Below are 109,919 nucleotides of genomic sequence, written 5' to 3' on the forward strand. Positions count from 1 at the left end.
CTCTGTGTCCGGGGGCGAATCCTCAACTCGCGATCATGCCGTGATCAAAGCCCTTCGCCGAGGATGAAAGAGGCTCACTCTGCCCGAGTGGGACTGGGTCGCGCTCTTCATCGCATCGCTGCGCCGGCACCTGAAAGACACCTTCCTGGACCCCGACCAGATCGGCACCGTTGAGGAGTGGTCAGAGAGATACAAGGCTGCCAAACGCGAAGTGAGAAGCGGCCGCCACGGTGTCGCGGTCGACGCAACCCCCCAGCAGGAGTCTCTCGGGCAGGCCGGAGCGGGCACAGGTGACGGCCTTCCCCAGACCTGCGAAGAACAGGTGCGGTCTTCAGATGACACTGTGCCGCTCGACCTGGCCGCCATGTTCGGTGACGATGATCAAAGCACGGGAGATCCGCCCGCAGCAGAGTCATTGGCGGGGATATCGACGGCAGAGTGGGCAAGCCGGACCTACGGGATTCAAGGTTTCCAACCCGACCGCGATGCTTCCCTGGGAGAGCACGGGCGAGAGCTGCGTGCAGCCGCCCAGCAAGGAGACCACGAGGCAGCGTGTCACCTGGGAATCTTGCTGCTGTGTTGGGACGCCGAAGACAGGCAAGCGATGGCATGGCTTGCCGATGCCGCCGATGCACGCGACGCCATGGCCATGGCTCTGCACGCCGCCGCCCCTTACAAGCGTCGTGAACTTGCTGCCGCCTTCGCCCTCGACCTCGCTCTGCCAACAGGAGCCCCCAATAGCGAGGACCTTCTCGCTCCCGCCGGAACCACCAGCCGTTCCCCTGCCGTCTATTACGAGGCCGCCGCCCACGCCGGCAATCCCGAAGCCGCTTACCGCCTGGGAAGGCTGAAAGAAGCCCAAGGCGAGTACTGGGACGCTGCACGGTGGTTCAACCTTGCCGCAGAAGCCCACCACCCTGAGGCCATCCAACGCATCGAAAAGATGAAACCCTAGCAGCGTGCTGAAGTGCCCCAGGCTCGGTGGAGCCGATGGTCTGCCTCGAGATGCAGAGAAGAAGGAGACCGGACTGCTTCTTGATCATGCCGCCTTCCGTAGCTGTGTCGACGTCACTGACGACCGGTTACGCGGACCTTTCTTAAGCAAGCCTGTCGTTGTTTGCCATGGTCCAAACCCGATGAAAAGCTTCGACTACGACTTCGACAGCTTCCTCGGCATCATCCCGATCGAGGTCGTGGCTCGGTGCGATCACAATGTCGAACTCTTCCCGAGGGTCGAGGTCGCTCCCACGTGTGACCGCAGTGCTTCTAGCGTAGCTCCCGGATCGGAAGCAGATGAGTGCGGCGGGGGCGAATACATCACCGGGAGGGGAGGGGATGTGAGCGACAGCGTTCTCAAGAGCGGCGGTAAAAGCTGCGACTGCTGACGGTGTGATATGCAGGAATGCGGCAGGCGAGGCAGCGCGCATGGCGCCTAGATTTTTAGCTGCGACGGCCTTGACGACGCTTCGTGTGAACGAACGCTCGATGGCGGTGCCGCCTTGTTCCGCTTTTCTGGCTCGAACGGTGCAGGCGGCGCCTTGGTCGTCGGCAATGGAGGAGCCGGCGACAGGCTCGGGAGGATCATCGCTGCCAGTTGCGTCTTCGTCATGGTCGCGGATGATCAGGTCAAGGTCGGCTCCAAGCGCACTCAGCAGCCGCACCATGATGGAGATGGTGGGAATGCCCGCGCTGTTTTCGATGCGAGACACCACGGTTTGGGTGGTGCGGGCGCGGCGAGCAAGTTCGGTCTGGGACCAGCCGCGGGCGGTGCGCCGGTCGTAGACGGCTTGGGCGACCTTCATCGCAATAAGCGCTTCCGCCCTGGCCTCATCGAACTCCTCAGCGTCACGGCCGGTGAAACCGTGGGCATCTGCCGGAAGGCCCGGCGTGTAGACCTCGTGCTGTGTCGTCATCGCTCATCCCTTCCGTGAGAAGTCGTGTGCCGCAGGCTGGTGGCTCTGTTCGCAGATCCTCTTGACCTCGATGGCGCGGTTGACCTGGTCGCGCTCGTTCTGCCGAGTCTTACAGAAGGTCGTGAGTAGAACGATTCGAGTATCCCCTGCGAAGTAGTACGTGATGCGTACCTGGCGGGGAGGGAGGGTGAACCGGAGTTCTTGGACGCCTTCGCGAAGGGGGCGGGCCAGAGGCATCCGCAGCAGATGGCTCTGCTCCGCGAGGTTGCCGACATGGACGTCGACCACACCGAACTCCCTGGGAGGGAGGGTGCGGAGCCAGTCACGTACTTCCGGCTCGACCTCGATCGTGAACAGCGCCATGTCTTCGATGATATATGACTCCAAAGACATAATGCAGGGTGGGTATGACGCGCTGCTTCAGCTTTCGTTCCTCTTGGCAGGCCGTCGCAGCACTGCGAGGGAAAATCGCACCTCCTCGCCGGCCGGACGCGCTGCGGAGACATCGGGGACGTCTGGCTGAGCGCCTCCGAAGAGGCTAGGGAAGCAAGGGTCTCCGAGTTTGATCATGGTGTGAGGCTAGGTTTCGGGTGCAAATGGGGCTGTTGGGGCGCTACCGTCTCTGGCGTGGTGGTTACGGGCGTTCGCTGGAGTTGGGCTTCCAGTGCATGATCTCGTTGGGTGTGTCGGCATCTTCGGTGCCGCAGGTTGCGGTTGAGCAGCCGAGCGCGGGAGCGCCTGATGAGGGGCAGGGCACATGATTGAGCGAACGATCTACCTCGACCCTGATCGACACGATTCTCGGAAGATCCATGTTCAGGCCTACCGCTGGTACGCCAGGGTCGAACTCAACCGCGATGACTACGTGGATGCTCTGGCCGGAACCTACACAAAGATGCAGTTCAGAGCACATGGTGTCTCAAACCCGAACAATCAGAAAAAAGTTTTTTTTTGAAACGACTTGTGCCGGGTAGCGCCGAGGCTCCCGCAGTGAGCGCGGCAGCGGCTAGGAAGCCGAGCTGCATGGGTGTGGGCACTTCGGTGAACCCCGCCGCCCCCGCTGCAATGGCGGCCAGGGCAGCGGCGAGTGTTGCGATCCAGCGACTCCGGTCCTGCAATGTGCGGCCCAACGAGATTCTCCTTGGTGATCTGCTGACAGGAGAGACGGACGCCGATCAGCACCGGTTCCTTCCCATGCGATTCCGGCATGGGGCCGGTAAGGGGAGCTGCGTAGTTCAGTTGCGTTGGTTCGGCGCGCCAGCCACGCAAGATCCCTCAGGCATGACCTAGCAGACTGCGGACTTCGTTGCGTCAACCAGGCTCGGCGACATGGAGCACAGTCCCGTGGGCTGACATCGTGGGTTAGTTTTCTTCTTCCTGCCGGCTTCAAGCGACTTTGTCCCGCTCCTGGCAGCCGCCGCCTTCTGCGCTGGAATCGGCTACGAGATCTTCATCGCAACTGGAACACCACCCTCCAGCACCACATCACCGCCCGCCCGCGACCTGTTTCACCTGTACGCCCTCGGCTCCAACCTCGCCCCCCGCCGCCCTCGCTGTCCCTGCCTACATCCTCCTCGGCCTCCGGCCACCCTCCACACCTGCGCCGCCTTCACTGCCCTGTCCACCACAGGCGCCCTCTTCTGGGCCAAAGAACCAGAACACAATCGCTGAGCCGAAAGCCGTTCCAGGTGGCCGATCCACTGGTCTTCAACCGGCTATGACAGTGTCGGGGTCGGATCTCATCCGACACCCTTGCGAGATCACTGCAACGCGATCACGACCTACCTGTCGACTGGAGACACGTTCGCGAGCGGAGGGCCTGCAAAGGTCTCGGCCACAACAAGTGCCTGAACTGCGCAGGCAGCGGAACCACCGTTGAACCAAGGAGCGGTCCGGGAAGCTCGTCGAGGACGGCATACGCCAACTGTTGGCTGCCTGTGCTGGAGATGGGCGCTAGCGGGTGTCATCTCTGCCATGTTGAGGAGTGTGGCAGTGCCTGGCGATGACGCTGTGATGCCTGGTGAAGGCTAGGAAACCGGGCTGTCGGGGCTTTGGGCAGCACAGATGCGCCGGACGGATGTAAATTTTTTTTAGCGTATGACTTTACGTTTGTGAGCTAAATCGGTGTACGGTTCGGGTGTCCGCAGCGTTTGGTACGTGTACAACGTGGGCGGATCACAACGAGCTGTAAGCGAAAATAAGGGTGCCCTTCCGCAGAACTTCCCGGGACCACGGAAGGGCAGAGTGCTGGGCCTCAGCAAGTCACCTTGCTGAGGCATCAGCCATGCAACCACCGCCATAGCGCTTCGACGGAGAGGCGGGCGGTGAGGGCAGCTGCCGCTTGCGCGACGATCTTCAGGGCCGCCTTCGACACTCGCTTCCCGTCCCAGCGCGAACGATGGGGTGGGGGTGACACCTCTTCGGGGGGCATCCAGGCCTCCTTGGAACTCGGGCGGCTTGCCAAGGCCACAAATTTCTGAATGGCGTGTCAACCCAGAAGCGCCGAGTCCATAAGGTCCTAGAGGGAGTCTAGTGATGACTTCCACCACACGTGGAACACTCTGACAGGAAAAGCTGGGTTTTCAGGGCACTGTCGCAGCCTTTTCCCAGGTAGCAGTAGGCGCTGAACTTGTCGGCGCTGCGCATGCCCTGTCACAAAGACTCCAAGCGCATCATTGAGGTGAGTGACGCCCAAATCGGGGGGATGGCTCGCTCGTAAAGCTCTGAGCAGCGGCAACGCGTTTGGGTGAGAAATTTTTCCATGGGCGCAAGGAGCCCACTGCTACACGGCGGCCCTGGCCTATGACACGAGTAAGGGCTTCGCGGGGGGACGGGGACAGGCGTGATGGCGCCGAGTGGGGCGTTCATGGCGGTCTCCCTAGGGATCGCGAACAGACGTTGCCGACCAGACTTCCCGGCACACCGGACACAATCGTACAAAGCGCCACAAGAGTGATGCTCTCCGAGGTGCCCTGCCCTAACTGATCGATTTACAACAACCCGGTTTCGGCATCAGGGTTTCTCTGTCGGCGGGCCAGGCTGGGTGTTTTCATTCGCCCGTGCCACTGTCTGTATCCCCTCCACTGGCAGACCAGCCCCCCTTAAGTCCTCGCTGTTCAGGTTCATGCCGTCCAGCGCGCGCCGTTCAGGTTCGCACCGTCCATGTCCACGCCGTCCAGGTCTGCACCGCTCAGATCCGCGAGGCTCAGGTCCGCGCCGACCAGATCCGCGCCGTTCAGGTTCGCGACGCTCAGGTTCGCGCTGTTCAGGTTCGCGCCGACCAGGTTCGCGCCGCTCAGGTTCGCGCTGACCAAGTTCGCGCCGCTCAGATCCGCGCCGCTCAGGTTCGCGCCGCTCAGGTCTGCGCTGTTCAGGTTCGCGGCACGCAGGTCTGCGGCGCCTAGGTCTGCGGCGCGCAAGTCCGTGCTGAACAGGCCGGTGTTGGCCAGGGTGATGCGGGACAGATCGAGTTGGTGGAGGTCCAGGCCTGACAGGTCTGGACGGATGTCGTTGTCGTGGGTGCGGCGGCCCAGGACGGCTAGGGCGGCGCGCAGCCGGTAGCACTCGAGGTTGGCCTTGTGCCGGAGGCGGGGGGCGTTGTCCCTGGGTGGGCGGCGGGCGTCGTCGTCTTCGAGGTGTTCGCGGACGAAGGCGGCCAGCACCTCAATGATGACGGGGTCGTCGCGCTGCGAGTCGGTGGCGATGCGTTCCAGGGCGTAGATGCCGCCGAGGCGGATGTCAATACTGTCCTTGTCCCCGAGTTGGGTGATGGCGGCGGTGTAGCGGCCGGTCACCAGGCCCTGCTCGGTGGCGGCCGCGGTGCGCATCGCGGCTTCGGCGCTGTGGATGGAGGCGCGGGTGGTCTGTTCGGAGGATGCGGCGGCCTTGATGGCGGCGTCGGCGGTGCGGCGGGCGGACTTGGCGTTGGCGGCGGTGTAGGCGATCGCGATGGCGGCCAGGATGCCGGTGGCCAGGGCGGTGAACCGGCCGCGGGCGTTGTCCAGGAGGTCTTGGCGGTCCTTGCCGGCCTCCAGGTCCTTTCCGTCCAGGTCGACGCCGTCGACGTGCTCGACCCACCACGTGGTGCCCGGCCACAGCAGCACGAACAGCAAGGCGAGCACCGCGGTCGTCCCGAGCACGATCAGGACGGGCCGAACCCACCGGTGCCGGACAGGTTCGTCTTCTTCGCTGGCAGGGGGAGTGGCGGGCGGCGGGGTGCGGGGGGATTCGCTCACATTTGATCAGACGCTGCACCAGGCGTGGAAGGATCCCGCGAATTGCTGACAGCTTCTGGCGAAGTTCGCTCTTCGCCGGAGACGGCCGCCGATCTCTGCGTGTGTTGTAAATCATTTTTTTCAACACCTAGGCAAGCCTCCGACACCAGCGTGAGCCTGTGGAGTGCACTCGTGACAGGGCACTCCTCCTGACCTGCGTGGGCAAGGAACTCGACTGTCAATGTCCGAAGTCCTCTGCACAGCCGACCTGGGCTTATGGGTCGGTGTGCAGAGAACTTCGGATACTCCGGCTGTCTGTACTCCTGTGCACAACCACCGGTTCTTGTCCGTACTCGTGTGCACGAGGGGTCATCTCGTGGCCGTGGCAGGGCTGAGGTCAGCTCTGCGCTGTCGCGTCGGCCTCGGCCTCCTGGGCCAAGGCGCGGTAGAGGGTGGAGCGTCCGATGCTCAGGTGGCGGGCGATGGCGGTGACGGATTCGCCGCAGGCCTGGCGGGCGCGGGCGATGGCCAGGGTGTCGTGGTCGACTTTGGCGGGCCAGCCGCCGTAGCGGCCTTGGGCGGCGGCTGCGGCCAGGCCGTCCATGGTGCGCTCGTGGATGAGTTCGCGTTCCATCTCGGCGGCCATGGCGGCGACCATGAAGAGCATCTTGTCGGCGATGCTCTGCCCGTTGGGTCGGTGGGTGCCGGCGCAGATGCCGGTGAGGACCTCCAGGTTGACCTGCCGGGCGTGCAGTTCGTCCTCCAGGAGGACGAGGAGTTCTTTCATGGAGCGGGCGATGCGGTCGGGCTTGTAGATCACCAGGGTGTCGCCCGGCTTGAGCGTCTCCAAGACGGCGCCGGCGAGGGCGTCGAGTTGCATCTGGTGGTCTTGGGTGCGGCCGGAGACGCGGGCGTAGCCGATACGGACGGTGTTGGTGTAGGCGGCGGGCGCGTGCGGGGCGGGTTGCATCCAACAATCGTCCTGTAAACCGTCCCGGAACTCTGGGTTCGGGACGGTGTGACCTGGGCGTTCCGGACGGGGCAGGGGGCGTCCCGTATACGACTGTTTTCGGAACGCCTGTTCGCACGGCAAACGAGCCCCCGTTTCTGACAGCCGGATTCAGAATTTTTCGACGCGGCGATCGTCGTGGCACGGGAAGGAGCAGCCGGAACGCGCGGTATCTTCGGCGGAGCGTTGTCCAGCCGCAGCTCCTCGCTGTCCTGTCAGGACCTGCGCGCTGTCAGTAGCGCTTACCACGCTTTCCCTATGAGCGAGACAGCGCAGGATTATGTGGGCGGCGAGTGGGACAGTCCCGATACCAGCGAAGAGTATGCCTATCGGGAGCCGGAGGAGTTCTCTACGGAATTCCCCCAGTCCCGAGAATTGTCCAAAGCCGAGTTCGAGCGCGAGTGGCCAGGACTGGATGCCCTATCCCTGAAGATCTACGGGACTTCGTAACCCAGGGTAGCGATCGGGAGTCGACCATCGTTGCGGGAGTACTCGTGAATCCGTCATATCGGGACATCATTCCTGGGCATTAGTGTGCGCCCTTAACTGGGGACTCACATCGTTTCCGTGACATCTTGCGAACAGGTCCGTTACCTCTCGCTTTGGGTCTCCCTTTATGGATTTGACAGGTTTAACCTGCTGATGCCAGCACGCGCCCGCGTGTGCACGGCGGGCGCGTCCGTCCCTCAAACGGAGGAAGCCCCCGATGGAAAAGCAGAGATACCCGGGCGGACGCAAGAGCCGCTGTGTGGAGACGCCGGTCCTGTTCCACCAATTCGAGGAGGAATCTGACGGAGGACTCGTCTTCACGACTGCGGCACAGAGGTCCTGGATCAAGTCCAAGTATCAGAAAGAGGAGCGCATGTACGAGGCACTCAGCAAACTCTCCGAGGCCGCAGCTTCATGGAAGCAAATGGAATGCCGCATAGAGGAGAGGCTCTACGATTGGCTCCGGCCGTTCGGACTCCGTTACTCGCACATAGACAACGGACTGGAGCGGAAAAACCTACACAAGTTCTCATTCGAGAGCCGACAGTACAGCAGAGTCCACCACATCAAACTGGACGACCACGTCCACCAGACCGCGGTGGGGCGGATCTACTTCGGCATCGACACCGATGACCGTCGCTGGATAGTGGATCACGTGGGGCTGAAGCTCTACAAGACCAAGAAATAGCCCATCGAGGTACAGACTGTCGCCCCCGGCACCCACATGGTGCCGGGGGTTCCGTCGTTCTACGGGGATCAGTAGGGGGCGGCGATGGTGCCGGTGGTGCCCCAGGACTTGTAGGTCATGGTGAGAGGGGAGCGAACGGGTTCTCCCGGGGCCAGCTCGACGATCATGTTGACCTCGAAGGATTTCGGTAGGTATTCCGAAGTCAGGAGAAGGACGAACTTGATGTCCGCGGTGGTGCCTCCGCTGTAAATCTCATAGAGAGGGCGGAGCCCGGCATCCGCCAGGGGCGCTTTCGCCTTGAGTTGCCCGCGAAGAGTGATCGTCTTTCGGTCCGAGTCCTGGGAGACGCTGCGGGAGTGCTTCAGCAGGAACTGCAGGTGCCGGGGAGAAGCGGCCATCCCTGCGGTCATCGCGAGCCAGATGTGTCCGCCTGCCTCGTCGAAGTTCGAAGGCGCCGCGGGCGCCGGTGCCCGCTGGCGGAGGGCCGAGTCATAGGCGAGATCATCGACGAGAACGACGCGCCTGGGCGTCGCCATGTCATCCAGAGAGCCGATTTCTCCAGAAGGATCGTTGGGATTGGAGACCATAAGGTCGTAGTTGGTCGTCTTCCCTGGAACGTGGTGCAGTTTCCCTTTGGCGTCCACTCCGTCCTGCCCTTGGCCGGCGGTCCCCTCCACGGTGACCGAGGCGGTCTGGGCGTTGGCGATGGCTTTCTCGACGGCCGCCGCGAATTCCGGACCCGTCTTCGGAACACCGGGCACGTCCACTGCCACGAGCGGGGACTGGGTGGACGGTGTGGGGACCGCGCCGGGTTCCGTCGTGGGGAGGAAACGGAGGAGGCCGACAGCGAGGACGGCCGTAGCGGCTACGCCTGCGACCGCGCCGAGCACGACCGGACCGCTGACGCGACGGGGCCGGGCCAGCGGGGAGAGGCGCAGAGTGGTCCAGCGGAGGGTGCGCGCGTCGGCGAGGGCGGCTTCCGGGGTGAGTGCGACGGTGCGGCCTTCGGAAAGGACATCCGATAGTGGCATGGTCGTGTGGCCGAGGAGGCGGGTGAGGACCTGCTGCATGTCGGGGCGGCGGGCGGGGTCCTTGGCCAAGCACGCGGTGAGGAGCTCGTGCAGAGGCCGGTCGACCAAGCCAAGGTCGGGGGCGGCGTTCAGGATGCGGTGCATGATGGCGGGCACGGTGTCCTGCCCGAAGGGCGGCTGCCCGGTGGCGGCGAACGTGAGGGTCGACGCCCAGGCGAAGACGTCCGCGGCAGGCATCACCCGCTGCCCTGAAACCTGTTCGGGCGCCATGTAACTGGGTGTGCCGAGGACCGCGCTGGTTGCGGACAAGGTGGCGTCCAGCTGCCGTGCGATCCCAAAGTCGATGACGCGGGGCCCGTCGGGGCCGAGTAGGACGTTGCCGGGCTTGAAGTCACGGTGGACGACGCCAGCCTGGTGGATGGCCGCCAGCGCGGTCGCGGTACCTACGGCCAGCCGGTAGAGCGATGGCCCGGTCAGCGGCCCTGACCGCTCGATGACCTCCCGCAGCGACGGACCATCGATGTACTCGGTGACGATGAAATCCGGGCCGACCTCGACGATTTGGGCGGTGCAGAACGGTGCGACCTTCCGCGCCGCCGCGACTTCCCGCTGGAAAGAGCCGTCGATCGCTCCTCGCATGAGTTTGACGGCGTACCTGCGTCCGTCACCTACCTCCCCCAGGTAGACGACGCCTTGACCGCCTTCCCCGATACGGCCGAGCAACCGGTAGCGGCCGAGGGCCTCAGGATCGCGTGGATGAAGGGGCTGCACTCGGCCAAGGCTAGGACATGCCTCAAGGTCATGGTTTGTGTGGTTTGGATCTGTTGTAGCTACCTGTAACACAGGAGACCTCCGACCGGGCGGAATCGGTGTAAGAGGGTCTTTTGAGAGGAAATGCCGGTGATACGGCTTGTCATGCTGGTGAGGGTTGTGTAGCAGTGTATTGACGCTCGGTATGGGTCGGGTTGCTGTGGGTGTGTGGAGGTTGAGGAGGGCGGCCGCAAGTCGTATCGCAGTGATGTGTCCGATGAGCGGTGGGCGTTGATCGAGCCGTTCATTTCGGCGTGGAAGACGCGGCACCGGTCGGTGTCCGGGCATTCGGGCCGGTATCCGATGCGGGAGATCGTGAACGCGATCCTGTATCAGGAGCGGACCGGGGTGCAGTGGGAATATCTGCCGCATGATTTGCCGCCGCACTCGGCGGTGTACTACTACTTTGCGGCCTGGCGGGATGACGGGCTGACCCAGACGATCCACGACCTGCTGCGCTGCCGGGTACGGGAGAAGACGGGCAGGGCCGAGGATCCGTCCGCGGTGGCGATGGACTCCCAGACCGTGCACTCCGCGGCCGGCATCCCTGCCGCCACGACCGGCCTGGATGTGGGAAAGAAGTCCCGCGGCCGCAAGCGCGGGATCGCCACCGACACGCTCGGCCTGCTCATCGCGGTCGTCGTCACGGCGGCGTCGGTGCATGACAACGCCATCGGGATCGAGCTGCTGGATCGGGTCGTGATCGACAACCCGGCCGTGAGGACGGCGTGGGTGGACGCCGGGTTCAAGAAGCAGGTGGCCGACCACGGCAGGGCTCTCGGCGTCGCCGTCCAGACGGTGCAGCGCGAACCCGGGGCCAAGGGGTTCACCCCGATCCCGCGGCGATGGGTGGTCGAGCAGACCTTCGGCACGCTGATGCGGCACCGCCGCCTGGTCCGCGACTACGAGAAGACGACCGCCAGCAGCCAGGCCCACGTCTACTGGGCCGAGATCGACCGGCTGACCCGCCGCCTCACCGCCACCACCACCCGGTGGCGCGACCAGAGCACCGCCGAGCCCGCCCTCCCCACCCTGGCCGCGTGAACGACGAGGCGCCCGAGCTGCCCGAGCCACTGCTGCGGCACCTGGCGGGCCTGTGCGAAGCCGCCCAGACCGAGGTCGACCGGCTCACCGCCGAACTCGACGCCGCCCAGCAGCAGCTCACACGCTTGGAGTCACCCGGCAGACCCTGCTCGATCTGCTCCCCCCAGCCCCGCCCGAGCCCGACCGGCCGCGGCTTCCGCCCGCCTACCAGGACCTCCTGGCCGTCCTGGCCCAGCACCCCGATGGCCTGCACGCCCGCGAGGCCTGCCTCGCCCTCGGCCTGCCCCACACCCACAAGAACACTGTCGAAGGCATCCGCGCCAAACTCAAACGACTCGTCAGCCGAGACCTCGCCACCGAACCCAAACCAGGACTCTTCACCATCAAGGAGGACGGGGGCTAACAAAAGACCCTCTAAGAGGTCCTAACAAAGTGCGGGCGAGGCACCTCCAGCAGATCAGGGCTGCGCCCAGGAGAAGGAAGGCCTCGCGGATGCGCAGGCGGCGGAACCAGTGCAGCAGTCCGATGGTGCGCTCAACGACGTAGCGCTGGGCGCCCAGGCCGGAGCTGTGCGGGGTGCCGCGGCGGGCGATGGCGGGCTTGATGCCGCGCTGCCACAGCATGCGCCGGTACTTGTCGTGGTCGTAGCCGCGGTCGGCCAGCAGCTTCTTCGGCCTGCGGCGGGGACGTCCTACCCTGCCGCGCACCGGTTGCACCTGGTCCAGCAGCGGGACGAGCTGGGTGACGTCGTTGCGGTTGCCGCCGGTCAGCGACACGGCCAGCGGGATGCCGCTCCCATCGGTCAGGACGTGGTGCTTGGAGCCCGCTCGGCCGCGGTCGACCGGGCTCCGGCCGGTTTTGGGCCGCCCTTCAAAGCCCTGACGTGCGAGCTGTCGATCACCGCCCGCGACCAGTCCAGCTGTCTTGCGGTGTGCAACTCCACCAGCAGCGCCTGGTGCAGGGCTTCCCACACGCCGGCCTCGTGCCAGTCCCGCAACCGGCGCCAGCACGTCATGCCCGAACCGAAGCCCAGCTCACGGGGCAGGAACTCCCACCGGATCCGGTATGCAGCACGAACAGGATCCCGCACAGCGCCTTGCGGTCGTCCAACCGACGCCGACCGGGGTGGTGTCTGCGCCGCTCGACCTTCGGCAGCAGCGGCTCGATCCGCTCCCACAATCCATCGGAGACGATCCACGGGGGTTGCTCGCCCTTCTTCACGAGCCCACCACACAGCAGGCTGTCACCTGTTGTCGCGAGATAGATGCATTTTGTTATGAGCTCTAAGCGTGCTGCAGCGAGCACCTGCCGTAAGCACCTAGTGATTCTGACGAGCATGATGGCCTACGCCGTGGAGTTGGAGCTGCTGGAGAAAGACCCGATCAAGACTCTGAACTGGGAGCCGCCGGACCGGGTCACCTACCAGGTCGACCGGCGCTCGGTCATCAACCCTTACCAGGGCAAGAAGCTGCTGGAGGCCATCGGAAACCGTAAGCCCAGCGGCCCACTGCTCAAACCCTTCTTCGCGCTGCTCTACTACTCGGGCCTTCGCCCCGAAGAGGCGGTCAACGTCTTCGAGGAAGACCTGACACTGCCCGATAACGACGAGGAATGGGGTGAGATCTACATCCACGAGGCCACCCCTGACGCCGGACGTGCCTGGACCGACTCAGGAGAGATCCGCGACAAACGCGGCCTGAAACACCGCCCCCGCGGAGACGGCCGCTGGGTCCCCGTGCCGCCCCCGCTCGTGACGATCCTGCGCCGGCACAAGAAGGAGAACGGCTTCGGTCCAGGCGGACGGATCTGCTACGGCCTGCAGGGCGGCGTCCTGGCCACCAGCACGATCCTGCGGATCTTCAACCAGGTGCGAGAAGACGCCTTCACCGAGGCCGAGCAGAAATCCCCGCTCGCCACCCGCCCCTACGACCTACGGCACGCCTGCCTGTCCACCTGGCTGAACGCCGGCGTCTCCATCACCCAGGTCGCCGAGTGGGCAGGCAACAGCCCAGACGTCCTGTCACATGTCTACGCCAAGTGCCTCACCGGGCAGGGAGCAATCGACCGAGCAAAGATCAGCACCGTCCTGGACGACCGCTCCTGGGAGATGGTGCCTGGCCCTGGGTCTTCCTCACAGATTCCTGCAGGCGGGTCTTCGATGTGACCTTAATCGTGTCCCGGTTGTCATCCCCGGCATCCCGCATATGCGGGATGCCGGGGATGTTTGTTGTGTGGGTTATCGGTGGAAGCCCCGTTGGGGGTCTCGGGGGCTGGCGTTTTTGAAGGCGTTGAACCAGGCTTCTGGGCGCATGTCGCCGATTCCGTAGTACTGGTTGATTTCTGTGTCGGGATCTTCGATGCCATCAAGTGCAAGGTCGAAGAGCTGAAGGACGTCATGGTCCTGGAACAGGCATTCCGAGCAGCCTTCCCAGTCATAGTCGTCGCGCCCGGTGGGCAGGGCGGCGTGGTCCTCGTCGAACTGGATGGTGTCTTCGTCGGCGTCGGAGTCCTCCAGTGCGAGGTGAAGTGCCATTTCTTCAGCGAAGCAGCGCGGGAGTGGCCAGTGCCCCTGCCTGAGGTCGTTGGCTAGGTCGTAGCAGGCACGGGCGAATTGGCGACGCCAATCATGGTTCTGGTTCCAAGTGATGCGGGGAAGTCTGGTGAAGGTGCCCCAGTCGGGGTGGTCTTTCTGCGCAGGTTCATCACCGAGCTCGTCGGCGTCGTCGAATGCCTGGTCAGACAGGACGCAGAGCGCTGTGTGCAGGACATCGGCTGTTCGCGGTGTCAGATGCCAAGAGGAGCAGTCCTCGCAGTCCTCTTGGTCGCAGGAGCAGTCAGGGATAGGGAAGAGCGCGGCGAAATCCGGAGGTTGGTGTTTCTGCTCATCTCCCTTGTGGGGGGCGAGGAACTCCCCGCTCATCTCGTTGCCGAGACCTTCTGCTCCTGGGATCTGGGGGTAGTCGGCCAGCGTCATGACAGCGCCGACGAGGTCGTCAGGGTCGTGATCAGAGTGGGGCATGGGCTCCCAGCCGGCTGCGCGGGCGGCTGTGAAGAGGCGATTCGGTTCGTAGACATGGAGTTCGAGCATGCTGGTGATGCGGACAACGCGACCAGGGAGGTCTGCGAGACGGTCCCTTGAGGAATGTTCGGGGTCCTCATCGGAGGAAACCTCTTCGTCCTCGTCTTCGAGTATGTCGAACGGACTCCTACTCGACGCCGCTCTTCGGTCGGGGTGGAGTGGCCAGGTTCCAGCCAGCGCGTGGTCCGCGTAGTGCTTCAGGGCTGAGGCCTGTTCGTCGGGAAGAGAAGCCAGAAGACGTCCGACAGCAGCTTGCAGGTGGGAACTGGGCCCCTGGAACCAGGCCGAGTGAAGCAGGCAGGAGACCTCCTCAGCGGTCTCGGCGTCTGCGCAAACGAAGATCGATTGAAGGGACGCTGGTCCTTCGTTGATGGAGACCAGCGCGAGCACCCGACTCGCCTTTGCGGTGTGCTCGCAGTGGAATGCCAACGGCACGTCCGTCATCTGCGCCTCCACGGCTCTGTGATCCACATGCGGTGAGTCTCGCACTTCGATGCGTTGGGTAGCGGGGAAACCGTGGGGACGCATTGGGGACAGGTAGCCGATCATGCTCGCTACGGGCCGGTGCGAGCCGGACAAAACCGGGTGATCGTCCAACGCAAAAGCTCTGGCCATCTGCGTGATGACCAGAGCTCACCTGCTGCGCACCCGAAGGGATTCGAACCCCTAACCTTCTGATCCGTAGTCAGATGCTCTATCCATTGAGCTACGGGTGCCCGTTGCGTCTGCCGCTTGCGGCTGGTGCAACGAGAGATGAGCATACCGGGTGTTGGGCGGGTAGGCGAATCGGTTTCGTGGGCGGGGCTCGGTGGGAGTGGGGTGGGGGGTTGTGCCGCTATGTGAAGGGCGGGGAGTGGACGTTTTTGGGGGAACCCTGGACGTGGTGGGGGGGTGGGTGTATTCAGGAAGCCGTTTGTGAGGTGGAGCACGCATGCCCAGATGGTCTGCGTTCGTTCCCGAGATCGACCGGGGGTTGGTTCGGGGGCTGAACGACGGCGAGGAGAACGCGCTCGCGAGGCTCTATGACCTCTATGTCGAACAGATGTTTGATTATGCGGTCTCGCTGGTGGGGGAGGGGCGGGCCGCGGAGGTGCTGGTGCACGACGTCTTCATCGACGCGGCGCGGCGGGGGCCTCGGTTGCGGGACCGGGGGCGGTTCCGGGCCTGGTTGTACGCGGCGGTGCGGCGGCGGGGGATGGAGCGGAGCCGGACCAGGGGGCCGGCCTGGGAATGGGATCTGCCGGGGGTGGGGGATTTCGGGGGGCTCTCGGTCGACGAGGGGCGGAGGGTGCTCGAAGGGGCGCTCGACAGGATGTCGCTCAGCGATCAGGACCTGCTGCTGCTGACGTTCCGGCACGGGGTGGTCGCGGCGGATCTGGCGGCGGTGCTGGGGGTGTCGCCGTTCAAGGCGGCGGCGCTGGTGGGGAGGGCCAGGAGCCGGGGCGAGGCGGCGCTGGAGGCGCAGCTGCGGGCCCGGGAGAAGCGGTGCCAGCGGGAGCGGGGGGAGAAGCCCCAGGAGGGGCATCGGCGGGGGTGCGCGGAGTGTCGGCGGCGGGCCGGGGTGTCGTTGCCGCTGCTGCTGGAGGCGCCGCCCGCGCCGGTTCCGCCGCCGGGACTGCGGCACCGGGTGCTGCACACGGGGACCGACCCCGAGCTCGCGGGGTACCGCGCCGACATCGCGGGGAAGGGCGGGAACCTCACGCCGGAGGGGATGCCGCGCCAGCCGGACGTGCCTTCGCCGCTGGGGAGGCGCTGGCTGCTGGCGGGCAGCGGGATGACGGGGACGTTCGTGGTGGCGCTCGTCACGACGTTCCTCATCGGGCCGAACCTGGGGTGGCCGGGGCTCACCTGGCCGCCGCTGCCGGGCGGGGAGACGGAGCAGCCGGTGGTGACCAAGCCCACGGTCCCGTACGAGGCGCCGGTGCGGCCGCGCCACGAGGGGCCGCCGGGAGTTCCGGACGTGACACACATGTCCACTTCGTCGCCGCCCTCGCAGGTGGAGAACGACTTCCCGGCGCCGGAGATCACCCAGTACGGCACGCCGACCCCCATGGGCTCTCCGGAGCCGTCCTCGTCGGTGACGCCGCCGCAGCAGCCGCAGCCGGTCCCGAACCCCTCCGAGGAGGGCCACGCGGAGCCGCCGCCCTCGCCGTCGCCGTCGGAGCAGAAGCCGCAGGCGCCGATCATCATGGTGGCGCCGACGGAGATCCGGGTGGACACCCCGCTGGTGGAGATCGGCGCGAACCGGTCGGCGGAGATCCGGTTCCAGGCGTTCAACGGCCCCGTCACCTGGCAGGCGGCCACCGACAGCGGCAAGATCACCCTGGACGCGGAGAACGGCGTCCTGCCCGAGGGGCAGACCGAGGCCCTGCGCGTCCGCCTCCCCCTCAGCATCGTCCGCCTGGCCGGCTCGGCCGTCGTCTCGATCACCAACGTGGACAACGGCGCCCAGTCCCAGGTGACCGTCCGCTGGGGCCTGGGCCTCCTCTAGCCGACGACGGACCGAAGCTCAGCCGCCCGCTGCCCGCCGCCCGATCGACCGGTCACCAACCAGCCGCTGATTGACCGGCCGACCGACCGTCCACTGACCAGTCGCTGGTCGACCGGCCACCGACCGGTCGACGGTCGACCGGCCGCTATCCGCCCGCCGGACCCCGCCCGCCGACCGCCGCTCGATCGACCGGCCGACCGGTCACCAACCAGCCGCCCGCTAGACCGGCCACCGACCAGCCGCTGGTCGACCGGCCGACCGACCGTCCACCGGCCAGCCGCCGGTCCGACCGGCCGCTACTCGTCCTCCGGACCCCGCCCGCCGCCGGAAGGGCGCCGCAACGAGCGGGGACGCACCTTCCCCAGCCCCTGGAGCGACCGCGACTTGAGCCGCTTCAGCACATATCCGGCGCCCTCCAGCGCCTCGGCCATCTCCGGGCTGACGAGCACCGTCCCCGGGTGCGCGACGGCCGTCAGCCGCGCCGCCATGTTCACCGGCGTCCCGAAGACGTCCCCCAGCCGCAGGATGACCTCCCCGTGGGCCGCGCCCACCCGCACCTGCGGGAAGTCCTCTCCGGAGGCCAGCTCCGAGATCCGCAGCGCGATCTCCGCCCCCGCCTCGGCGTCCGGCGCGGTGAACAGCACCTCGTCCCCCAGCGTCTTGATCACCCGTCCGCCGTGCGCGGCGATGACGGCGGCCGTCTCGGTCTCGAACCGGTCGATGAGCTCGGCGAGCCCGTCCGCGTCGAGCCGGCGGCTGAGCCGGGTGAACGAGACGATGTCGGCGAACCCGACGGCGAGCGTCGCGGTGCCCGCGCCGGGGTCGGCGGTGGCGGAGGCGGCGCCGGTGAGCGCGCCGACGCCGACGGCGGCGAGCTGCCGCCGCCAGCCGCGCAGCAGGAGGTTCTCGAACTTGGGCCGCAGCTCCGCGCTGGCCGCCAGCGCGCCGGCGACGGTCTCGTCGGTGACGGGGTCGCCGGGCTTCACGAGGTGTTCGGCGAGGCGCTCCAGCCACACCTCGCCGAGCCAGTGCGCGAGCCGGCTCATCGTCTGGCCCACGCCGCGGGACAGCTGCAGCACCATGTCCTCGTCGACGTACTCGTGTTCGAGCAGCTCGCGGATGGTGCGCATGGCGACGACGTCCTCCTCGGTGAAGGCGGGCGTGTCGTCGGGCGGGGTGGGGAAGCCGAGCGCGGACCAGATCCGCAGCCCGAGCTCCAGGTCGATGCCGGACTTCTCCACCACGTCGTGGAGGCCGAACAGCAGGGGTTCGCCGAGCAGGAGTTCCTCGACCGCGCGCGTCTCCGCCATGACAGGCCACCACCGTTACATCAGACAATGTCTCATTCCCGTCAGGCGTAAGATTCTTACGCCGGGGACACCAGGTCAAGCGGGGGAGCGGGAGATGCGCGAGTACCGGATAGACGAGCTGGCGCAGACCGCCGGGACGACGGTGCGCAACATCCGCTCCTACCAGGACAGGGGCCTCCTCCCGTCGCCGCGCCTGCAGGGCAGGGTCGGCATCTATGACGATGCTCACCTCGCCCGCCTCCGCCTCATCGGCCAGATGCTGGAGCGCGGCTACACCCTGGCCAACATCGCCGACCTCGTCGCCGCCTGGGAGGCGGGCCGGGACGTGGGCGACGTCCTGGGCCTGGAGCAGGTCCTCACCGACCCGTGGTCCGACGAGATCCCCGCGTGGCTGTCCTTCACCGAGCTGGTCGAGGTCTTCGGCCCCGACCGCGGCTCCGCGGAGATCGACGCCCTGCTGGCGCGCGCCGTGGAGCTCGGCCTGGTCGAGCCGGAGGGCGACCGCTTCCGCGCCCCCAGCCCCCGGCTCCTGCACGTCGGCGCGGAGCTCGTGGCCAACGGCGTCCCCCTGGAGGCGGTGCTGGACATCGCCGACGAGATCCGCCGCGACTGCGAGGTCATCGCCGGCCGCTTCGTGGACCTGGTGAACGAGCACGTCATAGCCGACTCCGACCTGCTCGGAAAGGACGCCGTGCGCGTCGCGGAGGTCGTCCGGCGCATGCGTCCGCTCGTCCAGATGGTGGTGAACCCGTTCGTCGCCCGCGCGATGGAGAAACGGGTGCGCGCCGAATTGGGCGACAAACTGGAGTTCCTTCTCGAAACCGAGGAGAAAGACACAGTGCTATAGGTCGTGAGGAACTGCGGTATCCGCATGATTCCGAGTACCGTCGCACACGACGGTCCGTCGGAGAAGGGGATGTCGTGAAACTCGTGACCCGCCGGCAGTGGGGCGCCCGCTCGGCGCGCTCCCAGGCCGGATACCTGGCCTCGACCCGCGGCGTGAAGGTCCACTACACCGGCAGCTACGTGGACCCGCGCCTGGCCGATGACCACGGCCGCTGCGCGGCGATGATGCGCCAGATCCAGAACGGCCACATGGACGGCAACGGCTGGAACGACATCGGATACAGCTTCGCCGTGTGCCCGCACCGCTACGTCTACGAGGGCCGCGGCCTGCACGCCCTCCCGGCCGCCAACGGCCCCGGCCTCAACACGGGCCACTACGCGGTCCTCGGCATGGTCGGCAACAAGGGCCTCGTCACCCCCACGGACGACATGCTGCACGGCATCCGCGACGCCATCGAGCACGTCCGCGCCAAGGGCGGCGCCGGCGGGGAGGTCAAGGGGCACCGAGACGGCTACTCCACCGACTGCCCCGGCGCGAAGCTCTACGCCTGGGTGAAGCGGGGGGCTCCCCGACCCAAGGGCGGCGGCACCCCGCCGAAGCCCCCCGCACCGCCCGAGGACGTGCTGGAGATCCTGTTCAACGCGGGGATCAGGAAGCCCCTGACGGTCCCGCCGGGCGGCCGGGTGTCCGTTCCGTGGGAGGCCGAGTACGCCGACCCGTCGAACGTGCACGGCGGCGGCCCCTCCTGGACGCCCAAGGCCAAGGAGTGGGCGCTGGTCACCCTCGGCACGGTCGTGGACGGCCAGGCCGCGGGCGAGAAGCTGAAGCACGTCCTCGCCGAGTACGAGAAGGGCGGGTCGGCGCGGGTCAAGGACCACTTCGGCGAGGACAAGATCGGCGACGGCACGAGGGTGGAGTACACCCTCTCGGGGCTGATGTGGCTCAGGGACGACCGCGGCTACCGCGTCGACCTGGTCAACGAGGGCGCCCGTCCGGTGACGGTGACCAAGGCCCACCTGCGCGTCGCCCGCTGAGCCGTCGGGGCGCCTACTCCCGGTCGAGCACCAGGCTGAGCGCCCAGCCGACGACCGCGACGACGATCGCGCCCCACAGCGCGGGCCAGAACCCGTCGACGGCGAAGGGCAGGTCGACCTGCTCGGCGATCCAGCCGGTGAGCATCAGGAGCAGGGCGTTGACGACCAGCCCGAACAGGCCGAGCGTCAGCACGTAGAAGGCGCAGCCGAGCGTCTTGATGATCGGCTTGAGCAGGGCGTTGACGATGCCGAAGATGGCGGCGACGGCGACGAGCGTGACGCCGCGTTCGATGTTGTCGCCGCCTTCGACGCTGATCCCGTCCAGGAAGTAGGCGGCCGCGGCCAACGAGGCCGCGGTGATGATGATTTTGATCAGAATATTCACATCTGAGAGCGTGGCATGACCCGTCCGGGCAGGTCATCACTCCCCATGATGAACTTTCACACCACCGGAAGCAGGAGGGCCGAGGGGCGGCCGGGGTCGTGGAAGACCTCCTGCTCGGCGGCGACCGCCTTGCGGGCCGAGCCGATCGGCTCGCCGGTGCCCGGGTTGCTGGCGATCTTCGGGTAGGCGCCGCTGCTGACGTGGACGCGCAGCCGGTGGCCCTTCTTGAACCGGTGGCCGATGGGCCACAGCTCCAGGTCGATGCGGCGCACGCCCTCGCCGTCGGGGGGCGCGTTCTCCTCGTTCAGCCGCAGGCCGCCCTCGCAGACGTTCTTGGACGTGCCGTCGGGGGAGACGTCGCACAGCCGGACGATGAAGTCGGTGTGCGGGCGGGACGAGCGGATGAACAGCTCCGCCCCGACCGGCCCGATCAGCTCCAGGTCGGACTTCAGCTCCTCGGAGGTGAAGACCAGCACGTCCGGACGGCGTTCGGCGGGCCGCTGGTCGACCGGGCGGCTGAGGCCCAGCAGGGTCGGTCCGCCGTAGGCGGGCGTGGGGTCGACCGGGTCGTAACGGTAGGTGTCGGGCGGGCAGGAGCGCGGCGTGTCGGGCCGGAAGCCGCGCCCGGCGTGCAGGTGCCAGCGGTGGATCTTCATGCCGGGCACCGGCCAGTCGTCGAACTCGCGCCACGCGCCGGCCCCGGTGATGAAGAGCCGGACGGGCCGTTCGCGCAGCCCGCCCTGGTCGCCCTTGAGGTGGGCTCGGAACCAGCCGAGGGACTCGCGGACGGCGACCAGCCCGTGCCGCGGGTCGGCGTGCCACCAGGGCCCGATGGTGAGCTGGGGCCGCTGGCCGCACTCCCGCATGGCCAGGTAGTCCTTGATCATCCAGGGCAGGAAGACGTCGTACCAGCCGCCGACCATCGCCGCGGCGGGCAGCTCCTCGCAGATCGCCGAGGTGTGCACCCGCCCGTCCCAGAACGGGTTCTCGGCCAGTCCGTGCCCGGTGAGCAGCTCCTGGAAGAACGGCACGTTGCCGCCGGTGGTGAAGGCGTCCAGCTCCTCCAGCGGCAGCCCGGCCCGGATGGCGCGGGTGGCGCGCCGCCGCATCCGGATCAGCTCCAGCGGGTTCTCGATCTTGGAGGTGACCGAGACCCAGCCCAGCGTGGACTCCAGGGCGAACGAGCCGCCGATGTAGATCGCGTCACGGAACTGGGAGGCGGTCACCGACAGCGCCATCGCCTTGTGCTCGGGCCCGGAGCGGGCGGCCACCGCCCACTGGGTGTGCCCCAGGTAGCTGGGCCCGTAGGTGGCGAAGGAGCCGTGGAACCACGGCTGGCGCTTGAGCCACTCCACGGTGGCCAGTCCGTCGACCTGCTCGTTGAGGGGGTCGAACTGCCCGCCGGAGCCGAAGGTCCCGCGCACGCTCTGCACGACGATCTGGTAGCCGAAGTAGGCGAACGGGTAGCCGTTGATCGCCCCGGTGACGCCGCGCCGCCCGTACGGGGTGCGCACGAGGATCGTCGGGGGGTTCTTCACCCCCACCGGGACGTACCGGTCGGTCAGGAGCTTCACCCCGTCGGGCATGACGACGGGGATGTCCTTGACGTGGGACACGCGGTAGTGCGGCCGGGGCAGGGCGGGGAGGTTAGGCAGGCCGGGGATCCCGGGCAGGTGAGGAAGGCGCAGCAGGTCGGGGACGCTGAGGCGATCGGTCAGTGCCATGGGGACCTCCCCTGGTGAGACGGCTGTCTCTGATGCGTTGCTCCTCGTTACATAGAAGTAACAATAGCCGTTTTTCGATCAGTCTGTCTGCCAGGTCACATCGCATGCTTAACCGAACGTGACAAGTTCCTGGCCCATCCCATGGAGTCAGGTGATAAGTATTACTGACTGGTAGCTACCCGGTCACTGAGCGGTAACGGCCGGAGGCTAGGGTGTGGGGCAAAAATCGCGTCGTCGGGAGCCAGGGGAGAGCCGTTGTTCTATCGCTTCATGAGGCTGGTGGTGCCGCCTCTTTTCCGGCTGTTGTTCCGACTTCGGGTGGAGGGCAAGGAGAACATTCCCGCCCGCGGGCCGCTCATCGTCGCCAGCAACCACCTTTCCTTCATCGACAGCTACGTGATCCCGATCGCCCTGCTCCCGCTGAAGGTCGTGTTCCTGGCCAAGGCCGAGTACTTCGAGACCAAGGGCTTCAAGGGCCGGATCAGCCGCTGGTTCTTCACCTCCCTGGGCATGATCCCGGTGGCCCGCGGCGACGGCGCCTCGGCGCTGAGCTCGCTGGAGCAGTCCGCGGAGATCGTCAACGGCGGCGCCGTCCTCGGGATCTACCCCGAGGGCACCCGCTCCATCGACGGGCGGCTGCACCGGGGCCGCACGGGCGCCGGCTGGGTCGTCCTGGCCACCGGCGCGCCGGTCCTGCCGGTAGGCCTGATCGGCACCCAGGAGCTCCAGCCCTACGGCAGCAGGTTCCCCAAGATCGGCAGGGGCGTGACCGTGCGGATCGGCCCCGTGCTGGAGTTCGGCGACCACACCGGTGAGCCCAAGGCGCGCGCCCGCCGCGCGATCACCGACGAGATCGTCCAGGCGATCCAGAAGCTCTCCGAGCAGGAGTACGTGCCGGAGTACAACGACCACCAGAGCAAATAGCGCGGAGCGGCTGACCGCAGCGGAGCGAGGACGGGCTGCTCCGCGGGGTCCGGGGGCCCGCCCCCGGCCGGGTGGAGATCCGGGGCCGTCCGCCCGGATGGACGGGGCGCGGCGGGGGACCGGCAGTATCGTCGGTCCCATGCGGATCAAGCACCTCCTTCCCGCCGGTCTGGCGGTCCTCGTCGGGCTGGGCGGATGCGCCGGGGAGACCCGCGAACGCCCCGCCTCGGCGGGGGAGGACACCGCCTCCGCCCCCGCGGGGGCGCGGACGTACACCTCCGACCAGCTGCGCCAGGCGCTGCTCCCGGAGGTCCAGCAGTACGTCAGGGCGGGCGAGCCGGACTCGGGCGCCTACGGGATGCTCAAGCCCGTCCGCAACTTCGCCCAGCTCCAGGGCCAGGTCACCCTCGACAAGCCCAAGTGCGCCACGGCCTCCCAGGCGGTCGGCTCGGGGGGCTCGCTCGGCTCGGCGCCCGCGGCCCTGGCCACCTTCGCCCGCGCCGACGGGCAGACGATCACCCAGACGCTGCTGGCGGTCTCGGAGCTGACGGCCACCGAGGAGATCGGCCGCCGCGTCCCGGCCCTGTGCCGCACCTTCCGCACCAAGGTCGGCGGGCGGTGGTCGACCCACCAGGTGGTGGAGGCCACGCCCGACCGCAGGTTCGTCGGCGACGGCTCGCGGACCGTGGGATTGCTCACGATGAGCGGGTCCACGAAGGTGACGATGTGGTTCGTGGTGTTCAGGGGCAGGGGTTATCTGGGCACCATCAGTGTGTACGGGGCCAAGGCCTCCCGCCGGGAGGCCGAGCGGATCGGTACGCTCGCCCACGAGCAGGCCGCCCGGGTGCTCCCCTGAAAACCCGTGAACTTCGGGGGGCGCAGGGCAGTCCTATCGGACGGCGAGCGGCACGGCCGGAGATTCCGGACGGTCGGTGCATTCAGGGCCCGGTGCGATACTGGGCGGGCGCGTGCGTCTAAGGGGAAGGGACCACCCGGCAATGAGCGTTACCTACCGCGTCAAGGGCGGCAAGCAGCTGCAGGGCACCGTGTTCATCCAGGGGGCCAAGAACTCGGCGCTGCCCATGATCGGCGCGGCGCTGATGGCCTCCAAGGGACGCACGGTCCTGCGCAACATCCCGATCATCGAGGACGTGCGGCGGGCCGTCGAGCTGGCCCAGGCCGTCGGCGCCAAGGCCGACCTGCACGAGGCCGAGCGCACCCTGGTCATCGACGCCTCGGAGCTGAGCAGCCCCGTGCTGCCCGCCGAGATCGCCGCGCGCTTCCGCGGCTCCTTCCTGTTCGTCCCGGCGCTGCTGCACCGGCTCGGCGAGGCGGTGATCGAGGGCGTCGGCGGCTGCAACCTGGGGTCCCGCAACCTCGACTTCCACTACAACGGCTTCAAGCGCATGGGCGCCACGGTCACCGAGCACGACACCGACAGCGCCGACGGCGGCTACATCCACGTCAAGGTCGGCCAGCTCCAGGCCGGCACGCTGTACTGCGACACGCCCTCGCACACCGGCACCGAGAACCTCGTCATGGCCGGCGCCCTGGCGAACGGCACCACGCTGATCAAGAACTGCGCGCTGGAGCCCGAGGTCCTGGACAACATCGACTTCCTGCAGCGCATGGGCGCCCAGATCGAGGGCGGCGGCACCGGCTTCATCCGGGTCACCGGCGTGGAGGAGCTCACCGCGGTCGAGCACACCGTGATGCCCGACCGCATCGACGCGGGCGTGCTGGTCATGGCCTGCGCGGTGACCGGCGGCGAGGTCAGCCTGGTCGGCGCGGAGCTGGAGCACCTGGGCGTGGCGGTCGACAAGCTCGAGCAGATGGGCGTGGAGTTCAGCCAGCAGGGCGCGGTGCTGCAGGTGCGCCGCGAGCGCCCGCTGCGCCCGATCAACGTCATCACCGACGAGTACCCGGGCTTCGCCACCGACCTCCAGTCGCCGATCATGGCGCTGGCCACCCAGGCCGTCGGCGAGTCCTACATCTACGAGCGCATCTTCGACAGCCGCTTCCAGCTGGCCGAGGAGCTGATCCGGATGGGCGCCTCCATCGAGGTCGCCGGCAACCAGCGGGCCAAGGTCTACGGGCAGACGCCGCTGCGCGGCGCCCAGACCGTCGCCCACGACCTGCGCTCGGGCGCGGCGCTGGTGCTGGCGGGCCTGGTCGCCGAGGGCGAGACCGAGATCAGCCAGGCGTACTACATCGACCGCGGCCACTCGAACTTCGCCGAGCGGCTCACCGCGCTCGGCGCCGACGTGCAGCGCGAGACCGCCTGACACCGTCCGGATTCGGTCACCTTCCGGCCCGGCTATAAACCCCTTAAGCCCCTTCACAGCCCATGATCCGCACTTTAGGGTGCGTGTTCATGGGCTGTGTGTGCTGACCGGAACCTGACCCTTCGGTAAGGAATTTCTGTCCGCACCCTTCCTTAGGTTACTTTTTCGCCGCACTCTTGATTCGGTTTCGCGTCAGAGAGCCACATCCAGGGGCGGATGCGTGATCCGCCTGAAGAGGATGGAGAACCCGCGAAGTCGCGGGCGAATTACACAGGGCAACGTGGGCGGCCGAGAGGCAGGGGCGCATGAGTGGACCGCGGACGGGTGCTGCGATGACCCCGGACCTGACCATCGGTGTCGTGGGACCCCATGATCTCGTCGAACGCGTCATGCTGATGGGCCACGGGCCCACTCCCGTGCCCAGCCGCCTGGTGGCCGCGGCCTACCGGGACGAGCAGGAGGCCGCCGACAAGGTCGTGAAGCTGGGCGCGGGCGTCGACGTCTGCCTCTTCGCCAGCCCCGTCCCCTACGACTTCGCGCGCAAGGCCGGCGTGCTGAGCATGCCGGCGACGTACGTGCCGCTGAACGGCGCCGCGCTGCAGGGCGCCCTGCTGCGGGCCGCGCTGGACGAGCGCTTCGACCCCGCCCGGGTGAGCGTCGACGTGCTGGGCCGCGGCGAGGTCGAGGAGGCCTTCGCCGAGGTCGGCCTGCCCACCGACCAGGTGCACCTGCGCGAGGAGGTCGCCGGGCCCGGCACGCTGGCCGCCTTCCACGAGCGGCTGTGGCGCCGCGGCCTCACCAGCGTCGCGCTCACCTGCGTGCACGCCACCGCCGAGCGCATGGAGCTGGCGGGCGTGCCCACCCTGCGCATCCGCCCGACCGGCGCGGCCATCCGCAGCTCGCTGCAGACCGCCGCGCTGCTGGGCGCCCACCACCGGCTGGAGGAGTCCCAGCTCGTCGTGGTGCTGGTGGACGTGCCCACGCTGCGCGAGTCGCCGCGCCGGGTCACCCCCCGCTACTGGCGGGAGGAGCTCAAGCTGGCGCTGCACCGGGTGCTGCTGCAGGAGGCGCACCGGATGAACGCCGCGGTGTGGCCGCTGGACGACCACAGCTACCTGGTCACCGCCACCCGGGGCTCGGTCGTCTCGGGCACCGAGGGCTTCCGCACACCGCCGTTCGTGGAGCGGGTGCGCGAGGAGCTCGGCCTGGTGATCGAGGTGGGCATCGGCATGGGCCGCACCGCCCAGGAGGCCGAGACCCACGCCCGCGCCGCGCTGGCCCGCTCCCAGACCTCCCAGCGGGCGCAGGGCTTCGCGCTCGACCGCGACGGGCGCGCCCTGGTGCCCGCGCCGCGCCAGCCCGCGCGCGGCGGGCAACCCGCCAAGGCCAAGGGGCTGGAGACTCTGTCCCGGCTGGCCGATAAGCTCGGTGACCGGGGCGACACGGGGGCCCCGCTGATCGTCGACGCGGAGAACGCCGGCCGTATGCTGGGCGTCACACCCCGTACCGCCCGCCGGCTGCTGAGGACGCTGGTGGAAGAGGGCCTGGCCTGGCCGCTTCCCCCCAACCGCACTCCCCAGCCGGGCAGGCCCCGCCAGCTCTACCGGCTCATCGTGGAGAAGCTGGGGCCCGGGAAGAATCCCGTGTAACACTTGTTAAACATAAAAAGACTAAAATCCCCGCAACCACTGCGCAACGAGGTGCGTCTCAAGCTGTGATTGCGCGTGGGCTGGAGGATTCGTGGACAGCGTATGGACGGTACCCGGTTACCGGCATATCCGTGAGCTCGGCACGGGGGCGACCGGGCGGGTCGTCATGGCCGAGCACATGGAATCCGGCATCCGTGTCGCCATCAAATACCTGACCCCCGAACTCGCCCTCGACCCCGTCTTCGTGGCGCGGTTCCGCGACGAGGCGCAGCTGCTCTCCGAGCTCGAGGACCCGCACCTGGTGCAGTTCTTCGAGTACGTCGAGACCTCCACGCGGGCGGCGGTCGTGATGGAGCTGGTCGACGGGGTGAGCCTGTCCCAGATCCTCGCCGACGGCGGTCCGCTGCCGCCCGAGGCCGCGCTGGTGGTGCTCAAGGGCTCGCTGCTCGGCCTGGCCGCCGCGCACGCCTCCGGCGTCGTGCACCGCGACTACAAGCCCGGCAACGTGCTCATCGACGGCGAGGGCAACAGCCTCCTGTCGGACTTCTGCGTCGCCGTGCGGGCGGCCGAGGAGCTGCTGGCCGCCGGGACGCCCGCGTACATGCCGCCCGAGCAGTGGGCGGGCAGCCCCGTCACGGCGGCCGCCGACGTCTACGCGGCGACGGCCGTGTGCTACGAGAGCCTGACGGGCCGCCGCCCGTACGAGACGCGGACGCTGCCCGAGCTGGCGATGGCGCACGAGAGCCGCCCGGTCCCGGTGGAGAACGTGCCGCCCGGCCTGCGCGACCTCATCGCCGCGGGCATGGCCAAGGACGTGCGGAGCCGTCCGCAGAGCGCCTTCGCCTACCTGCTGGAACTGGAGATGACGGCCGGCGCCGCCTACGGCGCCGACTGGGAGGACAGGGGCCGCGCCCAGCTCAAGGCCCGCGCGCACTCGCTGGTGCTGCTGTTCCCCGTCACCCGGCCGCAGTACGAGCCGACCACCGAGGCCCTCACCACGGTCCTGGACGGCGGCACGGCGACCGCGCCGCTCCTGCTCCCCGAGGAGCCCGTGAAGTACCGGCCGAGCACCCGCATGGGCCTGGTGGCCACCGCGGCGGGCGCGGTCATGGCGCTGGTCGTCACCAGCGCGCTGCTGGCGGTCAACGCCGCCGACCGCGACCCCGTGGTCCAGCAGGCGGGGCCGGCGAGCCAGACCACGCCGACCGCGCAGACCGGCGGTGAGGTGCCCACCGGCGACCCCGACGCGGCACGCCCGGCCGGGGACCGGCCGTCCATCACCGTGACGGTCACCGCCTCGCCCTCGGGTTCGCCCTCCGCCGCCGACCCGACGACGACCGGCCCGGCCAAGCCCGGCTCCCCCTCGCCCGGTCCCAAGCCGTCCGAGACCGACTCCCCCGACCCGGACCCGACCGACGAGGAGCCGCCGGTCGAGGAGCCCGAAGAGCCGGTCGACCCGGGTCCGACCGACTCCGAGAAGCCCACCGACCCGGTGGACCCGCCCACCGATCCGACCGACCCCACGGACCCCACCGATCCGACGGACCCCACGGACCCGACGGACCCGGGTGGGACGCCGACGGACCCGGGCACGCCGACCGAGCCCGAGGTGCCGGGCACGCCGACGAACCCGGGTGACGGTCCGACGAGCTCCAAGACGCCCGCGGCGCTGTCGGACGGCGGCGTCCTGGCCCAGTGAGGCACGAGGAGCCGGAGGCCACCCGCGGCGACGTCCCCGTGGACGCGACGCGCCAGGACCCGGGCGGCCCGCGTCGCCCCCTGGACGCCTACGGCCACCCGCCCGCTCCGCCGGAGGCCGGTCGGCCGGAGGCGGGGCGGCTCCCGACGGACCGTCCCCCGGCGGACCGGCCCTCGGCGGACCGGTCCCCGGCGGACCGGACCTCGTCCGTCGGGTCTCCGACAGGCCGACCCCTGTTCGCCCGGCCCCTGTTCGCCCGATTCTCGACCGCCCGATTCTCGACCGCCCGGTCCTCGACCGCCCGGTCCTCGACCGTGCGGTCTCCGTCCGACCGGGATCCCGCGCAGGACGTGCCCAGGATGTGGGATCCGGCCACCGCCACCCGGCGCCGGCGCCGTTCGCGTCTCGCCTCCTGGGCGAGCATCGCGGTGTCCCTGGCCGTCATCGGCGGCGTCCTGCTGTGGGCGCAGGCCCGGGGGCAGACCCCCGTCGAGGTGCTGAAGGCGCGGGTCGAGGCACCCGAAGGGCTGCTCGCGTGCGACAGGGCCAGCCGGTCGCGCACGGTGCGGCTGACGGCGACGCTCACCCTGAACGGCGGCACGGGTGACGTCCGCTACCGCTGGCGGCAGAGCGACCGCGCGCCGGGCGCGTTCACCACCGTCACGGTCCCCGCCGGACAGGAGACCCTCGTGGTGCCGCTCGACTGGCAGGTGAGCGGCCCCGGCCGCACGAGGCTCACCGGGACCTTCGAGGTGGAAACGCCGTCCGCACAGGAGGCCTCAGCCTCGTTCGAGTACACCTGCCGCTGACGCCGCGACGGCCAGGAACGCGTCGTTCTCCTCGGGTGAGCCGATGGAGACGCGCGCGCCCTCGCCGGCGAACGGCCGGACGCTCACCCCGGCGGCCTCGCAGAGCGCGGCGAACTCCAGGGTGCGCTCGCCGAGCCGCAGCCACACGAAGTTGCCCTGGGACGGCACGATCGTCCAGCCCTGCCCGCGCAGCGCCGTGATGACGCGGTCGCGCTCGCCCACCGTGCCCGCGACCCGCTCCAGCAGCTCGCCTTCGGCCGCCAGGGAGGCGATCGCGGCGGTCTGCGCGAGGCTGTTCACGCTGAACGGCAGGTACACCTTGCGGATGGCCTCGGCGATGACCGGGTGCGCCACCAGGAAGCCCACGCGCAGCCCCGCCAGCCCGTACGCCTTGGAGAACGTGCGCACCACCGCCACGTTCGGGCGGGTGGGGTAGATCTGCAGGCCGTCGGGGACGTCGGAGTCCGTCAGGTACTCGCGGTACGCCTCGTCCAGCACGACCAGCACGTCCTGGGGGACGCGGTCGAGGAAGGACTCCAGCTCGGCGCGGCGCACGACCTCGCCGGTCGGGTTGTTGGGGTTGCAGACGAGGATCATCCGGGTCGCCGGGGTGATCGCGGCGAGCATCCCCTCCAGGTCGTGCCGCTCGTCGGCCAGCAGCGGGACCCGCACCGAGGTGGCGCCCGACAGGTCGGCCAGCACCGGGTAGGCCTCGAACGAGCGCCAGGCGTAGACCACCTCGTAGCCGGGCTCGGCGACCGCCTCGAAGAGGTGCTGCGCCACGCCGACCGAGCCGCAGCCGACCGCGACGTGCTCCTCGGGCACCCCGTGGTGCCGGGCGATCGCGGAGATCAGCTCGGCGCAGGCGTTGTCGGGGTAGCGGTTGACCTGCAGGGCCGCCTCGCCGATGGCCGTCAGCACGGACGGGAGCGGCGGGTGGGGCGACTCGTTGGAGGAGAGCTTGAACGAGCGTCCGTCAGGGGCGGTGACCCTCCGGCCCGGCTTGTAGGCCTGGACGCGGTCGAGAACGGAACGGAAACGCGGGCTCATCTCGGCTCTCTCCTCTGCACGGTTGTGCACACTTTATGCCTCGCACCCAGGTCCCGCGCCGTGCCTCGGGCTCAGGCGCTGGGCCGCAGCATCGGCGGGTGGAGCTGCACCGCGCCGCCCCGCCGGAAGAGCCGGGCGGGGCGGCCGCCGTCCCGGGTGGTGGTCGTGCCGGTCGGGACCAGGAACCTGTCGGCGCCCGTCACCTTGCGGTGGAAGTTCCGCGGGTCCAGCGGGGTGCCCCAGACGATCTCGTACACCCGGCGGAGCTCGGCGACGGTGAACTCCGGCGGGCAGAACGCGGCGGCCAGCGGGGTGTACTCCAGCTTGGACCTGGCGCGTTCGACGCCGTCGCGCAGTATCCGCCGGTGGTCGAAGGCGTTCTCCTCCCGGGCGAGCAGCACGTCCACGGGCTTCCACGTCACCTGGGCGCGGGAGGACGCCGGCAGGTTCGGGGCCAGGCCGAGGTAGGTCACGCTGACCACGCGCTGGCGCGGGTCGCGGTCGGGGTAGCCGAAGGTCGCCAGCTGCTCCAGGTGGATGCGGACGTCGGCGAGCCCGGCCTTCTCGTCCATGACGCGGGCCGCGGCCACCGGGAGGTCCTCGTCGAGCTGGATGAAGCCGCCGGGCAGCGACCAGCAGCCGCGGTAGGGCTCACTGTCGCGCATCCAGGTCAAGGCGCACAGCCGCTGCTCCCGTACGGTGAGGATGACGAGATCGACCGTGAGCGCGACCCTGGGCACTGACATGCCACAGAACCTATCCGGTGGGACGGACTCGCGTGCCCCATCCGGATGATCAAGCCGCTCAGGCCCAGGAGCGGCCGGTGAGCCTCTCATATGCCTCGATGTACTTGGCGCGGGTCTGCGCGACGATGTGCTCGGGCAGCGCGGGCGGCTCGGCGCCGGAGGCCGGGTCCCAGCCGGACTCGGGGGAGACCAGCCAGTCCCGGACGAACTGCTTGTCGAAGGACTTCTGGGAACGGCCCGGCTCCCAGTCGTCGGCAGGCCAGAACCGGGAGGAGTCGGGCGTGAGCACCTCGTCGCCCAGCACCAGCCCACCGTCCCGCAGCCCCAGCTCGATCTTGGTGTCGGCGACGATCACCCCGCGCTCCCGGGCGAGCTCGGCGCCGCGCCGGTAGACCTCCAGCGTGATCTCCCGCAGCTGCTTCGCGAGCTCCGCGCCGACCGCGCCCTCGACCTCCGCGAACGTCATCGGCTCGTCGTGCCCGCCGACCGCGGCCTTCGTCGTCGGGGTGAAGATCGGCTCGGGCAGCCGAGAGCCGTCCACCAGCCCCTCCGGCAGCGCCACCCCGCACACCTCGCCGCTCCGGCGGTACTCCTTGAGCCCGCCGCCGGTCAGATAACCGCGCGCCACGCACTCCACGGGGACCATGTCGAGCCGCTTGACGACGACGGCCCGCCCCGCCCACTCCGCGGGCGCGCCCTCGGGCAGCCCGGTGGAGACCACGTGGTTCGGCACGACATCGGCCAGCTGCTCGAACCACCACAACGACAGCTGCGTGAGGACCTTCCCCTTGTCGGGGATCGGCGTCTCCAGCACGTAGTCGTAGGCCGAGATCGAGTCGCGGGCCACGATGAGCAGCTCACCGCCCGGCAGCTCGTAAAGATCGCGGACCTTGCCGCTGTGCAGGTGCTTCACGCCTTGTTCTCCAGAACTTCCACCGGATCGCCGACCCTGAGGGTACCGGTCACGCGGGGTATCGCGTTCTGCCCGAACATCGCCTGGCGCTGACCCTCGAACTCGCGGGCGCGGTAGCGGGCGAGGGTGGCCAGGGGCTGGCGGCCCTTCACGCCGGTCTCCTGGTCGACCGTGGTGATCACGCACCGTCCGCAGGGCTTGATGAGCTCGATCTCGGCCTCGCCGACCCGCAGCCGCCGTACCTCGTCCTCGCCGAACGCGCCCAGGCCCGAGAAGACCAGGTTGGGGCGGAACCTGTTCATCGGCACCGGCTCGTCCAGATGCTCGTTCAGGTCGTCCAGGGACTCCTGGGAGAGCACCAGCAGCGGGTAGCCGTCCGCGAAGGCCAGCTCGCCCCCGCCCCGGCTCGTCTCGCGGCGCCCGGTGAAGCGCACCAGGCGGCACTCCAGCCCGAGGAAGTCCGAGAAGTAGGCGGCCGCCTCGTTCCCCTGGTCCGCTCCGAGGCAGGGCCTGCCGTGGACGCTGACCGTCCGTACGTCCCCGTCGTCCACGGCCTTGTGGACGAACTCGTTGACGCCCAGCACCTCACCGTCGTACGCCGTCCGCAGCAGCGCCATCCGCGGATGTCTGCGCTGCGACAGGAACGCGCCCTCGGAGTCGACCAGCATGAACTCCCGGTCGTGCAGCAGCCCCCGCGGCGTCAGCAACGCCTCCGTCAGCGGGATCCCCGCCCCGCTCTTCAACGGATGAACGTTCAACGCGACCAGCGTGCCCATGCGCGGCCCTTCTCCTTCGGCGCAGGTCGGCCACCCGGCCGACCTTTCCCAAGGTAGTCCACTTCCCCACCGGCCACTCGGGCCGCTGTGGACGACGGGTCAGAGCCAGCCGTTGCGGCGGAAGCCGCGGTAGAGGAGGAGGCAGCCGACGGCGATGACGGCGATGACGGCGGGGTAGCTGTAGACCCAGCCGAGCTCGGGCATGTGGTCGAAGTTCATGCCGTAGATGCCGGCGATGGCGGTGGGGAGCATGAGGATGGCGCCCCAGGCGGAGATCTTGCGCATGTCCTGGTTGTCGCCGACGGTCACCTGGGTCATGTGGGCCTGGAGGATCGGGTTCAGCAGCTCGTCGCAGGCGTCGACCTGCTCGCGGACGCGGGTGAGGTGGTCCTCGACGTCGCGGAGGTACTCGCGGATCTCGTGCGGGATCGTGCGGCGGTTGCACAGGGTGCGCAGCGGGCCGGCGAGGGGGCCCACGGCGCGCTTGAGCTGGATGGTCTCGCGCTTGAGGTGGTAGATGCGGTTGGTGTCGTTGGTGCGCTCGGGGGAGAAGACGGACTCCTCGACCTCGTCGACGTCCTGCTGGACGGCCTCGGAGACCGACAGGTAGCCGTCGACGACCCGGTCGGCGACCGCGTGCAGGACGCTGGTGGGGCCCAGGGCCAGGCGCTCGGGGTCGGCCTCCAGGCGGCGGCGGACGGACGCGAGCTCGGCGTGGTCGCCGTGGCGGACGGTCACCACGAAGTCCGGGCCGCAGAAGACCATGATCTCGCCGGTCTCGACCGAGTCGACGCCGTCCCTGTCGATGTACCCGGCGGTCTTGAGGACGAAGAACTGCATGTCGTCGTACCGCTCCAGCTTGGGGCGCTGGTGGGCGTTGATGGCGTCCTCGACGGCCAGTTCCGGCAGCCCGAACAGCTCGGCGAGCCGCTCCAGCTCGCTGGACTCGGGGTCGTGCAGGCCCACCCACACGAACCCGGGCGACTCGGTGTCGGCGGGGACGAACAGCTCACCGTCCCGCACGAGGCGGATCGCGTCGGCGACGCTCTCGGTCACCACGCGCTGGCCGTCGATGTAGACGGCCCAGTCGATCACCGCGCTGCCGCGGCGGACCACCGGGTCGCAGGCGACGGGCTTGGGGTTGCGGCCGAACAGCGACAAGCCGGGGCGTACCTTGGTCATGGCCATGACGGGTTCCTTCACGCAGGACAGGGAGCCCGGACGGTCAAGGCTGAAACGCCGAAAGCGGCGCTCGACCCCCGATCAACGGAAGGAGCGCGACACGGTCGTGACCGGACCCCTGCAAGAGGTGGACTGCGGATGATGAGGCATTTCGCTGGTACTGCATGGATCACCAGTACTCATTCCGGCCACCTCCTCTCGGCTGGGGGACAGGGCGCACGAACTTCTGCCAGGTTAGCAGCTGACACTTAAGACGTACCGGTCAACGTCGAGGTTCACACCTCCGGCGAGATAGGCTCAACTAACGTGCGCGTCCTTGTTCTCGGATCCGGCGGCCGCGAGCACGCCCTGGTCCGATCCCTTGCCCAAGACTCCTCCGTGACCGCGCTGTTCTGCGCCCCCGGCAACCCCGGAACGGCGGCGTTCGCCGAGAACCACGTCCTGGACCCCACCGACCCGATAGCCGTGGTCGAGCTGGCCGTCCGGCTGAAGATCAACCTCGTGGTGATCGGGCCCGAGGCCCCCCTGGTGGCCGGCGTCGCCGACGCGGTGCGCCGCGAGGGCATCCCCTGCTTCGGCCCCGACGCCGGGCCCGCCCGCATCGAGGGCTCCAAGGCGTTCGCCAAGGAGATCATGCAGGTCGCCGGGGTGCCGACGGCCCGCGCCTTCGTGTGCGACGACGCCGACCAGATCGAGCGCGCCCTGGACGCCTTCGGCCCCCCGTACGTGGTCAAGGACGACGGTCTGGCCGCGGGCAAGGGCGTCGTGGTCACCGCGGACCGGGCCGAGGCGCTCGCGCACGCGGTGAGCTGCGATCGGGTGGTGATCGAGGAGTACCTGGACGGTCCCGAGGTCTCCCTGTTCGCCCTCTCCGACGGCGAGCACGCGGTGCCGCTGCTGCCTGCCCAGGACTTCAAGCGCGCCCTGGACGGCGACGAGGGTCCCAACACCGGGGGCATGGGCGCCTACACGCCGCTGACCTGGGTGCCCGAGGGCCTGGTGGGAGAGGTGATGCGCAAGGTCGTCCAGCCGACGATCGACGAGCTGCGCCGCCGCAACAGCCCGTACGTGGGCGTGCTGTACGCGGGCCTGGCGCTCACGTCGCGCGGTGTGCGGGTCATCGAGTTCAACGCCCGGTTCGGCGACCCCGAGACGCAGGTCGTCCTGGACCGGCTGGCCTCCCCGCTGGGCCTGCTCCTGCAGTCCTGCGCGATCGGCAACCTCGCCCCCGACACCAAGCTGGAGTGGCGGTCCGGCTCGGCCGTGACGGTCGTGGTGGCGGCCGAGGGGTATCCGGCGAACCCGGTGAAGGGCGACGCCATCGAGGGCCTGGCGGAGGCCGAGGCCGTGGAGGGCGCGTACGTCCTGCACGCGGGCACCGCGCTCGACGAGAACGACGTGCTCGTCAGCAACGGAGGGCGCGTGCTGTCGGTGGTGGGCACCGGCGCCGACCTCGCCGAGGCGCGCAGCCGCGCCTACGAGGCGGTTTCGCGGATCTCGCTGCGCGGGTCGCACCACCGCACGGACATCGCCCTCAAGGCCGCCGAAGGCCGTATTTGAATTCCCGGAGAACCCCGGCCGTGCGCACACGGCCGGGGTTCTCCCTTATTCGTGCTCAGAAGAAGACGGCTTCCCGCGTCCGGTAACGCCGCGGGAGATACAGCCCCTGATTTTTGGCGACGATGCGCAACTGATCCGGGTAATCCGAGACGATGGCCGAAACACCCATCCGGATGAACCGCTCCATCTCCTGGGAATCGTTCACCGTCCAGACGGTCACCGGCATTCCCAGTTCGGCCGACTCCTTGACGACCTCCGCGTCGAGGATCGTGTACTGCGGGGAGTAGACGGTCGCCCCGGCCGCGAACGCCGAGACCACGGGGTGGTCGGGGTCGCTTCCCGCGAGCCACTCCGGGTCGAGCGTCGGCGGCTCCGCCAGCGCCACCCGGCCCGCCTTCGGCGCGAGCCGCCGCGCGTGCTTGAGGAAGCGCCAGTCGAAACCCAGCAGCCGCGACCGGCTGAGCAGCCCGTGCTCGTTCAGCACCCGCACCACGGCGGCGGTGAACTCCCCGACCTCGGCGTCGGGCCACGACGGGTCGGTCTTCAGCTCCACGCAGAGCCGCACCGTGGGCGCGCACCGGATGAGCCGGCACACCTCGTGGAGCGTCGCCACGGGAGTCCCCGGCAGCGGGAGCTGCGTCAACGTGAACGGGTCCAGCGGGTCGTCGGGGCGGCGCACCCCCGAGTCGACGGTCTTGACCTGCGCCAGCGTCAGCTCGCGGATGCGCCGTCCCACGTACGGCCACATCGGGTCGCCGGGCACGGCCGGAGTCCCGTCCACGGACGTCAGCGCCGAGAGGGTCTGGTCGTGGTGCACGACGACCACGCCGTCGGCGGTCAGCCCCACGTCGAACTCGACCGCGTCGACACCGAGGGCGAGCGCGTGCGCGATGCCCGGCAAGGTGTTCTCGGGCCGCAGCCCGCGCGCGCCCCGGTGGCCCTGCAGCTCGATGCGGCGCAGGGAGGAGGGAATACGGAGAGTAATGGACCAGACCCCCGCTCAAACCGGTGGTTGTTCCATGAACAACCCTTATCGCCCCACAGGCTAGGGGCCCTACCCAGACCCTCATGCCCGGGTTCACCGGATTGACCGAGTGTTGTGAGGCATAACACCCTCAACGGCCGCCCAAAGTTGGCAGACCTCACGACCCGTCCTTTCCGCATACGCTCCGTCACCGATTCCCGGAGTCCGGCCGCGCCGTTCCGTCCGGCTCGGGCAGCGCCCGCGCCTCGACCAGCCAGCAGGCCGCGGTGAAGCGCACCTCCGCGCCGTGCACGTAGGGCTCGAACGCGGCGCGGACCGTCTCGACGACCCGTGCGCGGGTCTGCTCGTCGGCCTTGGGCAGGACCTGGCCGAGCGGGCCGAACCGGGTGAAGTAGCCGTTCAGTTCGCTCTCGGGTATCCGGCAGGCCACGTCGACCGGGCGGATGCCGATGCCGGACCAGCCGCTCTCCGCCAGAAGGCGGTGGACCTTGTCCCGGTTCGCGAAGCCGAACTGCCCCGGCGCGTCCGGCACGCGGGGCGGAAGGTCGGGCAGGAGCGGGGCGGCGGCGCGCTCGGCCGTCGTCATGAACGGGTTGTCCTCGGCGCCGCGCCAGACGATGAGACGCAGCCGGGCGCCGCTCTTCGCGGCCCGGCGCAGATTCGCGAACGCCCGGACGGAGTCACCGAAGAACATGACACCGAAACGCGACACGACCGCGTCGAAGGAGGCCGGCTCGAACGCGTGCTCCTCGGCGTCGGCGCGAACGAACTCGGCCCGCACGCCTTCCCGTTCGGCACGCGCCCGCGCCGCCTCGACCATCGGCTCGGAGACGTCGACGCCCACGCAGAGCCCGTCCCCGCCGAGCCGCCGCGCGATGGCCACCGTCGTGCCGCCCGTGCCGCACCCGACGTCGAGCACCCGCTCTCCGGGCCCGACGGCGTCGACGAGAAGCTCCTCCAGGCCCCGGAACATCTCGTCCATCATCGCCTGCGCCTCGGTCCAGACCTGCCCGGACGGCCCGTTCCAGCGCGCGGCCTGCTCCTCGCTCCTGCCTGCGGTGCTCATGCTCGTCTCCCGTGCTCGTCCACCCGGTTGCCTTGCCGAACCGGAGATGAAACCGTGCCACTTCAAGCCGACTTGAGGTCAAGCATGGACATCTCCGAAGTGGCACGCCGTGCCGGCGTCCCCGTCTCCACCCTGCGCTACTACGAGGAGAAGGGCCTCATCGCCTCCACCGGACGGCACGGCCTCCGCCGCCAGTTCGCCCCCTCCGTCCTGGAACGCCTCGCCCTGATCGCCCTGAGCCGCACCGCGGGCTTCTCCCTGGAGGAGATCGCCCGCCTCTTCCCCCCGGCCGGCCGCCCCGACCTCGACCGCTCGATGCTCGCCGCCAAGGCCGACGAGCTGGACGCCACCATCCACCGCCTCGCCGCCCTGCGCGACAACCTCCGCCACGCCGCGGCCTGCCCCGCCCCCACCCACCTGGACTGCCCCACCTTCCAGGGCCTCCTCGACGCCGCGACCTCCGGCTCCCTCCCGCCCCCGCCCCGGACTCCACCGCGAACTCCGCCGCGACACGAACGGTAAAGCACACTCAGGGTAGTGTCATGAGTTCACTACTCTCGGTAAATTCCTCTGTATGCCGACCGCACCGCACGATGCCCTGCACCACGTCTTCCGCGACGATCCGGACCTCGTCAACCGCACCCTCTACGAGCTCTGCGGCATCGACCTGCAGGTCGCCAAGGTCACCGAGATCAACATCGACGCCACCGAGCTGCGCCCCCTGGAGCGCCGCGCCGACACCGTCCTGCGGATCGAGTCGGCCGACCGGGGCCCCTTCGTCCTGATCGTGGAGTCCCAGACCAGGACCGACGACGACAAGCTCCGGGCCTGGCCGCAGCTCGTCACCCACCTCTACGCCAAGCACGGGCTCCCGGTGGCCCTCCTGGTCATCACCCAGAGCTCCGCCACCGAGATCTGGGCCCGCCGCCCCATCGTCTGCCGCGTCCCCGGCCTGCCCCCCACCTTCCAGCTGGTCACCCTGGTGATGGGGCCCACCAACACCCGCCGGGTCACCGAACTCGCCGAAGCCGCCGCCGACGTCGGCTTCACCGTCCTGTCCGCCCTGGTACACGGCCGGTCACAGGACGTCGATGGCATACTGAGGACACTGATGGACGCCCTGGGCACCATCGACGTGAGCACTGCCATCGCCTACGCGGAACACACCGAAGCGGCCCTCCAGCACACCCCGGCCGCCCTCACCCTGTGGAAGGCACTCATGAGGACCAGCACCCAGCCCTTCGTCTCCGCACTCCGAGCCGAATCCGAAGCCCGCGGCGAGGCCCGCGGAGAAGCCCGCGGCGAAGCCAAGATGCTGCTTCTGGCCCTCAAGATGAAAGGGGTCGTCGTCACGGAGGAGGCGCGGGCCCGCATCACCGGCTGCACGGACACCCGGCAGCTTGAGGCGTGGATGCTGCGCTGCGAGGGGATCGCCACGGTCGATGAGCTCTTCGTCTGACAGGTCGTTCGGAGAGCGCCTTCCGGCGTTGGCGGAGCGGTGGATTGACCCATGGATCCACTGGTGAAATGAACCGGGGTTCGGGCTTCTCGCGGGCCTAACGTGGTGATCACGTTCGATCCACCACAGCCGGAAGGAAGATCATGAAGGCGCTGCGCTCCGTTGTCCGAGGTCGGGTATGGCTGCCGGGAGACGCCGGTTTCGACGAGGCCCGCCGGGCATGGAACCTGGCCGTCGAGCAACCGGTGGCGGCCGTGGTCGAGGCCGCGGACGCCGACGACGTCGCCGCGCTCGTCCGGCACGCCCGCACCGCCGGGCTGCGCATCGCCACGCAGCCCAACGGGCACGGCGGGACCGGCCGTACCGACGGCACCGTTCTGCTGCGCACCACCCGGCTGGACGCCCTGGACATCGACCCGGGCGCACGACGCGCCCGCATCGGCGCGGGCGTGCCGTCCGGCCGGGTGCAGGCGGCCGCCGCACAGCACGGGCTGACCGGGCTGCCCGGCAGCTCCCCGGTGGTCAGCGTCGCCGGTGTCGCCCTCGGCGGCGGGCTGAGCTGGTTCGGCCGCGCGCACGGCTGGGTCGCCGACAACGTCGCCGCCTTCGAAGTCGTCGATTCCCAGGGGCGGCAGCGCCGCGTCACCGCCGGCACCGACCCCGACCTGTTCTGGGCGCTGCGCGGCGGAGGCGGCGACTTCGCCATCGTCACCGCGCTCGAACTCACCCTGCACCCCGCGCCGCACCTGTACGGCGGCCGGGTCCTGTGGACGGCCGAGCACGCCCCGACCGTCCTGGACGCCTACCGGCGGATCACCGCCACCGCCCCCGACGAGCTGACCGTCTGGTTCGACCTGCTGCACTTCCCCGGCTCCGACCCCATGGTCGCCGTCGACGCCACCCACCTCGGCGGCGAGGACGAGGCCCGCGCCCTGCTCGCCCCGCTGGACGGCCTGCCCCGCCCCCTGTCCGACAGCCGGCGAACCATGCCGGTCTCCGAACTGGGTTCCATCACCGCCGAACCCACCGACCCCGGCCCCGGCATCTCCCGGGCCGAACTCCTGACCGACCTCGACGACGTCACGGCCAAGACCCTGCTGGCCGACCCCATCGCCCCCCTGCTGAGCGTGCAGCTCCGGCACCTGGGCGGCGCGTTCACCCGCCCGTCCGACTCCCCGCACGGCCCTCTCACCGAGCCCTACGCCCTCTACCTCTTCGGCATCCCGACCGACCCCGCCACAGCCCAGGCCGTCACCACCAGGCAACGCGCCTTCGCCGAAGCCCTCCCCGTCAGCGGCCGCAAGCCCTTCACCTTCCTCAACCCCGACGAAACCGCGGCCTCCGCCTTCACCCCCGCCGCCCTGAACCGCCTACGCGTCCTCAAACACCACCACGACCCGCACTCCCTCTTCCGCAGCAACTTCCCCGTCCACGCCTGAGGCCCATCCGCTCCCTGATGACGTTCTTCGTGATCAGGGAGGACACGCCTCCGCAACCAACCCTTACCGGGGGATTCTCCGGCGCTCTTGGCGAGTAGGGAGGCACGTCTTCGCAACCGATCCTGGCGAGGAAGCTCCCAACGCTCTTCGCGAGCAGAGGACACGTCTCCGCAGTGGACCCCTGTGGCGGGTTTCCGATGCCCAGCGAGCAGGAGACCATGTCGCGGACGAGAACGGGGGGCGCGTGTCGTGCGAGGCCGCGGCGTTCCTGCGGGTCCGGGAGGTGAAGGCCCTGGCCTTGTCCCGCGAGGAGGCGTCAGGCAGGCTGCGGTGCTCCCGCGGCGATTCGGGAACTGCTCGGAGGGGACCAGCGCCGTTGCAAGGGCGAGGAAGGCGACGACAGGTCGCCATGGCGCTCGTAGGTGCTAGGCGTGGTGCTCGTGGGTAGTGAGCGTGTGCTCGTAGGTGGTGGGCGTGGTGGACGTGGCGCTCGTGGGTGGTGGGCGTGGCGCCCGTGGTGGGCGGTGACGGTCCGGCGAGGGTGAGTGCAGGATCGGATGCTCCGCACTATGCGGGCGGGGCTCAGAGGGCTTTCTTCCCGGGCGGGATGTTGAAGTTGATCCGGAAGACGTTCTCCGGGTCGTAGCGGGCCTTGAGCTCGGTGAGCCGGTCGAGGTCGGACGGGGTGTAGGCGGCGGCCACTCGGTCCGGGGCGGTGTCCTGGACGCCGGCGAAGTTGAGGTTGGTGTTCCCGTTGCTCCACGGGCGCATACGGGTCAGCAGGGCGTCGCGTGATTCCAGGGCTTCGGGGACCGTGGTGGAGCCGGTGAAGAGGGAGAAGGCGGCGTCGCGGCCTCCCACGCAGTTCGGGACCCGCGGCGGCCGGGCGTAGGCGCCGCCGAAGTGCCGTAGTTCGGTGACGAACGGCGCGTCCGGTCCGGCGAGCGAGGTGATGGTCTCGACGGCCTCGGCGGTCAGCTCGCTCAGCAGCAGGTTGCGGTCGTCGGCGGCGTACGGTTCGGCGACGGGTTCGTGGTGGATGGAGCCGACCCGGGCGTAGGGCATGTCCCGCACGGTGTCCAGGAGCGCCGGCCCCAGCTCGCGCAGCGGCCGCACCAGCCGTTCTCCTTCGGCCGCGTCCCCGCTGTGGGCGACGCGGACATGGACGATGAACCGTCCGCGCAGCGGCTCGGGGACGGAGGGCAGGTCGGGGTTGCGGACCAGCAGCACCGAGGAGGCCAGCTCGTCGGGTACGTGCCGGGTCCATGCGGAATAGGCGTGCAGCACCTCAACGGCGGCTTCGTCCGGAAAGTACAGCCCGCCTCCGTACAGCCGCGGGACGGGAAAGAGGTCGATCTCCATGCCGACGACCAGCCCGAAGTTGTCCTTCCCGCCCCGTACCGCCCAGAAGAGGTCGGGTTCGGTCTCGGCCGTCACCTCGCGCAGCCGCCCATCGGCCGTGACGAGCCGCAACCGGCGCACGTGGTCGGCGGCGAAGCCGAACCGGCGTCCCAGCAGCCCCGCTCCGCCGCCCGTCGTGTAGCCGACCGCGCCCACATGGGGACTCGACCCGTTCAACGGCGCCAGCCCATGCGGAGCGGTGCGCGCCAGCACCCTCTTCCAGCGCGCCCCCGCCTCGACCCACGCGGTGGCCCTCGCCGCGTCGACCTCCACCCCGTCCATACGCCGCGTGTTGACCAGTACGGCGTCATCGGCGGACACCGACGGCCCGTGCCCGGTGGCCATCACCCCCACGGCCCGCCCCTGCCGGACGGCCCCCCGCACCGCGGCCACCACGTCCTGCTCGCCGGCCGCCACGACCACGCACGCGGGCCGCGACCCGACCGCCCGGTTCAACCCCAGCCGCTCACCGTCATAATCCACGTCCCCCGGCCGGAGCACGGCCCCCGCCTCCGCCTCCGCATCCGGAATCACGGGTCCACCCGTATCCACTCCTGCACCCGGAACCATGCGTTCGCCCATATCCACGCGCAGCAACCTACGCACCCGAGCCCGGCCGAAGCTTGAACGAATCAGCCATGGCCATCCCCACACGCCGACCCCGAGCACCGAGGAACCCATGACCGAGCCCATCCGATCGTCGGAGCACGCCGATCCCGGACTTCGGAGAACCCACGGCGGAGTTCGCCTGATCGTCGGAGCACGCCGATCCTGGACTTCGGAGAACCCATGGCTGAGCCCGACCGGCTGCGGCCGCCCGATCATCGGAGCACACTACCGAAGCCGTCGCGGACCGCAGCCGCACCGCCTTCCGTGGCCGTCGGCCACCCTCACGTCACCGCTCGGCGCGGGGCCACTTGGTGAAGGCGCGAAACGTGAAGGGGTGAAGGTCAGGTGGGTGGCATCGGGGTTCTTGGAATCGCGGACTCCGATCCGCTCGGAGAGCACGGTGACCTCGACGCACTGCCCACCGGAGTTGGAGCTGCGGCTGCTCTTACGCCACGGGTCGGCCGGGAAGCCGTGTCTCACGTTCGTTGTTATTTCTGCGGTTCGGATCGAAGCTTCCGGGTGAATGTGCGGAACGCGGAACGGGTGAGGACGAGGTGAGCGGTGCCAGGATTTTTTGAGTCGCGGAAACCGATATCTCCGGAGAAGGCGGCGACTTCGACGCACTGTCCGCCGGTATCGCCGCTGTAGCTGCTCTTGCGCCACTCAGTGAAAGAAGGACGGTTTTGGTTCATGTCTTACCCTCAATCGTTCTTATAAGATTCAGCGAATCGTCGGCTGACATTGCTGCGCCCCGGATCAGGCTAAATCTGATGTTGTATCTCATCACTTTTTCATGATGGTCGATGATTTGCCCGTCGACGTGGCTCTCGGTGTAGGTGATATTGGGGCCATCATCGAATTCCATGAGCGTGAAGGCTCCCATGATGCCTGCATAGGAACCAGTTTTCTTAGGGACGATCTGGATCGTGATGTTTGGGTGTCCGGCGAGTGAAGCCAGGTGTTCGAGTTGCTTTCTGCGCATCTCTGGAGTGCCGATGGGGCGATGGAGGATGGTCTCGTCAAGGACGAGTACGATCTCCGGTGGGCTTTTTCTTTCGAGGATCTTCTGGCGTTCCATGCGGGTCTGCAGTACCTCTTCGACGGCTTCCTGGCCGCGACCGGGGCTGAGGATCTCGTAGGCGTAATCGGGAATCTGAAAGAGGCCGGTGATGGTCATGTTCTCGAAGATATTCATGACCCGTGCTTTAGCCTCCAAAACCATGAAACCGGGAAATCCGGGAGGTAGTTCCGCGGTCTTCCCGGCGCGCTTGAGTTCTTTCCACATGGTGTGGAAAACGCCCGGGGTCTTGAAGTAGGTGTCGAGGTCGAGCGCGGTCGCCTCGGACGGGGGGCGCGCGCCGGTCTCGATCTTCTCGATCCACTGGGGTGAGCAGCCGAGGGCGTCGGCCAGTTTCGCGCGGGACAGTGCCGCCGCCTCCCGGTAGGCGCGTACGACCGCGCCGAAGGCCCGGATCAGTGGATCACGGGTGAGATCACCGTTGGCCATGGGGTCCTCCGGTAGGGCCTGCGCGTCCGGGCGGGGGTCTTCTGGGTGTGACCGGTATGTGGCCGAGAGTATCCACCCCTCACGATCCTGGTGCTCCGAACGGCGAAAGATGGGGAAGGAGCGCGACCGTGAGCGAGCACGTGCTGGATGAGCTGCGGGAACGGCATCCCGGGTGGCGGCTTCGGACGTTGTCGGGGAGCAGCTGGATGGCGACCCGGCGGCGTTGCGCGCTCACCGACGACGAGCTCGCCGCCGGACTCGCCTGCACGCTCCTGACGGACTCGGTCGACGACCTCCGGGCCGAACTGTCCGTCCAGCTCCGTATCGAGTCCGCTCTGAAAGGCCCCTCCGGGGAGAGAGCCGCGTCCGCCCTACGGGAGGCCGGCGCTACAAGGCCGCCCAGGGCGGCATCGCGCGGAGCTGCGTCCGTCCTACGGGAGGCCGACTCGGAGGGGCGTGCGTCCGCGTGTCCGCGGTCCGGTGAGGAGGGGGCCGCGGCCGTCGGGGAAGAGCCTGTTCCGGGGGAGTCCGGTGCTGGAGAAGGCGTGTCCGCTCGGTGGGAGGGCGCTGCGGAGGAGGCTGACCGATGAGTGAGGTCCTGGTGGCGTCCATGGGGGCCGTCGGTTTCGTTCTACTCGTGGCCATGGCGCTGGCTGCGGGCGTGGCCTTGGTGTTCCTCGCCCTCGGCGGGAAGAAAGGGAGGCACCGGTGAGCGCGGTGCCCGCATGTTCTTCGCTGTTCGGGCGAACCGGGAACCGTCTTCTTCTATCTCCACCAGTCGAGTCGGGGAGACGACCGATGAGCCTCCGGAAGGCGGGGAAACTCATGAAGGCTTGCCAGAAGTCGATGATCGAGGCTTTCCATGACGAAGCGGAGAACCTGGAAAGGGTCCTCACCACCTTCACCCGGGCCGAGTGGGACCTGCCGACGCGTTGCGAGCCGTGGACCGTCCGCGACCTCGTCGGCCATCTGACGGTCGTCCTCTCCTGGCTTCCCGCGATGCTCACCGACTCCGCGCCGCCCCGCGCCGAGGTCTCCGCGGCCGACTACTACCGTCCCGACGACCGGTTCTCGCCGCGTACCGACGGTGTCCGTGTCGCTCTCGCCCGTGCCAAGGCCGCGGCCCACTCCGACCCCGCCGTCCTCGTCGAGGACTTCGCCGCGACCTGGCGGCTGGCCCACCTCCTCTGCTCGGCCGAGCCGGCTCCTCGCGTCGTCCGCACCCGCCACGGCGACGCCATGCTCCTCGCCGACTTCCTCCTCACCCGCCTGGTCGAACTGTGCCTCCACGGCCTCGACCTGGCCGACGCCCTTTCCCGTCCGCCGTGGCCGACCCCGTACGCCGCCCGAGCCGTCGAACACCTCCTCCTCGACGGAGCCGCCCGGCCCCTCGGCTGGGACCGCCCCGCCTTCCTCCGCAAGGCCACCGGCCGCCTCCCCCTCACCCCCGACGAGACCCGCGCCCTGACCGACCAGGGCGTCACCTGGCTCACCCTCGGCCGACCACGGGAGACACGCCCCTGACGGCTCCTGCCGACAGGGAAAAACGCTCCCGACGGCTCCCGCGGTCAGGGGAACACGCCCCGACGGCGTCCGCGGTCGCAGGAGACATCCCTGACGACACTCACCTTCAGGGGAACGCTCCTGACGGCGCGCTCCCAGGCGGTGCCTGCGGCCACCCAAAGGGAAACCGGCGGCTCACCCGACGCCGGATGAACAGGCCAGCGAGAACGGCGGGATGCCAGGAGGACAGGCGGCCTTCGAGCACACGGCGCCCCTCACATGATGACCTGCCAGGTCATTGAGGGAGCCACGGGTGCGATGACACGCTTTTCGCATCGGGCCAGGTCAGGCCCGCTTCCGACCAAGGAGGCCTGTATGAGCACGCAGACCGGAGCGCTGCACCGTCCCGCGACCGCCGACGCCTCGACCCTGCTGCGCCGCGTCCTGTGGCTCGACGGGGTGAGCACCGCGGCCGTCGGGGTCCTCCTGCTCGCGGCGGCCCGGACGTTCGAGGACCTGCTCGGCCTGCCCGTCGCCTGGGGCGTCCCCCTCGGGGTGGGGCTGCTGGGCTGGGCGCTGGCCGTCGTCCTCATCGTCGACAACGCGGACATCTCTCCGCGCCACGTCGCGGTCGTCATCGGGGGCAACGCCCTCTCGGCCGCGGGCCTGGTGGCCCTGGCCCTCACCGACCTGGTCCCCCTCACCGGCCTGGGCGTCGGGTTCATGCTGCTCATGGCCGTCATCGTCGCCGCCTATGCCGAACTCCAGTTCACGGGGCTGCGGCGCGCCACCCGCTGAACCCGTCCGGGAAGGCCCGCTCGACCTGCGCGAATCCCTCTCACCGCCCGTGGGCGCGGTTCCGGGGTGGCACTGGTGCCACCCCGGAAAGAGAGAGCAGGGGGAGGGACTTCCCCACCGCTTTTCGATTGCCTTGAGGTGTCGGAAAACGGGGCGGAGGGGCGAGAAATGCTGGAGTGGCTGGCCGGAAACGCGGCGTCCATCGGAGTGTGGGGCGCGCTGGCCATGGTGCTGCTCGTCCCGGCGCTGGAGGCGGCGCTGCCGCTGATCGGCGTGGTGGTCCCCGGGCAGACGGCCGTGGTGGTCGGCGGGATCCTCGCCTACCACCAGCGGGTCCCGCTCGCCGCGATCCTCGCCGCCGCACTGATCGGCGCGGTGGTCGGCAACATCGCCGGCTACCTGGCGGGCCGCCGGTGGCAGCACGGCCTCCTCCAGCGCGTCCCGCGTCGCTGGAGGAAGCCGCAGCAGACGGACCGCGCGCTGAAGCTGATCGCCCGCCATGGCGGCAAGGCCGTCCTCGTCGCCCGCTTCACCGCCGTCCTGCGCACCCTCGTCCCCACCCTGTGCGGCATCAGCGGCACGCCCCTGCGCGGCTATCTCGCCTGGTCCACCCTCGCGGGCGCCCTCTGGGCCCCCGTCTGCGTCGCCCTCGGCTTCGCCGCCGCCCCGGCCCTCCCGCTCTGATCCGCGCCTCCGCGCCGGCCTCGGATCCCGTCCGCAGGGAACTCTGACTGTTGTAGTAACTACCGCATCCAGGTTTCCAGCGGAGTATGAATCCATGGAGAGGCCGTAGGTGGCCGCACCATGCCGGAAACCTGGTACTTCCGCAGCCCGGTGCTGGATGATTCCTTAAGAGATCTTCTGATTTGGAGACGTATTACTGCGGTGGGTGATAGGTCCTTAGGCCGGGGATGGAGGTGGTATGCCGGGGGCTCGGCCGTTGGACGCCTGGGATCCACGGCGGGTGGGCCGGTACACCCTGGGCAGGGTGCTGGGGGAGGGCGGGCAGGGCGTCGTCTACCTCGCCGAGGCGGACGGAGGGGGCGAGGAGGTCGCGCTCAAGCTGCTGCATCCGCGTTACGTGGCGCGCGGCACCTCCCGCGACCACTTCCTCCGGGAGATCGAGGTCGCCCGGCGGATATCGGACTACACCGCGCGGGTGCTGGAGGCGGGCGAGCACCACGGCATCCCGTACGTGGTCAGCGAGTACATCTCCGGGCCCTCGCTGGCCGCGAGGGTCGCCGACGGCAGGCCCGTCGAGGGCGGGGAGCTGACGCGCCTGGCCTCGGGGACGCTCACCGCGCTGGTGGCGATCCACGCGGCCGGGATCGTGCACTGCGACTTCAAGCCCGAGAACATCATCCTCGGACCGGACGGCCCCCGCGTCGTCGACTTCGGCATCGCCCGCGCGCTGGAGACCATCACCGCCGACGCGAGCCGCCTCATCGGCACCCCCGCCTACATGGCGCCCGAGCAGGTGGACCCCGACATCGGCACCATCGGCCCGCACACCGACCTGTTCGCCTGGGCCGCCACCCTCTTCTACGCGGCCACCGGCATCTCGCCTTTCCAGGCGGCGACCGTTCCCGCCGTCCTGCACCGGGTCCTCCACCACCACCCGGACGTCTCCGCGCTCCCCGCTCCGCTGCGGGACGTCGCCGCCACGGCTCTCGCGAAGGCGCCCGAACGGCGCCCCACCGCCACCGACGCGCTCCTCGCCCTCCTGGCCCCGCCGCCACGGCCGCCGGTCCCGTCCGAAACCCTCCCGTCCTTCAACCGCGACCCGGCGCCCGACCTGCTCCAAGGCGGTTCCCTCGACCACGGCGACGAGATCACCGCCGTGACGTTCGCAAGGGTGGACGGCCGCCCCGTGGCGCTGTCGGGGGGCGCCGGCGGCGAACTGCACCTGTGGGACCTGGACCGCATGCGCTCCCTGGGACGGCTCGAAAGCCACCGGCTCGGCCCGTCCCTGCCGTGCCCGGTCGGCGCGGTGGCGATCGGCGAGGTGCGGGGCCGTCCGGTCGCGCTCGTCGCGGGCAGGAGCCTGCTGCGGACCTGGGACCTGCGCACCATGCAGATCCTCGGCAGGGCTTCGCTCGGCCACGGCTCCCGGATCAGGTCGGTGGCCTTCGGCGAGGTGTGGCGGCGTCCCGTCGCGCTGTCCGCCGGGGAGGGCGGGCTGGTGCGGGTATGGAACCTGCCGCCGCTCCTCCACCCGCACTCCCCGTGAGCACATCCGGCAGGGCTGAGCAGACTGTGCACGATCGCAGCCGCGCCCGCGGACGCGGGTGCGACCACGGATACGGACACGGCCGCGACCACGGACGCGGTTGCAGGTGCGGTTGCGGTTGCCGGGGACGTTCAGCCTTGCCTGGCCGGGGAGCCCGTTCCCGGCCGCTCGTCCGTGCTGTACGGGTAGGGGCTCCTCATGGCGCCGAAGTACGCCTCGGGAGTTCCTTCCAGGTGTTCGGGCAGTTCGTCCATGCAGTCGCGCAGCAGTCGGGTCGCGTTGTGCCGGTCGAGATCCTCCCGCGAGCGCCAGACCTCGTAGAGGAAGAAACGACCAGGAGCTTCCTGAGCTCATCCGAGTGTCCGGGCTTGGGGGTGTTGAACTGTTGTCGGTTGAGTGGTCGCGAGTGTTCATGAGGTTCCTGTAGTGCGGGTGGGACGGGGTGCGGGGTTTCCCGACCGGGCACACCGCCCGGGGAGTATGTTGTGGCCGGGTCACACCTGGTGACCACGGGCTGGTGGGGGGAGGGGCCGGGCATGGTGGGGGGAGCGGGGAAGCCGCTGCGCACGCTCGCTGGGCCGTTCGTGGCCGCCCAGCCGCAGGGCGTGTCGATCCGTACCCGTCTCAAGGGCCTCACCCCGCGGGATGTGGCGGTGCTGCGGCGGGTGGGTGCGCATCTGGGGTCGCTGGCGGGTGCGGATCTGGCCGTCCGGTGTGCTGACGGCCTGGCCCACTTCTCCCGGCGGTGGGCGGAGCGCAAACGGGAGTTGACGGGTGAGTGTTCTTCGCGGTGGGCGGGGTCGATCACCAAGGCCACGCATGACCAGTGGGCGCTGTCCCGGCGTGCTCAGGCCGCGCACCTCAAGAGTCTGAACACCGCCATCGACATGGTCGGGCATCGTCTGTCCCTGCCGGTGGGCGCCAAGGGCGGCCGGGGTGCCCCGGGCGGGTACCGCTCGAGGGCCGAGTGGTTCGCCAAGTCCCGCCGCCTGGCCGCGTTGAAGGAACGCCGAGGAAAGGTTGCCGCTGATTTCGCAGCGGGCAGGGTGCGGGTGGTGCGCGGCGGCCAGGCCCTCGCCCATGCCCGCCACCATCTGACCGAAGCAGGTCTGAGCCGGCAGGAGTGGCGCCATCGGTGGGAGGCCGCCCGCTGGTTCCTGACCGCAGACGGCGAGTCGGGCAAGCGGTACGGCAACGAGACCATCCGCATCACCCCCGACGGACAGATCAGCATCAAACTCCCCGCGCCCCTGATTGGTCTGGCCAACGCCCCGCACGGCCGCTACGTCCTGGCCGCGAAAGTCTCCTTCGCCCATCGGGGTGGGGAGTGGGTGGATCGGGTGGAGGCGAACCGGGCGACGGCCTACCGCCTGCACCTGGACGCCGGGCGGGGGCGTTGGTATGTGGACGCCTCCTGGCAGCGCCCTGCGGTACAGGTTCTGTCGTTGGAGGCGGCGTGTGCGTCCGGGGTGGTGGCGGTGGACACCAACGCCGACCACCTGGCCGCCTGGCGCCTGGACACCTGCGGCAACCCCATCGGCGCACCGAAGCGCTTCGACTACGACCTCACCGGCACCGCAGCACACCGCGACGCCCAACTACGGCACGCCCTGACCCGGCTGCTGCACTGGACCACCCGCACAGGAGCGGCAGCGATCGCGGTGGAGGACCTGGACTTCACCGACTCCAAAACCCGCGAGAAACACGGCCGCAACCGCCGCTTCCGCCAGGTCATCTCCGGTATCCCCACCAGCCGCCTGAAGGCCCGCCTGGTATCGATGGCTGCCGAGCACGGCATCGCGCTGGTGGCGGTGGACCCGGCCTACACCAGCCGATGGGGTGCACAACATTGGCAGCAGCCCACCAGCACGCCTACACGTAAGACCAGTCGGCACGAGGCGGCGAGCATCGTGATCGGCAGACGTGCCCTGGGCCTGGGTGCCCGGCGTCGGGCGGCACCGCCCCCGCACCACCGGAGTGATGGTGTCGGGCATCGGACCGTCCAGGCCCGGCACCCTGTCCCGGGGCGTGAGGGAACCCGCCCCACCCGAACAGCCGCACGGACCAGATCCGTGCGGCCGCCGGATGAGTGAAAGCAGGGGGACCAGCCTGTCCAGGACCGTTCGGGACAGGCGCACCGGTCAGGAGGTCACTCCTGGACAGTGTTGAGGAACGGTGAGGAATCCGTAGAGGGAGACGGGCGCCTGCGATGCCGATGTCGTCGTCATGCGAGCAACGTTGGAATGTGCCATCAGTGTCAGGTTCAAGTCCTTTCTCCGTGAGGCGGGCCACATGAAGATCGGGGGAGCTCTCCCGCGAGACAGGTGTCGCCGTCCGCCTCCTGCGCTACTACGAAGCGCAGGACCTCCTCGCCTCCAGCCGAAGCGAGGGAGGCCACCGCCACTACGGACCCGAGGCGCCGGCCACCGTCGCCCGCATCCGCACCCTGCTCGCCGCCGGACTCCCCACCAAGGTCATCCACGAGCTCATGCCGTGCTTCGCCGACGACGGCACCGAACTCCAGGCCTGCGTCCTCGACCACCTCAGAACCCAGCTGGCCGACCTCACCCGAGCCCGCACGGCCCTGGGAGACATCCTCGACACCTCCACCCGAGCCCTCACACACCCCTGAAAAACCACCCGCACCCGCGGAACCTTTCACGCCGACGGAATGGCCCGCGCCTGAGGGGCCGCCCGCGCCCGCGGAATGGGAACGGGTCTCGCCTGCGGAACGGGCCGCGCCTGCAGAAACGCCTGTGCCCACGGAATCGTCCGTACCTGAGAAACGGGCCGTGCCTGAGGTGCCGCCCGCGTCTGCGGAACCGCCCGTGCCCGCGGAACCGGCTGCCTGGGGAAGCGGGCGCGGCGACGACTCCTCCGGTCAGGGGATGGGGTCGCCTTCTGGCGGTCGCCGGACGTCGTCCTTCGCGTCGATTTCGACCGGGCGGGTCAGGGGAGAGCCGGGGGCTCCTCGCGGATGTCGCGGGTGAGGGCGCGGAAAGCGGCGGACGAGAGGGCGAGCGGGGGACGACCGGGCGTCTTGGAGTCCCGTAGGGCGATCCGCCCAGGAAGCGCGGCGATCTCGACGCAGTCGCCGAGGGCGCAGCGGCTGCTCTTGCGCCACTGGAGCGGGGTGCTGCTGGGCTTCATGTCGTCCGGTGTCCTCACTGTTCAGAACCGGCCTGCCTGATGGGTCGGGGAAAGGCGGTGCCTCTGAGACGGATTCGTTCCCGGACAGCATTCAAGAGAAAAGGTGCCGAACGTCAGGACAAGACCATGACACGGTGGCCGCGTCGTGACGATCTCGTCGTGGACGTCGGTTCAGGCGATGCTCGAGTCGAGCACCGGGGTGGGGATCTTCAGCCAGCCGTGGTGGGTGCGGCCGCCGACCGTCACGCGGATGTCGCGGGTGAAGTCGCAGGGGCGAAGACCGTCGTACTCGTGGTGGACGGTGTTCCAGTAGAGGTCTTCGGAGACCACCAGGGCCAGGGGGTCGGAGCTCGCCGCGAGGGAGCGTTTGAAGCGGCGGGCGTCCAAGAGGCGGCAGGCGACGTCCAGGGCCTCGCCGAAGAAGCCCCGGCCCCTGTCGTCGCGATGGATCTCCCCGGCGTGGACGACGACCCGCAGGCGCATGCCCTGGCGCAGCCATTCCTCGGGGGGCAGTGAGAGGTTGTAGTCCAGGAGCGCCTGGTTTAGTGACGGGATGAGGCGGCTGATGAGGTGGCATTTGGGGATCTCGTCGACCGGATGGATGAGGGCGATCACACCGTCCCCCCGGTCTTCGTACTGCTCCCGGTGCTTCTCGTCCACGCCTGCGAAGGCGAGGCCCTCGTCAAGCATCTGGTAGAGGTGCCTGCGCAACTGCTCCTTGATCGGGTTGCTTCGGCTGGTTGAGTTCTCTATGTCCAGCAAAAGGATGCTGCGGTGGATGGGGAAGGTCGTCACTTTCGTCCTCGGCTTCTCTGCTGACGTCCTGGGGGCGCGGCTCCCTCCAAAGGCTGAGCCCCGTAGAGCATTCGGCCATCACCTCCTAAAGATCCAGAAACCGGACACATGGCGATGATCTTGGCTCCCCCGGGCCGCCGGTCGGGATCACGCCTTGTCCGTTTCTTGCCGTGATGATAACGCAATCTGCTATGTTGCTAATATAACCTGGCAGATCGATGCTGTCATTGCGTATGAATCGTTTGGCGAGGTGCGGAGCGCCCGAGGCGGATCGAATCATACGAACGACGGTCGGGTGTGAATGCCGTTATCCATGTTGTTCAAGTGAACGAAGTGAACTTCCAGGCCAGAGGCAACCCCTTTCTGGAAGTGTCATATGGGAGTTGAGGGAAATGTCATCGGACCTGGGGCCCGTTGTGCAGCGCGCATTGCTCTCCGGGGAGCTGACCCGTTTGAGGCGCGAAGTGGGAAGGACCCAGGACGACGTCGCCAAGGCCCTGGACTGGTCCGTCTCCAAGGTGATCCGTATCGAGGGGGGAACGGTCGGCACCTCCACCACGGACCTGCAGGCGCTGCTCCGCCTCTACGAGGTGTCGGACGACGGCAAGGTCGAGCAGCTGACAAGGCTGGCCAAGGGGACGAGGGAACGGGGCTGGTGGGCCTCCTACCCGATCGAGGACCAGCAGTTCCGCACCTACCTGGGGTATGAGGCGGGTGCCTCCTGCATCCGCATGTTCCATCCCAGCCTCGTCCCCGGTCTGCTGCAGACCATGGACTACGCCCGGGTCGTCCTGAGGCAGTTCGTCAGGGGCGCGAACGACGAGAGGATCGAGGTCCTGGCGGGACTGCGGGTCGAACGGCAGGACAAGTTGGCGGAACGCGACCCCGTCCCCCACCGCCACTTCATTCTCGACGAGGCGGTGGTCCGCCGACATGTCGGAGCCTTGACGAAGAACGGCAGGGGCATCATGCCCGCCCAGTTGCGCCATATGGTCGAAGTCGTGCGGGACGGGCACGTCACGATCCAGATCATTCCTTTCAGCAAGGGCGCGCACTTCGGCATGAAGGGCCCGTTCACCCTGCTGGAATTCGACGCCGATCTCGGCGAGGTGCTCTACCTGGAGGGGGCCCGCGGAGGCGACCTCATCCTGACCGGCAGGGAGGAGCAGATCATCAACTACCGTGCCAATTTCGAAGAGCTCGAGGAATGGACGCTCAGCCAGGAGGAATCCAGCGAGCTGATGCTTCGTATCGCGGACGAGATGGGCGCCGCCTGAGGCGGAGGCCGTTGATCGGTTCTGCTCCGGACTGTCAAGTGCGGTAGGCAGAAGCAGTCATGACACTTAGACTCGTGTCAGGGCCTGAAAGATCAATGGCGCTCTCGACCTCTCGCCGGAGATTTTCCACTTCGCGCGGGGAACCGCAGGCCATCAGGGGACAGGTCTGATTCCAGGAGGACCATGTGGTTCAGCGTGCGATGTCCCGCCCTGTTTGGCGCAAGAGCTCCCACAGTGAAGAAACGGAGTGCGTCGAGGTCGCGAACGATGCGGGCGTCCTGGTCAGGGATGGAAAGAACCCTGAGGCGGGAGTCCTGTGGATCAGCAGATCCGTGTGGCGTGCGCTGCTCGGTGAGCTCAAGGACGACGGATAAGACCGAGAGAAACCGAACACCCCCCGGTCGGGGACCGGAGGGTGTCGTGTTTCGGCGGCGGGCGCCTAGATCAGGTCGCGCAGCGTCAGGGTCTGGTCGCGGCCGGGGCCGACGCCGATCGCGGAGATCTGGGCGCCGGACAGCTCCTCGACGCGCCGGACGTAGGCCTGCGCGTTGGGAGGCAGGTCGTCGAAGGACTTCGCCGTGGTGATGTCCTCCTGCCAGCCCGGGAGGTACTCCAGGATCGGCTTGGCGTGGTGGAACTCCGTCTGGGTGGACGGGAGCTCGTCGTGGCGCACGCCGTCGACGTCGTAGGCGACGCACACGGGGACCTGGTCCAGGCCCGAGAGCACGTCCAGCTTCGTCAGGAAGAAGTCCGTGATGCCGTTGACGCGGGCGGCGTAGCGGGCGATGACGGCGTCGAACCAGCCGCAGCGGCGGTCGCGGCCCGTCGTGACGCCGTACTCGCCGCCGGTGGTGCGCAGGTACTCGCCCATCTCGTCGAGCAGCTCCGACGGGAACGGTCCGGCGCCGACGCGCGTGGTGTAGGCCTTGAGGATGCCGATGACACCCGTGACCTTCGTGGGTCCGACGCCGGAGCCCGCGCAGGCGCCGCCGGCCGTCGGGGAGGAGGACGTCACGAACGGGTAGGTGCCGTGGTCGATGTCCAGGAGGGTGCCCTGGGCGCCCTCCAGCAGCACGACCTTGCCCTCGTCCAGCGCCCGGTTGATGACGAGTTCGGTGTCGGCCACGTACGGGCGCAGGCGCTCGCCGTAGGCCAGGTACTCCTCGACGATCGGTTCGACGAGGATGGGCCGCCGGTTGTAGACCTTGGTGAGTACCTGGTTCTTCTCCCGCAGCGACAGCTCGATCTTCTTCTGCAGGATGCCCGGGTCGAAGAGGTCCTGGACCCGCACGCCCATCCGGGCGATCTTGTCGCCGTAGGCGGGGCCGATGCCCCGGCCCGTGGTGCCGATCCGGGCCTTGCCCAGGTAGCGTTCGGACACCTTGTCCAGGGCACGGTGGTGGGGCATGATCAGGTGCGCGTTGGCCGAGATCAGCAGCCGCTCGCAGTCGATGCCGCGGGCCTTGAGGCCGTCGATCTCCTGGAGCAGCACGCCCGGATCGATCACCACTCCGTTGCCGATCACGGGGACGACGTCGGGGGAGAGGATTCCCGACGGGAGCAGGTGGAGGGCGTAGGACTTGTCCCCGATGACGACGGTGTGTCCGGCGTTGTTGCCCCCCTGGTAGCGGACGACGTAGTCGACCTTCCCGCCGAGCAGGTCGGTCGCCTTCCCCTTCCCTTCGTCACCCCACTGAGCACCGACGAGCACGATGGCCGGCATCTGACGATCTCCTTAAGGCCACATGGATAAAGCCCCTGATCGCAAGTGCGACAAGGGGCCTCTTGCGATCAGATCTTACCCGCCTCTGAGCTGGGAGGAAACAGGCGGGTCGGACGACCGCAGCGAAGCGAGGATCGGCCGGCCCGCGCGCGGGGGTCCGGGGGTCGCCCCCCGGAGGGGAGGGTCAGGCGAGGGCGTCCGCGGCCTCGGCGCTGGAGTCCCGCAGGAACGTCCGGCACCGCTGGGCCTCCTCCTCCTCGCCGATGGCGGCCGCGGCCCGCCCCAGGGCGGCCAGCGCCCGCAGGAAGCCCCGGTTGGGCTCGTGCGACCACGGAATCGGCCCGTGCCCCTTCCAGCCGCTGCGGCGCAGCGCGTCCAGGCCGCGGTGGTAGCCGGTACGGGCGTAGGCGTAGCAGTCGATGACGCCGCCCCTGGCGAAGGCGCGCTCGGCCAGCTCGGCCCAGACCGCCGGATAGGAGGGGAACTTCGCCGCCACCTCGTACGGGTCGATGCCGTCGGAGAGCATGCCGGCCGCCTCGGGGACGTCGGGCAGATGGGTGGGGGGCGGGCCGCCGAGCAGGTTCTGGGTCATACCCGCATGCTAGGCAACCCGCCCCCGGAGTTCACCTCGAGGGTTACTTGATCTTCTTGCCGGCGGAGAGGAGGTCCTCGCAGGCGGTGACGATGCGGGCGGACATGGCGGCCTCGGCGGCCTTGCCCCACGAGCGCGGGTCGTACTGCTTCTTGTTGCCGACCTCGCCGTCGACCTTGAGGACGCCGTCGTAGTTGCGGAGCATGTGGTCGGCGACCGGGCGGGTGAAGGCGTACTGGGTGTCGGTGTCGATGTTCATCTTGATGACGCCGTAGGAGACGGCCTCGCGGATCTCCTCGAGGCTGGAGCCGGAGCCGCCGTGGAAGACCAGGTCGAACGGCTTGTCCTTGCCGTACTTGGCGCCGACGGCGTCCTGCAGCTCCTTGAGGACCTCGGGACGGAGCTTGACGGCGCCCGGCTTGTAGACGCCGTGCACGTTGCCGAAGGTCGCGGCCAGGATGTAGCGGCCCTTGTCGCCGGTGCCGACGGCCTCGGCGGTCGCCAGCGCGTCCTCGACGGTGGTGTACAGCTTCTCGTTGATCTCGTGGGAGACGCCGTCCTCCTCGCCGCCGACGACGCCGATCTCCATCTCCATGACCGTGCGCGCCTTGACGGACTCGGCCAGCAGGTCGACCGCCAGTTCGAGGTTCTCCTTCAGCGGTACCGCGGAGCCGTCCCACATGTGCGACTGGAACAGGGGCTCCTGGCCGCGGGCCACCCGCTCCTGGGAGATCTTGATCAGCGGACGCATGAACCCGTCCAGCTTGTCCTTCGGGCAGTGGTCGGTGTGCAGCGCGATCTGGACGTCGTACTCGGCGGCCACGACGCGCGCGTACTCGGCGAACGCCACGGAGCCGGTGACCATGCTCTTGAGGGAGCCGGACAGGTACTCCGCGCCACCGGTGGACACCTGGATGATGCCGTCGCTCTCCGCCTCGGCGAACCCGCGCAGTGCCGCGTTGAGCGTCTGGCTGGAGGTCACGTTGATCGCCGGGTATGCGAAGCCGCCCTGCTTGGCGCGGTCGAGCATCTCGGCGTAGACCTCGGGAGTGGCGATGGGCATGTGCGTTCCTCTCATGACGGGGCAGGTCAGCCACCGCCGGAGCGGTGGTGCCACAGGAGGGTGCGGCGATGGTCTGCCTCAGTCCTTACTATCTCGTATCGCCTTTCCGGAGAGGGACAGGGGTTCTGCCTGCCGGTACCTCCCACCAGCGCGTCTCCGTCACTCCGGCCACCTTGTGCCACTGTGAACCTTTCTGGCCGGTTGTTCCGTTTGCGGGGTTTGTCGGCCGGTTCGGAACGGGTCCGTACTCGGCCCGTCACGCTCTGGAATAAGCTCCTGCCGTGCATGTTCTCGCCTCCACCCCGCTGAGCCCCGAGTACTGGCTGGGGCTCTTCGGCGCGTTCGCCGCGGCCGGCGTGCTGGCGATCGTCTTCGCCGAGACGGGGCTGCTCTTCGGCTGCCTGCTGCCCGGCGACTCCCTGCTCTTCACCGCGGGCGTCCTCACCGCGGTCGACGAGCTCAACGGCGTCGCCTTCCAGCGGATCTCGCTGCCTGTGCTGCTCGTCGGGGGCCCGGTCGCCGCCGTCGTGGGCGCCCAGCTGGGGCACTGGCTGGGCGCGCGGTACGGGCGGAAGCTGTTCGACCGGCCGGATTCCCGGATTTTCCGCCGCGAGTGGGTGGAGAAGGCCGAGTACTACTTCAACCGCTTCGGCCCGGAGAAGGCCGTGGTCATTGCCCGTTTTATCCCAATTGTCCGTACTTTTCTGAATCCGCTCGCCGGCATGCTCGGCATGGACGCCCGGCGCTTCCTCGTCTGGAACGCCGTCGGGGCGGTCCTCTGGTGCGACTCGCTGTTCCTGACGGGGCACTACCTGGGGGCTGCGGTGCCCGGCATCGACCGCTACATCCTGCCCGGGGTGGCGGTGATCCTGGTGCTGTCGGTGGTCCCGATCGCGCGTGAGGTGTGGAAAGGGAGGACCGAAACCAAGCGTCTCGGTCAGTAGATAACGGATAGGTTTATCTCCCGCCGATAGGTCATACCGGTCGCCCCACTCCCTTTGTGTCGATACTCTCTGGCGCGTGGGACGTCACCGGAATGACCCTCAGGGTCTCGCGCGCATCGCGATCATCGTCGTGGCCGTGGCCGTGGTCATCGGCCTGATCGCGGTCGGCGGTTCGGCGTTGGTGCGGTCCATGAACTCCGAGAGCGCCGCCCCCGGCGCCACCGTCAGCCCCTCGCAGCAGCCGGAGCAGGTCCTGACCAAGGGCGAGGCCCCGCAGGCCTACGCCACGATCGAGGTCGTCGGCAGGAGCGTCAAGATCTACGCGGCCGAGCCGGGCCAGGGCGAGGTCTACTGGAACGCCCTCTTCAACCAGGGGGACTCCCGCCGCATCGCGTGGAAGGACCTGGACATGACGATCTCCGACGCCGCCGCGGTCCAGCTCACCGTGAAGGGCAAGGCCCTCCGGCTTCCCCCCAAGGGCCCCGTCAGCATCCGCTTCACCGACGGCGTCCCCGAGATCGTCGACTGACCGGCGCCCCGGACTCCGCTCCGCCGCGGCCGCCCGGGTCCGCACGGGAGAACGGCTCGCGGGCCGGACGGTCCCCGCGGCGCCGCGGTCGTCCGGCCCGGCGCGGGTTCACAGGCCCAGGGCCGCCAGGTCGTAGGCGTAGCGGTACTCCAGACCCGCCTGGGTGATCGGTTCGGCGGCGCTGCGCTCCACCACGGTGGCGACGCCGACGACCGTCGCGCCGGCCTCGCGGGCCGCCTCCACGGCCGTCAGCGGGGAGCCTCCGGTGGTGGAGGTGTCCTCCACGATCAGCACCCGCTTCCCGGCGATGTCCGGGCCCTCGATCCGCCGCTGCATGCCGTGCTGCTTGACGGCCTTGCGCACCACGAAGGCGTCCATCCGCTGGCCGCGCGCCGCCGCGGCGTGCAGCATCGCCGCCGCCACCGGGTCGGCGCCCAGCGTCAGCCCGCCCACGGCGGTGTACCCCAGGTCGGTGGTCAGGTCGAGCATCACCCGGCCGACGAGGGGCGCCGCCATCCCGTCCAGGGTCACCCGCCTCAGGTCCACGTAGAAGGACGCCTTCCTCCCCGACGACAGGGTGAAGTCGCCGTGCACCACGGCCTTGGCCTTGATCTCTTTCAGCAGCTCATCGCGATCGCTCACCCCCAAACCCTAAAGCGCTCGGCGGACATCGGGCGTCGCGCGTCCCGTGAAGTGCCACGATGGCCGGTATGACGCCCGGCACTCTCGTTCTCCTCGGTTTCCCGCCGCCCCGCACTCCCTACGACGAGCTGCGCGCCGCGGGGCACGATCCTCTGGCGGCCGATCCGGCGGACGCGCCTGAGACGGGGCCCCGCTACGTGGCGGGAGCGGCGCTGCGGATCGGCGCGGCGGCCCCGCGAACGCCGCTCGTCCTGGTGGCGTACGGCGCGGCGGGTCCGGCGCTGCCCGCGCTCGGCGGGGCCCAGCGGGCCGCGCACCGGCTCGTCGGCGCGTACGTCTTCGTGGACGCGGAGCTGCCCGTGCCGGCCGGGGACTGGCCGGACGCCCCGTGCGGCTACCTGGCCACCTCGCCGGGGGACCCCCGCCTGGACGCCGCCCGGCTGCGCGCCTGGCGCACGTCCGCATCCGCGGCCGCCGGATCCGGCGGGCTCGCATCCGCGCTGCTGGAGCTGATCGACGACCTCTGAACACCGCGCCCGGCGCCCGCCTTCGCGGAAAATCGCTTTGTGGAATCCGCCCCGGCGACCCTCGGTAGCCAATAGGTTACATTCAGGCAGGGGCAAAGGGGTGGCCATGGGTGAGCACACCAGGACGGATCAGGGTGATGCCGTCCTCATCACAGGGGTCAAGGAAGGTGATGACGAGGCCTGCGGAGCGCTCCGCGAAAGGCACGGACGTGCGGCGCTGCGGCTGGCGGGGCTGCTGACGGACGGTCCGGCCGAGGCCGAGGCGGCGGCGGACCGCGCCTTCACCGCGGTGTTCGAGATCCTGCGGCAGGGCGGCGGCCCGTCCGACGCCTTCCGGCCCTTCCTGTTCGCCACCCTGCGCCGCGGGCTCGCCGGGGACCCGGCCGAGGAGCACGAGGCGTTCGACCCGGACGTGCCGTTCATCGACCCCGCGCTGGCCGGGCTGGAGCGCAGGCCGATGGTCCGGGCGTACCTCTCGCTGCCCGAACGGTGGCGTGCGGTGCTGTGGCACACCGCGGTCGAGGGCGAGAGCCCGGCGCGGGTGCTGCCGCTGTTCGGCATCGGCGCCGACGGCGTCACCGCGCTGGCGCACCGGGCCAGGGAAGGGCTCCGGCAGGCGTACCTGAGGCTGCATCCCGTGGAGGAGCGGCCGCCGGAGTGCCGACCGGTGCTCGACAAGATCCGCGTCTACCTGCGGGGCGACCTCCCCGACCACGAGGGCGCGCGGATACGGCGGCACGCGGGGGAGTGCGCGCGGTGCCGGACGGCCGTCGCCGACCTGCGGGGGGTCGACGGCAGGCTGCCGGACGTCGCGGCCCTCGTGCTGGGCCCGGCGGCCGCCGACTACCTGGCGTCCCGCGGTCCCGGGCGGCTGTTCCGGCGGGCGGGCGCGGTGCTGGCGGCGTGGTGGTGGCGCGCGTCCCCCGGGCGGCGAAAACAGGCGCTGGCGGCCGGGGCGCTGGCCGTCGCCCTCGCGGCGGGGCTGCTGGCGTGGCCGATGAGCGGGTCCGAGCCCGCCACGCGGCCGGGAGGCACCGACGAGGCACGGGTGGAGGACGGGCCGCGGGCACGGGGGCCCTTCCCCTCCCGCGATGGGCGCGCGGACCAGCCGGGTGAACCGGGCGGGCCGGGCGAGCAGGGCGAACAGGGCCGACCGGGGGCGCCGGGTGGTCCGGGCGCGCCGGGCGCGCCGGGTGAGCAGGGCGGACCGGGCGGACCGGGCGGTCCGGGTGGGCCGGGTGGGCCGGGTGGGCCGGGTGGGCCGGGTGGGCCGGGTGGGCCGGGTGGGCCGGGCGAGGCGCCCGGGCAGGGTCCGGGGGGTCGCCTCGCGGAACCGGGGCTCCTGCCGCCCTCGACGCCCGTGCCGCCGCGGCCCGTCGAGCCGTGGGCGGCGCCGTCGCTGCAGGCGGGCGTCGAGACGGCCGGGGTGCTGCTGCCGGGCCGGTCGGGCATCGTCGTCCTCACGGTGTGGAACGCGGGGAACGCGCCGTCCGGCGAGGTCGTGGCGGAGGTGTCGCTGCCCCGCGGCGTGCGCCCGGACGGCCCGGCCGACGCCGGATGGTCGTGCCTCCCCGCCGAGCGCGCGCTGCGCTGCGTGCACGTCCCGCTTCCGCCCGGCGGCGGGAGCTCGGCGCGGCTGCCCGTCGCCGTGGCCTCCGACGCGCGCGAAGGGAGCGCGCCCGCGGTCCGCATCGCCGGTGCGAACACGCGCAGGCGCGCCCCGACGGGAGTGAGCACGTCGGGAATGCCCGCCCGTTTCGTCACCGAAGGGCGGGTGCGTCTCACCACGGCGGGCAACGTCCTGCTGACCTGCCCGCGGCGGGAGGCCGAGTGCCGGACGGCGAGGCAGCGCAGGGGGGCGCGGCTCGACAACGACCAGTGGGAGATGGGCCCGCTCGACCTCGACGGCGCCGCCGACACCCGCACCTCCAGCCCGGCCGTGCTGGAGGTGCCGGGCAGGGTGCGCTGGGCCGGGCTCTACTGGTCGGGCGTCACCGGGCGGGACGCCGCACGCGCCCGGGAGTACACCGCGCGGCTGCGCGGCCCGACCGGCGGCTACCGGAAGGTCGAGGCGTCCCGGGTGGACCGGGTCGACCTGCCGGGACAGCGCGCCTACCAGGCGTTCGCCGAGGTCACCGAGCAGGTGCGCCAGGGCGGGCGGGGCCGCTGGTGGGTGGCCGACGTGCCCGCGCTCCAGGGCCCCGGCACGTACGCGGGCTGGAACCTGGTGGTCGTCGCCGACGATCCGCGGGCCGATCCCGTCCGCACGGTGGTGCTCGACGGGGCGCGGCCGGTGGGCACCGACGAGGCGACACGGCTGCGCTTCCCGCTGGGCGGCCTGCCGCGCGGCTCCGCGGCGCGGGTCGGGCTGCTCGCCTGGGAGGGGGACGCCGCCCTCGCCGGAGACGGCGTGCTGCTCGACGGAAGGCTGCTGAGCCCGCCCAACGCGTTCACCGGAACGCTGCCCGGCGGAGGCAGGACGCTCGCCTTCGGCATGGACGTCCTCTCCTACGAGGCGGAGCTCGCCGATCCGTCGGTGCTGGAGGTGGCGTCGACGGCCGACGCCGCGGTGGTCGGCGTCATCACGATCACAGCACCTTCCCGTCGCTGACCGATATCGAGATTCAGCGTAAAGATGATGTGAACTCATTCCGGACAGACCAGAACGACTGGTAACGTCCGCGCTGGCAGTTACCCAGGTCACTCTGCCCATGTCCGGGCTCTTGCGCACGTTCTGTGCGCGGTGAAGGATGGCGAATCGCCGGAACGGCTTACGGCACGAGTGGCCTTCATTACGCTAGAGCTACCCCAGGGTCGAGAGGTTCGGTGTTCTCGTGGATCGCTGTGCGCTGTTCATAGACGCCGGCTACCTGTTGTCGGACGGCGCCATGGCGGTGCACGGGACGCGCCAGGCCGAACGGGTCTCCTGGGACTTCGGCGGACTGCTCGACCGGCTGGGCGAGCTGGCCAGGGAGCACTCGGGACTGCCGCTGCTGCGCTGCTACTGGTACGGGTCGGCGGCCGAGGGCAGGCGCGGCCCCGAGCACGAGGCGCTGGCCGACCTCCCCGGCCTGAAGCTGCGGCTGGGCCGCAGCCGTCCGGGCCGCGGCGACGGCGTCGAGACCGAGCTGAACCGCGACCTGATGACGCTGGCGCGCAACCGCGCCATCGCCGACGCCGTCGTCGTCAGCGGCGACGAGGACCTCGTCGGCGTGCTGTGCGACGCCCAGGACCTCGGCGTGCGCGTCACCGTCCTGCACGTCTCCGCCGAGGGCGCCGCCTCCTTCTCGCGGCTGCTGCGCCAGGAGTGCGACGACGTCATCGCGGTCGGCTCCGGTGAGCTCCGCCCGTACGTCAGCCTCCTGTCGGGCGTGGACCGCGCGTACGACACCGGCCCGTCCCCGCTGTCCAACGGCCACGGCACCATGGGCTCCTCCCCGCTGTCGGTGCTCCAGGACACCGCGCACCCCTCGCCTCCGGCGGCCACCCCGCTCACCCCGCCGCCCGCCCCGGCCGCGGTGCCGCAGCTCGCCGCCCCCGCCGAGAGCAGCGCCTCGGCCGTGCTGAACGGGCTCTTCGGCTCGTCCGCGCCGGAGCAGTCCCAGCCGAGCTACCTGCCCTCCTCCTACGGGTCGCCGACGTCCACCGGGCCGAGCGCCCTGCCGTCCCCGGCGTCCTCCTACGGCGCCTCCCCGTCCGCGGGCAACGGCGACCACACGGGCCCGCCGTCCTCGAGCGGTTACGGCAGCCCGTCCTCCCCGAGCGGTTACGTCAGTCCGACGTCCGCCGGCGGTTACGAGAGCCCGACGTCCACGGGGGGCTTCGGCGGCTCGACGTCCGCGGGCGGTTACATGAGCCCGACGTCCACGGACGCGGACGGGTTCTCCAGTCCCACCAGCACGGGCTCGGGCGGCTTCGGCGGTTCGACGTCCGCGGGCGGCTACGTGAGCCCGACGTCCACGGGCGGCTTCGGCGGCTCCCCGTCCACGGGTGCGGACGGGCTCTCCGCTCCCGCGTCGCCCGCGAGCGGCTACGGAAGCCCGACGTCCACGGGTACGGACGGGTTCTCCAGTCCCACCAGCACGGGCTCGGGCGGTTTCGGAGGCCGGCCGTCCACGGACGGCTACGGCGCTCCCGCCGGCAACCTGCCCGCGTACCCGCTGACGCCTCCGCCCGTCCAGCCGCCCGCGCAGAAGCCCCCGACGTACGGCTCCTATACCGGGACGAACTCCCTGGTCCCCCAGTCGCGCGCCGCCCAGCCCGCACCCTCCCTCTCCGACGCGGTCCAGGCCGCGCACACCGAGGGCCAGGACTTCGGCGAGTCCGTCGCCCGGGACGCGCCCGTGCTGTGGCTGGAGGCGGTCCTGGCCCGCAAGCCCCGGATGCCCTCCGACCTCGAGGCGCGCCTCCTGCAGGGTTCGGCGCTGCCCATCGACTTCCTCCTGCACGACGAGGTCCGCCACGCGCTGCGCCGCGGCTTCTGGGACGCCCTCGAACGCGCCCGCCGCTGACCCTCCGCCGGACCCGCGGACGGTGCGTGATCAGGGACGCCCGGAACATGCCCTCCCCTGGCGCCGGTTTAGACGATCTTGAGGATTCCTCCGGTTTCGGGGGCGACTCGCGGGTAACGTCATAGCCGTGACCCACGTGACGGAAGCCGATCTCGACGATCTGGAGTTCGACGGCCTGCGGACCGGTCAGCACCGGGCTGCCGCGGTGCGTCTCGCGGAGCTGGCGGACCGGGCGACCGGGGCGGGAGGTGTCTCCCGGGCGAAGGTGCTGCTGCGGGCCGGGGAGCAGTTCCAGCACGCCGGCGACCACGCGCGCGCCGCGGAGGTGTACCGGCAGGCCCTTGAGGACGGCGGCGAGGCGTACGGGGACCCCCGTGTCTACCTGGCCGACGCCCTGCTGCAGCTGGGCGACAACGCAGGGGCGCTGGACCTGCTGGCGCAGGTCCGGGACAGCAGGCCCAGCGACCCGGAGGTGTACCGCAGCGTCGCCGAGGTGCTCTACGAGCACGGCGATCTCCTCGGTGCGCACACCTGGGCCACCGCGGGCGCCGACTTCGTGCTCGACCTGCCCGACCAGGAGCGCGGAGACGCCGCCGACAGCCTTGAGGGGCTGCTCCGCCTGCGTTTCCGCGCCCGCGTCGACCTGGGCAGGCCCGAGGACGAGTACGACGCCCTCCTGGACGCCTAGGGCGTCCGGCCGGAGGCCAGCGGAGCCCGGTGCAGCTCGGTGAGAGCGGTCGGTCCGGACGGGGTGCGCCAGACGACCTCGTCCCTGCCGATCGTGGCGATCGCGTTGTTGAACCAGGGTCCGTCGGTGAGCCGCCAGCGCAGTGGCGGCCGGGGCACCCGCGCGGTCTTGGCGACGAGCCGCGCGGGAACGTTCCCCCACACCATCGCCGCGAGGCGGTTGGCCCACTGGAACTTCGCGCCGAGCGGGTTGCGGAACGGCGAGCAGACGATCTGGTTGATCGGAAGGCCCTTCACGCGGGCGAGGTAGCTGTAGTGCACGTCGCCGCCGAGGAACGAGATGTGCGCGGGCGCCTTGCCGCGCTGCCCGTTCGCGACCTCGACGACCGCCTTGGCGACCGCCGTGAAGCTCTCTCCGAAGGCGGCCCAGTGCTCCAGGTCGATCACCTGCCGGAGCTTCTCCCCGAAACCGTTCCTGGTGTGGTCGTGCCTGCGCCCGCCCGCCGCGACCTTCTCGTTCCACGCCTCGGCGTGGTGGATGACGGGCGGCAGCAGGAACGGCAGTGAGCTGGCGATGACGAGCTGGTCGACGTCGCCGGTGAGCTGCTCGTCGAGCCACGCCTGCTCGGTGTCGTCGAGCATGGCGCGGCGGGTCTCGGTCAGCAGCCGCGACGCCCGGGTGTCGACGAAGACCAGCCGGGTGCCGCCGAGGTCGACGCGGAAGGACCAGCGGGCCGTCGTGGGGTCCAGGTCGGCGCGCTCGGCGAACGCGTCGAGGAGCCCGCCGCCGTCCGCGCTCTCCTTGACCTGCTGGTAGAGGGCGTCCTCGCGGCGCTTCTCCGGGGTGAGGTTGCCCAGGTGCTGGTAGACCCAGTAGGAGGCGAGCCCGCCGACGATCCGCGACTTCCACCAGGACTGCTCGGCCACCCACTTCCGCCACACGTAGGAGGTGTTCCAGTCGTCCCGGACGTCGTGGTCGTCGAAGATGCTGTAGACCGGGACGGTCGAGAACAGCCAACGGACGGCCGGGTCGGTCATCCAGGCCAGCCGGTACAGCTCGGTGTACTCCTCGAAGTCGGCGATCTCCTCGCCCGCTCCGCTGTCGATGTCGCGCCGGCCCTTGATGAACTCCTGCATGCGCTCGCCGGTGGCGTCGGCGTACACCTGGTCCCCGATCATCGCGAGGATCGTCGGCGGCTCCGCCCCCTTTTTGAGCTCGTGCGCGAAGGCGCTCAGCGCGTCCACGCCGTGCGTCTCCTGCGAAGCCGGCGACACCCGGCACGACCCGAACGCCACCCGGGGGGCCCGCGACGGGTCGACCGTCCGGATCACGCTGGGCGGGAACTCGCTTCCCGGCTGCGGCCACACCTTCCGGCCGTCCAGCAGCACCTCGTAGGCCGTGGAGCTCCCCGGCTCCAGCTCCTCGACGTCCACCAGCGCGTAGTGGTGCCCGTGCACCGTGAACGTCCGCTCGGCCCGCCCGAGCACCTCCACCTCGCAGGCCTCGCTCGTCTCCACCCACACGGTCGCCGACCGCTCCGTGACGTTCCGGAGGATCGGTCCCACCACCACTGCTGCCGTCATGCCTGCCATCACACCGGAACATTGCCCTTTCCGTCCACACGTCTCAGAACGCGCTGAGGTGATCAGTAACACCGAACACGACGATTTCTCCGAAGCGGTTGCGGTGGGGGCGCCGGTCTGTTGACCTATTGTCGTAGGACAATAGGAAGGGATGCCGGTGATCGATTTCGTGCTGGACGGGCGGTCGCGGGTCGCGACGTACATGCAGCTCGTCCTGCAGGTGAAGCAGGCGCTGCGGGTGGGCCTGCTGCGGCCGGGGGACCGGTTGCCGCGGGTGCGGGAGGTGGCGCAGACGCTGGCCATCAACCCCAACACGGTGCACAAGGCCTACCGGGAGCTGGAACTGGAAGGGCTGGCCGAGGGGCGGCCGGGCGTGGGGACGTTCGTCGTGAACACCCTGGCCGGGCCGTCTCTGGCCAATCAGGGGGAGCTGAGGGAGAAATTGGTGGCCTGGCTGAACGAGGCGCGGGAGGCGGGGCTGTCACGCGAGGACATCGCCGCCCTGATCGACACGACGATGCGGACCGGCTTCGAACCTCCGGCGCCGCAGGACCTCGCGGCACCGGCCGACAGCCGGGGAGCGTGAGATGGAACAGGCTCTGGAGGCAGAGGACCTGGGCAAGCGCTACGGGCGGGCCTGGGCGTTGCGGGACTGTTCGTTCGAACTGCCCGCGGGACGGGTCGCGGCCCTCGTCGGACCGAACGGCGCGGGCAAGAGCACCCTCCTGCACCTGGCCGTGGGGCTGCTGAAGCCCGACACCGGACGGGTGCGCGTGTTCGGACGGGAGCCGCACGGCGCCCCCGCGACGCTCGGCGAGATCGGGTTCGTCGCCCAGGACACCCCGCTGTACCGGGACTTCACCGCACGCGAGCTCATCTCCCTCGGCGGCAGGCTCAACCGGCGCTGGGACGCCGCGCTCGCCCGCGACCGGCTGTCCGCGCTCGGCATCCCGCCGGACAGGCCGGTCGGCAAGCTCTCCGGCGGGCAGCGAGCACAGGTCGCGCTCGCCCTGGCGCTGGCCAAACGGCCGCGGCTCCTGCTGCTGGACGAGCCCGTCGCCGCCCTCGACCCGCTCGCCCGGCGGGAGTTCATGCAGGCGCTGATGGGCGCGGTCGCCGAGAGCGAGACCACCGTGCTGTTCTCGTCGCACCTGCTGTCGGAGCTGGAGCGCACCTGCGACCACCTGATCGTCCTGCAGACCGCGCACGTCCAGCTGTCCGGATCCGTCGACGAGCTGCTGGACGGGCATCGCCTCCTGGTCGGGCCGCGCGACGCCGCGCCGCCGGACGGCGTGGAGAAGGTGGTCCGCGCCGCGCACACCGAACGCCAGTCCACCCTCCTGGTGCGCTCCCGGGCCCTGCCGGCCCCGGCGCCGGGCTGGACCGAGCGCGAGGTGAGCCTGGAGGACCTCGTCCTGGCCTACCTGGCCGACACCGAGACCCGCGACGTCGAGACGGCCTGGGAGGTGACCGCGTGATCTGGTTGACCTGGCGGCAGCACCGCAAGGAGATGATCTACACCCTGCTCGCCCTGGCCGCGCTGGCGGCGATCATGGTGCCCACCGGCCTGGCGATGCACGGGCGGTACGAGGACACCGGCCTGAAGGCGTGCCTGGACGGGCTGGGCACCGCTTCGCTGCTCCAGCAGGCGCCGGGCGTCACCGAGTGCCAGGAACTGGCGCACGCCTTCCAGGAGAAGTACAGCGACCTGGCCTTCGTCGCGGTCCTGTTCGTGATCCTGCCGGTCTTCGTCGGCGTCTTCTACGGCGCCCCGCTGGTCGCCAGGGAGCTGGAGCAGGGCACCCACCGGTTCGTGTGGACCCAGGGCGTCAGCCGCACCCGCTGGGCGCTGACGAAGTTCGGGCTGATCGGCGGCTTCACGCTGCTGGTGGCGGTGGTGTACGCGCTGGGCGTCTCCTGGTGGTTCACCCCGCTGGTGGCCGCGATCGGCTCCCGCATGGAGTACCTCGCCTTCGACGTGCAGGGCGTCGTGCCCATCGCCTACACCCTGTTCGCGGTGGCCCTGGGCGTCTTCGCCGGGGTGTACTGGCGCAAGGTCCTGCCCGCGATGGGCGTGGCCCTCGCCGGGTTCGCCGTCGTCCGGGGCACCGTCGAGCTGCTGGCCCGGCCCCGCTACCTGCCGCCCAAGGAACTGACGTACGCGCTGGGGGAGATGGACATGGCCCCCAACCCCGCTTCGGGGAACTGGAGCCAGGCGCACGGCATCCGAGACGGAGCCGGGAACCTCGTCATGGCGGACGCCAGGATCGGCCCCTGCCCCGAAACGGACTCGTTCTGCGCCCGGGAGATCCAGAAATTCGGTTCCGGCGCCCACAACTGGGAGCTCTACCAGCCCGGCGACCGGTTCTGGCTGTTCCAGGGCATCGAGACGGGCATCTTCCTGGCACTCACCGCGCTGCTGCTCGCCCTGGCCCTCCGCCGGTTGCGCACCCTGGCCTGACCCGCGCGCATCAGCGCGCCGGCGGCCGGGCCGGTGGTCCCCACCGGCCCGGCCGTTGTTCCGCACGTTCCGGCGGGATGTCAGCGGCCGCCGCGGTTGTTCATCTGGCGGGTCGGCAGCTTGCGGGCGTTGTGGCGGCCCGCGGCGTGCCGGCCCATGGCGGCGTGCCGCTGGTCGGTTCCCTTGAGCAGGGACTTGCGGCCGGACTTCTTGTTGTTGTTCTTGGCGGGCAAAACAGCCTCCTGGGAATTGTCGAAGCCGGGAATGGCGATGTTCCGGGGTCGCTGAATTCGGCTGTCGTCGCGCATGTGAATATCCCTCCGCGCCCGCCGCGAAAAAGGGCAGGGCAGTGCAGTGGAAGAAAAGGTGAGGAAGAGACCCGCGCCGCTCGGGAGCGTCCTGGGACGCCGACGGCACAAGGGTGTGATGTGAGATGAAGGAAGGGGAGCAGGCCCGCGTCACGCAGGCGGCGCGCTCAACCCGTAAGAATCAGATCTCCATGCCCAAGACAATAACACCTGGCGCGGCGGTGGTGTCAACATATTTCTCGCGGGTTTCTCCATTCGGCGGAGGCCGTGTCCTGCGGCGCCGTCGGGACGCCCGCCACGGCCGGGGTCGGAGGTGTGACGAGCATGGGCCGGGGCCGTCATTCATGCGATTCACCTACGTGGTGTCCCGAATTCCGTTCGGAACTGACAAGTCCGGAGGTGCTCCGGGTTGTTACTCTCCGGCGGATACCGTGCGACCGCGGAGGCCCCCATGACAGCCCGGCTCTCGAAAAGAAGGACCCTGGTGGTCCTCGCGCTCCTCGCGGCCCTGCTGCCGCAGGCGGGACCCGCTTCGGCGGCGGGGCCCCGGCGGGGGACCGTGGTCTCCTGGTCGCCGCTGGCCCGTTCGCTGTGGATCCCGGGGACGACGGGCCGCGCCTTCGCGCTCACCTACGTGACGATGAACGCGTCCGGCCACAAGGCTCGCAGCACCGGCACGGTGTTCATCCCCCGCGGCAGGGCGCCCAAGGGCGGCTGGCCGGTCATCTCCTGGGCGCACGGCACCTCCGGCCTGCACGACTCGTGCGCCCCCTCCCGCGTCGGCCCCGCCCTCCCCGAACGCGACTGGAAGTACCTCGCCTCCTGGATGCGCCGGGGCTACGCGGTCGTCGCCAGTGACTACGCGGGCCTCGGCACCCCCGGCCTGCCGGCCTACCTCAACGGCAGATCGACCGCCTACAACGTCGTCGACATGGTGTTGGCGGCCCGCGAATTCGCCGGCCGCCACCTCCCTCCGGGCGCACGCCTGGCCCGCAAGTGGGTCACCATAGGCCAGTCGCAAGGCGCCGGAGCCGCCGTCTACACCGCCCGCTACGCCACCGAGTACGGCGGCTCCCGCCTCGACTACCGGGGCGCGGTCGGCACCGGGACCCCCGCCTACATCGAGAACTACCTCAAGCCACTGGCTCCGAAGGTCCCGCCGATGGCACTGCCTCCCGGCCTGACGGCCTACCTCACCTACATCTTCGCCAGCCTCCGGGACGTCCACCCCGAACTCGGCCTCGACGGGATCCTCACCCCCACCGGCCGCAAGTACCTGTCCATGGCCGAGAGGGAGTGCGTCTTCACCTTCGAGAAGCACCTGAAGAACGTCAGCGTGGGCGACTACTTCACCCGCCGCCCGTCGGCCCTCCCCGGCTTCGACACGACCGTGCGCGCCTACATGGGCATGCCGGAATCAGGCTTCGACCGGCCCTTCTTCATGGCCCACGGCCGCAAGGACACCGACGTCCCCATCCCCGCCACCCTCGCCTACGCGGGCGTCCTGAAGTCCCACCGCGAGCCCCTCACCTTCAAGACCTATCCCACCGACCACAGCGGCACCCTCACGGCCTCCCTGAAGGACACCGCCCCCTTCGTGAAGCGGCTCTTCCGCGGCAGGTCCTGACCCGCGGCTCATGAGGGCCCGCCGGCGCCGACCGGTGCTCACCAGAGGGCCAGGACGGTGCAGGCGAGGAGGACGCAGGCCAGGAGGGCGGCGCGGAAGGTGCGTTCGCCGAGGATGAAGGCCGCGGGGAGGGCGGCCAGGAGGAAGGAGACCTGGCTGAAGTCCAGCAGGAGCGTGAGGAGCATGGTGAGGACGTAGGCGGTGACGCTCCAGCGGAGGCGGCCCTGCCAGGTGCGGGTGAGGGGCAGGGAGCGGGCCGTCAGCCTCGCCGCGCCGTAGTAGAGGAGCGGGGGCAGGAGGAGGCAGCCTCCGGCGATCAGGGCCGCTCCGGTGAAGGGGCGGGCGGGGGCGGTGGCGAAGAGGGCGCCGCCGCTGAAGAAGGAGACGAAGGAGACGAGCGAGGCCAGGTAGCCGGCGGCCACGACGAGCAGGCCCCGGAGCAGGAGGGGAAGCCACGAGGCCCGCTCCGCGAGCCGCCCGGCCCACGGCCGCCCGGCCGGGAGACGTCCAGACGGGGGACGTCCGGCCGGGGAACGTCCAGGCAAGGGACGTCCAGACGGGGAACGCCCAGACGGAGGAAGCCCGGCCGGGGAACGCCCAAACGGGGGACGCCCGGACGAAGGCTCCCCGGATGGGGACTTTCTAGACGGGGACTTCCTAGACGGGGGCTCACCGGACGGGGGTTGTTCGGACAGGGGCTCCTCGGATGGGGGCCGGAGGGCGCGGGCGCGCCGGGCGGTGCGGGCTCGCTGGGCGGTCTGCGCCTTCTGCGCGGCCTCGCTCTTCTTCCGCGAGTCCGGTTTCTTCTGTTTCTTGTCGCGGCCTGCCACGCGCTCATCGTACGGACGCGCGGGCGGGGCGGTCTTGTGGGGCGCAACGGTGGGAACTAGCATTCTGATTCAGGAGAATAACATTCTCTGATTCTGGAACGCGGGAGGCGTGGATGGGCTACGCGGATGAGCTCTTCGCTCTGACGGGGCGGGTCGTGCTGGTCACCGGCGGGAGCCGGGGGCTGGGCCGGGAGATGGCCTTCGCGGCGGCGAGGTGCGGGGCGGACGTCGTCGTGGCCGGCCGCGACCACGACGCCTGCGCCAGGACGGCCGGGGAGATCGAGGAGGCCACCGGACGCGCCGCGCTGCCCTACGCCGTGCACGTGGGGCGCTGGGAGCGGCTGCCGGGCCTGGTCGACGCCGTCTACGAGCGGTTCGGCAGGCTCGACGCGCTGATCAACAACGCGGGCATGTCCCCGGTCTACGACGGCCTCGGCTCGGTCACGGAGAAGCTGTTCGACTCCGTGCTCAACCTCAACCTGAAGGGCCCCTTCCGCCTGTCCGTGCTGGCGGGCGAGCGCATGGCCGAGGCAGGAGGCGGCGCGATCCTCAACATCAGCTCCACCGGCTCGATCCGGCCCCGCCCCGCGATCCTCCCCTACGCCGCGGCGAAGGCCGGCCTCAACGCCCTCACCGAGGGACTCGCGCTGGCCCTGGGCCCGAAGGTCCGCGTCAACACGCTGATGTCCGGCCCCTTCGCCACCCGAGCCACCCGCGGCTGGAACGAGGAGAAGCTCGCCGAGGGCGTGCGCCCCCACGCCCTCCAACGCATCGGCGCCCCCGCCGAGATCGTCGGCGCGGCCCTCTACCTGATCTCCGACGCCTCCACCTACACCAGCGGCGCCACCCTCCGCGTCGACGGCGGCATGCCATGACCCCACCACGAAAAAGCCCGCGCCATCTGGGTGCGGGCTGAGGGGCGGGTGTTCTCGGGAGGCGTTCCCTGCCGGGCCCGCGCCGGAGGGCGCGGGCCGCGGGGGGCGGAACGGGTTACTTCGTCAGGGACAGGGGGGAGCCGACGGTGAGCTTGTCGGATTCCTTGTCCAGGTCGACGACGACCTCGGAGCCGTCGCGGATGGTGCCGTCCAGGAGGGCGCGGGCGAGCTGGTCGCCGATGGCGGTCTGGACGAGGCGGCGCAGGGGGCGGGCGCCGTAGACCGGGTCGTAGCCGGTCTCGGCGAGCCACTGGCGGGCCTCCGGCGTCACCGTGAGGGTGAGCTGGCGGTCGGCCAGGCGCTTGGACAGGCGCTCGACCTGGAGGTCGACGATCTCGGCGAGCTCCAGCTGGGTCAGCGGCTCGAAGAGGATGACGTCGTCCAGGCGGTTGAGGAACTCCGGCTTGAAGGAGGTGCGCACCGTGCCCATGACCGCCTCGCGCTTCTGCTCCTGCGACAGCGTCGGGTCCACCAGGAACTGGGAGCCCAGGTTGGACGTCAGGATCAGGATCGTGTTGCGGAAGTCCACGGTGCGGCCCTGGCCGTCGGTCAGGCGGCCGTCGTCCAGCACCTGGAGCAGCAGGTCGAAGACCTCGGGGTGGGCCTTCTCGACCTCGTCCAGCAGCACCACGCTGTACGGGCGGCGGCGGACCGCCTCGGTGAGCTGACCGCCCTCCTCGTACCCCACGTAACCGGGAGGGGCTCCGACGAGCCGGGCCACCGAGTGCTTCTCGGAGTACTCCGACATGTCGATCCGGGTGATCGCCCGCTCGTCGTCGAAGAGGAAGTCCGCCAGGGCCTTGGCCAGCTCGGTCTTGCCGACGCCCGTGGGGCCCAGGAACAGGAACGAGCCCGTGGGGCGGTCCGGGTCGGCCACGCCGGCCCGGCTGCGGCGCACCGCGTCGGACACCGCCATGACGGCGGCCTTCTGCCCGATGAGGCGCTTGCCGATGTGGTCCTCCATCTGCAGGAGCTTGGCCGTCTCGCCCTGCATGAGCCGCCCGGCCGGGATGCCCGTCCAGGCCGACACCACGTCCGCGACGTCGTCGGGGCCGACCTCCTCCTTGACCATGGCACCGCGGGACTCGGCGGCCTCGGAGGCCTGCTTGATCTCCTTCTCCAGGACGGGGATCTCGCCGTACAGCAGCCGCGAGGAGGCCTCGAAGTCGCCGTCGCGCTGGGCGCGCTCGGCCTGCCCCTGCAGGTCGTCGAGCTTCTTCTTCAGCTCGCCGACCCGGTTGAGGCCCGCCTTCTCCTGCTCCCAGCGGGCGACGAGCGCCGTCAGCTCCTCCTGCTTGTCGGCGAGGTCGGCGCGCAGCTTCTCCAGCCGCTGCCGGGAGGCATCGTCGGACTCCTTGGAGAGCGCGAGCTCCTCCATCTTCATCCGGTCGACGGTGCGCTGGAGGGCGTCGATCTCCACCGGACGGGAGTCGATCTCCATCCGGAGCCGGGACGCCGCCTCGTCCACCAGGTCGATGGCCTTGTCGGGCAGGAACCGGGAGGTGATGTACCGGTCGGACAGCGTCGCGGCCGCCACCAGCGCCGAGTCGGAGATCTGCACCTGGTGGTGCGCCTCGTACCGGCCCTTGAGCCCGCGCAGGATCGCCACGGAGTCCTCGACGGTCGGCTCGTCCACCAGCACCTGCTGGAAGCGCCGCTCCAGCGCCGGGTCCTTCTCGATGCGCTCGCGGTACTCGTCGAGGGTGGTCGCGCCGATCATGCGCAGCTCGCCGCGGGCCAGCATGGGCTTGAGCATGTTGCCCGCGTCCATCGCGCCCTCGGCCGCGCCCGCCCCGACCATGGTGTGCAGCTCGTCGATGAAGGTGATGATCTGGCCTTCGGACTGCTTGATCTCGTTGAGGACGGCCTTGAGCCGCTCCTCGAACTCGCCGCGGAACTTCGCGCCCGCCACCATCGCCGACAGGTCGAGGGCGATCAGCCGCTTGTCGCGCAGCGACTCGGGCACGTCGCCCGCGACGATCCGCTGCGCCAGCCCCTCGACGACGGCCGTCTTGCCGACGCCGGGCTCGCCGATGAGCACCGGGTTGTTCTTGGTGCGCCGCGACAGCACCTGGACGGTGCGCCGGATCTCGGCGTCGCGGCCGATCACCGGGTCGAGTTTGCCCTCCCGCGCGCTGGCGGTGAGGTCGACGCCGAACTTCTCCAGCGACTGGTAGGTGTCCTCGGGGTTCTCGCTGGTGACCCGGGCGTGCCCGCGCACCTTCTCGAAGGCGTCGAGCAGCGCGTCGGGCGTGGCGCCCTGCTCGCGCAGCAGCGTGGCGGACTGCCCGCCGTCGGTGGCCAGGCCCACCAGCAGGTGCTCGGTCGAGACGTACTCGTCCTGGAGCTGCCGGGCCCGTGACGCCGCGGTGTTGAGCGCCGCCAGCAGCGGGCGCGAGCTCTGCGGCGCGGCGACCGTCGAGCCCTTGGCCTTGGGCAGCTGCTCCAGCAGCTCCTCGGTGCGGCGGCGGACGACGGCCGGATCGGCGCCGACCGCCTCCAGCAGCGGCACGGTCGTGCCGTCCTGCTGGGCCAGCAGGGCGGCGAGCAGGTGTGCGGGCTCCACCTGCGGGCTGCCCTCCGAGGCGGCCCGGCGCACGGCGACGGAGACCGCCTCCTGGCTCTTGTTCGTCAGTTTGTAGTCCATCTTCAGCCCCCGGATTCCTGCTGCCGCCAGATGACGACCCCGGCCTGCCTGATCGGCACGAGGTCTCCGCCGCGGCTCTCCCCGCGCAGCTGGGCCAGCCGCGCCGCCACGGCTCGGGTGGATTCGAGTTCGTTGCCGAGCTCCTCGACCATCCGCCGCAACCGCTTCATCTCCGCGTGGAGTTCTTCGTTGGCGTTCTGGAGTTCGAGGATCTTCTGGATGCCCGCGAGGTTGACGCCCTCCTCCTGGGAGAGGCGCTGGATCTCGCGCAGCATGACGATGTCGCGCATGGAGTAGCGTCGACCGCGGCCGGACGTGCGGCCGGGCGACACCAGCCCCATCCGGTCGTAGGTGCGCAGCGTCTGCGGGTGGAGCCCCGACAGCTGCGCCGCGATCGAGATGACGTAGACAGGGGTGTCGTCAGGAAGGTTCACTACCCCTCCTTGGCTTGTCTCACGAGGTCGTCCCGCAACTCCTCACCGCGGTGGCTCCGGGCGAAGCGCTCCAGCGCGTCGCGTTCGTCATCGCTGAGCTTCTGCGGGACCTGCACCTCCACGGTGGCGAGGAGGTCGCCCTTGGTGCCGTCGCGGCGGGTCGCCCCGCGGCCCCTCACCCGGAAGGTGCGCCCGTTCGGGGTGCCCTCCGGGATGCGCAGTTTCACCGGCTGGCCGCCGTGCACCGGCACGAGGATCTCGCCGCCGAGCGTGGCCTCCGGGAACGTCACCGGCACGGTGACCGTCAGGTTGTCGCCCTCGCGGCCGAACACCGGATGCGGGGTGACCTTGAGCTTGACCAGGAGGTCGCCGTACTGGCCGCCGTTCTCGCCGGGCGCGCCCTTGCCCTTGAGCCGGATGGTCTGGCCGTTCTTGACGCCGGCCGGGACCCTGGCCTGGATGGTGCGGGTGCTCATGGCCCGTCCGCTGCCCCGGCAGGTGCCGCAGGGGTCGTCGACGACCATGCCGCGCCCGTGGCACCGGCTGCACGGCTCGGCGAACCCGAAGCCGCCCATGTTGCGGGTCTCCTGGCCGGTGCCCTCGCAGTGCGGGCAGACCTTCGGCAGCGTCCCGGCCTTGGCGCCGGTGCCCCGGCACGTCGGGCACGGGGCCTCGGAGGACAGCCGCAGCGGGACCGTGATGCCTTCGAGCGACTCGGAGAACGTCAGCGTCACCTCGGACTCGATGTCCTGGCCGCGGCGGGTCCGCTTGCCCGCGGTGGTCGACCCGGCGCCCCGGGCGCCGCGGCCGAACAGCCCGCCGAAGATGTCGCCGAGCCCGCCGGGGCCGGCTCCGCCGCCCGCGCCGGCGCTGCCGAAGAGGTCGTTCAGGTCGAAGCCCTGCGGGCCGCCCCCCGGGCCGCGCCGGAAGGCGCCGCCCCCGTAGGAGCGGATCTCGTCGTACTCCTTGCGGCGCTTGTCGTCGGACAGGACGTCGTAGGCCTCGGAGATCTCCTTGAAGCGCTCCTCGGCTTCGACGTCGCCCTTGTTGGTGTCGGGGTGGTACTTGCGGGCGAGCTTCCGGTAAGACTTCTTGATCTCGTCCTGGGTGGCGTTCTTGGCGACACCGAGGGACTTGTAGTAGTCCTTCTCCAGGTAGTCCTTGGTGCTCACCGGCTCCCCTTCGCAAAAAGTGCTTCGGTGCGCCCCGGGGGTGCCGGCACCCCCGGGGCGGTCGGTTCTGTTGTCAGTCCTGCGGGCCCGCGACGACGACCCGTGCGGGCCGCACCACGCGCTCGCCGATCCGGTAGCCCGGCTGGTAGACCTCGAGGATCTGCTCCTCGGTCACGTCCGCCGACGGCACGTGGGTCAGCGCCTCGTGCACGTTGGGGTCGAACGGTTCGCCGACCGAGCCGAACTTCTCCAGGCCGAGCTTGCCCAGGGTCGTCTCCAGGGACTCGCCCACGGACTTGAACGACCCCACCAGCTCGTCGTGCTCGCGCGCCTTGTCGAGGCTGTCGAGGATGGGCAGCAGCTCGGTGACCACTCCGGCGACGGCCTGCTCGCGCACGGCCAGCCGGTCGCGCTCGACGCGCTTGCGGTAGTTGACGTATTCGGCCTGCAGCCGCTTCAGGTCCGCGGTGCGCTCGTCGAGCTCCTGCTGGAGCACGCCGTCCGCGTCCTGCCCGGCCGTCTCATCGACCACTTCCCCGGCCAGGGCCGCGGCCTCCTCCTCGTCCGTCTGCTCGGCGGGAGGAGTCCGCAGCTCGCCGGTCTCAGGATCGATGCGCCGCGAGTCGCGGATCACCGGTTCGTCCTGAGAACTGGTCACTTGGCATCCTTCTCGTCGTCGATGATCTCGGCGTCCACGACCTCGTCGTCCTGCGGAGCCTGCTGCTGCTCCGCGCCCGGCGCGGTCGCGCCGCCCTCGGCCTGCTGCTGGGCGTACAGGGCCGCGCCCAGCTTCTGGGAGACCTGCGCCAGCTTCTCGTTCGAGGCCTTGATGGCGTCGGTGTCGGTGCCTTCGAGGTCCTTGCGGACCTGGGCGATGGCCTCCTCCACCTCCTTCTTGAGGTCCTCGGGCAGCTTCTCGCCGTTCTCCTTGAGGAACTTCTCGGTGGTGTAGGTGGCCGTCTCCGCCTGGTTGCGGACCTCGGCCTGCTCCTTGATCCGGCGGTCCTCCTCGGCGTACTGCTCGGCCTCGCGCATCATGCGCTCGATGTCGTCCTTGGGCAGCGCGGAGCCGCCGGAGATGACCATCGACTGCTCCTTGCCGGTGCCGAGGTCCTTCGCCGAGACGTTCACGATTCCGTTGGCGTCGATGTCGAAGGTGACCTCGATCTGCGGGACGCCGCGCGGCGCCGGGGGCAGGCCGGTCAGCTGGAAGGTGCCCAGCTTCTTGTTGTACGCCGCGATCTCGCGCTCGCCCTGGTAGACCTGGATCTCCACGGACGGCTGGTTGTCGTCGGCCGTGGTGAAGGTCTCCGAGCGCTTGGTCGGGATCGTGGTGTTGCGCTCGATGATCTTGGTGAAGATGCCGCCCTTGGTCTCGATGCCCAGCGACAGCGGGGTCACGTCCAGCAGCAGGACGTCCTTGACCTCGCCCTTGAGCACGCCGGCCTGCAGCGCGGCGCCGACGGCCACGACCTCGTCCGGGTTGACGCCCTTGTTGGGCTCCTTGCCGGAGAGCTCCTTGACCAGCTCGGTCACCGCGGGCATGCGGGTCGAGCCGCCGACCAGGACCACGTGGGCGATGTCGTTGACGCTGACACCGGCGTCCTTGATGACCTGCTGGAACGGCGCCTTGCAGCGCTCGAGCAGGTCGGCCGTCAGCTTCTGGAACTCCGCGCGGGTGAGTTTCTCGTCCAGGTGCAGCGGGCCCTCGGCCGAGGCCGTGATGTAGGGCAGGTTGATCGTGGTCTCCGCGGAGGAGGACAGCTCGATCTTCGCCTTCTCGGCGGCCTCGCGCAGCCGCTGCAGGGCCATCTTGTCCTTGGACAGGTCCACGCCGTGCGCGTTCTTGAACTTGGTGACCAGCCAGTCGACGACCTTGTTGTCCCAGTCGTCGCCGCCCAGGTGGTTGTCGCCGGAGGTGGCCTTCACCTCGACCACGCCGTCGCCCACCTCGAGCAGGGAGACGTCGAACGTGCCGCCGCCGAGGTCGAAGACGAGGATGGTGGCCTCGCCCTCGCGCTCCAGGTGGTAGGCCAGCGCGGCGGACGTCGGCTCGTTGATGATGCGCAGGACGTTCAGTCCCGCGATCTGGCCGGCCTCCTTGGTGGACTGCCGCTGGTGGTCGCTGAAGTAGGCCGGGACGGTGATCACCGCGTCGGTGACCGTCTCGCCCAGGTAGGCCTCTGCGTCGCGCTTGAGCTTCTGCAGCACGAACGCGCTGATCTGCTGCGGGGTGAAGTCCTTGCCGTCGATGCCGACCTTCCAGTCGGTACCGATCTCACGCTTGACCGACCGGATCGTCCGGTCGACGTTGGTGACGGCCTGTCGCTTGGCGACCTCGCCGACGAGGACTTCGCCGTTCTTGGCGAAGGCGACGACGGACGGCGTGGTCCGCGACCCCTCCGCGTTGGCGATCACGGTGGGCTCGCCGCCCTCCAGAATCGCGACGACCGAGTTGGTCGTCCCGAGGTCGATACCGACCGCACGTGCCATCGTCAGAATCCTCCGTTGTTCGTCAGGTCTTGGTCCGGCCTGAAAGAGATCTGCTCCGCCAAGGATGCCTCCACGGGCGATCCGGTGTCAAATCACTTGAGCCACATCGACTCAACTTTCTTGCCGATCTACTGGCAGAACGGTTGAGCCTCCCCAGATGTTCCCGAAACGCCCTTCCCCTTGAGATGGGATGTAACAGGAGCTCTCCGGCGACCACTACCCGGTGTCAGAGACGGCCGGACGAAGGGGGAGGCGCATGACCGACGACCATCGGCGCTTCACCGAGATGTACGACGAGTGCCGACAACGGGTGTGGGCGTACGTGGTCAGCCGGGCGGGCCGGCAGGTCGCCGACGAGGTGGTCAGCGAGACCTTCGCGATCGCCTGGCGGCGGCTGGACGACCTGCCGGACCAGCCGCTGCCCTGGCTCATCGGGGTGGCGCGCAACGTGCTGCGGGAGAACATCAGGGCCCAGGCCCGCCGCGACTCCCTGCAGGCCGAGCTGCGCGCCTGGACCGAAGGCGACCACGCCGAACAGGTGGCCGAGCGGCTGGAGGTGCTGCGCGCCCTGGCCTCCCTCTCGGAGGACGACCGGGAACTGCTCCTGCTCGTCGCATGGCAGGGCCTGGCGGTGAAGGAGGCCGCCGCGGTCGTCGGCTGCGGCCAGACGGCCTTCCGCGTACGGCTGCACCGCGCCCGCAAACGCCTCACGCGGGCGCTCGAAGAACCCTCCGCCCGGGTCTCCCCCCAGGTCCGGATCTCCCCTCAGGAGTGCTCATGAACTCGATGGAACAGCTTCGCGCGGCCCGTCCCGCCCATCTGGACACCCCCACGGACCCCGGGACGCGGTCCCGGGAGCTCGACCACGCCTTCTCCCAGCCGCGGCGGCCGACGTCACGACGCAGCTTCCGGCCCGTCTGGGGCCTGGGGCTTGCGGGGGCCGTGACGGCGGCCGCGGTGGTGGCGGCCTCCTCCGGCCTCTTCGACACCCAGCGGGAAATCTCGATCGCGCCTCCTGACGTTCCGAGCGCCTCGGTGGCCCTCGATGCTCGGACGGTTCTGCTGTCCGCCGCGTTCCAGGCCGAGGCGCAGCAGGAGCAGATCGGCGACTGGTGGCATTCCGAATCCGTCCAGCGCAGCATGTCGCCGGTCCAAGGCGATTCCCCGTACAGCATCTATGAGCTCAACAAGACGGAGATGTGGACGCCCTATGCGCCCGGCGGGGAGCAGGTCAACCGCATGCAGCGGCTCGGATTCGGGTTCCCCTCGCCTGATGACGAGGCGGCTTGGAAGCGGGCGGGCTCCCCGTCCAAGATCTCAGTGGGGGCGCCCAAGCCCGTCAAGAAGGGTGCTCCCGGCACCGCCTCCTACGAGATCGACCGGGAGCCCGGAAAGGCGCGTACCGAGCGCAGCCGGCTGGTCGACGGGGACAAGGTCTTCTGGCTCGGCAAGAACGTCACCATGAAGGAGCTCCAGGGGCTTCCGGGCGACCCGAAGCGGCTCAAGGCGTGGCTCCTCGCCTCCTACAAGGGCCACAGCACCGAGTCCTCCAGCACGCCCATGGCGTCGGACGCCTGGCTCTATCAGGTCACCACCGGCCTGATCGCGGACATGCCGGTGACCCCGAAGGTCAGAGGCGCGGCGTTCCGGATGCTGGCGGAACTCGATTCCGTGCGGGTGGTGGAGAACGTCAAGGACTTCGAGGGCAGGTCGGGAACCGCCGTGACGAGGGAGGAGAAGGCGGGAGGCGGCGGGGTCCTTCGCGCCCGCCTCCTGTTCGACCGGTCGACCGGTCGCGCCCTGCAGACCGACAGCGTGGTCGTCGTGCCGGGCGGCTACCAGAGGAACCTGCCCGCGGGCGCCGTCTGGAACGCCGTGACGATCGTCTCGTCCGGTTGGACGGGAGAAGCGCCGCGATAGGGGGACAATGAGAACACGGAACAGGCCCGTCGCCTCTGGGGGGAACGCGACGGGCCTGTCCGTTTTTTTAGGGGTTAGAAGGTCTTGTGACGGACCGCCCAGTTCCAGCTCGCCTTGTTGTCGCCGCTGGCGTTCGGCAGGTCGAAGCGGTCGTTGACCGCCATGTCGATCAGGCCGCCGGGGATCGGCCCGCAGCCCGAGGCCTTGGGCAGGGCGAAGGTGCTGTCGGTCGTCCACACCTTGAGCATGAGCAGGTTGGCGCGCAGCTGCGGCACGGCCAGGCCGATCACCGGCTTGAGGGTGATGGGGTCGCTGTCGGTGCCCACCCAGCAGTTGCGGGACAGCAGCGGGTGGGTGAAGCGGAACTTGACGCCGAACTCCTTGGGCATGGTGGTGCCGGGGGAGACCTGCCCGGTGGCCTCGATCTTCACCTTGGTGCCCGTGAGGTCCTGGATGTACAGCGGAGTCCCCGGAAGCGGCGTCTGAACGGTCAGCTCACCGCCGGTGAGACTGCCCAGCCGCGCGACCTTGGTCCCGTCGGCGAGCTTGCCCTGCGCGGTGACCAGCCGGATCGGGGAGTCGACCTTGACCCGGACGGAGCCGATGTCGATGGTGCCGTCCAGGACGGTGGCCGCGTAGCAGGTCCACCCGGTGGCGCCGGCGGGCTTGGCCGGGCAGGTGTCGAAGTCCGCCTCGGAGGGGGTGTAGGCGTTCTCGGCGGCGGCCGGAGCGGCGGTGAGCATGACGGAGGCGGCCGCGACGGCGGCTCCGACCGCGGTACGGCGCAGGAGGTTCTTCATCGGAGGGGACTCCAGGTACTTCGGTGGGGTGTGAAAAGGGAACAGGCCCGCCGCCTCTCGGGGGGGAAGGCAACGGGCCTGTTCGTCTGGGGGGAGTGCACACTCCGGGTGAGGAGCGTAACTCGCCGCTTATCGGGAAGTGAATGTCTCGCTGATAACGAATCAGAACGTCTTGTGCCGAACCGCCCAGACGAAGTCGGCGGAGTTGGTACCGCCCGCCGACGGCAGGCCCAGCAGCTGGTCGGGGTGGCCCAGCAGGGGGTAGGCGCTGCAGCCGGTGGACGCCGGCAGGGCGAAGTTCTTCTCGTTCGCCCACACCTTGGCCATCGGGGTCAGCCAGAACAGCCACGGCGTGGAGACGTTGATCTTCGGCTTGAAGACGATCGGGTCGGCGTCCGTGCCGATCGTGCAGTTGGAGCCGAGCAGGCCGCCCGGGCTCCACAGCTGGAACCGCACCTTGAACTCGTCGGGCTCGTTGCCGTTGAGCCCGACGCCGACGAACCGGCCCTCGATCTCCGGCAGGACGGAGAGGATGACCTTGGTGCCCGGCACGACCGTGACGACCTTGAAGTTCTGCGGCTGGCGCACGCCGCCGAACGCGGTCACCTTGGTCCCGTCGGCGAGCGTGCCTTCGGCGGACGTGATCCGCATCGGCTTGTCGATGAGGACGCGGATGTTCTTCTTGCTGCCGAGGGTGAAGCCGCCTTCCAATGCGGTGGAGACGTAGCACGTCCACTTCTCCGCGCCCGCCGGCTTGGGCGGGCAGTCGGCGAAGTCGGCTTCGGTGGGGAAGTAGGACATCTCGGCGCTGGCGGGGGAGGAGGTCAGCCCGAGGGCGAGCGCGGCGGCGCCGACGACGACGCCGATACGACGGAGTTTCATCTGGACGTCCCCTTAGAAGGTCTTGTGGCGGATCGCCCAGGTGGCGTCGAAGTGGTTGCTGGTGGCGTTGGCCTTGCCGATCAGCGTGTTGACGAGCGGGCTCTGGCAGCCGGTCGCCCAGTCGATGGCGAAGACGTCGTCGTAGACCTTGGCCTTGACCATGAGCAGCCCGCCCTGGAGCGAGGGGATGCTCCACTGGATGCGGGGGGCGATGACGACCGGGGCGGCGTCCGAGCCGATCCAGCAGTTGTCGCCGAGGCCGTCTCCGATGATGCGCGCCTTCAGCCCGATCTTGGAGGGGTAGAGGACGCCGGGGGAGGCCTGCCCGGTGGACTCGATCTTCACCTGCCAGCCGGTGGGGTCGGCGACCTCCAGCGGGGTGCCGAGCACGCCGGTGACGAAGGGCATCGCCTCGCCGCGCACCGTGCCCATCTGCGCGACCTTCTGCCCGTTCACCTTGCCCTGGGCGACGGTGAGCCGCACCGCGTGGTTGATCCGCACCTTCATGTTCTTGAGCCGGAACTGTCCGTCCAGCGCCGTCATGACGAAGCACTTCCACTCGGTGGCGCCCGCGGGCTTGGCGGGGCAGTCGGCGAAGTCGGCTTCGGACGGGGTGTAGGGGTTGGCAGCCGACGCAGGTGCGGCGGCGAAGCCGAGGGTCAGAGCCAGTGTGGCGAGCCCGGTCGTGAGGACACGGCGCATGGACTTGCTCCTTGGGGGGTGGGTGAAAGGGGAGGCCGCGCCTGCCTCCTGTTGTCGGTGAGAGTAACCTCACATAACCGGCATTCCAAGATCTGTTGTGTCACGAACGAGAAACGCGGGGTACCTCTAGCGTGGATCAGCCCGCCGACTCGGGGGTTCCGGCGACTTGGCCCACAAGTTACTCGCCGGTACAATCGGGGGCCCCATGTCATGACAGCCTGTAGCGAGCCCTACGCTTCAGCCGATGGCCGTACCTCAGGAGGACGGAACAGATGTTCTGGCTCACGTTGATAATCGGGCTCGCCGGCATTGCGGTGACCCTGCTCCTCGCCGGGAAGCGAGTGCTCTTCCTATGGAACCTGATCCGCAGCGGGCAGCCCGCTCCGGACCGGGTCGCCAGTGTCAAGCGCGACCCCAAGGGTGACGTCGAAGGTCAGGTGACCGAGGTCCTCGGGCAGCGCAAGCTGCTCAAGTGGACCATCCCGGGCCTCGCCCACTTCTTCGTCATGTGGGCGTTCTTCCTGCTGGCCACCGTGTACATCGAGGCGGGTGTCGGCCTTCTCTTCGGCATCGACACCCACATCCCGATCCTGCAGACGTGGGGCCCCATCGGCTTCATCCAGGACTTCATCGCGGTGATGTGCTTCCTGGGCCTGGTCGTCTTCAGCATCATCCGGATCAAGAACAACCCGGCCAAGCTCGACCGCAAGTCCCGCTTCAAGGGCTCGCACAACAGCGGCGCCTGGCTGATCCTGTTCATGATCTTCAACGTGATCTGGACGATGTTCTTCTACCGCGGCGTCCTCGCCGCGCTGGAGACCGTCACCGGCGAGCACTACTTCCCGTTCGGCAAGGCCGCGTTCGGCTCCTACGCCACCGGCAAGCTGTTCGACGGCCTCTCGGCGAACACGCTGGAGATCCTCGCCGGCATCGGCCTGCTGCTGCACATCGGCGTGGCGCTGGTGTTCCTCCTGATCGTGCTGAACTCCAAGCACCTGCACATCTTCCTCGCCCCGCTGAACGTCATGTTCAAGCGCCGCCCCAACGGCCTGGGCGCCGCGCAGCCCGTCCTCAAGCCCGACGGCAGCAGCCTCGACTTCGAGGAGGCCGACCCGGACGAGGACCTGTTCGGCCGCAGCAAGATCGAGGACTTCACCTGGAAGGGCTTCCTCGACTTCGCCACCTGCACCGAGTGCGGCCGCTGCCAGTCGCAGTGCCCCGCCTGGAACACCGGCAAGCCGCTGTCGCCCAAGCTGCTCATCATGGAGCTGCGCGACCACGCCTTCCACAAGGCGCCGTACTACATGGCGACCGAGGAGAAGCAGGGCGCCTTCACCGACGAGCAGCGGCTCGCCATGGAGGTCGACAAGCCGCTCGTCGCCGACGACGGCGTCATCCACCCCGACGTCCTGTGGTCCTGCACGAACTGCGGCGCCTGCGTCGAGCAGTGCCCCGTCGACATCGAGCACATCGACCACATCCTCGACATGCGCCGCTACCAGGCCATGATCGAGTCGTCCTTCCCGTCCGAGGCCGGCGTGATGCTGCGCAACCTCGAGAACAAGGGCAACCCGTGGGGCATGGGCGAGATGAAGCGCCTCGAGTGGATCGAGGAGCTGGACTTCGAGGTCGAGGTCATCGACGAGAAGATCCCCGAGGACGCCGAGTACCTCTTCTGGGTCGGCTGCGCCGGCGCCCTGGAGGACCGCGCCAAGAAGACCACCAAGGCCGTCGCCGAGCTGCTGCACACCGCGGGCGTCAAGTTCGCCGTGCTCGGCCCGATGGAGGCCTGCACCGGTGACCCGGCCCGCCGTCTGGGCATGGAGTACCTGTTCCAGGGCATGGCCCAGCAGAACGTCGAGACCCTCAACGACGCGGGCGTCAAGAAGATCGTCGCCACCTGCCCGCACTGCTTCAACACCCTGGCCAACGAGTACCCGCAGGTCGGCGGCAACTACGACGTCGTCCACCACACCCAGCTCCTGGCCGACCTGGTCGACAACGGCAAGCTCGTGCCGGTGACTCCCATCGAGGAGAACATCACCTACCACGACCCCTGCTTCCTCGGCCGCCACAACAAGGTCTACAAGCAGCCGCGCGACATCATGGCCAAGGTCCCCGGCGTCAAGACGCAGGAGATGCACCGCTGCAAGGACAAGGGCTTCTGCTGCGGCGCCGGCGGCGCGCGCATGTGGATGGAGGAGCGCATCGGCAAGCGCATCAACACCGAGCGCGTCGACGAGGCCCTGGAGACCAACCCGGACACCGTGTCCACCGCCTGCCCCTTCTGCCTCGTGATGCTCGGCGACGCCATCAACGAGAAGAAGACCTCCGGCGAGGCGAAGGAGACCCTGGAGGTCGTCGACGTGGCGCAGCTGCTGCTCCAGTCGATCAAGCCCGCCGCGGTCCCCGCCGGCAAGGAGTGACCGCCCCCCGGTAGTCACTGCTGCTCCGAAGCCCGTCCCCGCTGCCTGGGGACGGGCTTCAGGTCTTCCGGGGCCGTGATGCGGTAGCCGTCGCCGTCCAGGGCGACGCCGCCGAACTCGCGGGCGATGGCCAGCGCGGTGCGCCCCAGCCGGTGGGTGTCGGAGGAGTGCAGGTCGCACGTGACATGGTGCTCGTGGACCTTGCGGACGAGCAGCGAGACGAGGCCGCCGCTGTAGAGGTCGGTGTCCGGGGTGGCGGTGTGGGTGACGTCCTCCACGAGGCTCGCCAGCCGCTCCGGCTCGGGCCGCCGCGGCAGGTAGACGGTGACCGTCTGGTCCTCGTCCTCCCGGTACGTCACGGCCTTGCCGTCCTGGAACCACAGGCCGCCGAGCCGCCTGGCCAGGCCCGCCACCAGGCCGTGCGGCCCTTCACCCACATAGGCCACGGCCCAGCCGTCGGGCAGCCTCGCTCCCCGGGCCAGCCTGGGCGTCACCTCGAAGGGGCCTTTGAGCAGGGCGGAACCCGCGACGACGACACCGTCCTGCTGCCGTGCCTCCGGGGCGAACAGCCGGACGGTCTCCAGGAGCCGCTGGGGCACCTCGGGCAGCAGCAGGGTCGGTCCGCGCCGCACCCGCCAGGCCAGGCCCTTCCTCACATGCACGATGGGTGTGACGTTGAATACTTTCCCCGCGACGACGGCGTTGCAAGGTTGTTACCGATTGCTGGTTTAACCGTTGAGGTCGACCCAGACCGGTTCCACGTCTCCCGCCTTCAGGATGCCCTCGCCGTCGAGGACGGAGTAGGTGCCGGTGAAGTAGAGGCGGCGGAAGCCCGTCTCGGCTATCAGACGGGCGCAGGCGGGACAGGGGAACGTGGTGACGTAGAGGTCCGCGCCCTTGAGGGAGAGGCCTTCACGGGCGGCCGTGGCGACGATCGTGGCCTCGGCGTGGATGGCGGTGGAGAGGTCGGCGCGAAGGCCGCGGCGGAACTCGTTGCGCGGGTCGCCGTCGAGGTAGGGGGAGTACTCGGTGGGGTGGTGGTGGTTGTGGGCTTCGGCGAGGATCTCGCCGTCCCGGACGGCCACCGCGCCCACCTGGCGCCACCAGTCGGAGCTGCGGTCGGCCTGGACCCGGGCCTTCCGGATGAAGTGCCTGTCGAACTCGTCCCCGGTGATCCGGGCCGAGCCGACCGGGGCCTCCTCCAGACTCCACGGGCGGTCCCAGCGGAGGAAGGTGCGCTCGAAGTCGGGCTTCAGGCCGTACCTGTCGGCCAGCTCGCGCATGATCTCTTCGTGGGGCATGACGAGGCGCCCGGTCAGGGCTCCGGGGAGGTCCGCGGGCTCGATGACCCTGACCCTCGGAGGGCCGCCGAGGTAGGCGGCCGCCCTCGCGGGGTCGAGGGCGCGGATGTCCTTGCGGAGGGCGGGGAAGAGGTCGTGGAAGCCCCTGCCGAGGAGGAGCACCTCGTCGGCGTCCTCGTGGCGTTCCAGGAACCGCTCGTAGCCGGCGTGCAGGACCGGGAGGTAGAGGACGAGCTGCTTTGCGCCGCTCGCGCTCATCGCTCGGCGTTCTCGGCCAGGCCGAGCTGGATGCGGCGGAGGCGGGCCGACGTGCTGATCGTCGCCATGCGCTCCAGGACCCGGACCTCGCCGCAGTACTTCGCCTCCAGCTCGGCGATCTGCTCGGGGGAGTAGGTCTCGGCGGTGGCGACCAGGACGTCGGGGCGGACCGCCTTGATCAGCGCCCACTTCTCGTGGTCGCGGTCCTTGAGCGTCACCAGGCCGACGCCGCGCTGGTGGGTGACCATGCGGAGGCGCTCCATCTCCGGGACGGCCGGGCGGTGGGGGCCCTTGCGCTCGCGGATCTTGTCGTCGCTGTCGACGCCGACGATGAGGAAGTCGCCGAATCCGCGGCAGGCCTCCAGGTACATGGAGTGGCCTTCGTGGAGGATGTCGAAGGAGCCGTTCGTCAGGACGATGCGGTTGTCGACGGCGCGGAGGGCGTCGACGATCTCGCTGATGCGGTCGTAGTCCTGGACGTAGCGGAGCTCGAAGTTCGAGGCGTCGTCGAAGAAGTCGCGGCTGACCAAGGGGCGCTTCTTTTCGGTGCTCCTGGTCACTTCGTGGGTTCCTCCCGGTCGGCTGCAACGTTTCATGCTATCGCGCCGGTGTCGTGACCTGCTGGGGCTTGTGTTCAGCGCTGTCGGCGCGCTGGTGCAGGACGGGAGGGGCGGGAGCGGTAGCCTTATTGTGGAGGGTCGTGTGATCACGTGCCTTCCATTGTCATCTTGAGACTCCCGGAAGGTCTTTCATGCGTTACTTGCCCTATGCGGAGCGGACTCCGGACGGGCAGTACCGGGAACTCCTCCGGCGGGTGCTCGACGAAGGCGTCCGCGTGCCGACCCGCCAGGGTCCCGCCGCGCTGACGCTGATGCAGCAGACGATGCGCTTCGACCTCGCCAACGGCTTCCCGCTGATCACCGAACGCTCGCTGGCGTCGTTCTGGCGCAAGCCCATCGGGGAGCTCTGCGCCTTCATCAACGGCGCCACCACCCTGAAGGAACTCGCCGAGTTCGGCTGCGACTGGTGGGACGCCTGGGCGACCGACGCGAAGACGTCCAAGCGCGGCCTCGCCCCCGGCGAACTCGGCCCCGGCTCGTACGGCGGCGCGTTCCAGGCCTTCCCGTCGCTGGAGCAGCCGGAGGGCTTCGACCAGTTCCGCCACCTCGTCGAGCAGATCCGCGAACTGCCCGGGGACCGCACCCACTTCGTCAGCCCGTGGATCCCGCAGTACCTGGTGCGCGGGACGGGCAAGACGCCCAAGGCGACCATCGCCCCCTGCCACGGCTGGGTCCACGTCCGCGTCCTGGACGGCAGGCTCCACCTGCACATGTTCCAGCGCTCCGGCGACCTCCCGATCGGCGTACCGTCCAACATGGTGCAGTACGCCGCGCTCCTCCTGATGCTGGAGCACCTGACGGGCTACGAGGCGTCGACGTACTACCACACGATCTCCGACGCCCACATCTACGAGGACCAGGCCGACTCCGTCCGGCTCATGCTGGACCGCGAGCCCCGCGCCCTTCCCACCGTCCGGCTCAACGACGCCGGCCTCGCCGTGACGGACGTCCACGGATTCCGCGGCGAGCACTTCGACGCGGCCGACTACGACCCGCACCCCGGCATCCCCCGAATCCCGGTGGCCCCATGACCCTCAACCTGATCGTCGCCGCGGCCGCCAACGACGTCATCGGCAGGGACGACACCCTCCCCTGGCACCTCCCCGAGGACCTGCGGCACTTCAAGAGGCTGACGACCGGCAACGTGGTCGTGATGGGCCGCAAGACCCACGACTCCATCGTCGCCCGCCTCGGCCGCCCCCTTCCCGGCCGCAGCACCGTGGTGATCACCCGGAACCCGTCCGACGTGGCCCCCCACCCCGACGTCACCGTCGTCCGGTCCGTCCCCGAGGCCTTGGAGGCGGCCGAGGAGCTCGCCGCGACCAGCGGATCCGAGATCTTCGTCTGCGGCGGCGCCTCGATCTACGCCCAGGCGCTCCCCGACGTCGACCGCGTCCACCTCACCCGCGTCCACCGCGAGGCAGAAGGCGACACCGCGATGCCGGCAGGCTGGCTCACGGGCTTCACCGAGCGATCCCGCCAGGACCACCCCGACTACTCCTTCATCGAATACACACGATGACGTTCTACTGCTTCGCCAACCACCGCACCCCCGAGCAGCTGGCCGAGATGCAACGCCTCGAAGCCGCCGGCATCTGCCTCTTCTGCCCCGAGACCTTCCGCAAGGAAGGCACACACGAGGCCCTGTGGGAAGGCGACCACTGGACCATCACCCCCAACGCCTACCCCTACAAGGGCACCGCCCTCCACCTGCTCCTGCTCCCGCACGAACACGTGGAAGATCTCGCCGACCTCGGCGAACCCGCCCAACTGGAGCTCTTCACCGCCCTACGCTGGGCCCGCTCCGCCTACGACCTGACCTACTACGGCCTGGGCGTCCGCAACGGCGACTGCCACCACACCGGCGGCACCATCCGCCACCTCCACGCCCACCTCCTGGTGGGCGACCCGGCCCCCGAAGCCCCACCCGTCAGGTTCCGCATGAGCTCCTGACCCACCCGCTCGCGGGTTCCGCTACTATGACATGCAGACGTCTCCCCGGAGACTCACGCGGATGTAGTTCAATGGTAGAACTTCAGCTTCCCAAGCTGACAGCGCGGGTTCGATTCCCGTCATCCGCTCTCATTGCCAAGGCCCAGCTCAGGACTTGAATCCAGAGCCGGGCCTTCATCGTTTCCAGGGTCGTTTGACCGACTTGGGCAATTAACCGGCGATCAGCCATTTTTTTATCGCGCCGCCCTCCACGTCTTGGTCCCTCGCTACGCTCGGGGCTGTGCTCTCCGGGGCTCTGCCCCAGACCCCGGGCGAGGGGCTCCGCCCCTCCCGCACCCCGCCGTGCAGGAACGTTCTTCTCACCCGTCCAAGAGCCTCAGACCGTGCTCCGTTCAAGAGCGTCGGGGGTGCTGTCGGCAGTGCTCCGAGCCTGGCGGCTCGTACGCCCCGCCTTCCGGCCTGTCAGAACGGCCCGTCCTCGGCCTGCGTCGCCTCAGTACTCGTCGGATTCTTCGCAGGCGCAACTTCCATGAAGCCTCCACCGAATCACCGTGCGATCCGCTTTCTACTCGATCTCCACTTCGCCACCGCAGAGCTCCGCCACCACGACCAATCCACGGCCCGACTCCTCCAACTGCTCGATGGCTCCCACCTCGCCCGATCCCGGTACAGGAACCCTCACCCGAGCCGTAGGCGCGGCGTGATGCACCAGCATCCCCGTCACCCGCCCCCACACATGCGTCACGACCACGCTCACCTGCCCGCCGCCACCATGCTCGGCGCAGTTCGCGAGCAACTCCGACAGCACAGTCACGCAGTCATCCCGCAGAGGACACAGAGGTGGAAGTACTTCCCGCAACCACGCTCTCCCCGTCCTCACCTGTGCCAGCTCGGCGAGGAACCCCCGCTCTCCCGCCCAGCGGACCAGACCGTCTTGCACGTCTTGCCACGCTGAGCACTCGTTTTCGAGCCGAAGCTCATCTCCCGACACTTGCGCCCCTCGAAACAACACCGTTTCCGAAAGCAGGCTGGCATCAAGTGATTACCCTTGGTTGTCCCTCGGGACAGTCAAGACAGTCTGAGGAGCTTTCGAATCCCTTCGGATGCGCACAGCAGGTCGAAAGGCCTCCGCGGATGATCGTGAGAGGTCTTCTGCCGACGATTTTGTCGTCGGAGCATTGGCCGATCTTCGGTTCGTTGTGGCGCTGGAGGAATCCGGGGGGCAGCGAGAAACCGCGTCGGGGCGGATCGGTTCCCCCCCCCCGAGGCACCGCCGGCCAGGTCCCGGGAGGGATCATCCACGCCGATCACGGAACGCAGTTCACCTCGTGGACCTTCACCGAACGCGCACGCAAGGCAGGCCTGCTGCCCTCCCTGGGCACCGTCGGCGATCCGTACGACAACGCCGTGGCCGAGGCGTTCTGGGGACGCCTGCAGACCGAACTCCTCGACCGGCAACGCCGGCGGACCCGCGTCGAACTCGCGAACGCGATCTTCGAGTACATCGAAGGGTTCTACAACCGCCGGCGACGCCACTCCGCCCTGGACTGGATGAGCCCACTACAGTTCGAAACCACCACCCGAACGTCGAGCCCGATCTCCTCACCAGCGAGTCCGTGAAACCGGGGGAACATCAGCCCGGCCGTCGAACGGGGGGACCTCAGAGCAATAGTCAAGGCCTGTGGATCAAGTCAGTTCGGTTCTTCCAGCTGAGGTAGCCGAAGCCTTGCGGTGTTTCGGACTCGGCGGGTTCGTCCGTGGTCGCTGAGAAGTCTGAGGGCATCGGGCGAGGAGATGATCTGGGTGGTCGTGGCCATGCGCTGGAACCAGTCGGAGGCGCCGGTGATGTCTTCGGCGGCCCAGGGTTCGCCGAGGGCGATCGATCGGAGCAGGCCCCACTCGCGGAGTCGTCGGGTGAGGAAGTCGCGCTCGGTGATCACGGTGGTCATCGTGTGGGCCCAGGCGGTGAATGCCGGAGTGGTCAACAGTTGCGCGGCTCGGCGGTCCAGATGTCGGCCCACGGCGCTTTCCGCCATCGCGGCGTCCTGGTCGCGCAGCACGACGGCCACGAGGCCGGCTTCGTCTGCCTCGTCGGCGGCCTCCAGATCGTGCAGGTAGTGAGCGAAACGCCGATGTTCGGCGGGCTCTTCGTCGAGATGCGAGATGTTCATGCGGCTCGTCCTTCGGGTCGTTCGACGAGTTTGCCGCGTGCGAAGGCGGCTTTGGTGCGGACGAGGGCGAGGAAGCGGGGTGCATTGACCGCGCGCCGGCGGCCCTGGGCTGATCCGATCAGCTTGAATGCCATGGTCGGCCTGGCCGCTTGAGAGCCGGGCCCCTTGGTGACCTTGGTGTGGTGCCGGACGGTGGCGAACGTCGACTCGATTGGGCTTCCCCACAGCACGGCCACCTACGGTGAGATGAGTCAGTCGGCATCTCGCAGGGCGCATTCGTGGGCTGAAGCCGAGAGAGGCGCGATCGGCCGAGCGCTGTGCCGTGTCAAGGCGGCGGCCGCGTGCAATTAGCCAGGGTGAACAGGGGGCACTCGCAGGCAGGCGGATCAGCAGGTCAGGGCATGTGGGAGGGCATCTCCACTTGATTCCCGAGCTGACAGCGCGGGTTCGATTCCCGTCATCCGCTCTCCTTGCCAAGGCCCAGCCCAGGGCGTTGATCCGGAGCGGGTCCTTGATCGTTTCTGGGCTGTTGATCTGGCGTGGGGCGATTAACGGGTGATCTCGGTCGTCCAGGCTTTGAAGCGCTGACGAAGCTCGTGGGTGCGGGCCGTTGAGAGCCCGTGGACGGCGAACGCCTGATCGGGAAGGCGATCGAGGGCGTTGAGCGCGAGCAGGAACATCTCGGACTCGAAGCCGGGATCCGCGTTGGCGGCGAGGCGCAGCAGGTCATCAGTCGTGTAGCGGCCGCTCCGAAGGATCGCCTCCACATCGACGAAATCACGTACTTCCGCCCTGCTGTAAAGCGCTGCGGCTTTGTTGCCGACAGCGTCGTCGGGGTGCAGGACGGGACCTACGGCCAGCGTGACAGGTGCATGTGCCCGCCAGTCGATGCCCAGCTCCACCTTCACCGAGCGGTCGTCGGGTGAAGTGAGCAGCAATCGGACGAAACTGTCCCCGACAAGGGCCGTCTCGACGCCGAAGCCCTCGCGACGGTAGGCGTCGACCGCAACCGTGACGGCCTCTTGGAATTGGGCTCTCGCTTCGTTCACTGTGAACAGATCGACGTCCTCTGAGACACGGTCGAGAAAGCCGTGTGCTTGAACGGCGTAGCCGCCGGCGAGCGCGAACCCGTACTCGCCGGTCGCGGCGAGGCCGATACGTGTCACCAGTTCATGGAGAGGATCCATCTCCGACTACGCGGCCGTCGCCAGGGCCGGGAACCTGCTCTCCCAGAGGCGACGCACCTGTACGGGCAGGTAGAGGCGTCCCCAGCAGCGGATGAGAGTCCGGGCGTCGAGGTAGGCGGCGAGATCCTCTGGAGAAGAGGCCTCCCGGATCACCCGCTCATACATCAGCCCGAGTTGAGCCGGGTCGTTGAGGTCGTAGACATGCTGCTCGGACCAGTCGAGGTGACGGGGCAGCTCGACGACACCGGAGACGGGCCCGGTCAACTGGGCCAAGTCCTCCGGTACCGCATAAGTCCGCCTGTCCGCGTACCTCATACATCCAGTGTGCACCAACGAACGACCCAGCGCAGCAAGCAACCGAATGACATGCAGGTCTGCCGGATCGCCGTGCAATCAGCCAGGGTGAGCAGAGGGCGGTGGGGAGCACTTGCTTGATTCCCAAGCTGACAGCGCGGGTTCGATTCCCGTCATCCGCTCTCATGGCGAAGGCCCAGATCAGGAGGTGAATTTGGAGTCGGGCCTTCATCGTTTTCAGGGCCGTTTGAACTGTCTTGGGCAATTAACGGTGATCAGCCGTCTTCTGTCGCAGCCCCGTCCTGTCTTCCACGTCTTGATCCCTCGCTACGCTCGGGGCCGTGCTCTCTGGGGCTCTGCCCCAGACCCCGTGGGAGGGGCTCCGCCCCTCCGGAACGTTCTTCTCACCCGTCCGAGAGCCTCAGCCCATGCTCCGTTCAAGAGCGTCGGGGGTGCTGTCGGAGGTGCTCCGAGCCTGGCGGCTCGTACGCCCCGCCTTCCGGCCTGCCGCGGCGGTCGAACCCCAGGGCGGCTCGTTGTCTCAGAACAATGGGTCGGAGGAGAAGTCGATGTCCGATCATTGCCAGCGCTTTCGGGTGTCGGCGGGCACGCTGGTGGCATGACCAATCCATCTGCGACTGACTCGGTGGCCGTTCTCAGCGGCATGTATGCGGCTGAGGCGAAATACCTGGCGGCTGGGGGGCCGGGTGAGGCTTCCTTTGATCTGCTCGCTCCTTTCTTCTCGCCCGATGTCGTCTTGCATCAAGCCGATGCCTTGCCCTACGGAGGTGTCTGGCGCGGGCATGCGGGCATGGAGCGGTTCTTTTCGGAGATGAGCCGGGCGTGGGAGTCGTTCGACATGGTGCGGCAGGAGTTCCTCGCCACTGGCGAGACCGCGGTGGTGCTCACCGAGGTCCGCGCCCGTTCTCGTGCCAAGGGCCATGAGCTCGTCTTCCCCATCCTGCAGACGATCACGGTAGAGGAGGGTCGGATCACCGAGGTCCGTCCGTTCTACTGGGACACGGCCGCGATCGCCGATGCCTGTGCGGCATCGGAAGGAGAGGAAGGCGGTGGCGGTGAATGACGGTGCGGCTGATGTGTCGCTTCCGAACCTCGGGGTCTGCAACGGCCTCGAACGGCTGAGGGCTTCCATGGACAACTGAAGATCTCCGGCGCTGGTCAGGGATGCTTCTGGGACAGTCCTGGAGGTCGTTCGGTTGGTGCGTAGGTCCCGAGTCGTGCTCTTGGGGATCGGGGCCCTTCTTCCTTCAGGAGAGGGACGATCCATATCTGTGGATCTTCAAGGGATATAGCATCGACGACCATGACTACAAGGCTGTTCTTGGTCATACTGCTGCCCGCTTCGGCGGCGCTGGTCGTTGCCTCCAAGTTCGGCCATCTGAGCCGCATCTCACTCGTCCTCGCGGCGATCAGCGGTTCGCTTTTCGTCCTTGTCCTTCTCCACCGGTTCGGCCTCTTGGACGGGGAGGGCCGTTCAGGACTGCGGGAACTTCCCCGGCGGCAATTCCGCAACGCCGTTGTCCCGATCTTCGTCGTGCTGGTCCTGAGTTCCGGGCATCTTCTCTTCGAAGCGCTTCGACACGACGCGTTGAAGCCGGTGTGGTCCCTGCCGGAAAGCCGGGAGACGAAGGGGTTCTGGGTCGTCGGCGACACCTTCGTCCAGGTGCGTTCAGACGCGGTGGCCGCCTATGGGCTGGTGGACGGCAGAGCTCGCTGGTCTCATGCCTTCCCCTATCCGCAGAAGGTGTGTGCGGCGAGCCGGTCCGCACAGGACGGGATCGGGCTCGTCGCCTACGCCGAGGAAGGCGAGACCTGCGACCGGGTGACGGCGTTCGATCTGGGTGCGGGCCGCCCCCTGTGGACCCACGACTTCCCTGCCGACCGGAAGTACCCCCTCAGGTACGGAGCGGGAGCGGAGCTCGGCCCAGGTGGCGCGGTCGTCTTCTCCGAGCACGGTGTGACCGTCCTCGATCCGCGGACGGGCGTTCCCCTGAAATCTCCCCCGGTTCCCTCGGGATGTTTTCCCCTGGCGGAGGGGCAGACGGCGGCCGTCGGCGACGGTCGGGTGGCCTCGCTCCTCTCCTGTCAGGACGACGAGTCCATCGTGCTCTCCGTCAGCGAGCTCGCCGCAGGCTCCTCCTGGACGGCCCCGTTGGGAGCGAAGACCAGGAACGCGCGCCTGCTCTCCACCGACCCCCTGGTGGTGCAGGTCAGGCGGCTCGTGCCCGAAGACACGGACGAGATCCTCATCTTCGATCCCGCCAGCGGGAACCGCTTGGCCTCCGTTCCTTTGAAAGGCCCTTACCTCGGTCCCCCGGCGCTCGTCACGGACGACCGCATCTACGCCGTGGCCCTCAGACCCGACGACTCAGACGAGCTCGTCGCCTACTCCTTCGCCGGGGAAACCGTCTGGAGCACCCGTTTCGAACACGGCATCGCGCTGACTCACCTCGCCGGCACCGGACCCGCCGTGGTCTTCGAGGATCCCGGCGACGCCGCCGTGCTCACCACTCTCGACCCCGATTCCGGCGCTGAAATCCGCAAGACCCGCCTGCCCGAGTCCTTCTCCTCTCTGGACCTGACGGACTTCCACCTCACCCCGGATCGCGCGCTCTTCATCGAAGAGGACGCCGGCGAGAAGTCCTCGGCGGTCCATGCCTTCGGCTTCGGAGCGGACTGAGCTCCAGGTCGGACGCCGAAGGCGCCGGAGATTCCGTGCGGGTGCCGGAGCGAGTGCTCCCGGGGGTGACGGTCCGGAGCCGGGACTTGATCGTTTCTGGAGCAGCTGAGCTAACTTTGTGCCATTTTCGTCGGCTTCACGATGTTTGTCGCGCGGGTTTCGGGGCGCACATGGGGCACTGGCACCGTTGGAGCGCCTCCGCGTGGAGCACGCGTTCGTCGGCGGTGAGTTCGGACAGCGGGATGTGCGCGTTGTCGCCGTACAGCCCGTCCTCCTCGGCCATCCACAGATCATTGCGCAACGTGACGAAATTGCCCTCGCTCGCAAGGTCGTCGAGGGGAGGTGGTTCGCTCGCGAAAGTGAGGCCGTGCTCGGTGGCTATTTGAGTGAAGATGTACCAGTCCCAGGAGAGAACGCGCTGGAACCAGTGCATCCATGCCTGCTGTGAGCGCGTACAGCAGCCTCCGGGGTTGGAGAACCACCACGTCACCGAGTCGTCTTGGGCGGTGCAGCGCCCCTCGTCCTCCGTGTAGTAGGCGAGATCGCCCCAAGGATGCAGATCCACGTCCATGTGGATGATTTCATGCGCGGTGTTCCAGATCGCGGCTCCCAAGTCGCAGGGGTCGCCGTTTCCTGAAATTTTGAGTGAGACTCCGGTTCCTCCCATGACCGAACACCTTAGTAACGCCGACTGACACTCCGCTGCGGACCATTCTTGACCCTGGTCGGGCAAAGGGCCGTTGGCGGGAACCGAGGTCACGGTGAGCGGTCGTCGCAGGGGCCTTGGCCTTCCTCGCCTCCGAGCAGAGCAGCTTCATCACCGGTTCGAGCCTGTACGTCGACGGCGGCCTGAACCAGATCTGAGTTCCGAGGCAAGGGATCACCGGCGCAGGCGAAGCTCACCCGACGAGAGGTGAGTCCGTTCGGGAGGTGGTCGCGGGCCGGGTCATCGGTAGACCTGGAGGGTCCACGCGCCCATCGGGTCGGGGTGCTTCATCAGCCGGGCGATCTCGGTCCGGTCCGCGGTCGGTTTCGCCGAGGCGGGGAAGACCGCGATCTCCAGTCTGCCGGGCTTCGCCGACCAGTGGACGCCGGATGATTCGGCCGCCTCGCAGGGGATCGGTTCGGAGATCTCGCCGTCGAGCCAGGTGACGGCCCAGGCGGCGCCTTCGGTGCAGACCAGGTGAAGGTCGACGCGGTGGCCCTTCGTCCGGACGGGGGTGCGGCGGGAGTCGGCGGCGCCGGTGCTCGTCGAGATCGGTTTCCGGCCCGCGGTGGGGTCCTCGTGCTTCCGCGGACCGGGGTTCTTCTTGAACTCTTCGAAGTCCTTGCAGTGCCCGCTGGTGCAGGTCCCGCTGTACACCGCCACGGTCCAGACCCCGTTCTCCCGAGCGGCCCCGGACAGGTAGCGGTCGGCGGAGGCAGCGTCCGAGTTGTCCACCGTGATGCCTTCACGGGTGGCGAACAGATCTACCGAGACCGGCACTCCGGTCGTGGTGTCGAGGTAGGAGGAGCCGCCGTTCGGCTCGGACGGAGGCGTGTCGGGAGTCGGGGGGGAGCCGCATCCCACCGAGCCGACGCCCAGTTCGTAGATCGTGCTCTGCTGGTCGCAGCGGAAGACGATCAGCGAGTTCGGGCCGGTCGGGGTGAACGTCAGGCGTGCGGCCTGGTTGAGCACGCCGTACTCGACGGCGGTCACCAGCCGCATGCCCTCGTTGCTCGCGGGCAGGTCGGTGGCGGGACGGCCGGTCAACGACGGTGTCGGGGCGGGCCGGACGAGCTGGGGCGCCGGCCCCTCCGGGGAGGGCAGGAACGTGAGCACTCCGGCGGTGCCGAGGGCGACGGCGGCGGCCCCCGCGGCCAGGCGGCGACGGCGGCCGCGCCTGACCCTGCGCCGGATCAGGTCGAGGCGGTCGGCGGGGTGGTCGATCCCCGCGCCCGCGGCTTCCATGGTCGCGCGGAGGTCCCGCATGCTGGGCGACATCTCAAAGGCTCCTGTCCGCGACGGTCTCGAGGATCTCCGGGTCGATCCGGAGCTTGGCCAGGGCCTTGCTGGCCTGGCTCTTCACGGTTCCGGGCGTGCAGCCGAGGATGCCCGCGACCTGCGTCTCGGTCAGGTCCTCGAAGAAACGCAGCACCAGCACGGCCCGCTGGCCCCGGGGCAGCCTTCCGAGCGCGGCCCACAGGAACGCCCGGTCGTCGCAGCCGTCCGTCGTGTCCGGTGACTGCGCGAGCGGAAGCGGCGCGGCCACGGGGATCTCGCCCCGCCAGCGCCGCCGCGTCCAGGAGCTGTGGGTGTTGACCATGATCCGGTACACGTACGGATCGGGATCCTTCTCGATCCGCCGCCAGGCCGTCCAGGCCTTCGCCAGAGCCGTCTGGAGCAGGTCCTCGGCCAGCGCCCGGTCCCGGCAGAGAAGGTAGGCGGTGTGCAGCAGCCGCGGCGAACGCTCCCGTACATAGGTCGCGTACTCGGGGGGTTCTCGCATCTTCCAGCCGCCTTCCTCGGGACTCCGCGACTAAGACAGCCGAGCACCGGAAAAAGGTTGCCCGGACCGCCGGGCGGGCGAGACGCGCCGTGTCCGGGTGATCGCGGCATGGTGGCCCGGGTCCCCGACGCCCAGGCCGTCCGTACCGTGGTTCCTGAGGGCCGGGTCCTGGTCCGACGGCCGGCTAGTCGGTCATCTTCCGCTTGAGCTGGGCGTTGATGCGCAGCGCTTCGGCGAGCTGGTCCTCCAGGACGATGATCCGGCAGGCCGCCTCCAGGGCGGTGCCTTCGTCGACGAGCTCCCGGGCGCGCTGGGCCAGTCTCAGCTGGTAGCGGGAGAAGCGGCGATGGCCGCCTTCGGAGCGCAACGGCTCGATCAGCTTCGCCGCGCCCAGAGCCCGGAGGAACGCCGGGGTCACTCCGAGTATCTCCGCGGCCCTGCCCATGCTGTAGGCCGGATAGTCCTCATCATCCAGCCTGTCCACCGCGGCCACCTCAGCGGCCGATTCTTCCTGCTGTCGTGTCATAGGCCTTTCCGTAAAACCCGCCATGGGCCCCGGCGCACTCGCGCCGGGGCCCTTCGAATGAGTTCAACACCATCAGTCGACCGTGAGGCCGACCTGTCGTATCCGCGTCAACAGCCGCAACGAGCGACGACGCGGGGATCGCGAATGCTTGACCGAAGACCACCACCTATCCGTGGAACCGCGGTACCCGACCGTCAATCACCCGGCCAGGCGATCCTGATGGCGCCTACACCCCTTTCTCGACTCCGTACCGAACTTCGGTTCCGGATCAGCCGGTCGAGCCCCTTGCACTGCGTTGGCCCGACCGGTCGACCGGCCTCGCCCCTCACCTGCAAGGGGCGAGCACTTACCTGTTGCACCGGGCCTTCGCCCGGACTTGCGATCCATCGCTACGGGCAGTTCGTCCTCTGCCCAGATCGTGGACTTTCCTTCTCGATGACAGGAACACTACCCGACTCGCCATCGAATGTCTACCACGGCCACTACAGATTTTCGTCTTGGCCGACGGCAGGTTCCGTCGTCCCAGAAGGCCGCCCGGGATCCATGCGGCCGGCATCGCGGCGGAAGGTCGCGCGGTAGTCCCTTGGGCGGCGTCCGGTGTGTTTGGCGAAGAGGGCGGCGAAGGTGCCGGGGTCCCGGTATCCGACTGCGGCGGCGACGCCGGCGACGGTTCGGTCGGTGGTCTCCAGGAGGTGGCGGGCACGAGAAACGCGCGACGACTGCAGGTATTCGAGTGGGCTCTGGCCGGTTTCGTCGGCGAAGCGCCGCAGCAGTGTCCGGGTGCTGACATTGAACGCGCCCGACAGCGCGGCGAGGTCGTAACGGGTGCTGAGGTTCTGGTCGAGCCACCGCATGACCCTGCGGGAGAACTCGTTTCCGGGCTGTGGAAGGAGCCGGGCGTCGACGTATGGGGTCTGGGATGACCGGGCGTCGTCGAGGAGTGCCACCCGCGCGGTGGCTCGTGCCACGTTCGCACCGCTGTGTCGGCGGATCAGTTCCAGCGCGAAGTCGTACATGGCGCTGAAGGCCGCTGTCGTCGTCACACCTCCGTCGGTGACGACGAGGCATTCGGGGCGGATATCGGCGTCCGGGCAGCGTTGAGCCAGTTCTTCCGCGAGGAGCCATGCCGTCGTGGCCCGGCGCCGGTGGAGAAGTCCCGCTTCTGCGAGCAGGAACGCACCGACGCAGATCGAGACGACGGCGTTGCCTGCGGCCGCGTGTGAGCGGATGGCCGCGATTTCGGGGGTGAGGGGCTTGAGCTTCGCGTCCGCGTCGAGGCCCGGCAGGAGCTCGAAACCCGGCACGACGAGGACGTCGACCTCGCGCAGAGGGGAGACGGCCAGTGCCACGCCGCCCGATGCGACGACGCGACGGCGAGGCGAGACGACCGACACCTCATATCCGGCGTGGTCCGGGCCGGCGACGTGCGTGGCCATCGTCAGAAGGTCGGGCACGCCGAACACCTCGGACGCGAAGCAGCCCGGATAGGCCAGGACACCGACCCGCAATGCACTCACCATCGCCTCCCCGCCTTTGGCGAGATCACCCTTGCATATGGCGATATAGCCCGTCGTCCGGTGCTGGCGTGTCGGCCCACACTGTCACCATGAACGCTGCCAACGGACGCTCTGACGACGCGATCGCGGACTTCTCCCACCGGCTCGTGGACGTGGACGGGGTGATGAAGATGGTGCACGTCGCGGGCTCCGGGCCGGCCGTCGTGCTGATGCCGGAGATGCCCGGCGTCAGCCCTGACGTCCTTCGGCTGGCGCGGTGGGTGCGGGACGCGGGCTTCACCGTCTACGTTCCCTCGCTCTTCGGGACCGACGGCGCCTACCCCACAGCCGAGGGAGGCGAGGAGGTCATCCGTCGCACGTGCGTCAGCGCCGAGTTCCGCGCCTTCGCCGGAGGCGGCACCAGCCCTGTCACGGTGTGGCTGCGCGGGCTCGCGCGCCAAGCCCACGCCGAATGCGGCGGCCCGGGCGTCGGCGCGATCGGCCTGTGCTTCACCGGGAACTTCGCCCTCACCATGATGCTGGAACCGGCCGTCATCGCGTCAGTGGTCAACCACCCGTCCCTGCCGCTGGACGACCCCGCCGGACTCGAACTCAGCGACGAAGACGCGCACGCGGTGAAAGAACGCGTCTCGCGCGACGGACTGAAGGTCCTCGCCTACCGCTTCGACAACGACCGCTGGTGCACCGGCCAACGCTTCGCCGCCTACCGAACCCTCCTCGGCGACGCCTTCGACGGCCGCGTCCTCCCGGGCGGCTCCGCCAACACCGACCCGCCCCCGTTCTTCCGCGACATCGTCCAAACCCCCCACAGCGTGGTCACCGCCCACTTCATAGACGAGGACGGACACCCCACGGTGAAGGCCAGAACCGAGATCCTCACCTACCTGACCGACCGCTTGCGCCAGGCAAGCAGACCCGGCCTGTGACGACGTGCGGACGGCGACGGTCGCCTCCGGTCACTCCGGGATCCACCTGCGGACGCTGTAGAAGGAGCTGCCGTTCGGGCCCTTCCAATAAGTGATGGCCAAGGTGGGCCGCTACCTTGTGGAGAAGGGGGGCGCGCCCGACGGCGATCACGTCAAGGGTCTGCGTGATGGGGTGAACGAGCTGCGATTGGCCATGGGCGACCGCTCGTGGCGGATCACCTTCTGGAAGCCGGGAGGACCGGCGTTGCTCACGGTTTTTGCCAAGACCTGGCTCTGGGGGCAGGCTCCGCCTTCTCGCAGGATGACCGGCTGCCCCGGCCGTGCCATGAGCACGCCATGGCCAGGGGTGAACTTTCGATTCCTGACATTCGCTCCAGCCTGAAAGTCCGATCGCGTCGGCTCAGTTCAAGGCTTCCTGGTGATCGTCTTTCTGAGCGGTGAAGGTATACCAGGGGAAGGAGGAGGGGAATCGGCTGATCAGGCCCTGGTCAGCCAAGTCCCGCAGGGCTTCGGAGATCTCCTGATCGGTCACGGCCTCTTCGCCGATCGAGTCGGCGTAGAGGCGGATGCGCCAAGCGTCGAACTTCAGCAGGAAGGGCCCTGGGCCCAGGTCGGCGTCGATTTCGACGCCGTCAGGGGTTTTGATCCAGCACCCGGCCCCGTGGACGCGGTAGCGAAGTCCCCCTGGAATCCCGCCCTCGCGCGGAAGCTGCTTCTGCCTGACCGCGGCTACGACCGACCGGAGATCGTTCCCGCCCGTCGTCATGCTCAGGGCATTGGTGAGTTCGGTGGCGAGCTCTGTCATCTGCTGGACGAAGGCCAGCACGAGATCGCGAGGTTCCACATCTGCATGATCTCCGGGATTCGCGGCTGAGGGGGTGGGGTCAGCGGGGTACGGGGGTGCGTTCGGGCGGCGGGGGTCCGGGGGGTGCATTGGCGGGGCGGGGGCGGGGGGTCGCCGTGCTGCGGGGGGCGGGGGCCGGGCGGGGGGTGGGTTCGTGGCGGGGGATGAGGAAGAGGGCTACGGCGATGAGGGCGAGGCCGGCGGCCAGGAGGATCGGGGTGGCGAAGGCCGGTTCGGGGAGGGAGAGGCTCAGGAGGCCGAAGCCGGCCACGAGGTAGGCCTTGGCGATGATCGTGGCGACGAAGACCACGGTGAGCAGGCGGCAGCGCTGCAGCGCCATCTGGAGCTGGGCCAGGCCGATGGTGACGCCGATGACGAACAGGGGGATGAAGGGGCCGGTGAAGGCGTCGGCGTTGAAGCCCTGCCGGGCCTGGAGGTTGAAGGCGAGTTCGGCGAAGCCGACGAGGACGCCTGCGCCGATGCCGTAGGCGATGCCGGTCAGGGGGCGGGCGTGGCGGCCGTCGGGCCGGGTGTCGCCGATCGTGAACAGGAGCACGGGCAGGGCCAGGGAGGGCAGGGCCAGCAGGGTGAGGGCGGCTCCGGAGACGTCGGCCGGCGTCGCGGGGTCGGACCAGGAGACGAGGAGGCCGCCTGCCGCCATCGCGGTCAGCCATGCGGCTTCGGCTCCGCCTACGCGCTCACGTCGCACCGCGAAGGAGAGGACGACGAGGGCGGCCAGCCCCGCGAGGAGCGCGGTGACCAGGACGGGGAGTTCCAGCTGCGGTGCCGCCACCACCTGGATGACCACGCCGCCGCCCATGAGCGCGGCTCCGGCCAGCCATTTGCCGTTGCGGGCCACGGACGCGGCGAAGTGTCCGGGCCGGGTGCCGCGCAGGGGCGGAAGGGCGTCCGCCGCGTCCTTGAAGAAGACAAAACCCAGGTAGTACAGGCATCCCGAAAGGAACGCGAGGACGATCGGGACACTCATGCAGGTTTCCTTTCCCACGACTGCAGGGCCCGCCCGCCGCGGCTTTCGGCCGCCGACGAAGGGGTGCGTCGGCGATCTGCACGGTCAGCCGGAGCGGCTCGCCCCTCAGCCGCCGGTCCGACCCATATTCTTAGCCGAAACGGGCCGTATATGTAACCCATTGCTTTTTGCGTGGACTTCCTGCTCACCCGGGTGACAAATCCGGGAGGCGGCCGATAATGGAGCGCTCCATAACGACCGTTCAACCGCACAGGTCGTAGGCAAGCCTCTATCTCCGCCCCGTTACAGGCCTTCCGACGGTCGGCTTACGGCTTCGGGCTCGGCATTCACGGGTGTGCGGTAGACGTGCCAGTCGTAGATGCCGTCGCTCCCGTCGAGCTCGTCCCACCAGTGGGCGGTGACCTCGATGGCACCGCTGTAGGCGGCGACTTTCCAGATGCTCCAGTCCGGGTCGCCCTCGATACCCGTCTCCTCGTCCTCGACCTTCGCGGGAACGGGCATCCTGGTGCGCGACCAGAGGCCGTCGGTGAAGGTGAGGACGTAGTGGCGATCGGTGCCGACCCACACGCTTCCGTCATCGGCCACGGCGATGCTCGTGAAGTGCGCGTCTGTCGCGGGCGTGTGGTCGCTCCAGCGTGTTCCGTCGTGGTGCAGCACCTTGTTCTTTGAGACCGCCCACAGACTCTTGGGTTTCCCGGAGGCGATGTCGGAGAGTTCGGCGTCCGCCTTGAGGTCGCTCCACGTGCCGTCTCTCCAGGACCGCAGCACTGTACGGCCCCCCCTCGAAGGAAAGCGCCCAGGCGTCCTTCGAGCCGGCCGTCGCCACGTCCGAGACTTCGTCGAAGGTCGCCATCGTCTTCCAGGAACGGCCGTCCCAGTGGCAGACCGACCTGCCTCCGGCCGCCCAGATGTTGTCGCTTCCCGTGGCATCGGCGATCCAGACACGATCCCTGTCCGTGGGATCGCCGAGTGCGGCCCGATGGACCTTCCCGCCGTCCTCGATCTCCGCGAGCCGCGACTTGATTTCGAAAGTCACACCGTCGGGAAACTTCAGACGGGGGTCGACGCCGTCCATCCCCACCTGGCCGCGATGCTCCCAATTCACGGCGCGATCCGGCAGACCGCTCGGCGGAAGGTCTTTCGGCGGTTCGGGGGCGCATGCGGTCCAGCCGACCGCGCCGACGACCGCGATGAAGAGCAGCCACGCAAGGGAGACGCGGCCCTTGTCGAGAAGACGGATCACGAGCGGTTCTGCCTCCCGGAGCGTTGATCCGCAGCTTAGTCTTGATCTTTTCTCGGGGACAGGCGATCTGGCGTCATGCCATTGGCGGCCGGCTCGGTTCGCTCGTAGGAGGCGGCGATCGCGATGGCGCGGTCGTGCAGGGAGTCGCGCAACCACTGGGGGGCCAGGGCTTCCGCGTTCGTGGCGAGCTGCCACAGTGCCCATTCGGCGTGCCTGGAGTCCTGGAAGGACGCCTCCAGCCGCAGCCAGCCGTCCGTGTCGGTTCCTTCGGCGCGGATGGCCAGCGCGGTGTCCGCCAGGTCCTTCCGGCGGGACGGGTTCAGCCGCAGCAACACGGTGACCTGGTCGCCGCCGGTCCGGAAGCGCGTGCTGCGTTCCTGCCAGGCCTGGTCCAGGTCGACGCGGTCCGGTCGTTGCGCGGGTTCGGGGAGCTCTTCGGCGGCCAGGATCCGGGACAGGCGGTAGGTGCGGTCCGCGCCGGATCTCGTGGCCAGCAGGTAGCCCTGGCCGTGCGCGGTGACCAGGCCGACCGGGTCCACCGTGCGCCACTTCGGGGCCTGGTCCACGGCCGCGTAGCGGATGCGCAGCTTGTGTCCGGCGAGCACCGCGCGCCGGACCTCGGCCGCCAGGGCGTCGGGCACCTCCTCCGCGGGCAGGCGGCGGGAGAGGAGGTCGGTCTCCGGGTCGATGAGCAGGCGCTGGGCCGCGTCGGCCGCGGTGTCGCGATGGCTTGCGGGCAGCGCGTCGACCACCTTGAGCATGGCCGAGGCGAGCGCCGAGCCGAGGCCGAACGCCTGCGCGCCGCGGCGTGATCCGGCGATCAGCAGGGCGAGCGCTTCGTCATGGTTCAGCCCGGTGAGCTCGGTCCGGAAACCGGGGAGCAGCGCGAAACCGCCATGACGGCCGCGTTCGGCGTAGACCGGGACGCCGGCCGCGGACAGCGCCTCGACGTCGCGCAGCACGGTGCGGGTGGACACCTCCAGCTCGCGGGCGAGCGCGGTCGCGGACATCTGGCCGTGCCGGCGCAGCAGCAGCACCAGCGACACCAACCGGTCGGCGCGCATGCGAGAACTCTAAAGGAATACACGACACAGGATGTCGTGATTCGTTGGGAGGCTCAGCGACATGACCGAGAAGGCGGTGGCCTTCAAGTCGGTCCGTGATGTCGATGAAGCGAAGGGAACCGATATGGCGATGGAGCGTACGGCGGTCAACCCGTGGGCGTGGTCGGTGGAGATGGGGTACAACCAGGGCGAGCTCGTCTCCGGGCAGACCCGGACCCTGTACTGCTCCGGGCAGACCGCGATGAGCGGCGACGGCAAGCCCCAGCACGCCGATGACATGGGGGCGCAGCTGGCCCTGAGCCTCGACAACCTGGAGGCGGTGCTCGGCGAGGCCGGCATGTCCCTGGCGAACCTCGTCCGGCTCAACGTCTACACCACCGACGTCGACCGGCTCTTCGAGCACTACGGCGTGCTGGCGTCGCGGCTGGGCGCCGCCGGGGTGGCGCCGTCCACCACGATGCTCGGTGTGACACGGCTGGCGATCCCCGACCTGATGGTCGAACTCGAGGGAACCGCTGTCGCGTGACGCACCCGCCGCCTCCGGCAGAACCGCCGGAGGCGGCACGGCAGAACCCGGGCGTTTCCGGAGGGGAGGGCCTTCGGGTCAGGGGAGGATCGCGTCGATGTAGCCGCCGTCGACGCGGAGGGCGCCGCCGGTGGTCGCGGAGGCCTGCGGCGAGCTGAGGTAGACGACCATGTTGGCGATCTCCTCCGGTTCGATGAGGCGCTGCAGGAGCGACTGCGGGCGGTGTTCGCGCATGAAGGCGCGTTGGGCCTCGTCCCAGGGCAGGTGGCGGTCGACGAGCTGGTAGACGAAGTCTTCGACGCCGCCGGTGTGCGTCGGACCGGCGAGCACGGAGTTGACGGTGACGCCGGTTCCGGAGGCCACCTTGGCGAAGCCGCGGGAGACCGCGAGGAGCGAGGTCTTCGTCATCCCGTAGTGGATCATTTCGGAGGGGATCACGACGGCCGAGTCGCTGGCGATGAACTGCACCCGCCCGAACGAGCGTTCCATCATGCCCGGCAGGTAGGCCCGGGTCAGGCGGATCCCGGCGAGGACGTTGACCTCGAAGTAGCGCCGCCATTCGTCGTCGTCTATCTCCAGGGCCGGCCGCGACTCGAAGATCCCCAGGTTGTTGACGAGGATGTCGACGTCCGGCAGCGCCTCCACGACCGCCGCGGCGCCCTCCTCGGCCGCCAGATCCGCGGCCGCCGGGACCACGCGGGCCCCCGGGATCTCTTCTCTCAGCCGATCCGCGGCCGCGGCGGTCGACTTTTCGCTCCGGCCGTTGACGCCGACCCGGGCTCCGGCACGGGCCAGAGCCGCCGCGATCGCGGCCCCGATGCCCTGGGTGGAACCGGTGACCAGGGCCGTCTTGTTCGTGAGATCGATGAGCATGACCCGGTACCTACCCACCGGCAGCCGATGACCTGGTAGGCCCCACCTCTAAGGTTGCCGGATGAGCGGGGATCTACGTGTTTGTTTTATCGGTGACTCCTTCGTCCAAGGGATCGGTGACCCGGAGTATCGGGGCTGGGTCGGCCGGGTTCTCCAGGGCACCCGGGGTGACGTCACGGCTTTCAATCTGGGCATCAGGCGCAACACCTCCGCCGATGTGCTGCGGCGCTGCTGGGAGGAGGTCGGGTCACGGGCGCTGCCCGGCGCCGACAACCGGTTGGTCGTCTCCTTCGGCAGCAACGACATGGTCGAGGAGGACGGCGAAGTCCGTGTCGAGTCCGCTCGCTGCCTGGGCAACCTGGCGGCGATCCTGGACGAGAGCAGGCGCCGGGGCATCGACGTCCTGGTGGTGGGGCCCCCGCCGGTCATCGTCGCGGGAGAAGGGCATCTGCGGCGGACATCGAAGCTCTCCGAGGAGATGGACGCCCTTTGCCGGTCACGGGGCGTCCCGTTCATCGCCACCACCCGGGAGCTGGCCGACGATGCCGTGTGGACGCGGGAAGTCCTGGCCGGTGACGGCGCCCACCCCGGCAGCGGCGGCTACCAGAGGCTGGCCGACATCATCCTTGCCAGCCGCTGGCACGACTGGATCAGCGGCCAGGGCGGCTCTCAACGGGACTGAGGCTCGATCAGGGAGATCCGGTGCCTCACGGCGCGGCGGGGCCGGGTCAGCCGGTGTGGTCGAGGCGGGTGCCGTCGTCGTAGGACTCGCGGGCGTCGAGCAGTTCGTCCCAGTGCTCCTCGGCCCAGGCGCAGGCGGCGGCCATCGGGGCGAGCATGCTGCGGCCGAGCGGGGTCAGCTCGTACTCGACGTGCGGGAGGGACCCGGCGAGGACGGTGCGTTTGACCAGTCCGTCCCGTTCCAGGGAGCGCAGTGAGCCGGTGAGGACCTTCGGCGTGACGCGCTTCAGGGGGATCCGCAGCTCGGAGAACCGGCGCGGCCCGTGTTCGAGGCAGCGGACGACGAGCGCCGCCCACTTGTCGCCGAAGCGGAACGGGTTGAGCGAGGACGGGCACAGCTCGTCGAACATGTCGGCGGGCAGAGGTTCCCTCATGGGGCTCACGATAGCCGGTATCCCAGGGGTAACCGAAGCCCTCGGTAGCTTCCGTGAAGCGGCCGGGCGGACGGGAACCGGCCCGGGTGAAAGGCGGTCGGCCATGAACATCGCGCCTGGGGCATCGGGCGTTCCCCCGATGGAGGAGTCCGGCGACCATCGCGCCGCCGCCGGTGGGGGAGAGGTGTGATGTCCGAGATCCACGACAGTCCGAATCCCTGGGTCGCCGAGCACATCCGCCGGTTCCAGGAGACGGGCGGCCGACCAAGGCCGGGCGTGAACGACCTGCTGCTGACGACGCGGGGCCGGAAGTCCGGCGAACTGCGCCGTACCGCGCTGGTCTACGGACTCGACGGCGACCGCTACGTCCTGGTGGCCTCCAACCGCGGCGCCGACCGCCATCCGGCCTGGTACCTGAATCTGCTCGCCGATCCGTTCGCCACCGTGCAGGTCGGTACGGAGACCTTCACCGTGCGGGCATGCCCCGCCGCCGCTGCGGAACGTCCACGTCTGTGGCGCTTGATGGTTTCGGTCATGCCGGAGTACGCGGCCTACCAGGAGCAGACGACCCGCGAGATCCCCGTGGTCCGCCTCGAACGCCTGTGAGGGCCGGCGGAGGGGTGCTTAGCATGATCTTCATGGACGTGACCATTCATACGGCGGCTCTGCCGCATGTCGATCCGGAGGCTTCGCTGGCCTTCTACCGCGACGCGCTGGGGTTCGAGGTCCGCAGCGACGTCGGGCAGGGGGCGATGCGGTGGATCACGGTCGGGCCCGTCGGCCAGCCGGGGGTGTCCCTACTCCTGGCGCCGCCGGGAGCCGACCCCGGGGTCACCGAGGACGAGCGCAAGGTGATCGGGGAGATGATGGCCAAGGGCACCTATGGGTGGATTCTGCTGGCCACGCGGGACCTGGACGGGATCTTCGAGAGGGTGCAGGCCGGTGACGCGGAGGTCGTGCAGGAGCCGATCGAGCAGCCGTACGGTGTTCGTGACTGTGCCTTT

113 protein-coding genes, 2 tRNA genes and 5 pseudogenes (1 of these 120 running past the window's edge) are annotated in these 109,919 nt (G+C 69.3%); 58 read left to right on the forward strand and 62 right to left on the reverse strand.

Annotation, left to right across the window (positions count from 1 at the left end; genetic code table 11):
• The first annotated feature begins 343 nt into the window (after positions 1-343).
• Entirely contained in the window at positions 344-955 is a 612-nt protein-coding gene (locus ABD140_RS12160) for an SEL1-like repeat protein (RefSeq protein ID WP_344239993.1), read from the forward strand.
• A 142-nt stretch (positions 956-1,097) separates the two neighbouring features.
• On the opposite strand, the gene ABD140_RS12165 is transcribed toward ABD140_RS12160, so the two are convergent.
• A complete protein-coding gene (locus tag ABD140_RS12165) occupies positions 1,098-1,913 on the reverse strand; it encodes a helix-turn-helix domain-containing protein (RefSeq protein WP_344239996.1) in 816 nt (271 codons plus the stop codon).
• A gap of 3 nt (positions 1,914-1,916) precedes the next feature.
• Complete coding sequence (locus ABD140_RS12170; protein WP_344239998.1) at positions 1,917-2,276, reverse strand: type II toxin-antitoxin system RelE/ParE family toxin; 360 nt, start codon at positions 2,274-2,276, stop codon at positions 1,917-1,919.
• Positions 2,277-2,670: 394 nt separating this feature from the next.
• On the opposite strand from ABD140_RS12170, the gene ABD140_RS12175 reads away from it, so the two are divergent.
• Positions 2,671-2,868 (forward strand): hypothetical protein, encoded by a 198-nt coding sequence (locus tag ABD140_RS12175; RefSeq protein WP_344240000.1) that lies wholly within the window; start codon positions 2,671-2,673, stop codon positions 2,866-2,868.
• A gap of 2,167 nt (positions 2,869-5,035) precedes the next feature.
• Here the strand turns inward: ABD140_RS12175 and ABD140_RS12180 are convergent.
• Together ABD140_RS12180 and ABD140_RS12185 are read right to left on the reverse strand one after the other, a co-directional pair.
• Entirely contained in the window at positions 5,036-6,148 is a 1,113-nt protein-coding gene (locus ABD140_RS12180; protein ID WP_344240002.1) for a pentapeptide repeat-containing protein, read from the reverse strand.
• Between the two features lie 376 nt (positions 6,149-6,524).
• Entirely contained in the window at positions 6,525-7,097 is a 573-nt protein-coding gene (locus ABD140_RS12185) for a recombinase family protein (protein ID WP_344240004.1), read from the reverse strand.
• A 297-nt stretch (positions 7,098-7,394) separates the two neighbouring features.
• On the opposite strand from ABD140_RS12185, the gene ABD140_RS12190 reads away from it, so the two are divergent.
• Both ABD140_RS12190 and ABD140_RS12195 read left to right on the forward strand, forming a co-directional pair.
• Positions 7,395-7,586 carry a hypothetical protein gene (locus ABD140_RS12190; protein WP_344240006.1) on the forward strand — a complete coding sequence of 64 codons (192 nt, stop codon included), beginning with the start codon at positions 7,395-7,397 and terminating at the stop codon, positions 7,584-7,586.
• Positions 7,587-7,842: 256 nt separating this feature from the next.
• On the forward strand, positions 7,843-8,313 hold the full coding sequence (locus ABD140_RS12195) for a hypothetical protein (RefSeq protein WP_344240008.1): 471 nt from the start codon (positions 7,843-7,845) through the stop codon (positions 8,311-8,313).
• A 68-nt stretch (positions 8,314-8,381) separates the two neighbouring features.
• Here the strand turns inward: ABD140_RS12195 and ABD140_RS12200 are convergent, their stop codons facing one another.
• Positions 8,382-10,115 carry a serine/threonine-protein kinase gene (locus ABD140_RS12200; protein WP_344240010.1) on the reverse strand — a complete coding sequence of 578 codons (1,734 nt, stop codon included), beginning with the start codon at positions 10,113-10,115 and terminating at the stop codon, positions 8,382-8,384.
• Between the two features lie 249 nt (positions 10,116-10,364).
• Between ABD140_RS12200 and ABD140_RS12205 the strand changes: the two genes are divergently transcribed.
• Positions 10,365-11,198 carry an IS5 family transposase gene (locus ABD140_RS12205; RefSeq protein WP_344240012.1) on the forward strand — a complete coding sequence of 278 codons (834 nt, stop codon included), beginning with the start codon at positions 10,365-10,367 and terminating at the stop codon, positions 11,196-11,198.
• A gap of 383 nt (positions 11,199-11,581) precedes the next feature.
• Here ABD140_RS12205 and ABD140_RS40300 read toward each other — a convergent pair whose 3' ends face one another.
• The 3 genes and pseudogenes from ABD140_RS40300 to ABD140_RS40310 all read right to left on the reverse strand — a co-directional run.
• Entirely contained in the window at positions 11,582-12,004 is a 423-nt protein-coding gene (locus ABD140_RS40300) for a transposase (protein ID WP_486303343.1), read from the reverse strand.
• Entirely contained in the window at positions 12,001-12,213 is a 213-nt protein-coding gene (locus ABD140_RS40305) for a hypothetical protein (protein ID WP_486303344.1), read from the reverse strand. The genes ABD140_RS40300 and ABD140_RS40305 overlap by 4 nt, the downstream gene beginning before the upstream one ends.
• Positions 12,214-12,536, reverse strand: a pseudogene (locus ABD140_RS40310) (transposase); the annotation flags it as partial.
• Here ABD140_RS40310 and ABD140_RS12215 point away from each other — a divergent pair.
• Positions 12,535-13,362, forward strand: coding sequence for a tyrosine-type recombinase/integrase (locus ABD140_RS12215; protein ID WP_344240014.1), 828 nt, complete (start codon positions 12,535-12,537; stop codon positions 13,360-13,362). The pseudogene ABD140_RS40310 and the gene ABD140_RS12215 overlap by 2 nt on opposite strands.
• A gap of 72 nt (positions 13,363-13,434) precedes the next feature.
• On the opposite strand, the gene ABD140_RS12220 is transcribed toward ABD140_RS12215, so the two are convergent.
• Both ABD140_RS12220 and ABD140_RS12225 read right to left on the reverse strand, forming a co-directional pair.
• Positions 13,435-14,826: a hypothetical protein gene (locus ABD140_RS12220; RefSeq protein WP_344240016.1), complete on the reverse strand. Its 1,392-nt coding sequence runs from the start codon at positions 14,824-14,826 to the stop codon at positions 13,435-13,437.
• Positions 14,827-14,920: 94 nt separating this feature from the next.
• Positions 14,921-14,993, reverse strand: a tRNA-Arg gene (locus ABD140_RS12225).
• 215 nt (positions 14,994-15,208) lie between these two features.
• On the opposite strand from ABD140_RS12225, the gene ABD140_RS12230 reads away from it, so the two are divergent.
• Complete coding sequence (locus ABD140_RS12230; RefSeq protein WP_344240018.1) at positions 15,209-16,768, forward strand: RNA polymerase sigma factor; 1,560 nt, start codon at positions 15,209-15,211, stop codon at positions 16,766-16,768.
• 296 nt (positions 16,769-17,064) lie between these two features.
• On the opposite strand, the gene ABD140_RS12235 is transcribed toward ABD140_RS12230, so the two are convergent.
• Positions 17,065-18,078 (reverse strand): adenylate/guanylate cyclase domain-containing protein, encoded by a 1,014-nt coding sequence (locus tag ABD140_RS12235; protein WP_344240019.1) that lies wholly within the window; start codon positions 18,076-18,078, stop codon positions 17,065-17,067.
• Positions 18,079-18,172: 94 nt separating this feature from the next.
• Between ABD140_RS12235 and ABD140_RS12240 the strand changes: the two genes are divergently transcribed.
• Positions 18,173-18,925, forward strand: coding sequence for a MerR family transcriptional regulator (locus ABD140_RS12240; RefSeq protein ID WP_344240021.1), 753 nt, complete (start codon positions 18,173-18,175; stop codon positions 18,923-18,925).
• A gap of 74 nt (positions 18,926-18,999) precedes the next feature.
• Positions 19,000-19,959: a peptidoglycan recognition protein family protein gene (locus tag ABD140_RS12245; RefSeq protein WP_344240023.1), complete on the forward strand. Its 960-nt coding sequence runs from the start codon at positions 19,000-19,002 to the stop codon at positions 19,957-19,959.
• Positions 19,960-19,972: 13 nt separating this feature from the next.
• On the opposite strand, the gene ABD140_RS12250 is transcribed toward ABD140_RS12245, so the two are convergent.
• Positions 19,973-20,344 carry a phage holin family protein gene (locus ABD140_RS12250; RefSeq protein WP_344240025.1) on the reverse strand — a complete coding sequence of 124 codons (372 nt, stop codon included), beginning with the start codon at positions 20,342-20,344 and terminating at the stop codon, positions 19,973-19,975.
• 56 nt (positions 20,345-20,400) lie between these two features.
• Entirely contained in the window at positions 20,401-22,068 is a 1,668-nt protein-coding gene (locus ABD140_RS12255; RefSeq protein ID WP_344240027.1) for a CocE/NonD family hydrolase, read from the reverse strand.
• 270 nt (positions 22,069-22,338) lie between these two features.
• Between ABD140_RS12255 and ABD140_RS12260 the strand changes: the two genes are divergently transcribed.
• The 6 genes from ABD140_RS12260 (at position 22,339) to ABD140_RS12285 (ending at position 29,434) form a co-directional block, all read left to right on the forward strand.
• Positions 22,339-22,992 (forward strand): lysophospholipid acyltransferase family protein, encoded by a 654-nt coding sequence (locus ABD140_RS12260; RefSeq protein ID WP_344240029.1) that lies wholly within the window; start codon positions 22,339-22,341, stop codon positions 22,990-22,992.
• Positions 22,993-23,131: 139 nt separating this feature from the next.
• Positions 23,132-23,848, forward strand: a complete 717-nt coding sequence (locus tag ABD140_RS12265; protein ID WP_344240031.1) for a hypothetical protein — start codon at positions 23,132-23,134, stop codon at positions 23,846-23,848.
• 142 nt (positions 23,849-23,990) lie between these two features.
• The gene (murA, locus tag ABD140_RS12270; RefSeq protein WP_344240033.1) at positions 23,991-25,277 is read left to right on the forward strand and encodes a UDP-N-acetylglucosamine 1-carboxyvinyltransferase; all 1,287 of its coding nucleotides are present in this window, start codon (positions 23,991-23,993) and stop codon (positions 25,275-25,277) included.
• A gap of 332 nt (positions 25,278-25,609) precedes the next feature.
• A complete protein-coding gene (locus tag ABD140_RS12275; RefSeq protein WP_344240035.1) occupies positions 25,610-26,926 on the forward strand; it encodes a transcriptional regulator in 1,317 nt (438 codons plus the stop codon).
• Positions 26,927-27,017: 91 nt separating this feature from the next.
• Positions 27,018-28,625 (forward strand): serine/threonine-protein kinase, encoded by a 1,608-nt coding sequence (locus ABD140_RS12280; RefSeq protein ID WP_344240037.1) that lies wholly within the window; start codon positions 27,018-27,020, stop codon positions 28,623-28,625.
• A 359-nt stretch (positions 28,626-28,984) separates the two neighbouring features.
• Positions 28,985-29,434: a hypothetical protein gene (locus ABD140_RS12285; protein WP_344240039.1), complete on the forward strand. Its 450-nt coding sequence runs from the start codon at positions 28,985-28,987 to the stop codon at positions 29,432-29,434.
• Here the strand turns inward: ABD140_RS12285 and hisC are convergent.
• The 5 genes from hisC to ABD140_RS12310 form a co-directional block, all read right to left on the reverse strand.
• A complete protein-coding gene (hisC, locus tag ABD140_RS12290; RefSeq protein WP_344240041.1) occupies positions 29,405-30,484 on the reverse strand; it encodes a histidinol-phosphate transaminase in 1,080 nt (359 codons plus the stop codon). The genes ABD140_RS12285 and hisC overlap by 30 nt on opposite strands.
• A 71-nt stretch (positions 30,485-30,555) precedes the next feature.
• Positions 30,556-31,230 carry an NUDIX hydrolase gene (locus ABD140_RS12295; protein WP_344240043.1) on the reverse strand — a complete coding sequence of 225 codons (675 nt, stop codon included), beginning with the start codon at positions 31,228-31,230 and terminating at the stop codon, positions 30,556-30,558.
• A 58-nt stretch (positions 31,231-31,288) separates the two neighbouring features.
• On the reverse strand, positions 31,289-32,143 hold the full coding sequence (locus ABD140_RS12300) for a phosphoribosylaminoimidazolesuccinocarboxamide synthase (RefSeq protein ID WP_344240045.1): 855 nt from the start codon (positions 32,141-32,143) through the stop codon (positions 31,289-31,291).
• Positions 32,140-32,919, reverse strand: coding sequence for an MOSC domain-containing protein (locus ABD140_RS12305; RefSeq protein WP_344240047.1), 780 nt, complete (start codon positions 32,917-32,919; stop codon positions 32,140-32,142). The genes ABD140_RS12300 and ABD140_RS12305 overlap by 4 nt, the downstream gene beginning before the upstream one ends.
• 99 nt (positions 32,920-33,018) lie before the next feature.
• Positions 33,019-34,107, reverse strand: coding sequence for a magnesium and cobalt transport protein CorA (locus ABD140_RS12310; RefSeq protein ID WP_344240049.1), 1,089 nt, complete (start codon positions 34,105-34,107; stop codon positions 33,019-33,021).
• A gap of 300 nt (positions 34,108-34,407) precedes the next feature.
• Between ABD140_RS12310 and purD the strand changes: the two genes are divergently transcribed.
• Entirely contained in the window at positions 34,408-35,661 is a 1,254-nt protein-coding gene (purD, locus tag ABD140_RS12315) for a phosphoribosylamine--glycine ligase (protein ID WP_344240051.1), read from the forward strand.
• Between the two features lie 55 nt (positions 35,662-35,716).
• On the opposite strand, the gene ABD140_RS12320 is transcribed toward purD, so the two are convergent.
• Together ABD140_RS12320 and ABD140_RS12325 are read right to left on the reverse strand one after the other, a co-directional pair.
• Positions 35,717-36,646 (reverse strand): glycerophosphodiester phosphodiesterase family protein, encoded by a 930-nt coding sequence (locus tag ABD140_RS12320; protein ID WP_344240430.1) that lies wholly within the window; start codon positions 36,644-36,646, stop codon positions 35,717-35,719.
• Positions 36,647-36,833: 187 nt separating this feature from the next.
• Positions 36,834-37,712 (reverse strand): class I SAM-dependent methyltransferase, encoded by an 879-nt coding sequence (locus ABD140_RS12325; protein WP_344240053.1) that lies wholly within the window; start codon positions 37,710-37,712, stop codon positions 36,834-36,836.
• 84 nt (positions 37,713-37,796) lie between these two features.
• Here ABD140_RS12325 and ABD140_RS12330 point away from each other — a divergent pair, with 84 nt between their 5' ends.
• The 3 genes from ABD140_RS12330 (at position 37,797) to ABD140_RS12340 (ending at position 40,610) form a co-directional block, all read left to right on the forward strand.
• Positions 37,797-38,234, forward strand: a complete 438-nt coding sequence (locus tag ABD140_RS12330) for a helix-turn-helix domain-containing protein (RefSeq protein ID WP_344240055.1) — start codon at positions 37,797-37,799, stop codon at positions 38,232-38,234.
• Positions 38,235-38,286: 52 nt separating this feature from the next.
• Complete coding sequence (locus ABD140_RS12335; RefSeq protein ID WP_344240057.1) at positions 38,287-39,171, forward strand: hypothetical protein; 885 nt, start codon at positions 38,287-38,289, stop codon at positions 39,169-39,171.
• A 143-nt stretch (positions 39,172-39,314) separates the two neighbouring features.
• The gene (locus tag ABD140_RS12340) at positions 39,315-40,610 is read left to right on the forward strand and encodes an FAD-binding oxidoreductase (protein WP_344240059.1); all 1,296 of its coding nucleotides are present in this window, start codon (positions 39,315-39,317) and stop codon (positions 40,608-40,610) included.
• A gap of 582 nt (positions 40,611-41,192) precedes the next feature.
• Here the strand turns inward: ABD140_RS12340 and ABD140_RS12345 are convergent.
• The 4 genes from ABD140_RS12345 to ABD140_RS12360 all read right to left on the reverse strand — a co-directional run bounded on the left by ABD140_RS12345 (position 41,193) and on the right by ABD140_RS12360 (position 44,127).
• Positions 41,193-42,545, reverse strand: a complete 1,353-nt coding sequence (locus tag ABD140_RS12345) for an FAD-binding oxidoreductase (protein WP_344240061.1) — start codon at positions 42,543-42,545, stop codon at positions 41,193-41,195.
• A gap of 300 nt (positions 42,546-42,845) precedes the next feature.
• Entirely contained in the window at positions 42,846-43,100 is a 255-nt protein-coding gene (locus tag ABD140_RS12350; RefSeq protein WP_344240064.1) for a DUF397 domain-containing protein, read from the reverse strand.
• Positions 43,101-43,108: 8 nt separating this feature from the next.
• A complete protein-coding gene (locus ABD140_RS12355; protein ID WP_344240066.1) occupies positions 43,109-43,312 on the reverse strand; it encodes a DUF397 domain-containing protein in 204 nt (67 codons plus the stop codon).
• Complete coding sequence (locus ABD140_RS12360; protein WP_344240068.1) at positions 43,309-44,127, reverse strand: helix-turn-helix domain-containing protein; 819 nt, start codon at positions 44,125-44,127, stop codon at positions 43,309-43,311. Before ABD140_RS12360 ends, ABD140_RS12355 begins: the two co-directional genes overlap by 4 nt.
• A gap of 586 nt (positions 44,128-44,713) precedes the next feature.
• Here ABD140_RS12360 and ABD140_RS12365 point away from each other — a divergent pair.
• From ABD140_RS12365 to ABD140_RS12385, 5 genes are all read left to right on the forward strand, one after another.
• Positions 44,714-44,839, forward strand: coding sequence for a hypothetical protein (locus tag ABD140_RS12365; protein WP_344240070.1), 126 nt, complete (start codon positions 44,714-44,716; stop codon positions 44,837-44,839).
• A gap of 134 nt (positions 44,840-44,973) precedes the next feature.
• Positions 44,974-45,651, forward strand: a complete 678-nt coding sequence (locus ABD140_RS12370) for a maleylpyruvate isomerase family mycothiol-dependent enzyme (protein ID WP_344240072.1) — start codon at positions 44,974-44,976, stop codon at positions 45,649-45,651.
• Positions 45,652-46,005: 354 nt separating this feature from the next.
• Entirely contained in the window at positions 46,006-46,428 is a 423-nt protein-coding gene (locus tag ABD140_RS12375) for a hypothetical protein (RefSeq protein WP_344240074.1), read from the forward strand.
• 168 nt (positions 46,429-46,596) lie between these two features.
• On the forward strand, positions 46,597-47,112 hold the full coding sequence (locus ABD140_RS12380) for a DedA family protein (protein ID WP_344240076.1): 516 nt from the start codon (positions 46,597-46,599) through the stop codon (positions 47,110-47,112).
• Between the two features lie 238 nt (positions 47,113-47,350).
• Complete coding sequence (locus tag ABD140_RS12385) at positions 47,351-48,658, forward strand: WD40 repeat domain-containing serine/threonine protein kinase (protein WP_344240078.1); 1,308 nt, start codon at positions 47,351-47,353, stop codon at positions 48,656-48,658.
• A 131-nt stretch (positions 48,659-48,789) separates the two neighbouring features.
• On the opposite strand, the pseudogene ABD140_RS40115 reads toward ABD140_RS12385, so the two are convergent.
• A pseudogene (locus ABD140_RS40115) lies at positions 48,790-48,993 on the reverse strand (putative quinol monooxygenase); the annotation flags it as partial.
• 150 nt (positions 48,994-49,143) lie between these two features.
• Between ABD140_RS40115 and ABD140_RS12390 the strand changes: the two are divergent.
• The 3 genes and pseudogenes from ABD140_RS12390 to ABD140_RS12400 all read left to right on the forward strand — a co-directional run bounded on the left by ABD140_RS12390 (position 49,144) and on the right by ABD140_RS12400 (position 51,290).
• Positions 49,144-50,751, forward strand: coding sequence for an IS200/IS605 family accessory protein TnpB-related protein (locus tag ABD140_RS12390; protein WP_344240080.1), 1,608 nt, complete (start codon positions 49,144-49,146; stop codon positions 50,749-50,751).
• A gap of 215 nt (positions 50,752-50,966) precedes the next feature.
• Positions 50,967-51,137, forward strand: a pseudogene (locus tag ABD140_RS12395) (MerR family transcriptional regulator); the annotation flags it as partial.
• A 9-nt stretch (positions 51,138-51,146) separates the two neighbouring features.
• A complete protein-coding gene (locus ABD140_RS12400) occupies positions 51,147-51,290 on the forward strand; it encodes a hypothetical protein (RefSeq protein ID WP_344240082.1) in 144 nt (47 codons plus the stop codon).
• Positions 51,291-51,607: 317 nt separating this feature from the next.
• Here ABD140_RS12400 and ABD140_RS12405 read toward each other — a convergent pair whose 3' ends face one another.
• Positions 51,608-51,808 carry a DUF397 domain-containing protein gene (locus ABD140_RS12405; protein ID WP_344240084.1) on the reverse strand — a complete coding sequence of 67 codons (201 nt, stop codon included), beginning with the start codon at positions 51,806-51,808 and terminating at the stop codon, positions 51,608-51,610.
• A gap of 171 nt (positions 51,809-51,979) precedes the next feature.
• Positions 51,980-52,603, reverse strand: coding sequence for a hypothetical protein (locus ABD140_RS12410; RefSeq protein ID WP_344240086.1), 624 nt, complete (start codon positions 52,601-52,603; stop codon positions 51,980-51,982).
• 392 nt (positions 52,604-52,995) lie between these two features.
• On the opposite strand from ABD140_RS12410, the gene ABD140_RS12415 reads away from it, so the two are divergent.
• Positions 52,996-53,880: a helix-turn-helix domain-containing protein gene (locus ABD140_RS12415; protein WP_344240088.1), complete on the forward strand. Its 885-nt coding sequence runs from the start codon at positions 52,996-52,998 to the stop codon at positions 53,878-53,880.
• 200 nt (positions 53,881-54,080) lie between these two features.
• Positions 54,081-54,254, forward strand: a complete 174-nt coding sequence (locus tag ABD140_RS12420) for a DUF397 domain-containing protein (RefSeq protein ID WP_344240090.1) — start codon at positions 54,081-54,083, stop codon at positions 54,252-54,254.
• A gap of 65 nt (positions 54,255-54,319) precedes the next feature.
• Here ABD140_RS12420 and ABD140_RS12425 read toward each other — a convergent pair whose 3' ends face one another.
• From ABD140_RS12425 to fbaA, 3 genes are all read right to left on the reverse strand, one after another.
• Positions 54,320-55,603, reverse strand: coding sequence for an adenylosuccinate synthase (locus ABD140_RS12425; protein ID WP_344240092.1), 1,284 nt, complete (start codon positions 55,601-55,603; stop codon positions 54,320-54,322).
• Between the two features lie 184 nt (positions 55,604-55,787).
• A complete protein-coding gene (locus ABD140_RS12430) occupies positions 55,788-56,195 on the reverse strand; it encodes a DUF3151 domain-containing protein (protein WP_344240094.1) in 408 nt (135 codons plus the stop codon).
• Between the two features lie 43 nt (positions 56,196-56,238).
• Entirely contained in the window at positions 56,239-57,258 is a 1,020-nt protein-coding gene (fbaA, locus tag ABD140_RS12435) for a class II fructose-bisphosphate aldolase (protein WP_344240096.1), read from the reverse strand.
• Between the two features lie 281 nt (positions 57,259-57,539).
• Here fbaA and ABD140_RS12440 point away from each other — a divergent pair, with 281 nt between their 5' ends.
• The gene (locus tag ABD140_RS12440) at positions 57,540-58,202 is read left to right on the forward strand and encodes a DedA family protein (RefSeq protein ID WP_344240098.1); all 663 of its coding nucleotides are present in this window, start codon (positions 57,540-57,542) and stop codon (positions 58,200-58,202) included.
• Positions 58,203-58,278: 76 nt separating this feature from the next.
• On the forward strand, positions 58,279-58,731 hold the full coding sequence (locus ABD140_RS12445) for a hypothetical protein (protein ID WP_344240100.1): 453 nt from the start codon (positions 58,279-58,281) through the stop codon (positions 58,729-58,731).
• Between the two features lie 108 nt (positions 58,732-58,839).
• Here the strand turns inward: ABD140_RS12445 and pyrE are convergent, their stop codons facing one another.
• On the reverse strand, positions 58,840-59,373 hold the full coding sequence (pyrE, locus tag ABD140_RS12450; RefSeq protein WP_344240102.1) for an orotate phosphoribosyltransferase: 534 nt from the start codon (positions 59,371-59,373) through the stop codon (positions 58,840-58,842).
• Positions 59,374-59,441: 68 nt separating this feature from the next.
• Here pyrE and ABD140_RS12455 point away from each other — a divergent pair, with 68 nt between their 5' ends.
• From ABD140_RS12455 to ABD140_RS12470, 4 genes are all read left to right on the forward strand, one after another.
• Complete coding sequence (locus ABD140_RS12455) at positions 59,442-59,900, forward strand: hypothetical protein (protein WP_344240104.1); 459 nt, start codon at positions 59,442-59,444, stop codon at positions 59,898-59,900.
• Between the two features lie 106 nt (positions 59,901-60,006).
• On the forward strand, positions 60,007-62,511 hold the full coding sequence (locus ABD140_RS12460) for a zf-HC2 domain-containing protein (protein WP_344240106.1): 2,505 nt from the start codon (positions 60,007-60,009) through the stop codon (positions 62,509-62,511).
• A 223-nt stretch (positions 62,512-62,734) separates the two neighbouring features.
• The gene (locus ABD140_RS12465; protein ID WP_344240108.1) at positions 62,735-64,411 is read left to right on the forward strand and encodes an NYN domain-containing protein; all 1,677 of its coding nucleotides are present in this window, start codon (positions 62,735-62,737) and stop codon (positions 64,409-64,411) included.
• Positions 64,412-64,538: 127 nt separating this feature from the next.
• A complete protein-coding gene (locus tag ABD140_RS12470) occupies positions 64,539-65,099 on the forward strand; it encodes a tetratricopeptide repeat protein (protein WP_344240110.1) in 561 nt (186 codons plus the stop codon).
• Here ABD140_RS12470 and ABD140_RS12475 read toward each other — a convergent pair.
• Positions 65,096-66,682 (reverse strand): alkaline phosphatase D family protein, encoded by a 1,587-nt coding sequence (locus ABD140_RS12475; protein WP_344240112.1) that lies wholly within the window; start codon positions 66,680-66,682, stop codon positions 65,096-65,098. The two genes, ABD140_RS12470 and ABD140_RS12475, sit on opposite strands and share 4 nt — an antisense overlap.
• Positions 66,683-66,833: 151 nt before the next feature.
• Between ABD140_RS12475 and ABD140_RS12480 the strand changes: the two genes are divergently transcribed.
• Genes ABD140_RS12480 through ABD140_RS12490 form a run of 3 tightly spaced genes read left to right on the forward strand, consistent with a single transcriptional unit; the run spans position 66,834 to position 69,143 of the window.
• Positions 66,834-67,268: a GntR family transcriptional regulator gene (locus ABD140_RS12480; protein WP_344240114.1), complete on the forward strand. Its 435-nt coding sequence runs from the start codon at positions 66,834-66,836 to the stop codon at positions 67,266-67,268.
• 1 nt (position 67,269) lies between these two features.
• On the forward strand, positions 67,270-68,160 hold the full coding sequence (locus ABD140_RS12485; protein WP_344240116.1) for an ABC transporter ATP-binding protein: 891 nt from the start codon (positions 67,270-67,272) through the stop codon (positions 68,158-68,160).
• Positions 68,157-69,143 (forward strand): ABC transporter permease, encoded by a 987-nt coding sequence (locus ABD140_RS12490; RefSeq protein WP_344240118.1) that lies wholly within the window; start codon positions 68,157-68,159, stop codon positions 69,141-69,143. Before ABD140_RS12485 ends, ABD140_RS12490 begins: the two co-directional genes overlap by 4 nt.
• An 80-nt stretch (positions 69,144-69,223) precedes the next feature.
• On the opposite strand, the gene ABD140_RS12495 is transcribed toward ABD140_RS12490, so the two are convergent.
• Entirely contained in the window at positions 69,224-69,451 is a 228-nt protein-coding gene (locus ABD140_RS12495; protein WP_344240120.1) for a hypothetical protein, read from the reverse strand.
• A gap of 484 nt (positions 69,452-69,935) precedes the next feature.
• On the opposite strand from ABD140_RS12495, the gene ABD140_RS12500 reads away from it, so the two are divergent.
• Complete coding sequence (locus ABD140_RS12500) at positions 69,936-71,078, forward strand: alpha/beta hydrolase family protein (RefSeq protein ID WP_344240122.1); 1,143 nt, start codon at positions 69,936-69,938, stop codon at positions 71,076-71,078.
• 38 nt (positions 71,079-71,116) lie between these two features.
• On the opposite strand, the gene ABD140_RS12505 is transcribed toward ABD140_RS12500, so the two are convergent.
• Positions 71,117-71,623, reverse strand: a complete 507-nt coding sequence (locus tag ABD140_RS12505; RefSeq protein WP_344240124.1) for a hypothetical protein — start codon at positions 71,621-71,623, stop codon at positions 71,117-71,119.
• A gap of 398 nt (positions 71,624-72,021) precedes the next feature.
• Here ABD140_RS12505 and ABD140_RS12510 point away from each other — a divergent pair, with 398 nt between their 5' ends.
• On the forward strand, positions 72,022-72,783 hold the full coding sequence (locus ABD140_RS12510) for an SDR family NAD(P)-dependent oxidoreductase (protein WP_344240126.1): 762 nt from the start codon (positions 72,022-72,024) through the stop codon (positions 72,781-72,783).
• 115 nt (positions 72,784-72,898) lie between these two features.
• On the opposite strand, the gene clpB is transcribed toward ABD140_RS12510, so the two are convergent.
• The 5 genes from clpB to dnaK form a co-directional block, all read right to left on the reverse strand.
• Complete coding sequence (gene clpB / locus ABD140_RS12515) at positions 72,899-75,490, reverse strand: ATP-dependent chaperone ClpB (RefSeq protein ID WP_344240128.1); 2,592 nt, start codon at positions 75,488-75,490, stop codon at positions 72,899-72,901.
• Between the two features lie 2 nt (positions 75,491-75,492).
• On the reverse strand, positions 75,493-75,924 hold the full coding sequence (locus tag ABD140_RS12520; protein WP_344240130.1) for a heat shock protein transcriptional repressor HspR: 432 nt from the start codon (positions 75,922-75,924) through the stop codon (positions 75,493-75,495).
• On the reverse strand, positions 75,924-77,096 hold the full coding sequence (dnaJ, locus tag ABD140_RS12525; protein ID WP_344240132.1) for a molecular chaperone DnaJ: 1,173 nt from the start codon (positions 77,094-77,096) through the stop codon (positions 75,924-75,926). The genes ABD140_RS12520 and dnaJ overlap by 1 nt, the downstream gene beginning before the upstream one ends.
• 73 nt (positions 77,097-77,169) lie before the next feature.
• Positions 77,170-77,754 carry a nucleotide exchange factor GrpE gene (gene grpE, locus ABD140_RS12530; protein ID WP_344240134.1) on the reverse strand — a complete coding sequence of 195 codons (585 nt, stop codon included), beginning with the start codon at positions 77,752-77,754 and terminating at the stop codon, positions 77,170-77,172.
• Complete coding sequence (dnaK, locus tag ABD140_RS12535) at positions 77,751-79,589, reverse strand: molecular chaperone DnaK (protein WP_344240136.1); 1,839 nt, start codon at positions 79,587-79,589, stop codon at positions 77,751-77,753. The genes grpE and dnaK overlap by 4 nt, the downstream gene beginning before the upstream one ends.
• Positions 79,590-79,845: 256 nt before the next feature.
• On the opposite strand from dnaK, the gene ABD140_RS12540 reads away from it, so the two are divergent.
• Both ABD140_RS12540 and ABD140_RS12545 read left to right on the forward strand, forming a co-directional pair.
• On the forward strand, positions 79,846-80,370 hold the full coding sequence (locus ABD140_RS12540; protein WP_344240138.1) for an RNA polymerase sigma factor: 525 nt from the start codon (positions 79,846-79,848) through the stop codon (positions 80,368-80,370).
• Positions 80,367-81,509, forward strand: coding sequence for a CU044_5270 family protein (locus ABD140_RS12545; RefSeq protein ID WP_344240140.1), 1,143 nt, complete (start codon positions 80,367-80,369; stop codon positions 81,507-81,509). The genes ABD140_RS12540 and ABD140_RS12545 overlap by 4 nt, the downstream gene beginning before the upstream one ends.
• Positions 81,510-81,583: 74 nt before the next feature.
• Here ABD140_RS12545 and ABD140_RS12550 read toward each other — a convergent pair whose 3' ends face one another.
• From ABD140_RS12550 to ABD140_RS12560, 3 genes are all read right to left on the reverse strand, one after another.
• A complete protein-coding gene (locus ABD140_RS12550) occupies positions 81,584-82,309 on the reverse strand; it encodes a hypothetical protein (RefSeq protein ID WP_344240142.1) in 726 nt (241 codons plus the stop codon).
• 162 nt (positions 82,310-82,471) lie between these two features.
• Positions 82,472-83,191 (reverse strand): hypothetical protein, encoded by a 720-nt coding sequence (locus tag ABD140_RS12555; protein WP_344240144.1) that lies wholly within the window; start codon positions 83,189-83,191, stop codon positions 82,472-82,474.
• A 12-nt stretch (positions 83,192-83,203) separates the two neighbouring features.
• Positions 83,204-83,893: a hypothetical protein gene (locus ABD140_RS12560; protein WP_344240145.1), complete on the reverse strand. Its 690-nt coding sequence runs from the start codon at positions 83,891-83,893 to the stop codon at positions 83,204-83,206.
• Positions 83,894-84,165: 272 nt separating this feature from the next.
• On the opposite strand from ABD140_RS12560, the gene ABD140_RS12565 reads away from it, so the two are divergent.
• Positions 84,166-86,319: a (Fe-S)-binding protein gene (locus ABD140_RS12565; RefSeq protein ID WP_344240147.1), complete on the forward strand. Its 2,154-nt coding sequence runs from the start codon at positions 84,166-84,168 to the stop codon at positions 86,317-86,319.
• 14 nt (positions 86,320-86,333) lie between these two features.
• On the opposite strand, the gene ABD140_RS12570 is transcribed toward ABD140_RS12565, so the two are convergent.
• From ABD140_RS12570 to ABD140_RS12580, 3 genes are all read right to left on the reverse strand, one after another.
• Positions 86,334-86,981 carry a hypothetical protein gene (locus tag ABD140_RS12570; RefSeq protein ID WP_344240149.1) on the reverse strand — a complete coding sequence of 216 codons (648 nt, stop codon included), beginning with the start codon at positions 86,979-86,981 and terminating at the stop codon, positions 86,334-86,336.
• A 66-nt stretch (positions 86,982-87,047) separates the two neighbouring features.
• Positions 87,048-87,878 carry a deoxycytidylate deaminase gene (locus tag ABD140_RS12575; protein WP_344240151.1) on the reverse strand — a complete coding sequence of 277 codons (831 nt, stop codon included), beginning with the start codon at positions 87,876-87,878 and terminating at the stop codon, positions 87,048-87,050.
• The gene (locus ABD140_RS12580) at positions 87,875-88,438 is read right to left on the reverse strand and encodes an adenylyltransferase/cytidyltransferase family protein (RefSeq protein WP_344240153.1); all 564 of its coding nucleotides are present in this window, start codon (positions 88,436-88,438) and stop codon (positions 87,875-87,877) included. The genes ABD140_RS12575 and ABD140_RS12580 overlap by 4 nt, the downstream gene beginning before the upstream one ends.
• Positions 88,439-88,629: 191 nt before the next feature.
• Here ABD140_RS12580 and thyA point away from each other — a divergent pair, with 191 nt between their 5' ends.
• The 4 genes from thyA (at position 88,630) to ABD140_RS12600 (ending at position 90,579) form a co-directional block, all read left to right on the forward strand.
• Positions 88,630-89,529 carry a thymidylate synthase gene (gene thyA / locus ABD140_RS12585; protein WP_344240156.1) on the forward strand — a complete coding sequence of 300 codons (900 nt, stop codon included), beginning with the start codon at positions 88,630-88,632 and terminating at the stop codon, positions 89,527-89,529.
• Entirely contained in the window at positions 89,526-90,020 is a 495-nt protein-coding gene (locus ABD140_RS12590; RefSeq protein ID WP_344240158.1) for a dihydrofolate reductase, read from the forward strand. The genes thyA and ABD140_RS12590 overlap by 4 nt, the downstream gene beginning before the upstream one ends.
• Entirely contained in the window at positions 90,017-90,451 is a 435-nt protein-coding gene (locus tag ABD140_RS12595) for an HIT domain-containing protein (RefSeq protein ID WP_344240160.1), read from the forward strand. The genes ABD140_RS12590 and ABD140_RS12595 overlap by 4 nt, the downstream gene beginning before the upstream one ends.
• A gap of 57 nt (positions 90,452-90,508) precedes the next feature.
• Positions 90,509-90,579 (forward strand) — tRNA-Gly (locus ABD140_RS12600).
• 437 nt (positions 90,580-91,016) lie between these two features.
• Here the strand turns inward: ABD140_RS12600 and ABD140_RS12605 are convergent.
• On the reverse strand, positions 91,017-91,265 hold the full coding sequence (locus ABD140_RS12605; RefSeq protein WP_344240162.1) for a hypothetical protein: 249 nt from the start codon (positions 91,263-91,265) through the stop codon (positions 91,017-91,019).
• Between the two features lie 470 nt (positions 91,266-91,735).
• Between ABD140_RS12605 and ABD140_RS12610 the strand changes: the two are divergent.
• Positions 91,736-92,071 (forward strand): annotated as a pseudogene (locus ABD140_RS12610) (transposase); the annotation flags it as partial.
• 71 nt (positions 92,072-92,142) lie between these two features.
• Here ABD140_RS12610 and ABD140_RS12615 read toward each other — a convergent pair.
• The 4 genes and pseudogenes from ABD140_RS12615 to ABD140_RS12630 all read right to left on the reverse strand — a co-directional run bounded on the left by ABD140_RS12615 (position 92,143) and on the right by ABD140_RS12630 (position 94,082).
• Positions 92,143-92,622 (reverse strand): hypothetical protein, encoded by a 480-nt coding sequence (locus ABD140_RS12615; protein ID WP_344240164.1) that lies wholly within the window; start codon positions 92,620-92,622, stop codon positions 92,143-92,145.
• Positions 92,619-92,840, reverse strand: a pseudogene (locus tag ABD140_RS12620) (IS256 family transposase); the annotation flags it as partial. The gene ABD140_RS12615 and the pseudogene ABD140_RS12620, both read right to left, overlap by 4 nt.
• A gap of 330 nt (positions 92,841-93,170) precedes the next feature.
• On the reverse strand, positions 93,171-93,788 hold the full coding sequence (locus tag ABD140_RS12625) for a nucleotidyl transferase AbiEii/AbiGii toxin family protein (protein WP_344240166.1): 618 nt from the start codon (positions 93,786-93,788) through the stop codon (positions 93,171-93,173).
• Between the two features lie 27 nt (positions 93,789-93,815).
• Positions 93,816-94,082 carry a hypothetical protein gene (locus ABD140_RS12630; RefSeq protein ID WP_344240169.1) on the reverse strand — a complete coding sequence of 89 codons (267 nt, stop codon included), beginning with the start codon at positions 94,080-94,082 and terminating at the stop codon, positions 93,816-93,818.
• Positions 94,083-94,531: 449 nt separating this feature from the next.
• Between ABD140_RS12630 and ABD140_RS12635 the strand changes: the two genes are divergently transcribed.
• The 3 genes from ABD140_RS12635 (at position 94,532) to ABD140_RS12645 (ending at position 96,804) form a co-directional block, all read left to right on the forward strand.
• Positions 94,532-94,726, forward strand: coding sequence for a hypothetical protein (locus ABD140_RS12635; RefSeq protein WP_344240171.1), 195 nt, complete (start codon positions 94,532-94,534; stop codon positions 94,724-94,726).
• Positions 94,723-95,187 (forward strand): nuclear transport factor 2 family protein, encoded by a 465-nt coding sequence (locus tag ABD140_RS12640; protein ID WP_344240173.1) that lies wholly within the window; start codon positions 94,723-94,725, stop codon positions 95,185-95,187. The genes ABD140_RS12635 and ABD140_RS12640 overlap by 4 nt, the downstream gene beginning before the upstream one ends.
• 240 nt (positions 95,188-95,427) lie before the next feature.
• The gene (locus ABD140_RS12645; RefSeq protein ID WP_344240175.1) at positions 95,428-96,804 is read left to right on the forward strand and encodes an outer membrane protein assembly factor BamB family protein; all 1,377 of its coding nucleotides are present in this window, start codon (positions 95,428-95,430) and stop codon (positions 96,802-96,804) included.
• A 136-nt stretch (positions 96,805-96,940) separates the two neighbouring features.
• Here the strand turns inward: ABD140_RS12645 and ABD140_RS12650 are convergent, their stop codons facing one another.
• A complete protein-coding gene (locus ABD140_RS12650) occupies positions 96,941-97,471 on the reverse strand; it encodes a hypothetical protein (RefSeq protein WP_344240177.1) in 531 nt (176 codons plus the stop codon).
• 116 nt (positions 97,472-97,587) lie between these two features.
• On the opposite strand from ABD140_RS12650, the gene ABD140_RS12655 reads away from it, so the two are divergent.
• Entirely contained in the window at positions 97,588-97,668 is an 81-nt protein-coding gene (locus tag ABD140_RS12655; RefSeq protein WP_344240432.1) for an SDR family oxidoreductase, read from the forward strand.
• 82 nt (positions 97,669-97,750) lie between these two features.
• Here the strand turns inward: ABD140_RS12655 and ABD140_RS12660 are convergent, their stop codons facing one another.
• From ABD140_RS12660 to ABD140_RS12675, 4 genes are all read right to left on the reverse strand, one after another.
• Entirely contained in the window at positions 97,751-98,788 is a 1,038-nt protein-coding gene (locus tag ABD140_RS12660; protein ID WP_344240179.1) for a hypothetical protein, read from the reverse strand.
• A gap of 1 nt (position 98,789) precedes the next feature.
• Positions 98,790-99,293, reverse strand: a complete 504-nt coding sequence (locus ABD140_RS12665) for a SigE family RNA polymerase sigma factor (protein ID WP_344240181.1) — start codon at positions 99,291-99,293, stop codon at positions 98,790-98,792.
• 184 nt (positions 99,294-99,477) lie between these two features.
• A complete protein-coding gene (locus tag ABD140_RS12670; RefSeq protein WP_344240183.1) occupies positions 99,478-99,819 on the reverse strand; it encodes a MerR family transcriptional regulator in 342 nt (113 codons plus the stop codon).
• 482 nt (positions 99,820-100,301) lie between these two features.
• Positions 100,302-101,339 carry a GlxA family transcriptional regulator gene (locus ABD140_RS12675; protein WP_344240185.1) on the reverse strand — a complete coding sequence of 346 codons (1,038 nt, stop codon included), beginning with the start codon at positions 101,337-101,339 and terminating at the stop codon, positions 100,302-100,304.
• 86 nt (positions 101,340-101,425) lie between these two features.
• Here ABD140_RS12675 and ABD140_RS12680 point away from each other — a divergent pair, with 86 nt between their 5' ends.
• Both ABD140_RS12680 and ABD140_RS12685 read left to right on the forward strand, forming a co-directional pair.
• Positions 101,426-102,262 carry a dienelactone hydrolase family protein gene (locus ABD140_RS12680; protein ID WP_344240187.1) on the forward strand — a complete coding sequence of 279 codons (837 nt, stop codon included), beginning with the start codon at positions 101,426-101,428 and terminating at the stop codon, positions 102,260-102,262.
• A gap of 94 nt (positions 102,263-102,356) precedes the next feature.
• Positions 102,357-102,644 carry a hypothetical protein gene (locus ABD140_RS12685; RefSeq protein ID WP_344240189.1) on the forward strand — a complete coding sequence of 96 codons (288 nt, stop codon included), beginning with the start codon at positions 102,357-102,359 and terminating at the stop codon, positions 102,642-102,644.
• A gap of 18 nt (positions 102,645-102,662) precedes the next feature.
• Here ABD140_RS12685 and ABD140_RS12690 read toward each other — a convergent pair whose 3' ends face one another.
• The 5 genes from ABD140_RS12690 to ABD140_RS12710 form a co-directional block, all read right to left on the reverse strand.
• Complete coding sequence (locus ABD140_RS12690; RefSeq protein WP_344240191.1) at positions 102,663-103,106, reverse strand: DUF6896 domain-containing protein; 444 nt, start codon at positions 103,104-103,106, stop codon at positions 102,663-102,665.
• Positions 103,107-103,146: 40 nt separating this feature from the next.
• A complete protein-coding gene (locus tag ABD140_RS12695) occupies positions 103,147-104,094 on the reverse strand; it encodes a hypothetical protein (RefSeq protein WP_344240193.1) in 948 nt (315 codons plus the stop codon).
• 282 nt (positions 104,095-104,376) lie between these two features.
• Positions 104,377-104,679 (reverse strand): hypothetical protein, encoded by a 303-nt coding sequence (locus ABD140_RS12700; RefSeq protein ID WP_344240195.1) that lies wholly within the window; start codon positions 104,677-104,679, stop codon positions 104,377-104,379.
• Entirely contained in the window at positions 104,669-105,337 is a 669-nt protein-coding gene (locus ABD140_RS12705) for a hypothetical protein (RefSeq protein WP_344240197.1), read from the reverse strand. Before ABD140_RS12705 ends, ABD140_RS12700 begins: the two co-directional genes overlap by 11 nt.
• Before the next feature lie 35 nt (positions 105,338-105,372).
• Complete coding sequence (locus tag ABD140_RS12710) at positions 105,373-106,401, reverse strand: helix-turn-helix transcriptional regulator (RefSeq protein WP_344240199.1); 1,029 nt, start codon at positions 106,399-106,401, stop codon at positions 105,373-105,375.
• A gap of 130 nt (positions 106,402-106,531) precedes the next feature.
• Between ABD140_RS12710 and ABD140_RS12715 the strand changes: the two genes are divergently transcribed.
• Positions 106,532-106,927 carry a RidA family protein gene (locus ABD140_RS12715; RefSeq protein ID WP_344240434.1) on the forward strand — a complete coding sequence of 132 codons (396 nt, stop codon included), beginning with the start codon at positions 106,532-106,534 and terminating at the stop codon, positions 106,925-106,927.
• A 78-nt stretch (positions 106,928-107,005) separates the two neighbouring features.
• Here ABD140_RS12715 and ABD140_RS12720 read toward each other — a convergent pair whose 3' ends face one another.
• Entirely contained in the window at positions 107,006-107,800 is a 795-nt protein-coding gene (locus tag ABD140_RS12720; RefSeq protein ID WP_344240201.1) for an SDR family NAD(P)-dependent oxidoreductase, read from the reverse strand.
• Between the two features lie 61 nt (positions 107,801-107,861).
• On the opposite strand from ABD140_RS12720, the gene ABD140_RS12725 reads away from it, so the two are divergent.
• A complete protein-coding gene (locus ABD140_RS12725) occupies positions 107,862-108,482 on the forward strand; it encodes a GDSL-type esterase/lipase family protein (protein ID WP_344240203.1) in 621 nt (206 codons plus the stop codon).
• Positions 108,483-108,528: 46 nt separating this feature from the next.
• Here ABD140_RS12725 and ABD140_RS12730 read toward each other — a convergent pair whose 3' ends face one another.
• Entirely contained in the window at positions 108,529-108,915 is a 387-nt protein-coding gene (locus tag ABD140_RS12730) for a winged helix-turn-helix transcriptional regulator (RefSeq protein ID WP_344240205.1), read from the reverse strand.
• 189 nt (positions 108,916-109,104) lie between these two features.
• Here ABD140_RS12730 and ABD140_RS12735 point away from each other — a divergent pair, with 189 nt between their 5' ends.
• Both ABD140_RS12735 and ABD140_RS12740 read left to right on the forward strand, forming a co-directional pair.
• Positions 109,105-109,521 carry a nitroreductase family deazaflavin-dependent oxidoreductase gene (locus ABD140_RS12735; RefSeq protein ID WP_344240207.1) on the forward strand — a complete coding sequence of 139 codons (417 nt, stop codon included), beginning with the start codon at positions 109,105-109,107 and terminating at the stop codon, positions 109,519-109,521.
• Positions 109,522-109,553: 32 nt separating this feature from the next.
• On the forward strand, positions 109,554-109,919 hold the 5' portion of the coding sequence (locus ABD140_RS12740) for a VOC family protein (RefSeq protein ID WP_344240209.1). 45 nt of this gene lie beyond the right edge of the window; 366 of the gene's 411 nt are visible here — the first part of the coding sequence; its start codon is at positions 109,554-109,556; the stop codon falls past the right edge of the window.

The organism is Actinocorallia libanotica (assembly GCF_039525175.1).
Taxonomy (GTDB): domain Bacteria; phylum Actinomycetota; class Actinomycetes; order Streptosporangiales; family Streptosporangiaceae; genus Actinocorallia; species Actinocorallia libanotica.

What these genes read in the sequence shown, in the direction of transcription:
- ABD140_RS12165 (WP_344239996.1), bottom strand. Translation starts at nt 1,913, where the DNA reads ATGACGACACAGCACGAGGTCTACACGCCGGGCCTTCCGGCAGATGCC.
- ABD140_RS12170 (WP_344239998.1), bottom strand. Translation starts at nt 2,276, where the DNA reads ATGGCGCTGTTCACGATCGAGGTCGAGCCGGAAGTACGTGACTGGCTC.
- ABD140_RS12175 (WP_344240000.1), top strand. Translation starts at nt 2,671, where the DNA reads ATGATTGAGCGAACGATCTACCTCGACCCTGATCGACACGATTCTCGG.
- ABD140_RS12185 (WP_344240004.1), bottom strand. Translation starts at nt 7,097, where the DNA reads ATGCAACCCGCCCCGCACGCGCCCGCCGCCTACACCAACACCGTCCGT.
- ABD140_RS12190 (WP_344240006.1), top strand. Translation starts at nt 7,395, where the DNA reads ATGAGCGAGACAGCGCAGGATTATGTGGGCGGCGAGTGGGACAGTCCC.
- ABD140_RS12195 (WP_344240008.1), top strand. Translation starts at nt 7,843, where the DNA reads ATGGAAAAGCAGAGATACCCGGGCGGACGCAAGAGCCGCTGTGTGGAG.
- ABD140_RS40305 (WP_486303344.1), bottom strand. Translation starts at nt 12,213, where the DNA reads ATGACGTGCTGGCGCCGGTTGCGGGACTGGCACGAGGCCGGCGTGTGG.
- ABD140_RS12215 (WP_344240014.1), top strand. Translation starts at nt 12,535, where the DNA reads ATGATGGCCTACGCCGTGGAGTTGGAGCTGCTGGAGAAAGACCCGATC.
- ABD140_RS12220 (WP_344240016.1), bottom strand. Translation starts at nt 14,826, where the DNA reads ATGATCGGCTACCTGTCCCCAATGCGTCCCCACGGTTTCCCCGCTACC.
- ABD140_RS12230 (WP_344240018.1), top strand. Translation starts at nt 15,209, where the DNA reads ATGCCCAGATGGTCTGCGTTCGTTCCCGAGATCGACCGGGGGTTGGTT.
- ABD140_RS12235 (WP_344240019.1), bottom strand. Translation starts at nt 18,078, where the DNA reads ATGGCGGAGACGCGCGCGGTCGAGGAACTCCTGCTCGGCGAACCCCTG.
- ABD140_RS12240 (WP_344240021.1), top strand. Translation starts at nt 18,173, where the DNA reads ATGCGCGAGTACCGGATAGACGAGCTGGCGCAGACCGCCGGGACGACG.
- ABD140_RS12255 (WP_344240027.1), bottom strand. Translation starts at nt 22,068, where the DNA reads ATGGCACTGACCGATCGCCTCAGCGTCCCCGACCTGCTGCGCCTTCCT.
- ABD140_RS12260 (WP_344240029.1), top strand. Translation starts at nt 22,339, where the DNA reads ATGAGGCTGGTGGTGCCGCCTCTTTTCCGGCTGTTGTTCCGACTTCGG.
- ABD140_RS12265 (WP_344240031.1), top strand. Translation starts at nt 23,132, where the DNA reads ATGCGGATCAAGCACCTCCTTCCCGCCGGTCTGGCGGTCCTCGTCGGG.
- murA (WP_344240033.1), top strand. Translation starts at nt 23,991, where the DNA reads ATGAGCGTTACCTACCGCGTCAAGGGCGGCAAGCAGCTGCAGGGCACC.
- ABD140_RS12275 (WP_344240035.1), top strand. Translation starts at nt 25,610, where the DNA reads ATGACCCCGGACCTGACCATCGGTGTCGTGGGACCCCATGATCTCGTC.
- ABD140_RS12285 (WP_344240039.1), top strand. Translation starts at nt 28,985, where the DNA reads ATGTGGGATCCGGCCACCGCCACCCGGCGCCGGCGCCGTTCGCGTCTC.
- hisC (WP_344240041.1), bottom strand. Translation starts at nt 30,484, where the DNA reads ATGAGCCCGCGTTTCCGTTCCGTTCTCGACCGCGTCCAGGCCTACAAG.
- ABD140_RS12295 (WP_344240043.1), bottom strand. Translation starts at nt 31,230, where the DNA reads ATGTCAGTGCCCAGGGTCGCGCTCACGGTCGATCTCGTCATCCTCACC.
- ABD140_RS12305 (WP_344240047.1), bottom strand. Translation starts at nt 32,919, where the DNA reads ATGGGCACGCTGGTCGCGTTGAACGTTCATCCGTTGAAGAGCGGGGCG.
- ABD140_RS12310 (WP_344240049.1), bottom strand. Translation starts at nt 34,107, where the DNA reads ATGGCCATGACCAAGGTACGCCCCGGCTTGTCGCTGTTCGGCCGCAAC.
- ABD140_RS12325 (WP_344240053.1), bottom strand. Translation starts at nt 37,712, where the DNA reads ATGAGCACCGCAGGCAGGAGCGAGGAGCAGGCCGCGCGCTGGAACGGG.
- ABD140_RS12330 (WP_344240055.1), top strand. Translation starts at nt 37,797, where the DNA reads ATGGACATCTCCGAAGTGGCACGCCGTGCCGGCGTCCCCGTCTCCACC.
- ABD140_RS12335 (WP_344240057.1), top strand. Translation starts at nt 38,287, where the DNA reads ATGCCGACCGCACCGCACGATGCCCTGCACCACGTCTTCCGCGACGAT.
- ABD140_RS12340 (WP_344240059.1), top strand. Translation starts at nt 39,315, where the DNA reads ATGAAGGCGCTGCGCTCCGTTGTCCGAGGTCGGGTATGGCTGCCGGGA.
- ABD140_RS12355 (WP_344240066.1), bottom strand. Translation starts at nt 43,312, where the DNA reads ATGAACCAAAACCGTCCTTCTTTCACTGAGTGGCGCAAGAGCAGCTAC.
- ABD140_RS12360 (WP_344240068.1), bottom strand. Translation starts at nt 44,127, where the DNA reads ATGGCCAACGGTGATCTCACCCGTGATCCACTGATCCGGGCCTTCGGC.
- ABD140_RS12365 (WP_344240070.1), top strand. Translation starts at nt 44,714, where the DNA reads ATGAGTGAGGTCCTGGTGGCGTCCATGGGGGCCGTCGGTTTCGTTCTA.
- ABD140_RS12370 (WP_344240072.1), top strand. Translation starts at nt 44,974, where the DNA reads ATGATCGAGGCTTTCCATGACGAAGCGGAGAACCTGGAAAGGGTCCTC.
- ABD140_RS12375 (WP_344240074.1), top strand. Translation starts at nt 46,006, where the DNA reads ATGAGCACGCAGACCGGAGCGCTGCACCGTCCCGCGACCGCCGACGCC.
- ABD140_RS12380 (WP_344240076.1), top strand. Translation starts at nt 46,597, where the DNA reads ATGCTGGAGTGGCTGGCCGGAAACGCGGCGTCCATCGGAGTGTGGGGC.
- ABD140_RS12385 (WP_344240078.1), top strand. Translation starts at nt 47,351, where the DNA reads ATGCCGGGGGCTCGGCCGTTGGACGCCTGGGATCCACGGCGGGTGGGC.
- ABD140_RS12400 (WP_344240082.1), top strand. Translation starts at nt 51,147, where the DNA reads ATGCCGTGCTTCGCCGACGACGGCACCGAACTCCAGGCCTGCGTCCTC.
- ABD140_RS12405 (WP_344240084.1), bottom strand. Translation starts at nt 51,808, where the DNA reads ATGAAGCCCAGCAGCACCCCGCTCCAGTGGCGCAAGAGCAGCCGCTGC.
- ABD140_RS12415 (WP_344240088.1), top strand. Translation starts at nt 52,996, where the DNA reads ATGTCATCGGACCTGGGGCCCGTTGTGCAGCGCGCATTGCTCTCCGGG.
- ABD140_RS12420 (WP_344240090.1), top strand. Translation starts at nt 54,081, where the DNA reads ATGTCCCGCCCTGTTTGGCGCAAGAGCTCCCACAGTGAAGAAACGGAG.
- ABD140_RS12425 (WP_344240092.1), bottom strand. Translation starts at nt 55,603, where the DNA reads ATGCCGGCCATCGTGCTCGTCGGTGCTCAGTGGGGTGACGAAGGGAAG.
- ABD140_RS12430 (WP_344240094.1), bottom strand. Translation starts at nt 56,195, where the DNA reads ATGACCCAGAACCTGCTCGGCGGCCCGCCCCCCACCCATCTGCCCGAC.
- fbaA (WP_344240096.1), bottom strand. Translation starts at nt 57,258, where the DNA reads ATGCCCATCGCCACTCCCGAGGTCTACGCCGAGATGCTCGACCGCGCC.
- ABD140_RS12455 (WP_344240104.1), top strand. Translation starts at nt 59,442, where the DNA reads ATGACGCCCGGCACTCTCGTTCTCCTCGGTTTCCCGCCGCCCCGCACT.
- ABD140_RS12460 (WP_344240106.1), top strand. Translation starts at nt 60,007, where the DNA reads ATGGGTGAGCACACCAGGACGGATCAGGGTGATGCCGTCCTCATCACA.
- ABD140_RS12475 (WP_344240112.1), bottom strand. Translation starts at nt 66,682, where the DNA reads ATGACGGCAGCAGTGGTGGTGGGACCGATCCTCCGGAACGTCACGGAG.
- ABD140_RS12480 (WP_344240114.1), top strand. Translation starts at nt 66,834, where the DNA reads ATGCCGGTGATCGATTTCGTGCTGGACGGGCGGTCGCGGGTCGCGACG.
- ABD140_RS12485 (WP_344240116.1), top strand. Translation starts at nt 67,270, where the DNA reads ATGGAACAGGCTCTGGAGGCAGAGGACCTGGGCAAGCGCTACGGGCGG.
- ABD140_RS12495 (WP_344240120.1), bottom strand. Translation starts at nt 69,451, where the DNA reads ATGCGCGACGACAGCCGAATTCAGCGACCCCGGAACATCGCCATTCCC.
- ABD140_RS12510 (WP_344240126.1), top strand. Translation starts at nt 72,022, where the DNA reads ATGGGCTACGCGGATGAGCTCTTCGCTCTGACGGGGCGGGTCGTGCTG.
- clpB (WP_344240128.1), bottom strand. Translation starts at nt 75,490, where the DNA reads ATGGACTACAAACTGACGAACAAGAGCCAGGAGGCGGTCTCCGTCGCC.
- dnaK (WP_344240136.1), bottom strand. Translation starts at nt 79,589, where the DNA reads ATGGCACGTGCGGTCGGTATCGACCTCGGGACGACCAACTCGGTCGTC.
- ABD140_RS12540 (WP_344240138.1), top strand. Translation starts at nt 79,846, where the DNA reads ATGACCGACGACCATCGGCGCTTCACCGAGATGTACGACGAGTGCCGA.
- ABD140_RS12545 (WP_344240140.1), top strand. Translation starts at nt 80,367, where the DNA reads ATGAACTCGATGGAACAGCTTCGCGCGGCCCGTCCCGCCCATCTGGAC.
- ABD140_RS12550 (WP_344240142.1), bottom strand. Translation starts at nt 82,309, where the DNA reads ATGAAGAACCTCCTGCGCCGTACCGCGGTCGGAGCCGCCGTCGCGGCC.
- ABD140_RS12555 (WP_344240144.1), bottom strand. Translation starts at nt 83,191, where the DNA reads ATGAAACTCCGTCGTATCGGCGTCGTCGTCGGCGCCGCCGCGCTCGCC.
- ABD140_RS12560 (WP_344240145.1), bottom strand. Translation starts at nt 83,893, where the DNA reads ATGCGCCGTGTCCTCACGACCGGGCTCGCCACACTGGCTCTGACCCTC.
- ABD140_RS12565 (WP_344240147.1), top strand. Translation starts at nt 84,166, where the DNA reads ATGTTCTGGCTCACGTTGATAATCGGGCTCGCCGGCATTGCGGTGACC.
- ABD140_RS12575 (WP_344240151.1), bottom strand. Translation starts at nt 87,878, where the DNA reads ATGAGCGCGAGCGGCGCAAAGCAGCTCGTCCTCTACCTCCCGGTCCTG.
- thyA (WP_344240156.1), top strand. Translation starts at nt 88,630, where the DNA reads ATGCGTTACTTGCCCTATGCGGAGCGGACTCCGGACGGGCAGTACCGG.
- ABD140_RS12590 (WP_344240158.1), top strand. Translation starts at nt 89,526, where the DNA reads ATGACCCTCAACCTGATCGTCGCCGCGGCCGCCAACGACGTCATCGGC.
- ABD140_RS12595 (WP_344240160.1), top strand. Translation starts at nt 90,017, where the DNA reads ATGACGTTCTACTGCTTCGCCAACCACCGCACCCCCGAGCAGCTGGCC.
- ABD140_RS12615 (WP_344240164.1), bottom strand. Translation starts at nt 92,622, where the DNA reads ATGAACATCTCGCATCTCGACGAAGAGCCCGCCGAACATCGGCGTTTC.
- ABD140_RS12635 (WP_344240171.1), top strand. Translation starts at nt 94,532, where the DNA reads ATGCTCCGTTCAAGAGCGTCGGGGGTGCTGTCGGAGGTGCTCCGAGCC.
- ABD140_RS12640 (WP_344240173.1), top strand. Translation starts at nt 94,723, where the DNA reads ATGACCAATCCATCTGCGACTGACTCGGTGGCCGTTCTCAGCGGCATG.
- ABD140_RS12645 (WP_344240175.1), top strand. Translation starts at nt 95,428, where the DNA reads ATGACTACAAGGCTGTTCTTGGTCATACTGCTGCCCGCTTCGGCGGCG.
- ABD140_RS12650 (WP_344240177.1), bottom strand. Translation starts at nt 97,471, where the DNA reads ATGGGAGGAACCGGAGTCTCACTCAAAATTTCAGGAAACGGCGACCCC.
- ABD140_RS12660 (WP_344240179.1), bottom strand. Translation starts at nt 98,788, where the DNA reads ATGTCGCCCAGCATGCGGGACCTCCGCGCGACCATGGAAGCCGCGGGC.
- ABD140_RS12665 (WP_344240181.1), bottom strand. Translation starts at nt 99,293, where the DNA reads ATGCGAGAACCCCCCGAGTACGCGACCTATGTACGGGAGCGTTCGCCG.
- ABD140_RS12670 (WP_344240183.1), bottom strand. Translation starts at nt 99,819, where the DNA reads ATGACACGACAGCAGGAAGAATCGGCCGCTGAGGTGGCCGCGGTGGAC.
- ABD140_RS12675 (WP_344240185.1), bottom strand. Translation starts at nt 101,339, where the DNA reads ATGGTGAGTGCATTGCGGGTCGGTGTCCTGGCCTATCCGGGCTGCTTC.
- ABD140_RS12680 (WP_344240187.1), top strand. Translation starts at nt 101,426, where the DNA reads ATGAACGCTGCCAACGGACGCTCTGACGACGCGATCGCGGACTTCTCC.
- ABD140_RS12685 (WP_344240189.1), top strand. Translation starts at nt 102,357, where the DNA reads ATGGCCAAGGTGGGCCGCTACCTTGTGGAGAAGGGGGGCGCGCCCGAC.
- ABD140_RS12695 (WP_344240193.1), bottom strand. Translation starts at nt 104,094, where the DNA reads ATGAGTGTCCCGATCGTCCTCGCGTTCCTTTCGGGATGCCTGTACTAC.
- ABD140_RS12710 (WP_344240199.1), bottom strand. Translation starts at nt 106,401, where the DNA reads ATGCGCGCCGACCGGTTGGTGTCGCTGGTGCTGCTGCTGCGCCGGCAC.
- ABD140_RS12715 (WP_344240434.1), top strand. Translation starts at nt 106,532, where the DNA reads ATGGAGCGTACGGCGGTCAACCCGTGGGCGTGGTCGGTGGAGATGGGG.
- ABD140_RS12720 (WP_344240201.1), bottom strand. Translation starts at nt 107,800, where the DNA reads ATGCTCATCGATCTCACGAACAAGACGGCCCTGGTCACCGGTTCCACC.
- ABD140_RS12725 (WP_344240203.1), top strand. Translation starts at nt 107,862, where the DNA reads ATGAGCGGGGATCTACGTGTTTGTTTTATCGGTGACTCCTTCGTCCAA.
- ABD140_RS12730 (WP_344240205.1), bottom strand. Translation starts at nt 108,915, where the DNA reads ATGAGGGAACCTCTGCCCGCCGACATGTTCGACGAGCTGTGCCCGTCC.
- ABD140_RS12735 (WP_344240207.1), top strand. Translation starts at nt 109,105, where the DNA reads ATGTCCGAGATCCACGACAGTCCGAATCCCTGGGTCGCCGAGCACATC.